Source organism: Thalassococcus profundi (genome assembly GCF_003344785.1).
Lineage (GTDB): Bacteria > Pseudomonadota > Alphaproteobacteria > Rhodobacterales > Rhodobacteraceae > Puniceibacterium > Puniceibacterium profundi.
The window spans coordinates 1-115,343 of record NZ_QPMK01000015.1 but is presented as its reverse complement, the minus strand read 5'-3'; the positions used below and the strand labels follow the sequence as shown (position 1 = coordinate 115,343).

Sequence of the window (115,343 nt, the reverse complement as noted above, 5' to 3'; positions counted from 1 at the left end):
CGCCATCGGCATCGAGCGGCGCGCCGACGACGACCGCACGGCCCAGATGCTGGCGGCGATCCACGACGGCCCCACCGGCCAGCGCCTCGCCGCCGAACGGGCCTTTCTCGCCACACTTGACGGCTCCTGCGAAACACCCATCGCGGGCCTTGCGGAGCTCGACGGCGACAGCCTGCACCTGCGCGGCGAGGTGCTGCGCCCGGACGGCTCCACCGCCCATTCCGGCCACCGCTCCGGCCCGATCTCAGATGGCGCGGCGATGGGCAGCGACCTCGCGCAGGAATTGCTCACCCGCGCCGGTCCCGGCTTCTTCGACTGGCACAGCGGCGCCGACAAGGTCTGACCCGCCCCTTCATCTTGCCGATAAACTCCGGAGAGCACGAGAGGCAGCGCCTCTCGTATCCGGCGCAGCCGGATCGCACCGCTTCAGCCTGGAAACACCTTGCCCGGATTCAGGATCCCCTTGGGATCAAGCGCCGCCTTCACCGCGCGCATGGCCTCCAGCGCGACCCGGTCCTTGCGCCGCGCCATGCTCGGGCGCTTGGTGAGGCCGATGCCATGCTCTGCCGAGAACGACCCGCCGAGCGCCAGCACCTCGTCTTCGACCGCCTCCATGATCGCATCGGCCAGCGCGGCGTCGTCGCACGTGGGCCAGACCGCGTAATGCACGTTGCCGTCGCCGAGATGCGCCACCACCACCGGCACCGCACCGGGATCGAGCCGCGCCAGCCGCGCACCCGCCCGATCCAGAAAAACCGATACCTTGTCGAGCGGCACCGCCACGTCGTTGTTGACCATCGGCTGCCGGGTCAGGCAGACCTCGCCAGCAGCCTCGCGCCTTGCCCACATCTCCGCGCGCTGCCCGTCGTTCTGCGCCACGATCGCGTCCAGCACCGCGCCCGCCTCCAGCCGTTCGGCCAACACCTGCTCCAGATGCACGGCCACGGGCACGCGGCCCTCGGCGTCGGGCGCGGCGTCGCGCGGCGCGGTGGCCCCGACTTCGACCAGCACAGTCGTCTCGTAATCGGTGTCAAACGGCGGCCGGGTGTCGGGAAAGCGCGCGCGGTAGGCGTCGAGATAGGTGCGCGGCATGTACTCGAAGGCCTCCACCGCGCCGCCGGTGGCCCGTTGCAGGTCATTGAGCAGGCCCAGCGCGGCGTCGAGCGACGGCACCGCGACCATCGCTGTGGCGTAGGCCGCGGGCTTCGGCACCAGTTTCAGCACCGCAGCGGTGATCACCCCCAGCGTGCCTTCGGCGCCGATCACCAGATGCCGAAGGTTCAAGCCGGAGTTGTCCTTGTGCAGCTCAGACATCAGGTTCATCACCCGTCCATCCGCCAGCACCACCTCGACTCCCAGCACGAGGTCACGGGTATTGCCGTAGCGCAGCACGTTCGACCCACCGGCATTGGTGCCGAGAAAGCCGCCGACCATGGCAGAACCGCGCGCGCCGAAGGTCAGCGGGAACATCAGCCCCTGCGCCTCTGCCGCGTCGTGCAGGGACGACAGGATCACCCCGGCTTCGACCACCGCAAGCCGCGCCTCGGCCCGGACCTCGCGGATGCGGTTCATCCGGCCCATCGACAGCATCACGGCGCCCGCGCCCGACGTGCCGCCGCTGAGCCCGGTGTTGCCCGACACCGGCACCACCGGCTGGCCCGCGGCGTGACAGAGCCGCAGCACCTCCGACACCTCTGCCGTGCTACGGGGACGCACGACGCAGAGCGGCGTCCAGCGATACTGCCCGGTCCAGTCGCGCGACCAGGGGGCGGCGTCGTCGCCGGTCAGCACTCCGCCTTCGCCCAGCCCGTCGCGCAGGGCCGCGATCAGCTTGGTCATTGCACCGGCGCGCGGAAGGTCAGAGAGGCCCAGAGCGATTCCCAGGCCGGGCCGTCCTCTGCCCCCGGGTCGAGCGGGTTCATCACCACCGAATCCACTAGGTATTCATGGCCCGCCGCAACCGGCAGCGTGACCCGGCCTTCGGCATCGGTGCGGTGCAGGCTCGACGTGGCCTCCTTCGCGCCGGGCGCCTTTTCGAACAGCTCCACCTGCGTGTCCGTCCGCGGCGCGCCTTCGTAGAGCACCCGCACGGTGAACCCGTCCGACAGGTCGTCGGTGTAGGGGTTGGTCTCGGCCACGATCTCGGTCCGCAGGCCGACCTCTGCATCCGACCCCTCGGCGGCCCCGACCCCGATCAGGCTCTTGCCGTAGCGGGTGTAGCGTTCACGCACCTTGTCGCGGGGCAACCCGCGGTCGATGTGGTCCTGCTGCGCCCAGGTGACATCCTTGTGCTCGGTGAATTCCACGAAGGTGTCCCAGTCCTTGTAGGTGAGCGTATAGTCCTTGGTTTCGTGCACGACCACCGCCAGCCCCTCGGCCTCGGGGCTGCGCATGTTCAGCGCGGGACGGTCGCCCGCGCGGCCCGGCACCTCGAAGGTCTCGCCGTTCATGCGGACCTCGAACCGGCGGAAATTCGGCGGGATATAGGCGCTGGCCGACCCGACCATGCGCTCGCCCACGCGGATATCCGCGATCAGCTGCGAATCCGACGGCACCTCGTAGATCAGCGGTGCGATCCAGAATTCATGCGCCGCAGCAGGCAGGGCCAGCGTCATGCAGGCCGTGGCGGCGGCCAGCGATTGTAAAAGTGTCATCGTTACTCCGATCTCACGACCGTCTGACGCTGCACGCCCAGCCCGGCCACGCTCAATTCCATCACATCCCCGATCTTGAGAAAGACCCGGGGGTTCAGCCCCATCCCTACACCGGGCGGGGTGCCGGTAGCGATCACATCCCCGGGATGCAGCGTCATGAATTCCGACAGATGCGCGACGATGGTGGCGACGCCGAAATGCATCGTTTTCGTCGATCCGTCCTGGTAGCGATGGCCGTTGACCTCTGTGTACATGGCCAGGTTCTGCGGGTCCGGCACCTCGTCGCGGGTCACCAGCCAGGGGCCGATGGGGCCGAAGCCGTCATGCGACTTGCCCTTGGTCCACTGGCCCGAGCGCTTGGCCTGGAAAGCGCGTTCGCTGACGTCGTTGACGACGCAATAGCCCGCCACGTGGTTCAGTGCCTCGGCCTCCGAGACATTCTTGGCTCGGGTGCCGATGATGACGCCCAGTTCAACTTCCCAATCGAGTTTATCCGAGGTCTTGGGCATCTGCACGTCGTCGTTCGGCCCGACGATGCACGAGGTCGCCTTGGCAAAGACGATCGGCTCTTCGGGCAGGTCCATGCCCGTCTCGGCGGCGTGATCGGCGTAGTTGAGCCCGATGCCGAGGAACTTGCCGACACCCGCCACGCAGGGCCCAAGGCGCGGATCGCCGTCGACCCGTGGCAGGCTTTCGGGGTCGATCCCGCGCAACCTGTCGAGCCCCGCATCGCTCAGCACCTCGCCCGCGATATCCTCGACCACGCCAGACAGATCCCGGATCGCGCCGTGTGCGTCCAGAATCCCGGGACGTTCCTGACCGGGCGCGCCAAATCGTAGCAGTTTCATGGTCTTCTCCTCCGTGACAGTTTTTCGGCACCTTACGCCGTCCCGCCCCGGAGTCCACCGATTGAGGGCGCTCTCAGGCCTGCCGCAACCGGTCCTCGAGATCCTTGGCGTAATCGGCGGCGCGGACGCGGAATTTTTTGGTGATGTTGCCCTTGGCCAGCTTCAGAGACTGCACCAGCAGCCGCGCCGAGAGGGTCTTGGGCTGCAATTCCAGCACCATGCTGATCCGCGTGCGGCTGCGCGACAGCGCCACGCAGTCCAGCACCGTATGGGTTTCGAGCCCGCCGGACCGGGTCTGGAATTCCATCGCATTGGGCGGGTCGTAGCGGGTCATGGTGACGGTCGCGTCGCGCATCTTGCCGCGAAAGCGAAAGCGCGCCTCCCAGGTCATGCCCTCGCCCGGCGTGTCCAGCGTGTCGGTGCGCCGCACTTCGACGCCGCGGCGGATGACCGAGCGTTCGATCGCGTCGAAATCACTGAGCGCGGCAAAGACCTGGTCCACCGGCGCTTCGATATCTTCCTTGGTCGAGAATTCCATCTGCCCTGCCCTTTTGTTGCGCGCTCTGTGCGTCTTGATTGCGCGCAGTTTTCACGACTTGGGGATTTTCCGCAAGCATTCTGCGGAACGGCGAGCGGAAAATGCGTCCGGATGGACGGCGCGAAAGTCAGCGTCAAGGCAGCGACCCGGCACAGCCGGCGAACCGCTGGCACCGTCGCGCGGCATGCCAGACGAAAAGGGCGCGGCTTTCGCCCCGCCCTCTGTCCATCGCTCTGGCCGGGGTGTCAGCCCGCGGTCGCCGCCTCTTTCTTCTGGTCTGCGTAGATCATCAGCGGCTTGGCCTCGGTGTTCACCGATTCCTCGTTCACCACGACCTCGGTCACCTCGTCCATGCCCGGCAGTTCGAACATCGTCTCGAGCAGGATCGCCTCGAGGATCGAGCGCAGGCCGCGGGCGCCGGTCTTGCGGGCGATGGCCCGCTTGGCGATGGCCGACAGCGCGTCGTCGGTGAAGGTGAGCGTCGTATCCTCCATCTCGAAGAGCCGCTGGTACTGCTTGACCAGCGCGTTCTTGGGCTGGGTCAGGATGGTGACAAGCGCCTCCTCATCCAAATCCTCGAGCGTGGCGAGCACAGGCAGACGGCCGACGAATTCCGGGATGAGGCCGAACTTCAGCAGATCCTCGGGTTCGAGATCCTTGAAGACCTCTCCGACATTGCGCTCGTCGATGTCACGCACGTCCGCGCCAAAGCCCATGGCCGACCCCTTGCCGCGCTGGCTTATGATCCGGTCGAGGCCGGCGAAGGCGCCACCGCAGATGAAGAGGATGTTGGTCGTGTCCACCTGCAGGAATTCCTGCTGCGGATGCTTGCGCCCGCCCTGCGGCGGCACCGAGGCCACGGTGCCTTCCATCAGTTTCAGGAGCGCCTGCTGCACGCCTTCGCCCGACACGTCGCGGGTGATCGAGGGGTTTTCCGACTTGCGGGTGATCTTGTCGACCTCGTCGATGTAGACGATGCCGCGCTGCGCCCGCTCGACATTGTATTCCGAGCTTTGCAGCAGCTTGAGGATGATGTTCTCGACGTCCTCGCCCACGTAACCCGCTTCGGTCAGCGTGGTGGCATCGGCCATGGTGAAGGGCACGTCGAGGATGCGCGCCAAGGTCTGCGCCAGCAGCGTCTTGCCGCAGCCCGTTGGGCCGATCAGCAGGATGTTGGACTTCGACAATTCGATGTCGTTGGTCTTCTGGCTGTGGTTCAGGCGCTTGTAGTGGTTGTGCACGGCTACGGACAGCACCCGTTTGGCGGTCATCTGGCCGATCACGTAATCGTCCAGTACCTGGCAGATTTCGCGGGGCGTCGGCACGCCTTCGGCGGATTTGAGGCCCGAGCCCTTGGTCTCTTCGCGGATGATGTCCATGCAGAGTTCGACGCATTCGTCGCATATGAACACCGTCGGCCCCGCGATCAGTTTGCGCACCTCGTGCTGGCTTTTCCCGCAAAAGCTACAGTACAGGGTGTTCTTGCTGTCTCCGCCAGAATTCGTCGCCATATCGCACCTTTCTCGGCCTTTTCGCGGTCCACTCGGGGCGGTCCGGCCCCGGGTTCGCGTCACCGGCCCCCACGTTCCCGCCAGCTTAGGACAGGCATTTCCGGTCTACAATCGCAAATTTGCCCGGCGCGGAAGGCCCGCGCCGGGCGTTGGGCGGCTTAGCTGTCGTCGCCGTCGGGCTTCGGACGGCTTTCCACGATCTCGTCGATCAGGCCCCATTCCTTGGCCTCTTCGGGCGACATGAAGTTGTCGCGCTCAAGCGCGGCTTCGACCTTTTTCAGGGTCTGGCCGGTGTGCTTGACGTAGATTTCGTTCAGCCGCGTCTTGAGCTTTTGCGTCTCCTGCGCGTGGATCATGATGTCCGTCGCCTGGCCCTGGTAGCCGCCAGAGGGCTGGTGCACCATGACGCGGCTGTTGGGCAGCGAGAAGCGCATCCCGGCCTCACCCGCCGTCAGCAGCAGCGATCCCATCGACGCCGCCTGGCCGATCACCAGCGTGCTGACCTTGGGCTTGATGTACTGCATCGTGTCGTAGATCGAGAGACCGCTCGTCACCACGCCGCCGGGGCTGTTGATGTACATGCTGATCTCCTTCGACGGGTTCTCCGCCTCGAGGTGCAGCAGCTGCGCCACGATCAGGCTCGACATGCCATCGTGCACCGGGCCCGACAGAAAGATGATCCGTTCCTTCAGCAGACGCGAAAAGATGTCGTAGGCGCGTTCGCCGCGGCTCGTCTGTTCGACGACCATCGGGACGAGCGTGTTCATGTAAGTATCATAAGGGTCGTTCATATCCGCCTGCCTGCTCTTTGGGGAAAATGTCTACTCGGTCGAGGTTACGTAAATCTTAGTGGTCGGCCAGAGGGGCTGCAAGGGCTGCCGGGCAAATTGCACCTTGCGCCGGGGCTCGACCTTGCGCTGCCTTGAAGCCGATCCGGCGCCGCCTAATTGCGCTGCATGACCGCGACCGACATCTTTCCCCCGAACCGGACCGAGGCGCTGTCCCGCCTGCAGCGTTTCCTGCCGCATGCGGGGCGCGACTATGCGGCGCAGCGCAACTACGACCGCGGCGCGGGGCAGCACACCGGCGTATCCACCCTGTCGCCCTACCTGCGCCACCGGCTGTTGACCGAGGAGGAGGTGTTGCGCGCCGTGCTGGGCCGCCATTCCCGCAGCGCGGCAGAGAAGTTCGTGCAGGAGGTGTTCTGGCGCACCTACTGGAAGGGCTGGCTGGAAATGCGCCCGGCGGTCTGGGGCGGTTACCGCGCGGGACTCGACCAGGCCTGGGACCGGGTGCAGACCCAGTCCGGGCTGCGCGCCGAATGGGAAGCGGCCTGCCTGGGCCGGACCGGCATCGACTGTTTCGACGTCTGGGCGCGGGAGCTGGCCGAGACCGGATACCTGCACAACCACACCCGGATGTGGTTCGCCTCGATCTGGGTCTTCACCCTGCGCCTGCCGTGGGAGCTGGGCGCGGATTTCTTTCTGCGCCACCTGCTCGACGGCGATCCCGCCTCCAACACGCTGAGCTGGCGCTGGGTCGCCGGGCTGCAGACCAGGGGCAAGACCTACCTCGCGCGCGCCTCGAACATCCGCAAGTACACCGAGGGCCGGTTCGACCCGAAAGGGCTGGCCTCGGAGGCCCCGGCGCTCGACGGCCCGCCGCATCCGCCGCGGATGGCGCCGCCCGCCGGCGACAGCTTCGATCCCGCGCGGCCAAGCGTGCTGCTGCTGCACGAGGACGACCTGAGCCCGGCCTGGCTTTTCGACCGCGGGCTCAGGCCGCTGGCCACCGCGACGCTGGACGCCACCGACGGCTTCAGCCCGCTTCATCCGGCGCCGCACCTGGGCGCCTTCAAGCGCGGCGCTTTCGCGGACGTGACGCAGCGCTGGTCCGACCGGCTGGGGCCGGTGACAGAAGGACTGCGGACGCCCGAAGATATCGGCACCTGGGCCAGGGATGCGGGCGCGGAGCAGATCGTCACCGTTTATGCGCCCGTGGGTCCCACGGCGGACATACTGAATCGGATCGACGCTCTGCCTCTGCGCCGCCTCCTGCGGCCCTTCGATGCAGAGGCCTGGCCCTACGCCACGGCAGGCTTCTTCAAGTTCAAGGACAAGATCCCGACATTGCTGGGCGCGATGGCGGGCATCCGCGCCGCGTGATGCCGGCGGGAATCGGAATTCTCGAGAATTCCGATCCGTTTTTCCCGAGAAAAACGGCGCCCGGTTCAGACGCTGCGCGTGGCTGCCGCGCCGACCGTCGCGACACCGGACGCGCAGGCGTGACGGGCGCATTCCATCTCGAGCGTCAGATGCGCGATGTCGAACCCGTCCAGCAGGCGCGCCTTGACCGCCGCCTTGATCGCATCGGCCTCGTGCCACGCCCCTTCGGTCACCGTCACATGCGCCAGAAGCCCGGCGCGATGTTCGTCCATCTGCCACAGGTGCAGGTTATGCACGTCCTCGACGCCGCGCACCCCGCGCATCGCGTCCAGCACCGCCTCGACCGACACGCCCGGCGGCGCGCCCAGCATCAGGATGCGGATCACCCCCGGCAGCTCGGACACGGCCATCCAGAGGATGTAGCCCGCGATCATCAGCGTCACCACCGGATCGACCCAGATCCATCCGAAGAGCAGGATCAGCACGCCGGCCGCGATCACGCCCAGCGACCCCAGCGCATCGGCCACGTTGTGCAGAAAGGCGGCTCGGATGTTCACGCTGGTCTTCGACAAGGCGTAGGTCAATGCAGCGGTGCCGAGGTCGACGACCAGCGCCACGCCCGCGATGATCACCACCATCCAGCCCGCAACGGGCTGCGGGTCGATCAGGCGGAAGACACCCTCGTAGACAAGGTAGAGCCCGATCACCACCAGCGTCGTGTAATTGATCAGCGCCGCCACCACCTCGGCCCGGCCATAGCCGAAGGTCATCTCTGCATCCGCCGGGCGCCGCGCGATCCGGCGCGCGCCGTAGGCGATGACCAGCGACACCGCGTCGGACAGGTTGTGGATCGCATCGGCGATCATTGCGAGGCTGCCCGACAGCAGCCCGCCCGCGATCTGCGCCACCGTCAGCGCGACATTGATCCCGACCGCCGCGGCGACCCTGCGGTCGCCGGCTTCGGGATCGACGTGGTGATGATGATGTCCGTGTCCCATGTCTCGACCCAACACCCGCTGCGCCGCAAAGGCAAGGCACCGCGCCCGGTGCCACGTCGGGCTTGACCCCGGCGGGCGGCTGGGGTGTGGTCACCGCAATCGAGGAGACCCCCATGTTTCAACCCGCCATCACCGGAAGCGGCGTGTTCACGCCGCAGGAGATCATCACCAACGACGAGCTGGTCGCCGCCTTCAACGCCTACGCAGACCGGTACAACGCGGCCCATGCCGACGCCATCGCCGCGGGCGAGGTCGAGGCAATGGGACCGTCGAGCGCCGAGTTCATCACCAACGCCAGCGGCATCGAGCAGCGCTACGTGATGGACAAGTCCGGCGTGCTGGACCCGGACCGGATGTATCCGCGGCTGCGCCAGCGCAGTGACGACGAGCCGGGGATCATGGCCGAAATCGCTCTTTCGGCCTGCGGCGATGCGCTGGCGGCGGCGGGGCGCAGCGGGTCCGAGGTGGACCTTGTGATCTGCGCCGCGTCGAACCACGAACGCCCCTACCCGGCCATCGCGGTCGAGATCCAGCAGCTGCTGAGCGCCGGCGGTTTCGCCTTCGACATGAACGTCGCCTGTTCCTCGGCCACCTTCGGCATCCAGGCGGCGGCGGACATGGTGCGCGCGGGATCGGTCCGCTGCGCCCTCGTCGTCAGCCCCGAGATCACCTCGGGCCACCTGGAATGGCGCGACCGCGACTGCCACTTCATCTTCGGCGATGTCTGCACCGCGGTGGTGATCGAACGCGCCGACGACGCCAGGGGCGCACATTTCCTCGTGCATTCAACGCGTTGCGCCACGCAGTTCTCCAACAACATCCGCAACAACAACGGCTTCCTGCGCCGTACCCGGCCCGACGGCGTGACCGACCGCCGCGACATGCAGTTCATGCAGAACGGCCGCAAGGTCTTCAAGGAGGTGCTGCCGATGGTCTCGGCCCATATCGGCGCCCATCTCGAGGCGCAGGGGTGGACGGCGGACGACCTCAAGCGGCTGTGGCTGCACCAGGCCAACAAGACCATGAATGACTTCATTGGCCGCAAGGTGCTGGGCCGCGTGCCCGAGGCGGGCGAACAGCCCAACATCCTGCAGGACTACGCCAACACCTCCTCCGCCGGGTCGATCATCGCCTTCGCCAAACACTCCGACGACCTCGCCCCCGGCGACAAGGGGGTGATCTGCTCTTTCGGCGCGGGGTATTCTGTCGGATCGGTGCTGGTGGAGCGGGCGTGAGCCGGGACGTGGCGCGCGGGACGTGAACCAACGATGGAAGCGATAGAGCTTTCGCGACAACCGGTTCTTTGGATACACCCGCCAGAGTTCCAGCGAGCGGCGGCTCAGTGTCCCTGCCGAACGGTGCCCCTGGTCTCCGAGCACGGAATCGAGGCCGCCTCAGGCGGCGGCCGTGCCAGCGCCGGACCGGCCCCATGGGCCGGCGCTTTGTTTGCCCTCGGCACCCAGCTCATCTGGACAACGGTCTTGGCGACCATAAAGCGCATCAGCTCAGCCGCCAGATGCGCCGTCCCCCGGTCCGGCGCTGGCACGACTGGGCAACGTCCGCTTCGTCCGCCCACAAGACATCGGCCCGCTGCCAAGAACGTCCACTCCCCGTCCCTCGGCCGCCGCACAGGCGTCGGTACCTCTCCTGCCCTCACCCCTCGCCCATCGTCGCGCGCCAGTGGCGGCGGCAGAGGCTGACGTAGGTCTCGTTTCCGCCGATCTGCACCTGCGCTCCGTCGTGAAGCGCGCGGCCTTCGGCGTCCTGCCGGACCACCATCGTCGCCTTGCGCCCGCAATGGCAGATCGTGCGCACCTCGCGCAGCGTGTCCGCGAGCGCCAGCAGCGTGGCGGAGCCGGGAAAAAGCTGGCCGCGGAAATCCACGCGCAGCCCGTAGCACATCACCGGAACGTGCAGGTCGTCGGCGACCCGTGCCAGTTGCCAGACCTGGTCCGGCGTCAGGAACTGCGCCTCGTCGACGAAGGCGCAGGCCACCGGGCCGTTGTGGCGCAGCGCCTCGATCCAGGCGAAGAGATCGGTTTCGCCGTCGAAGGTCGCAGCGTCGCGCCCCAGCCCGATGCGCGACCCGATCCGGCCCTTGCCCGCGCGCTGGTCCACCGCAGCGGTCATCAGCGCCACTGTCATGCCGCGCTCTTCGTAGTTGTGGGCCGCCTGCAAGAGCAGCGTCGATTTGCCCGCGTTCATCGTGGAGTAGTGGAAGTAGAGCTTGGCCATGGCGTGTTCATGCCCGACGCCCGGCCCTGAGCGCAAGAGTTGCCGAAGCGGTCTGTGACCCGCCCGCACCTGCATCGCATATAAAGCACCGGACAAGGCGGCGCGGCGGGGGACGGCGGGCGCAAGCCGCCCGGGGGATTCCGGCCCCGCCGCCGCGCCAGTTGGAAACGGGACCGACCCGGCATCGCGCTTGCACGCAACTCTGCCCCCGCAACAGCCCGGATCGGCCTTACACAAAATCCGGCGATGGGGAGCCGCCCGATCACTCGTATGCCCGTAGCTTCGGACTTGGTTTTAAATGACATTGGTTTGCAAAATGATTAATGGGAAAAGGGAGGGTCAGTTCCCAGAAGGACAGTCTGAAAGGGTCGTTATGTCGAGTGTTGCGCGGTACCTGAAGAAGCATACCGAGGCTCTGGTCAAGGATGTCGGGATCGAGGCCGCCTGCAAACTTACCGGAAAATCCAAGGCGACGCTGGGCCGCTACTACTCCGACTATCCCGAACACGCGGAACGGTTCATGCCCGTTGACGCCGTGGCCGCGCTCGAGGAAGCGGCCTCCTACCCGCATGTCACCGCCGCCCTGTCAGAACTCAACGGCACCTCGCTGTCCTTCGACGACCGGCGCCGGAACGACCGCTCCGGCGGGGTCAATTCCGACGTCATCGCGCTGAGCCAGCGCTTTGCCATGCTGATGGGCGAATACCATACCTCGATCGAGGACGGCGTGATCTCGGCCAACGAGGCCCGGCGCCTGCTCAAGGAAACGGTCGAGCTGCAGCGCGTGCTGGTCGAAATGAAACTGCACCTGGAGGAAGAAACTGCTTGATCCGCCCCCCAGCGAACGGCGCCCGCTGGTCGAAGCGGAACGCTACACACCCGAGCTGCTTCAGGCCTTCCTGCTCGAGCTCGAAGACACCCCCCGTTCGGTCGATGTCTGGAAACTGATCGTCGCGCTGGGACAACGGATACAGCTTCCTTACGTCGATTTCATCTCTGCGAGCTCTTTCCAGGACTGGAAGAAAACCCTTTTCATACGAACCTCTTACGACAGCAACTGGCTGCAGGCGATCAACGAGAACACGGAGTTGCAGCGCTGGAGCTACTTTCGCAACCACGCGATGCATTACCTCACACCGCTGATGGTCGGGATCGAATTCGTCGATGAATACCGCCACATTCCCGAAGCCCGTGTCGAGGTCCTGCGCATCGCCGCCCGGCACGGCATACGCGCCGGGTTTTCCATTCCGCTACGGGTGAATTCGCCGCCGCAATCGGCGATAATGACCTTTTCCGGCGACCATTCGCGGCGCCAGATGCAGGCCATCGTGCGCGCCCATGGCTGGACGCTGAACGTGGCCGCTTTGATGGGCCACCAGCGCTACCTGATGCTCTTCGCACAGGAATTTCCCGAGCGTAACCAGATCACCGAAAAGCAGCTCGAGCTGCTCAAGATGATCGGTGCGGGCCACCAGGACAAGACCATCGCGGCAGAGCTCGGGATCTCGATCTCGGCGGTGCGGCAGCGGCTGAACGCGCTGATCCAGAATACGGGGATCACTTCGCGCGCGGAGCTTGCGGCGCTGGCCATGTCTCTCGGGGTTCTGCCCGATCCGTTCAACCGTCCCGGTCAGTACCCCGCGGATACGCTGGTCGAGATGGACAATGCCGGCACCCGGATCCTGAGGTCGTCCCAGAACAGTCCACCCTGACCGGCCCGGTCAACTGCAATGAAAAAAGGTGCCCTCGATCGAGGGCACCTTCGCCTTATCAAATTTCGTCGCAATAGGAGTTGACCCGTTACCCGGGTGAGAAGATGGGCTCCTGACAGAAGAAAGCGCGCTTATTAGGGTTAAAAGCGTCCTGTCATCTGACAAGTTGCTGGTATGTCTTGGGCTCCCCCCTCAATCAAACCGACCCAACACCGACATGTTAGCGCAGGATGAGGCCTTATGGGCATGCCGCAGCGTCAACCTGTGCCTCGAACGCCTGTCAATTTTAACAGGAATTGCGCAAAAACCTGTCGATTATGACAGGTAGAAGCTGCGCATTTGCCGAAAGTTTTACTGGAAGGTCAAATTGAGTCGCTTGAATGCGAACCGCACGGTTCAGGGCCAGGCGATCTGGTCGAAGATCAGATCCGCCTGCGCGTCGCTGGGCTGCGTGTAAAGCGGCAGCTTCTGCATCTGCGAGCCGACGATCAGGCTTTTCAGCGACGCGTCGCTCATGCTGCCGAAGCGCCGTTTCCAGTGCCGGACCATCAGCTGCTTGTAGGACGGCATCTTGGGCACCCGGTCCCAGCGGGCGGCGGCTTCGGGACGGCGGGACAACATGTCGGCAAAAAGGTAATGCGGCCAGAAATACGGGTAGACCGCTCGCGCGGCACCGCCGTCCCGGTCCACCGACCAGCCACGGCGGCGCGGTTCCATCACCTTCTTGGCGCGCGCGCCATCGTCGAAAAGACGCCATTTCAGGTTCGCCCAGCGATGTGCCAGCGCGCCGCCCGCGCCGGGGTCGAGCTCTGTACGGGCGATCTGCGGGCGGCGCGGCTGTTGCCAGTAGTCGAGCATCGCCTCGATCCAGGCCTCCGAGATCGGATGGTGGGGGTCGGAATAGAGAAACCAGTTCTCGACCTCGCGCTTGCGATAGGGATCGTGGAAGGCAAAGAATCCCTCGCCCGCCCAGTCCGGCAGCCAGTCCGACAGCGGCTGGATCGGCACCGTCGCCGCGTCCACGTAAACGCCGCCCGACCGCGCCAGGTGCGCCACGCGGAAGATGTCCGCCTGGCCCTGCATGGTCCGCGGCACATGCGCGAGGCCGATCTCTTCGAAGAGCGTTGCCGCATCGGTTTCGTCATAGACGGTCAGCGTCCAGTCGGGATTGAGCGCCGCCCAGGCATCCCAGCAGCGGCGCACCAGGTCAGGTGCTGCGTCCCGTCCCTGCGCCCAGAAACAGCAGATCGAACGGCTTTGCATGGCGATGGCCTTCCCGGTCGGCAGGCCCGTGCGGCCCGTTGCAGTTCTGTGGCAAATCGCGATAGTGCGCAAGGGGCGGGCCCGGACCGCATTCTTGCAAAGGACACGCTCTTGGACCTCGGTCGCCTCAAGCTCCAGACTGCCCGCCGGTACCGCAAGTTCACCCGGACCCGGAAAAAGATGCTTGGCCAGCTCAATGCCTGGCTGGAACCGATGTCCAACGATTTCGACCGCGCCCCGATGGCGCGCGCCCAGCTCGAGCAGATGGTCTCGAAAACGGCGCTCTATCCGGAGGTTACCAGCGACACGGCGGTCTATTCGACCTACTGCGGCACCTTGAAATCGTTCACTTTCGATCTGTCCAACACAGCGCGGCGGTTTCCACACTACTTCGTGTCGAACAATCCCCATGCGCTGGACGCGGCAGAGGCCCTGGGCTGGCATCCGATCCCGCTCGACCTGCCGGTCAGCGGCAATCCGATCCTGTCGGCCCAACAGGCCAAGATCGCCAAGGCCATGCCGCATCTCTTTCCCGATCTGAACCGGCACCGGCACCTGGCCTATATCGACGACAAGAAGGCGGTGCCCTTCGACGATATCGACCGCGGCATCGCCGTCCTGCAGACCACAGGCGCGGCCATGGCCACGCGGCTGAGCCCGCATGTGTCGGGCAATATCCTGCGCGAATTCACCGACGCCATGTTCCAGGAACGCTACCGCCTGCAGGCCCACCAGATCACCGAATTCATGCTGGCGCAGATCGAGGCCGGCAAGACGCTGGAGACGGATCGGCTCTTTACCACGAATTTCTCTTTGCGCGACACGGCACACCCGCGCATCCGGGCACTGAACGACGCCTGGTACGACGATATCCTCGCCTGCGGGATCGAATGCCAGATCGCCTTTGCCTTCCTCGCGCAGGGCAATGCCGACATCGCCGACCTGCCCGCTCCGCCCCGCAAGAAATACCTCGGCAAGAAGATCGAGGACGCCTAGGCCAGCCGGCCCCAAAGGTCGTATTCGCCGGCCTCGTCCACGGTCACCGTGACCATGTCGCCGGGTTTCAGCGCCTCGAACCCTTCGTCGATGAAGAGGTTGCCGTCGATCTCGGGCGCGTCGGCGGTGGTGCGGCAGGTGGCGGCGTCCTCGTCCACATCGTCGACGATGACCCGAAGCGTCCGGCCCACCTTGGCCGCCAGCTTCGCCTCCGAGATGGCCTGCGCCTTCTGCATGAAGCGATCCCAGCGGTCCTGCTTGACCTCATCGGGCACGTGATCCGGCAGAGCGTTGGACCGCGCTCCGGCGACATTCTCGTACTGGAAGCAGCCGACGCGGTCGAGTTGCGCCTCGTCCATCCAGTCCAGCAGGGTCTGGAACTCATCCTCGGTCTCGCCGGGATAGCCGACGATGAAGGTCGACCGCAGGGTGATGTCCGGGCAGATGTCGCGCCAGGCGGCGATTTCGTCCAGGGTGCGGGCAGCGGCGGCCGGACGCGCCATGCGCTTGAGCGTATCCGGATGGGCGTGCTGGAACGGAATGTCGAGATAGGGCAGTACGCCACCTTCCGCCATCAGCGGGATCAGCTCGCGCACGTGCGGATACGGGTAGACGTAATGCATCCGCACCCAGGCGCCGAGACTGCCAAGATCCCGCGCAAGATCGAGGATCGGCGCCTTGGCGTCGCGGTCCTTCCAGTCGGTGCCATAAGCCGAGGTGTCCTGGCTGATCACCAGCAACTCGCGGACACCGCTTTCGACCAGCTTTTCCGCCTCGCGCATCACCGCCCGATGCGGGCGCGACTGTAGTCTGCCGCGCATGTCGGGGATAATGCAGAACTTGCACTTGTGGTTACAACCCTCTGAAATCTTGAGGTAACTGTAATGCCGCGGCGTGAGCTTGACGCCCGCAGCGGGCATCAGGTCGATGAATGGATCGGGATCCGGCGGCACCGCGGCATGCACCGCGTCGAGCACCTGTTCGTACTGGTGCGGCCCGGTCACCGCGAGCACCTTGGGATGCGCGCCGGTGATGTACTCGGGCTCGGCACCCAGGCATCCGGTGACGATGACGCGACCGTTCTCGCTCAGCGCCTCGCCGATGGCGTCGAGGCTTTCGGCCTTGGCGCTGTCGAGGAAGCCGCATGTGTTGACGATCACCGCATCGGCGCCGCTGTAGTCCGGGCTGATGCCATAGCCTTCGGCCCGCAAGCGGGTCAGGATGCGCTCTGAATCCACCAGCGCCTTGGGACAGCCCAAAGACACCATGCCGATGGTCGGCTGGCCGGCGCGGCGGTCGGATGCCAGCGTCGGCTTCGGAGCAAGATCGGGACGCAGATTCGGAGGGTTCTGGGACATTGGCTGCCTATAACGAAAGCTGTCACCTACGGAAAGACCCCCGCGTAGACCACCGGACCCCACGCGGCCTGACCGACGCGAGACAGCTGTGCCCGGATCTTCGATGGCGGTGCAGGGTCCCCAGCGACAGGCACGTCTCGGATCCAGGGTCCCGGCACGGTTCGGGCAGAGCCCAGCCCGGCGCCGGGATCAGCGGCGGCGGTCGCGGCGCGAGGACATCGGCTGGAACGCCACGCCCACATGCGCTTCGCAATAGGGTTTTCCCTGCTGCACCGGCAGGCCGCAGAACCAGAAATGCTCGGTCGCGGGGTCGCCGACGGGCCATTTGCAGGTCCGTTCGGTCAGTTCCATCAGGCTGAGCTTCTTCGCCTTCTTTTCGATCTCGTTCACCTTTGCCAGGGCTTCGGGGCTGATTTCGTTGGCCGAGGGCTGCGGCGGCAGCGGCTGGCCAGCGGGGATGATCGCGCGGCGCGCCGGTGGCTGCGCCGACTTGGTCTCGAGCACCGGCTCCTCGGATTCCTGTGGGCGGGCGCTTTCGGTCCTGGGCTGCGGTTTCGTCTCGGCCTTGGGCTTGGGCTTTTCCGCCGGCTTGGCCTCTGCCTTCGGCGCGGCGGCGGGCGCTGCCGCCGGAGCAGCGCCCGCGCGGTTCGACAGTCCGAGACGATGCACCTTGCCGATCACGGCATTGCGCGTCACGCCGCCCAGTTCCTTGGCGATCTGGCTCGCGGACTGGCCTTCGCCCCACATGCGCTTGAGTGTCTCGACGCGTTCATCGGTCCAGGACATGGATATTCCCCAGTGAAAAAGCGGCCGCGAGGGCGGGCCGCCTGAAAATTCTGTGCACGGCCCTATTCTAATCACTCCACCCCGAGTTACAAGCGGGGCAACGCGAAAACGGAGCCTTCCCCCATGTCAAATTCCGCCCCTTTCCCACCCGAGCAGCGCCGCTTCGGCCGCGTCAACTGGCTGGGGCTGTTCACGCTCGCCGAACGCGAGGTGCTGCGCTTTGCCAATGTCTGGACGCAGACGCTGCTGGCACCGCTGGTGACGGCAGGGCTGTTCCTGGTGATCTTCACCATCGCCATCGGCCCGCAGCGGGGCGAGGTGATGGGCGTGGCCTTCACCACCTTCATCGCGCCGGGCATCCTGACCATGACGGTGATCCAGAACGCATTCGCCAACACCTCGTCCTCGATCGTGATCTCCAAGGTGCAGGGCAACATCGTCGACACTCTGATGCCGCCGCTGTCGGGCGCCGAGATGGTTCTGGGCTACCTCGCGGGCGGGGTGGCGCGCGGGCTTTTCGTCGGGGTGACCATCGCGCTGGCGCTTCTGGTCTTCCTCGGGATCGTGCCGGCGCATCCGTTGCTGGCGCTCGGCTTCATCGTCATCGGCGGCGCCTTTATGTCCGGCCTCGGCATGATCGCGGGGATCTACGCCAACAAGTTCGACCAGATGGCGGCGATCACCAATTTCATCGTCACGCCGCTGGCGTTCCTGTCGGGCACCTTCTACTCGGTCGAGGCGCTGCCCGCGGGGCTGCGCGAGATCACTCATGCCAACCCGGTCTTTTACATCATCGACGGGGTGCGTTTCGGCATCATCGGCGTCAGCGACAGCCCGCCGCTGCGGTCCTTCCTTGTGTCCGGCGGCGCCACCGTGCTTGTGCTGGTCGTCGCCTGGCTGATGTTCCGCCGCGGCTACCGCCTCAAGGCGTGAAAACGGGCGGAACGCAGGCAAGACCGGGGGCCAGCCCCCGGACCCCCGGAGGTTTATGGGCAAGATGAAGGCAAGGCGCCGCGCCCGCTGCTTCATCTTGCCTTTAAACCTCCCGCCGGAGGCTCCGGCGCCTGCGAAAGTCGGTGCGGCCCGATCAGGCGCGCGGCGGCACGATCTGCTGCACGATGCCGACAGCGACAAGGTAGAGCGACGTCACGACCAGCCCCCAATGCGCCCAGCTTTGCGGATGGAAATCGACCCAGGCGGCCCAGCCGGCAAAAAAGGTCCAGGCCAGGGCGATGGGCAGCGACAGCCCGCGCCAGCGCTCGGTGCGCACCGGGTGGATGAACTTGAGCGGCAGGAACATCGCCACGGCAAGCACCGCGACAAGGCCGAGGATCACCCAGAAATTCGGCTCGAGCGCGAACATCACCAGCACCATCATGTTCCAGCAGCCGGGAAAGCCCTGGAACGAATTGTCCGTCGTCTTCATCCGGCTGTCGCAGAAATACATGGCCGAGGCGAAGGTGATGACGATGATCGCCACCCAGCCGGTCCAGCCCGGCAGCAGCCCCGACTGAAACAGAGCGAAGGCCGGGATGAAGACGTAGGTGAGGTAGTCGATGATCAGGTCCAGGAGCACCCCGTCAAAGCGCGGCGCATTGGTCTTCACGTCGTATTTGCGCGCCAGCGGCCCGTCGATGCCGTCGACCGCAAAGGCGACCACGAGCCAGAGGAACATGATCGACCATTCCTCCTGCGCCGCGGCCAGCAGGGCCAGCATTGCAAAGACCGCCCCGGTGGCGGTCAGAAGATGGACGAAAAGGGCCTTGCCGTGATCTGTCATTGATCCGTCATGGCGAATTTTCCCCGCCGTTGCAAACCGGAACAGAGCGACACGCAAGGCCCGGGCGTCGATTGTGGGGATTTTGCAAAGACCGGCCGGGCGGGGTCCGCCCCGGGCCGTCCGGCGGCGAATCACGCCAGCAGGGTCTGATCCGCGGTCCCGGCGATCCGTGCCGTCACGATGTCGCCTTCGGGCTGCGACCGGGCGAAGCGGACCTCGGTGAACTGCTCGGTCCGGCCCATGTCGGGCGCTTCCATCAGGATGCGGTGGGTGCGCCCGACCTGCGCGGCGAGGTGCCGTGTGACCTGCGCCTCTCCGGCCGCGCGCAGCCGGGCAGCGCGCGCCTTGATGGTGCCGCCGTCGACCTTGTTGGGGATTCTCGCGGCGGGCGTGCCGGGGCGTGCGCTGTAGGGAAAGACGTGCAGCCAGGTGAGGTCGCACGCCTCGACCAGCGCCAGGGAGTTCTCGAACTGCGCTTCGGTCTCGGTCGGGAAACCGGCGATGATGTCGGCGCCGAAGGTCATGTCGGGGCGCAGCCTGCGCGCCTCTTCGGCAAAGCGGATGGCGTCGTCGCGCAGGTGGCGGCGTTTCATGCGCTTGAGGATCAGGTCGTCGCCGTGCTGCAGGCTCAGGTGCAGATGCGGCATCAGGCGCGGTTCGGTGGCGATGGCGGCCATCAGGTTTTCGTCCACCTCGATGCTGTCGATCGACGAGATCCGCAGCCGCGGCAGGTCCGGCACCAGCCGCAGGATGCGCATCACCAGGTCACCCAGTCTCGGCGCCGCCGGCAGGTCGGCGCCCCAGCTCGTCAGGTCCACCCCGGTCAGCACCACCTCGTTGAAGCCGCGGTCCACCAGCCGCCTGATCTGGTCCACCACCACGCCCGCGGGCACCGAGCGCGAATTGCCGCGGCCATAGGGGATGATGCAGAAGGTGCAGCGGTGGTCGCAGCCGTTCTGCACCTGCACGTAAGCGCGGCTGCGGGTGCCGAAGCCGTCGATCAGGTGACCGGCCGTCTCGGTCACAGACATGATGTCGTCGACCATCAGCTTTTCCGTCTCGCCGATGAAATCCGCCGCCATGGTTGCCCAGGTCCCGGGCATCATCTTTTCGGTGTTGCCGATGACCGCGTCGACCTCGGTCATGGCGGTGAAGGTCTCGGGCTCGGTCTGGGCCGCGCAGCCGGTGACGATGAGCCGCGCCCCGGGGTTTTCCCGGCGCAGGCGGCGGATTTCCTGCCGTGCCTTGCGCACCGCCTCGGCGGTCACAGCGCAGGTGTTGACGACGACGGCATTGGACAGCCCCGCCTGCCCGGCAAGGTCCTGCATGGCTTGCGTCTCGTAGGCGTTCAGCCGGCAGCCCAGGGTGGTGAACTTGGGCGCGGTCATAGCTGTGCCAGCCAGTCGGCAGTGAGCGTGCCGCTGGCCACATGCATCGTCGGCCCGGTCATCCAGACACCGTCCTCGCGCCAGTCCACCGTCAGCGTGCCGCCGTCGAGGTCGATCCGCACCGACCGCCCGGTGAGGCCCCGGCGCGCCGCGGCCACGGCTGTGGCGCAGGAGCTGGAACCGGACGCCAGAGTGACGCCGACGCCACGCTCCCAGACCCGCATGCGCAGGTGATCGGAACCGATCAGGGACGCGACCTGCACATTGGTGCGCTGCGGATAGAGCGGGTGGTTTTCGTAGCGCGGACCGAACTGTTCGAGCGGGATCGCCTCGGCATCGGCGACGAAGAAGGTGCAATGCGGATTGCCCATGCCGGTGGCCACGGGCGCGCCCTCGATCGGCAGCTCCAGCGTGTCCATCGGCTCGGCCAGCGGGATCTCGGCCCAGTCGAGCTGCGGTTGCCCCATGTTGACCGAGGTCAACCCCTGCCCCGCGTCCACCGCCTCGAGCGTGCCGCGGTCGGTCGTGAGTGTCAGCCGGTCGCGGCCGGTCTCTTCCATCAGGTGCCGCGCGATGCAGCGCGTGGCATTGCCGCAGGCAGCCGAGGTCGACCCGTCGGCGTTGTAGAAAGTCAGGTGCGCATCCCCTGCCCCGGACCCGATCAGCGCAAGCTGGTCGAAGCCGATGCCGCGGTGCCGATCTGCCAGCGCGATGGCCAGCGCCGGCGTCACCTCCACCGCAGAGGCGCGCGCGTCCAGCACAACGAAGTCGTTGCCCAGCCCGTGCATCTTCATGAACGGCAGATCGCTATGTGCACCAGGTGTCATGGCGCGCATATACGCCGCGTTCGCCGGGCTTTCCAGAGGGCAAGCGACGCCCCGCGGAAGACCGCGGCGTCATCGCCGCAGAAACCATGCTTTTTGGGGTTGACCGCGATTGGCCCTCTTTCTAGATACCGCGCCTAGTGGGCCGTTAGCTCAGTTGGTAGAGCAACTGACTTTTAATCAGTGGGTCGCAGGTTCGAATCCTGCACGGCTCACCACTGATCATCAATTTTCCTTTCCCTGGTTGGGGTTGGTGTCAGAATTGACGAACCTCTTGGGAAGGTTCGCCAAATTGCGCTCGCCATTGGGGCGGGCAATCAGTTTCTCAATCGCGGAATCGGCCATGCCTTCGCGGCCAGCGGCCTCGGTATAGCGCTGCACAAGGGCCAGTGTTTTATGTCCTGTGACCGCGCCGATCTCGTGCGCTGTAGCCCCGGCCTCGGCCAGACGGCGTGCACAGGCCTTTCGCAGCCCATGGGCCGAGCACTGGGGCAGTTTCGCGTCTTCGGTCCACCGCTGCATGAGATTGCCCAGCCCACCAGCGGAGCGCATCGTGCCTTCCTGGGTGGCGAGGAAGGGACGGTTCGTCGGTAGCCGGTCCAGCACCTCGGCCAAGTCCGGGTGGATCGGCACTGACACAAGAACCCCGCCCGAGCGCTGCGTCTTCTGCCGCCGGTATTCGATCTTGTCGTTGCGAACGTTCTTCGGCCCCAGCTTCACCGCATCCACACGCGCTGCACCGGTGTAGAGCATCAGCGTCACCGCCGTATGCGCCAGCGTGCGGGGCTTGTGGACCTTGAAGAACTGCGCCAGCTCGTCCTCGTCCCAGGTGTGGAAACCGTCACCGCCCACACGGAAGGGCTTCGTAGCTCGCGCCGGGTTGTCTCCTCGCCAGTCCAGCGTGATCGCGAAATCCATCAACTGGATCAGCCGCTTGCGCAGATTGTTCGCCGCTGTGGGCGTCTCGGCCTTTTTCGCCAGGATCGTCTGCACATGCCGCCGCTGCATCAACCGCACCGGCTTGTCGCCATGCTCTTCCCGGAACTTCTCGACAATCCCGCGATAGACTTTCTGCGTGCTGGACGCGAGAGCGCGACTTGCCAAATGAAACAAATCGACAAACTCGACATCAGTTATGGCGGCGAGAGCATCAGCTTTCGCCTGGAGCGGACTGCTCGCCGAAAAACTATTGCAATTTCAGTGGGTTTTGATGGAGTTCGCGTTCTTGCGCCGGTTGATATGATTGATCAGGACGTGACTGCCCATGTCCGAAAAAAGGCACCTTGGGTAATCAAGAAGCTTGCGGACTATAGGGATTTAGCTTCCGAAACACAGCCAAAGGAATTCGTTAGCGGTGAAAGCTTCCACTATCTCGGAAGACCTTATCGTTTGCGAGTTGTTGAAGATCCGAATGCCATCGTGACACGAGTTTCGGCGCGTGGACAAACCCTCGTAGCGCCAGTTCTACCACAGCAGCACTATCTTATCCGTCGCGCGTCAATCCGTTCCGGCTTGCGCCAATGGTATGTCGAAAAGGCAAAAAGGCGGTTTCCGGAAAGGCTCAGTGCCGTAAGTTCGACGCTTGGAAATGACACCCCGCAGGTGCTGGTAGTTGAGCAATCGAAGCGCTGGGGAAGTTGTGAAAAGAGTGGGAAAATAAGGCTGAACTGGCGGCTTGTTATGGCACCTGCATCACTGATTGATTATGTCATTGCACATGAAGCCTGCCACATTCTTTTTCACGACCACTCGCATCGGTTCTGGCGCTCGCTCGAAACAATTATGCCGGACTATGAAAGTCGCATTGATCGCCTAGACAAACTCGGTCACCGGCTAATCTGGTAAGTTGCACGTTGCCAGAACGAGAGCCGGGCGCGGACGCGACCCGAGTTTCTGCTTGTCGGTTTCCGCCCGCACTAAGATCGCCACCAAATACCCGAAAGAGGCGAGTAGATCACGTTCCTGGGCCTTCAAGGGGAGCTTCATCCATCGTATGGCAAAAACGCCAACCAGGGGTGGCTTCTAGCGCCTTTTGGTGTTGCCCGCCGTGCTAAGGCATTAATATGGGTTGCTGCCCATGAAACCGCCAAGACCAATTCGAAACGCTTCGCCCATCAATTGTGTAATCCGTCGTGTCTTTTCCGGCTAAAGAAACAAGTACGCCAGCCGGTCCATCACCAGACGGCATCATTATTTGCTCCACGTTTCCTGTTTCGTCCTTCCAGAGAGCGATGGCACGAGAGGGAGGATACTTGCCGCTTTGGTTCATTCTCCTGATCAACCCCCATGACGTGAAGGTCATTACGCTACATCCCGGGTCGTCAGCGAGGCTTGATGCATAACGCGCACCCCAACGCCCAGGAAGCTGCGGACCATCCATCAACAGCGCGAACACTAGATTGGGACCAACAGAACGGATGATTTCGTGGCAAGGATCGCTTCTAGCCAAATCTTCACAAATCATTGTCACAAATGTCGAAGACTGGCGAAACCGGTGAAAATAGAGTTCGGGTGTCATGATCTTGTGGCTTTCCCACCAACAGGCCACGGCTGGATTCAGAGCACTAGCCAAAGCGTAGTCTGTCACCTGACGCGCATCCAGCCGCCATCTGTGGTGCTTTCGGCGACTTACAGCTGATATCCAAGGTTTGCCATTGGCGCCCTTTTTCTCATGACGTAGGGCTGTAAGAACATGGTTCCCCTCATGCTGGTCGCAGTTCTTGGAAGCACCAGAGATTATGAATTCCAGTTCGGGCTCAACTTCCCACGCGGCTTTGCAGATTCGGTCAAAACTATCCCAGTTAAGGGCATATTCCGGGAACATGACCGCATTTAAGGATTTCGTTTGTTTCTTGGCCTGCTTGATCAAGTCCCGTGTGATGCCTTCGAGTTTGGACGGGTCTTCAAGCCAGCTTTGCCGGAGCGAAAAATTGCCCCAAGGGCGTTGTCCGTGCTTTCCATCGTGTGGCGGCACCTCTTCAAAGTCGATACCTTGTATCTCGAACGGTGACGGTATCAGAAGGATGTCGAGCGTCGCACGGTCGTCATGGCGCAATGCTCCCACTGGTTCGGCCCACTGACATCGAACCGCTGCCCGTGGCGGCAACAATGCTAGGTTGGCCGACAAACTCCGAAGCGTGCACCCAACCTGAGCAATCCTGCTTTTCGGCAAGACGCAGACAACATCAGTGTCGATTCTTTCTGTCATGGATGCCGGGTGACGGTGCCGCCTCGTCAGCGAGCTTCCAGCGATGGTTTTTTCATCTTGTGCACCTTTGTCAGGCTGGTTCTTAGCGGCGAGAAGGTCACGCATTACATTGGCTACCTCCTCGTTATCGTCTAACGGGCGCCCCAGACCTTCCGCCGCCATGTCTGCTATCAAAAGGAGCTTGAACGCAGTTTTGCACCACTCGAGAGTTCCTGGTCCTTTCTCTTCCTGAGACAACAGCCTAGGTCGAAGACAGGAGTCTTTTTGTGATAGAAGGCGGGTCCAAATATCTTGAATTCCTGCCGATTTCCCCTCCGTGCGCCAAGCTCTGGCCAGTTCTTTGAGTTCGCTCCGCTCCGCTTGAGACAGGAAAATGGAGGCTTCGGGCTCGGGGCATGTGCTAGACGGCTCAAACCAGCCGATTGTGCCGCTTACCCGTAACAAATGCGCGACCGCGCCGAACACATCGGTTGGCAAAGCAGGCAGGACTTCCCATGTAGGTGGGGCGGGAGGATTGTCGCCAAGCTGTGGCTGCGGAAAGGTGCCATGCGGCATCACGTTGCGGAGTTCGTCGAACACAGAACGGTACTGAATGGCTTGTTCTAGTTCGAATTCCATATCCTGCACTTAAAACTCCGCCTTGAAAACGCCGCAAAAGCTCGCTAGAGCAGCGCGCAACAGTAACCACATGTCAATCTTGGATTGCAAGACTGACATGGAACCCGATGTGAATGATTGTGGTTGACTAACCGTGGCTCGAGTTGCCACAGTCGGTTGATCAAATGAAAAGGCTAAGAAAATGTCTAGCTTCTATTCGAAAGAGATGATCGAAGAGACATCTCGTGAAGCTGCTGAAGCTCTAACGCGTACTGCTGATTGGATGGCCAAGCAAACCATGCAAAATATGCTGCGCGTTAATCCCGACGCCGCAGCCGCTCATGGCGGCCAAGAACAACTTCTTGGCAAGCTCAGGAGCAGCTATCAGAATTCACTAACGCTAGCTGGGTGAGCTCTGCGGTAGCGGTAGCGCATCGTACGCGATGATGTTGAGGAGGGGCCGTAACGGCCCCTTTCTTGTTTGGGGGCATATCGTTTCCAACATCAGGGTTGGAGCGGCTCGGCCCGGTTTACGAGGTAATGGACCACCGATCGGTCCTTACTTCTAATGCCAGGAAAAGTACCTGTTTGCCACACCTCAGCATGGCAAAGGGCGCGCAACTGCCAACCCAAAACTTGGCAACACACTCAATGCGTCAGCCCCCGATCCATGTCCCGATCCCGCGCCTCTAGCTCTGTCTCAGCCACTCTTCGGCGTCCCTCGCTAAGCTCAAGCTCTCGTTCAACTTCGCGTCCAGCGCGTTGTAGGTGGCTTCTTCGCTCAGCAAGCCACGCAACGCCTGCATTGACGCGATCTGTGAGCGTATGAGCAACGTCGCGCAACCCGCGATACCATCCAACTGGGCTTGCAGCCTCTTCGTCGAGCGCGCCTCTAGCCCGCTCAATTCCTGAGCTGAGGTTTCGCAGGCCGTCACCAACCGCTCGACGCAGGCGAGCAAGTCGCGCTCCAAGGCTGTCAGGGGCGTCGTCATCTATCTCTCCTCGATCTTGATGCAGATGACCGGCGTCCCGGCCAGCGCGCAGGTCTTCAGCTCGGTCCTGGCGGGGTCCAGTGTCAGCCAGGTCTGTTCCCCCTGGTCGATCCGCGTCAGGCCGAGTTCCGTCAGCTCCGAGCGCGTCAGCAGAGACGTCCAGAACCAGCTCGCGGCCATCGTCGAGGCGATCCCCGTCACGATCAGCCCCGAGATCACCCAAGGCGAGATCGTCAGCCAGCGCCTGATCTGATCGGTCCGCGTTTCGAACAAGCTCCTGTTCTCGTTCAGGAAGCGGCGCGTATCGTTCTCGATGGTACGCCGCGCGTCGTTCGCAATTGCCGTCAAATCGGTCCTGAAGCTCTCCAGCTGGGATGCCATCGAGGCGGCGTAGTCCTGGCGTATCGTGTCCAGCTCCGCGTTCAATTTCTCGCTCAGCCGGGTCGGCTTGCCAGTCTTCATGGAAAATCTCTCCTTTCAGGCGCCAGCGTTCGCCGGTCTCGGGGTCTTGCGCGGTCAGGTAGGCCTTGCCGACTCGGGGCAGGTCAAAACCCGCATCTGCTAGGGCGTCGAGCATGCTGGCGCGATCCTCGATCAGACCCATCGAAATCTGATCGAGGATCCACGCATGCAGCTCGTCGCGGCCCTGAGCACGGGTCGGGGCCTCGATGGTGTCGCGAACCTCCTGGGCGCGCTCCAGCTCCATCGGATCGGCCCAGCCGTGGCGTTGGTTCATCAGGTCACGCAAGGAATCGAAGGCCTCCTGATAACCCGGCGGCGCGATGTTCAGGCTGCGGCCTGTGGTCAGCTCCAGGCGCGGGGTGCAGAAGTGCAGCTCTATGCGGTCCTCGTGGCTGTGACGGACCCAGAGCATGTCGTATTGCTCGCCGTCCAGCCCGGCGAAGGCCAGCTGTTCGAAGGCGTCCATCACCTCGGCTTCGCTCCAGCGTCGTCATGCCTTCTCGGGCCAACCGTGCATCCCACTCCCGGACAAAGCAGATGCCCCTCGGGACAAACACCAGGTCCGGGCGCGTTCCGCCGGATTGCCCTTCATCGGGCAAATCCGGCGCGGACGCGCACCCCTGTTCTTTTCTAAGTTCTTGTTCTCTGTTCAGGGGGCGATCCTGTCCCCCTTTGCCGGACAGGTCTGTCCCGCTTTGTGGACAGGATTGTCCCCCTTTGGCACGGCTAAGCGGGACAACCTTGTCCCCCTCCCGGCGGCGTTCGGTGGCCCGCTTCAGGGCTGCTTCGCTCGGGCGGTAGCGCGAGGATTTCCCCTTGTTGGTCCCGCGCTCCACGGTCATGTAACCCGCCGCCTCGACCTTGTTCAGCGCCCGCTTGACCGATTTGGCGTGCTTGCCGATGGCCGCGCCGATGGTCTCGAAAGACGGGCGGCTCTCGCCGGTTTCATGATCGGCATGGGCCAGCGCCAAGTAGAGCGCCACGCGCAGGGCGTTGTCGTCCAACTCGTGGTCGGTGACCATCTCCAGAAGATATTGCAGCTTGATCTTGCAGAAGGGCAGAAGCTCAGACATCGGCCCCTCCCGCGATTGCGATCACGGGCGCGATCTGGTATCCATTCCGAGCAAACTTTTCGATTTGGCCGTTGACGCGGGTGCCAACCCAGTCAGCGGCCTTTCGGTTTCTAGGTCCCCTGAAACGGTTCGCCAGAGGCCGGAAAAGCCCAATCAATTCAAGGGGCGGGGTTTTCCGGTTCGCCAGCGCAAGCCGTTGATTTCCCTCACCCCGCACAGTCCTGCACGGCTCACCACTGTTTTAAAGACTTATCAACGTGGAGCTTGAGCGCTAGGCTCACTTTAGGCTCTTGGTTTGCTAGTTTAAGTTGCCGAATGGCTACTTTGCTTCGCCGTAAAGTCCCAGGATATGTCGGACATAGTCGGGACTTAGGTGTTCAGTCCCGGAATCTGGTAGATCGGATTGACGGTGAATCTGTCTGGCTCTGAAGTCCAGATTTTGCAGATGTAGTCGTATGACGTGAGGCCGCTGAGCGTCTTCAGCCTGCAGGCAAAGTTATACGCGGCCATGAAGTCGGCGAGGTGACCACGAAGCTGGTCGTAGCTGTCTGGACTTGCCCGGCTTTTGTGGAGGGCGTTTAGCTCACTTCGCGGGCCTTTCGCTCAAAGGCGATGGGGCTCTGGAAGCCGAGCGATGAATGTCGCCTGACGGGGTTATAGAACCCGTCGATGTATCTGGCGATGGCGTTTTTAGCCTGCTGGCGGGATTGCCAGGCGATCGGCCAGATCAACTCGGACTTGATGGTCTTGAAGAACGCTTCCACCATCGCGTTGTCGTAGCAGTTCCCGCGCCCGCTCATAGAGATCAGGATACCTCTTTTTCGGAGTTCGGCCTGATAGTCGACGGAGCAGTATTGGGCGGTCTCAACCGGTCGTCGCAACACCGGCATTTTGCGCGGCAAGCAGATGGGCGTCCAGTACTTCGGCGGGGGTTTTCCATTCGAGGGCTTTGCGCGGTCTGCCGTTGAGTGCGGCGGCGACAGCCTCGAGTTCGTTGGGCCCGTGCTGGCTAAGGTCTGTGCCCTTGGGAAAGTACTGGCGCAATAGCCCATTGGTGTTCTCGTTTGTGCCACGTTGCCAAGGGCTGTGAGGATCGCAAAAGTAAACCGGCAGACCGTGTTTAATCCTCAGATCTGCATGACGCGCCATCTCAGCCCCCTGATCCCAGGCCAACGATCGGCGGAGTTGTTCGGGCAGTGTCATGATCGTGGCGACGATGGCGTCGCGCACGGCCTCAGCGCCATGTCCGGCAAGCGGAGGGCCGTTCTTCATGCGTGGTCCCTCGCCATGACCGGGCATCGGCGGGAGGTGCAGAAGCATCGTGAATCGCGTCGAGCGTTCCACCAGCGTCCCGATCGCCGATCGGTTCTGTCCCAGGATCAGGTCACCCTCCCAATGACCAGGCACGGCTCGATCGGCGGCTTCCGCTGGCCGTTCGCTGATCATGACCTCGGGCGACACGAAGGACTTTCCTCGGCCATGAACGCGCGCCCTTGGAACGCGCAGCGCCCGCCCCGTGCGCAGGCAGGCGGTCAGTTCGCGACGCAAGGCACCGCGGCCCTGGACATAGAGTGCTTGGTAGATCGCCTCATGACTGATCCGCATCGTCTTGTCCTCGGGAAAGTCGAGTTGCAGTCTGCGCGAGATCTGCTCCGGGCTCCATGCCCTGGCCCAGGAAGCGGCGCTGATCGTGATGGACGAACCGACGGCAAGCCTCGACTTCGGCAACCAGGCACAGGTTTTGGCGCAAATCGAGAGCCTCGCCCGCAGCGCCACAAGCGAGGGACGCGGCGTGATCCTGTCGACCCACGACCCGGACCAGGCCTTTGCCCTGAACGCCCGTGTCCTGCTGATGCATCGCGGCGGCGTGCTGGCCGATGGCGCTGCCTCGGAGGTCCTGACAGAGGCCAACCTTTCGACCGTCTACGGCCTGCCGGTGACCGTCGAGACCACGTCCTCGGGCCGCAGGGTCTGCCTGCCGTCCCTGCGTCAGTCGGCGCCGACCATGACGTCCGACGCCTTCACGATGGCGTAGGCGGTCTTGCCCACTTCGAGCCCCAGCTCATCGACCGAGGCATTGGTGATCATCGCGGTCACGATGGCCGCCCCGCCCAGGTCGATCTGCACGGTCGCATTGACCGCGCCCTTGTCGATCGCCACGACCGTCCCGGTCAGCTTGTTGCGTGCGCTGATTTTCATGGTATTTCCCTTGTCGCTGAAGGATTATTGCCGTCACGATATGGTCAAATGGCGCGATGTGAAAGGCGCCGTCGACCCTGATGCCTCCGTGGGTCAGCCTTGATCACCTGGCTTGGGCGTAGGCGCAGCACCCGTCGAGCCCGTATCGCAAAAGACCGAAGGCACCTGCATCCAAATTTCACGGCTGCGAACCCGCTCCGTACTCGGAGAATGGAGCATCCAACCGGCCCGCGCCCGTCGCGGCCGTCAGCGCAGTTCTGACCGCATGTCCCGTTGCGGAAAGCAGGTGGCCGCGCGGCCCTGCGCTTCCTGCCAGCGGCCGATGGAGCGGCGGGTCTTGAATCCCGCCAGACCATCGGCCCCGCCAACGTCATGGCCTTGCGCGATCAGTGCGCGCTGCATCGCTGCCACGTCCGACCTCAGAAGCCCACCGACCTGCCCCCAATCGCCCTGGAAATCGCCCATGCCGTACTGGATACGGTCGCCCACGTGGCCTACGAACAGCGCGTAAAGGTCGCTCATGTTGTAGTCCTTGAGCACGTAGAAGTTCGGTGTCACCACGAAGGCCGGACCGTAGCGGCCTGCGGGCATCAGCAGGAACCCGGTCGCCCGGCGTTCATGTGCCGGAAAAGCCTTTCCGCCGATCCGTGCGATGCCCATGGCCTCCCATTCCGAAATCGGCCGGCCCTGGTCCGGCCCTTCCAAAGCGCAGGACACCCCGGCGGGCACGGTAACCTCGAACCCCCAATCGCGGGCGCTGTCCCAGCCGTGCCGCGCCAGGTAGGTCCCGATCGAGGCGATGGTGTCGGCCTCGGACCGCCAAATGTCGGCACGGCCGTCGCCGTCGCCGTCGGCGGCATATTTCAGGAAATTCGACGGCATGAACTGCGGCTGGCCGAGCGCCCCGGCCCAGCTGCTTTTCATCGCGCCCTCGGGCGCGTGGCCGGCTTCCGCGATCTGCAAAGCGGCGATCAGCTCCTCGGTGAAATAGTCGGCGCGGGTGCTCATGAAGCCCTTGGTGCCCAGCACCTCGAAGACGTTGTGCGGGATCGCAACGCGGCCATAGCCGCTCTCGCGGCCCCAGATGGCGAGGATGATCCGGCCCGGCACGCTCGTGGACCGTTCGACTGCGGCTAGCGTGGCCGCGTGGCGCCCGGCCATCTGGCGACCTACGGTGGTGGCGCCGTCGACCGAGCCGCGGTTGAAATACTTGCCCGGCGATCCGAATTCCGCCTGACTCTGGCGGCGCTCCGTTGGGGCGGGCTGGCCGGGCGGCACGAGGTCCGGCAAATCCCAGTTGAGCCGCGCGCCGGCGAAGGCCCGGTCGAAGGTCGCGCGCTGCACGCGCGCGGCCTGCGCGCGCGGCCAGATCACCGAGTTCAGCCAGTCCTGGTATTGCGCCTCGACCTCTGCGCGGGTCTGCGCCGATGTCAGCGAAGGCACCGCACAAAAGCAGGCCAGAACCGCCAGAATACCCAGTGCCCGGAATCTCATCACCGCCCTCGCCGGTTTGACTGCGCCGAGGATAGCGGCGCCCGGCCGGGATGTCCAAGCGCCCGCCGTCACGTCTGCGCCAGATCAGGCCCGGGCGGCGAGCGCCTCTTCGAGGACGGTGCGCAGCTGCTGCTGGCTGAACGGCTTGTCGAGAAAGAGGTAGCCGTCGGCGCGCAGCCGTTTGGCGTCGTAACTGTTGCCCGACGCGAAAACCACCCGCGTGCCCTGATCCAGCAAGGCCTTGCCCAGTTCCAGGCTCGTCTGTTTCCGGTCGACATTGATGTCGAGCACGGCCAGATCGAAACGCGACGCCTCGGCCGCCCGTTCGGCGGCCTTGAGCTTGTAGACGGACTTGACGTTGGTAAAGCCCAGTTCACTGAGGCTGTCGGCCGTATCGAACGCGATCAGCGGCTCGTCCTCCAGGTAGAGGACATGCAGATCAGTGAAGGGATTGGGTGGTGTCATTGGGGGCGCTTACCTCGGAAAAGTCCAGTTCGACAACAAATGTCAGTCCTTCGGGTTCCCAGATCATTTGTGTCACTCCGCCCAGCGTGCCTTCGAGGGTCGAGGAAATAAGCTGGCTGCCAAAGCCGTTCGACTTGGGTTCTTTGATTTCGGGGCCACCGCGTTCGATCCATTCCAGCACCAGACGGTCGCCGTCTGCATCGTTGATCCTTGACCATCTGACCGTGACGGTGCCCTCTTCGGTCGAGAAAGCCCCGTACTTGGCGGCGTTGGTGGCCAGTTCGTGGATCGCCATGCCCAGCGCCAGCGTCGTCTGCGAATTGACCCGGAGGTCCGGGCCGCTCAGGGTCACGCGGTCCTCGCCGTAGACACCGGTGGTCTCCGGAGCGACGATGTCGTGCAGGCCGGCCGATGACCATTGTTCGGACATCAGCAGCGTGTGCGTCTTGGCCAGCCCTTCGATGCGGCGGGTGAGCTTTTCGTAAACCTCCTTGTCGGCGGTCGCTTCGCGCCTGGCCTGGTTGATCAACGCGCCGACATTGGCCAGCATGTTCTTCACCCGGTGTTCCAGTTCGCGCATGACGCGGCGCAGGCTTTCGGCGGTTTCCACCTGTTCGGTGATGTCGCGGACGTTTGCCGACACTGCGGTGACCTTGCCGTTCTGCAGGAACGGCATCCAGTCGGTTTCCCAGACCCGCACATCGTCGGGGGCCGAGCGGATCACACCGGTCACCCGCTCGCCGCGGACCGGCTGGCCGGTTTCGAACACCCGCTCGATCACCTTTTCGGTATGGTCGGCGACGTCCGGGATGATTTCGCGCAGGGTGGCGCCGATGTGCCGTTCCAGCGGCTCGCCGTTGATCTCGGCCAGTTTCTCGTTGAGCCGGACGTAGCGCATTTCGGAATCGAAAAGACCCATGGCCAACGGGCTGGTGCGATAGATCTGTTCGACTTCGTTCCTGCGCTCTTCGGACAGGCGCTTGGCCTCGGTGGCCTGGCGCAGCGCCTCGCGCAGTTCGGTGACGTCCTGCAGGGTGAAGACCACGCCGCGCTGGGATTTGCCGTCGGGCGAATAATGCATGACGTTGCAGTTGAGGAAATCGCCGGTGTCGCGGGTGACGAATTCATATTCCCGTTCGATCCGGTCGTTCAGAACTGCTTCGCAGATTTCCATCAGCTTGGCCTGGTCGACGCGGGCGTTGAGGTCGGCCATGTTGCGGCCGATGTCGACCTTGGTGAAGCCAAAGTAGTTCTCGGCCTCGGGGGTGAAGTTGCGCAGGCGCAGCTGGTCGTCGAGGAACACCGTCGCGATGCGGGCGCTTTCGGTAAAGCTCTTCAGATCGGCATTGGCCTGGTTCAGCTCGCGCAGCTTTTCCTGAAGCTCGTCGTTGATCGTGGTCAGTTCTTCGTTGGCCGACTGCAATTCCTCGTTCATCGACATCATCTCTTCGTTGGAGCTCTTGAGCTCCTCGTTCGATGTCTCGAGTTCCTCGACCGTGGTGCGCACGGCCTGGCGGGCCTGGTCCAGCTCCAGCTCCAGCTCGCGGATATAAGCGTCGTCCTGCTGGCTGGTATCGCCGCCGCCGGGCCGGGTGTCGTCGGTCATCAACTGGTCGTGGAAGACTAGCAGCATCGACCCGTCCGCCAGCCGGTTCGCCGCGATCACCAGGCGTTCCTTTCGGCCGTTGATCTCTCCCTCGAATTCGCGTTCCGACACCGATCCGGCGCTGAATTCCAACCGGCAGACCCGCCGCACGGTGGTTTCGAGTTCCGGCGCGATCATGGCGTACAGCGCGTTGCTCAGCTTGCCGCTGCGCACCCGCAGGAACCGGGTCGCGCCTTCGGCGGCATAGACGACTTCCTCGTTGCGGTTGACGTGCAAATAAGGCGGCGCGTGGTGGTCGAGCAGCACCCGCTCCACGTCGGACGGGCCGCGCGGCGCGGCGCGCGTGTCGTCCTGCGGGCCGTTGCTGCTCAGGGTAGAGGCGGACATGGCGCCAAGGTTCAACGCCTTTGCCACCCCCGGACGGCGGCGGAAGATGCGCGCATGGGGTACGACCTCGGTAAAGCGCTCCGGAATCGTTCGCGGGTTCTCACTGGGGCCGATGAACAGGAATCCGTCTTCGACCAGCGCGTAGTGGAACACCTTGATCGCGGTTTCCTGAAGATTTTCCTTGAAATATATCAGAACGTTGCGGCAGGCGACGAGGTCGAGCTTGGAGAATGGCGGGTCCTTGACGAAGCTGTGCCGCGAAAAGCGCACCATCTCGCGCAGTTGAGGGCCGACCTCGTAGCCGTCGTTGCGCGGGCGGAAATACCGCTCCAGCAGGTTGGCCGGGACCTTCTCGGAGATCGAATCCGAATAGACCCCGGTCCGGGCCTTGGCGAGGGCCGCCTCGTCGATGTCGGTGGCGAAGACCACGACCTTGGAGGCGCGTTTGGTGCGCTCGACTTCCTCGGCAAAGAGCATCGCCAGCGAATAGGCCTCTTCCCCGGTGGAACAGCCCGCGACCCAGACGCGGATTTCGCCGTGCTCCTCGCAGGTCTCGACGATATGCGGGATGACCTCGCCGTTCAGCGCCTCGAAATGTTCGCGGTCTCGGAAAAAGCTGGTGACGTTGATCAGCAGGTCGCGGAACAGCAAGTCCGCCTCTTCCTTGTGTTCGGCGATGTAGCGCAGGTAACCGCCGGGGGACGAGATGTTCAGCACCGACATGCGCACCGCCACCCGGCGCAGCATCGTGCCTTTCTTGTAATCGGCGAAGTCGTGGCCGGTGCGGAACCGCACGTGCCGCATGATCCGGCCCAGGAATTCGTCGTCGTCGGACTGGGCGTACTGGGCATCCGTGCGCAGGTTGTAGTAGTCGCGCACAACCTCGATGATCTCTTCGGCCTTCGACATGACGTCGGCACCGGAGAGGTCCAGCACGCTCTGCGGCATGCCGTCGTACTTGGCCTGCCGCGGGTCCTGCACGAAGACGAGACCGCCCGCGCCCTTGACCTCGCGCGCGCCGTCGGCGCCGTCGCTGCCGGTGCCCGAGAGCACCACGGCCACGGCGCTTTCGCCGCATTCGCGGGCGAGGCTGCGGAAGAACCGGTCGATCGGGCGGCGCAAGCCGCGCGGCGACTTGAATTCCTCGAGCCGCAGGTGCCCGTCGCGCAGCTCCATCTCGTAGCCCGGAGGGATCAGGTAGATGTGCCCCGGCTCCACCGCCATGTTGTCCTCGACGCTGTGCACCGGAGACTTGGTCTTGTTGGCGACCAGCTCGGGCATCAGGCTGACGTGGTCGGGATCGAGATGCTGGACCAGCACCAGGACCATGCCGTGATCCTCTGGCAGGCCCTTGAGGAACATCTGAAATGCCTCAAGCCCGCCGGCAGAAGCGCCGATGCCGACGATGATCCTGTCGGACCCGAAGGATGTGTCTGCTTGATCGGACATATTCCCAGACCTATAAACCCGCAACTGCGTGAAGAGATAGACGAATGCCCTCCACAAACGACCTGCAATTTGGCGCGCTCAGGGACAAGCTGCAACGCTTACCTTACGCCCTGACCATTTCCAACGTGTCGTTGCCGGATCATCCGCTCGTCTTCATCAATTCCGCATTTAGTCGCATGACCGGATACGGCGAGGAAATGTTGGGGCAGAACTGCCGGTTTTTGCAGGGCGATCTCGAAAATGGCGCAGCGCGGGCCGAGTTACGTGAAACGCTCGAGGGACGCAAGCGCACCCAGGTCGTGTTCCACAACCAGCGCAAGGACGGCGAACGCTTCTACAATCTTCTGCTTCTGGAACGGCTGCGCGACTTCGAGGGTCTGCCGTCGCTCGCCATCGGGTCGCAGTTCGATCTCGGGCCGGACAATCCCGAACACACGGGGCTATTCGAGGACACCACCCCCGGCAACCCGGTGATCGACGTCACCCACCAGGCCAAGGCGATCCAGTTCGAACGGCGGCGGGTTGTCGCCGATGCGGCGGTGCGGCTGATCCAGTCCTGGTGCGTCCTGAACGAAGTCCTGCTGCGCGACTGACGTGCCCGCTCAGGCCGCGTCGGCGGTGACCCGTTCCTGTGCCGCGTTGAAATGAAACGCCCGCGCCGGGTCGAAGCCCAGCCGCACCTGCGCGCCCACCTCGGTCGGATCCTGCCCGAACAGGCGCACGGTCAGGGTTTCGTCCTGATCGGTGCGCACCAGCAGGTTGGTGTCGCCGCCCAGCCGTTCCACATGGGTGACCGTCCCGGCGATCTGGCCGTCTTCGCTGAGGCTGAGATACTCGGGGCGGATGCCGATGGTGCGACCGGGCGCCAGGCCCGGCACCGAGCGGTCGAGGAAATTCATCGCCGGAGAGCCGAGAAAGCTCGCCACGAAGCGGTTGGCGGGGTTGTTGTAAAGCTCCATCGGGCTGCCCACCTGTTCGACCCGCCCGTCGCGCAGCACCACGATCTTGTCGGCAAGGGTCATCGCCTCGATCTGGTCGTGGGTCACGTAGATCATCGAGGCCGACAGAGTGCGGTGCAGATTGGCGATCTCGACCCTGGTGTTCATCCGCAGCGCCGCATCAAGGTTCGACAGCGGCTCGTCGAAAAGGAACAGTTTCGGATCGCGCACGATGGCGCGGCCGATGGCGACGCGCTGGCGCTGGCCGCCGGACAGTTCCGCCGGGCGTCGGGTCAGGTAGCTGTCGAGGTCGAGCATGGCGCTGGCCTTGGCCACCTGCGCCTCGACCACCGACTTGTCCGCCCCTTCCTGGCGCAGACCCAGCCCCATGTTGTCCTTGACCGTCAGGTGAGGGTAAAGAGCGTAGGACTGGAACACCATGGCGATGCCGCGCTTGGCGGGCGGCACGCTGTTGACCACGTCGCCGCCGATCCGGACCGTGCCACTGGTCGCGTCCTCCAGCCCCGCGATCACTCGCAGGAGCGTGGATTTCCCGCAGCCCGAGGGGCCGACGAAGACGACGAATTCGCCCTCCTCCACGGTCAGGTCGATGTCCTTGAGCACATGCACCGTGCCGAAGGACTTGTTGACGTTTTCAAGCGAGAGGGCGGTCATGTCGGATCTCCCAACTGGATGGATTGGCCGGTGCGGATGCTTTCATCCGCCGCAAGGCAGATCGCCAGCGATTGCAGCGCGTCCTGCATGTGGCGCGACAGGTCGGCATCGGTCGAGATGGCATCGAGGATCCACGCCTGTTCGGCATCGCAAAGCTGCTGGTGGCCCGGCTCGTCCGGCAGCTCGATGATTGTATCGCGGCCCGGGCGATGCACCAGCAGTCCGCCGACGCGGGTATGGCCGTCCACGTCGTCCGAGTTGCCCTTGTTGCCGTCAGTGATGCTGACGGCACCGTTGGGGCTGACCACGTCTTTCACGAAGAACGCGGTTTCGGACATCATCGGCCCCCACCCCGCCTCGTACCATCCGACCGACCCGTCGTCGAAGGTGACCTGGAACTGGCCGTAGTTGTACATCTCGGCCGGGATCTCGTCGCTGAGCCGCAGGCCCATGCCGTTGACGCGCACGGGTGTCGCATCGGTGATCTGGCACATGACATCGACGTAGTGCACGCCGCAGTCGACCAGCGGCGAGGTCGTCTGCATCAACTGCTTGTGCGTCTCCCAGGTCGCGCCGGTGGATTGCTGGTTGAGGTTCAGGCGGAAGACATACGGCCCGCCCAGACCGCGCGCCTCGGCGATCAGCCGCTGCCAACTGGGGTGATGGCGCAGGATATAGCCGACGCCCAGCTTGCGGTTGAGCCGCGCCGCGGTGTCGACGACACGGGCGGCGTCGGCCACGGTCGCGGCGAGCGGTTTCTCCACGAAGACATGCGCGCCGGCCTCCATCGCGGCGATGGCATAGTCCGCGTGGGTGTCTGTATAGGTGGCGATGACGGCAAGGTCGGGGCTGGTTTCGGCCAGGGCCGCGCGCAAGTCGGTGAAGACCGGATAGGCGGCGAGGTCCGGGTGGTCGACGGTGCCGGACCGGTTCACCAGAGCCACGATCTGTGCATCCGGGTGGTGGTGATGGGCCAGCGCGTGGGACAGGCCCATGTTGCCGAGCCCGGCGATGAGAACCCTGATCATTGCTCTGACCTCCGAAATCTCTTGATGGCTTGGGCCTTGCGCCCGGGCAGCCCCCGACCGCCCCCCACAGGCGGGGACAGCCCATCGGCCCCGGTTTCGCCAAACGCGCTCATTTCACCGCCCCGCTGGTGATCCCGCGGATCAGCTGACGCGAGAAGACCACGTAAAGCACCATGACCGGCAGGATCGCCATGCTCAGCGCCGACAGCACCGCGTTCCAGTCGGTGACGAACTGCCCGATGAAGACCTGGCTGCCCAGCGTCAGGGTCTTGACCTCTTCGGCCGGCGCCAGGATCAGCGGGAACCACAGGTCGTTCCAGATCGGGATCATGTTGAACACCGCCACCGTCGCCATCGCAGGACGCACCAGCGGCAGCACCAGCCGGAAGAAGATCTTGTACTCCGACAGCCCGTCGATCCGCCCGGCGTTCTTCAGATCGTCCGACACGCCCTTCATGAAGGCCGACAGGATGAACACTGCCAGCGGCAGCCCTTGTGCCGTGTAGACGAGGATCAGCGCCGTCAGCGTGTTCACCAGCCCCGTGCTCACCATCATCTCGAGAATCGCCACGGTCCCGATGCGGATGGGGATCATGATGCCCAGTGCCAGGTACAGCCCCATGAGAGCATTGCCCGGAAACCGGTATTCGGCCAAGGCAAAGGCCGCCATGGCCCCGAAGATCAGGATCAACGCCAGCGAGACGACCGTGACGATCATCGAGTTCTGGAAATAGAGGAAGAAATCCCCCTGCTTCAGCACGGTCTCGTAACCGACCAGCGAAAAGGTCTCGGACGTCGGCAGGCCCAGCGGGTCGCGAAAGATCGCGCGTCGGGACTTGAAGCTGTTGGTGACGATCACGAAGACCGGGAAGAGCGCGATCAGCGTGTAAAGGATCATCACGCCATGGGCGGCGATCGTCGGGCCAAGGGTGCGGCGGGCCGTGTTCATCTTTCTCGCTCCTCAGAACTGGTAGCTGCGCAGGCGGCGCTGGATGCCGAAGAGGTAGATGCAGACCCCGATCAGGATGATCCCGAACATGGCGCTGGCGATGGTTGACCCCATGTGCGGATCGCCCAACTGCAACTGGAAGCCGAAGAAGGTGCGGTACATGAAGGTGCCTAGGATGTCGGTCGAGAAATCCGGACCCGCCAGCGCGCCCTGGGCGGCATAGATCAGGTCGAATGCATTGAAATTCGCCACGAAGGTCAGGACCGAGATGATGCCGATGGAGGGCAGGATCAGCGGCAGCTTGATCTTCCAGAAGGCGCTCATGCCGGTGATGCCGTCGCATTCCCCGGCCTCGAGGATCTCGTCGGGGATCGACAGGAGGGCGGCATAGATCAGCATCATCGGGATGCCGACATATTGCCAGACCGAGACGAGGCTCAGGGTGGTCAGCGCGTATTCCTCCTTGCCGAGCCAGGGCGCGTAGAGGAACTTGAGCCCGATGGCGTCGAGCATGCCCGGCGCGATGCCCCAGATCGGCGACAGGATCAGTTTCCAGGCAAAGCCCACGATGACGAAGCTCAGGATCGTCGGGATGAAGATCGCGGTGCGGTAAAAGGCCGAAAAGCGCAGCCGTGGCGAGGACAGAAGCGCCGCCAGGGCAATGCCGATGGGGTTCTGGACAGCCATGTGGATGACGAAGAACCAGGTGTTGTTGCCCAGCGCGTTCCAGAACTGCTCGGACCAGATCGCGTCCCCGAAAAGGGTGCGGAAATTGTCCAGTCCGACCCAGACGCGTTCCTGGTCCACTCTCGAATAGAGCGACAGTCGCAGCGTGTTGAAGAGCGGATAGATCATTACCGCCGTGTAGACGAATACGGCAGGCGCCAGGAACACGGCGATATGCCAGCGAAACGGCTTCTTGGACGGCTGGGCCATCTTCGGTCTCCTTGGCGCTTGGGGTTGGGGCGGTGTCCGGGCCGCGCGGCGGCGGCCCGGAGCGGCAGGCTTACTGCTGGGGTTCGTACCAGCTGGCCAGCCCGTCCTGCAGGCGCGCGGCGGCGTCCTCGGGCGACTCGGTGCCCTTGATCACGGCGGCCGAGGCGTTCCAGGTGTCGTTTTCCAGGTTCGGCGTGCCGCGCGACAGGATCTGGTAGGTCGACCGGATCGTGCTTTCGCATTCGTCCCGCCAGGAAATGAACTCCTGCGCCAGCGGGTCCTCTAGCGTCACCTCGGCATCCGAGAGCGGAAAGAAGCCCGGGATCGCGTTGGCGAAGATGTTCGAGAACTCCGACGAGGCCACCCAGTTGAGGAAGGTGCGCGCCGCCTCGGGATGTTCGGTCGCGGCGTTCATGCCGATGCCGATATCGGTGTGATCCGAGATGTAGCAGGTGTCGCCGGCGGCCGGGACCGGCGGCGGGAAGGCGCCCATGTCAAAGATCGCCTGCGTGTTGAACCCGGCAATCTCCCAGCTGCCCGCCGGGTAGATCGCGGCACGCCCAAGGGTAAAGATGTTCTGGCTGTCGGGATAGGTCTGCGCCTCGAACCCGTCGCCGAGATACTCTCCCCACTTGGCCAGTTGCCGGAACGGTTCGACCCACTGCTCGTCCGTCAGGCTCTGCTCGCCCGCGATCAGCGCGGTGCGGCCTTCCTCGCCCTTCCAGTAGGTCGGGCCGATGTTGTTGTAACCCATGGTGGCCGCTTCCCACTGGTCGTTGGTGCCCATGGCCATGGGAATATAGGTGCCGTCCTCCTTGAAGGCGTCGAGCACGGCATAGAACTCCTCTTCGGTCTCGGGCACCTCGACGCCGACCTCCTCGAAGGCTTCCTTGTTGTAGATGAAGCCGTGAATGACCGACGCCATCGGCACGCAGTAGGTGGCGCTGCCGTCATCGGTGGACCAGCCGGATTTCGCCACGTCCGAGAAGTTCGACATGCCGTCGAGGTCGCTGAGATCGGTCAGATGCCCGGCCTCGTAAAGCGCCAGCGACGCGTCGAAGGGACGGCAGGTGATGATGTCGCCCGCCGATCCGGCGTCGAGCTTGGAGTTCAGCACGGCGTTGTATTCCGCCGGCGCCGATGGGGTGAAATTCAGCTTGATGGCGGGGTGTTCGGCCTCGAAGGCCGGAATGATCTCGTCCTGCCAGATCGACAGGTCGTCGTTGCGCCAGCTTTCGATGGTCAGCGTCACATCCTGCGCCTGCGCGGCCCCCGCGCCCAGCAGCGTGGTGGCGAGCAGCGCGCCTTTCAGCGATGTTCTTGTGGTCGGTGTCATCTTTTTCTCCCTGTTGTGTGTTGGTCAGATGATCGGTTTTTCTGCCAGCGCGGCCAGGCACGCACCCAGCCGCCCCTTGTGTTCTGCCAGCAGCGCCCGGGCCGCCCCAAGGTCCGCCCCGGCGGCCACCAGCACCGCGGGCTTGGTGTCGAATCCGGTCGCTTCCAGCGCCGCCTGCGCCGCCGGGTCCGCGACCCGCGCGACGCGGGCCACGATCTGCACGGCGCGGCGCCGCAGCTTGATGTTGTCGGGCTTGAGGTTGACCATCAACCCGTCATGCACATGGCCCAGCAGAATTCCGGCCTGGGTCGAGATCATGTTGAGCGCGACCTTCTGCGCCGTGCCCGCCCCCAGCCGGGTCGATCCGGCGAGGATCTCCGGCCCTGTTTCCAGCGCGATGGCGACATCCGCCTGCGCAAGCAGCGGCGCGCCCGCCACGTTGGCGATGGCGACGATCCGCGCTCCCGCCGCGCGGGCCGCCTCGGCGAAGGCCATGGCATAGGGCGTCGTGCCGCTGGCGCTGAGCACGATGGCGAGGTCCCCGGCGCGCAGGTGGCGCGCCGCGCACTGCGCTTCGGCGGCGTCGTCCTCGGTGTCGCCGGGCATCACACCCCCTGACGGAACACCGCCCGCCATGTGGATGCGGACCTGCGCCTGCGCGATGCCGAAGGTGCCTGGCAACTCGCAGGCATCGGCCAGGGCCATCAGCCCGGAACTGCCCGCCGCCGCGTAATGCACCGTCCCGCCCTGCCCCAGCACCTCGGCCAGCAGCGCCGCTGCTCTGGCGAACTGCGGCAGCGCCGGCGTAACGCTGTCGAGCGCGAGCACCTGCGCCCGCAGCATCGCGGACAGCGCGGCATCGGGCGCCATCGCATCGATGGGCAGATCGCTGTGTGCGTTGTGGTCGTGACGGGTCACGGGCGAATCCCTCCGGCTTTCCCACACCATACCGATACAATACCTTTTGTCTACCAATTTCTCCCTCAATAGCGCTCCGCCGCCATAGTACAGGCGAATTTTGGCTTTTTGGCCTTATATTGAGCTTCCTTTCTCTATTTTGGTATGGTATCGGTATTATATGAACGATACGACGCCCCAAACTTACCTCGGCCTCGACGGCGGCGGCTCCGGCTGCCGCCTGGCGATCTGCGACCGCTCCGGCCGCCGCCTTGCCGAGACGCGCGGCGGGGCGGCCAATTACACTTCCGATCCCGACGCGACCGTGCGCAACCTGCGGGCCGCCATCGCTGCCGCGGCACAGGAGGCGGGGCTCGATCCGGCAGGGCTTGCGTCCTGCGTGGCGCATCTGGGGCTTGCGGGGATCATGGACGCCGCGCAGGCGGCCACGCTGGCGGCGGCGATGCCCTGCGACCGTATCACCGTCACCGACGACCGCCCAACCACGGCGGCGGGGGCACTGGGGAGCCGCGACGGCGCCGTCGCGGCGGTCGGCACCGGGTCCTTCGTCGCGGTCCGGCGCGGCGAGAGCCTGCGGCATTTCGGCGGCTGGGGATTGAGGTTCGGCGATCAGGCCTCTGGCGCCTGGCTGGGTCGCTCGGCGCTGGAACGCTGCCTGCTGGTTTGGGACGGGCTTTCCGACCCCAGCCAGCTGACGTCGGAGATCTGGCAGCGATTTGAAGACACCCCGGCCCGCATGGTCGCCTTTGGCGCCACGTCCAGTCCGGGCGCGCTGGCGGAGTTCGCGCCGCTGGTGATCGACGCCGCCGCCTCGGGCGATGCGCAGGGACGCGCGCTGATGCAGGCCGGCGCCGACTACATCGAAAGCTGCCTTGCCGCCGTCGAGCTGCGCGGGGACGAGGTGCTGTGCCTCACCGGCGGCATCGGCCCGCATTTCGCAGAGTATTTGACACCCGAGACGCGCCAGCGCCTGTGCCCGCCGCAGGGCTCGGCGCTCGACGGCGCGCTGTCCCTCGCCCGCGCCGCGCTTGACGGAGACATCGCCCGATGAACGTCACCGAGTTTCTCGCCCCGCAGGACTGGTTCCGCCCCGACGCCGGCCCGCGCTACATGCAGCTACGCCAGCGCCTCAGCGACGGGGTGCGCCGGGGCATCCTGCCGGCGGGCAGCCCCCTGCCCCCGGAACGCGAGATCGCCGCGATCACCGATTTCAGCCGCGTCACCGTGCGCAAGGCGATCCAGTCGCTGGCCGAAGACGGCACCATCGTGCAGCGGCAGGGGTCGGGATCGTTCATCTCGTCCCGCCCCGAGCAGATCGAACAGCGGCTGTCGCGCCTGACCTCGTTTTCCGAGGACATGGCCCGCCGCGGCAAGGCCGCGACCTCGCGCTGGCTCGAACGCGGCCTGTTCATGCCGTCGCCGGACGAGATGACCTCGCTGGGCCTGAGCTCCGAGGAGTCGGTCGCGCGCATCACCCGCCTGCGGCTGGCCGACGGCGAACCCATCGCGGTCGAACGCGCGTCCCTGCCCACGGACATCCTGCCCAACCCGCTGGCCGTCGAAACCTCGCTTTACGAGGTGCTGGAACGCGACGGTCACCGGCCCGTGCGGGCGTTGCAGAAAATCTCGGCGGTGAACGTGTCCGAGGCCGAGGCCGACCTTCTGCTGATCGCGCCGGGGGATGCAGGGCTCAAGATCGAACGCACCTCCTACCTCGCCAGCGGGCGCGTGGCGGAATTCACCCAATCGCTCTATCGCGGCGATGCCTACAACTTCGTCGCGGAACTCAGGCTGTCAAAGGAATGACCATGTCCGACCCCACCCACATGCGCCGCGAGATCCTCGAGATTCCCGCTGCCGTCGACACCCTGCTGAGCAAGGGCGCACCCGCCATCAAGGCTGCCGCCGCAGAGCTTGCCGCGCGCGACCCGGCCTTCCTTGTCTCGGTGGCTCGCGGGTCGTCGGATCACGCCGCCACCTATTTCAAATACGCAACCGAGCTTTGCGCCGGTGTGCCCGTTGCCTCGGTCGGGCCGTCGGTGGCGTCGATCTACGCGCGGCCGCTGAAGCTGTCGCACAGCGCCTGCCTCGCGGTATCCCAGTCGGGCAAGAGCCCCGACATCGTGCGGATGGCGCAGATGGCGGCGGAGGGCGGCGCGCTGAGCCTTGCGCTCACCAACCATGCCGACAGCGACCTTGCTCAGGTCAGCGCCCATACGCTGGAATTGCACGCCGGCGCCGAACAGAGCGTCGCGGCCACCAAGACCTTCGTCAATTCTGCTGTCGCGGCGGTCTGGCTGCTGGCGGAATGGCAGCAGGACGCCGAGCTGATCGCCGCCATCCACGCCCTGCCCCGCGTGCTGGAGGAGGCCGCGCACCAGGACTGGAGCGCACTCGGCGCGGAACTTGGCGGCCACCGGTCGCTCTACTGCCTCGGGCGCGGCCCGGCGCTGGCGATCTCGAACGAAGCGGCGCTGAAATTCAAGGAGACCTGCCAGCTGCATGCGGAATCCTATTCCTCCGCCGAGGTGCTGCACGGGCCGGTGTCGATCGTCGACCGCGGCTTTCCGGTCATCGCGCTCTGCGCCGCGGACGCCGCCGAAGCGTCTCTGGCGTCGGTCGCCGATGCGCTGGCCGACAAGGGCGCGTCGGTCTATGCGACCTCGGCGCAGGTGCGCGGCGCCACCGCCCTGCCCACGGCGCGCACCGCGCATCCCCTGACCGATCCGATTTCCCTGATCGTCTCCTTCTACGGCATGGTCGAAGCGGTGGCGCGGGCGCGCGGCATCGACCCGGACAGCCCGCGACACCTGCGCAAAGTGACGGAGACGGTATGACCCGGCGCGCGCTGACCGGGGCCGACATCTTCGACGGCACGACGCTGCATCGCGACATGGCGCTGCTGCTGGACGGGCCGCTCTTTGCCGGGCTGGTCCCGGCGGATGCAGTGCCTGCGGGCTATCTGCCCGAACGGCGCGCGGGCGGCACGCTGCTGCCGGGCTTCGTCGATCTGCAGGTCAACGGCGGCGGCGGCGTCATGTTCAACGACGACACCACCGCCGCGGGGGTCGCCGCCATCGCCGCGGCCCATGCCACCACCGGCACCCGCGCGCTGTTGCCGACGCTGATCACCGACACGCCCGACCGCAGCCGCGCCGCCGTCGACGCGGTCGAGACCGCCATCGCGCATGGCGTGCCCGGCGTGATCGGCCTGCACCTCGAAGGGCCGCACCTGTCGGTGGCGCGCAAGGGCGCGCACGACCCCGACCTGATCCGCCCGCTCGAGGATGCCGACGTCGACTTCCTGACCGATGCGGCGCGGCGGCTGCCAAACCTCATGGTGACGGTGGCCCCGGAAAGCGCCACGCCCGAACGGATCGCACATCTGGCCGAAGCGGGCGTGATCGTGGCGCTGGGGCACAGCGATTGCGATTACGACACGGCGTGTCGGGCCTTCGCCGCGGGCGCGACCTGCGTCACACATCTTTTCAACGCCATGAGCCAGATCTCGGGGCGGCAGCCGGGTCTGGTCGGGGCGGCGCTGGACACCGGATCGGTGTCGGCGGGGCTCATTGCCGATGGCATCCATGTGCACCCCGCGTCGATGCGCGCCGCTTTGGCCGCCAAGTCCGGCCCCGGCGCGATCTTCCTTGTGACCGACGCCATGTCCACGGTCGGGTCCGACATTACCGAGTTCACGCTCAACGGCCGACGGGTGCTGCGCCGCGACGGGCGGCTGACGCTTGAGGACGGCACGCTTGCCGGCGCCGATCTCGACATGCCCACTGCCCTGCATGTGCTGACCGAGCGGGTGGGTCTTGGCGCCGCGCAGGCCATGCGCATGGCCACCTCGGCCCCGGCAGCGGTCCTGCGAAACCCGGGCAGCGTCGGGCGCCTGGTCGAGGGCCAGCCCGCAGAGGTGATCCACCTCGGTGCGGACGGGACCCACCTCGGCGGCATCTGATGGTCATTGCGACATCGCACCTGTAGGTTTCCCCGAAAAGCGGAGGAGCAGGCGCATGCAGGATCTCGAGGGCATCACCGTGGTGGCGCTGGAACAGGCGGTCGCGGCGCCCTATGCCAGCGCCAAACTGGCGGATGCGGGCGCACGGGTGATCAAGATCGAGCGCCCCGAGGGAGATTTCGCCCGCGGCTACGATTCTCTTGCGCGGGGCGAAAGCACCTATTTCGTCTGGCTCAACCGCGGCAAGGAATCGATCCGGCTGAACGTCAAGGACCCGGAGGATCACGTCCTCCTCGCGCGCATGATCGCCAGCGCTGACGTGTTCCTGCAGAACCTCGCCCCTGGTGCCGCCGAGCGGCTGGGCTTCGGCAGCGACGCGCTCTGCGCCGCGCATCCCCGGCTGATCTGTTGCTCGATCTCGGGGTACGGAGAGGACGGCCCGGCCCGCGACCAGAAGGCCTATGACATGCTGATTCAGGCCGAGACGGGCCTGTGCGGCATCACCGGCACGCCGGACGGACCGGCGCGCGTCGGCGTCTCGGTCTGCGACATCGCCGCGGGGATGACCGCGGCGCAGGCGATCCTTCAGGCGCTCTTCGTGCGCGAACGCACCGGGCGCGGCCGCGCCATCGACGTGTCGCTGTTCCACGCCTTGGCCGACTGGATGAACGTGCCCTACCTGCAGGCGCGCTACGGCGGCAAGGCGCCCGCCCGCGTCGGCCTCAGCCATCCCAGCATCGCGCCCTACGGCGCCTATGACTGCGCCGACGGCAAGGCGGTGCTGATCGCCGTGCAGAACGGCCGCGAATGGGCGCGGCTATGCTCCGAGGTGCTGGAGGCGCCCGACCTGGCCACCGATCCGCGCTTTGCGACCAACGATCTGCGGGTCGCCAACCGGGCCGAAATGGAGCCGTCGATCGCCGCCGTCTTTGCCGCGCATACGCGGGACGCGATGATCGCCCGGCTGAACGCGGCCAGCGTCGCCTTTGGCCGATTGTCGGACATGGACGACCTGATGGCGCATCCGCAGGCGCGTGTGATCACCGTGCAGAGCGGCGGGGCAGAGATCGAGATGCTGGCGCCCGGTGCCATCGTGCGTGGCGCAGCTCCGCGATATGGCGAAGTGCCGGCGCTCGGTGCGCAGGACGCGGCCTTGCGGACGGAATTCGGCGGCTGACGCGGCTTTGCCTCGGCCCGCGACTTGGGTAAGACCTGCCGCAACGCAAACGCGAGGGGGACAGCACGATGCGCGCCGGGAAAATCGCTGCCAAGAGGCTTGGCCATGGCTGACCTTCCGGAGATCGTAGAGGGGTTCGGCCCGGTTACGCCCACCCGCGCCGCACGCGGCGCCGTGCCGGACAAGCGCATGCCGTCGCTGGCCGAGGCGATCCGCGCCACCGGCCTGCGCGACGGTGCGACGGTGTCGTTCCATCACCACCTGCGCAACGGCGACGCGGTGCTGAATCTCGTCATGGACGCGCTCTCTGCCGCCGGATTGCGCGACCTGCACCTCGCAGTGACCTCGCTCTTCCCCGTCCACGCGCCCCTGATCGAGCACATCCGCCACGGCGTCGTCACCCGCATCACCACCAGCTTCATCTCGGGTCCCGTGGGCGCGGCGATCAGCCGGGGCGCGCTGGCCGTGCCGGTGACGCTCACCACCCACGGAGGGCGGGCGCGGGCGCTGGAGACGGGTCAGATGCCGATCGACGTGGCCTTTGTCGCCGCCCCCGCCGCAGATGCGATGGGCAATGTCAGCGGCAGGCTCGGCCGCGCCGCTTGCGGCACGCTGGGCTACCCTATGGTGGATGTGGGCGTGGCCCGGCATGTGGTCGCGGTCACGGACACGCTGCTGCCCTATCCGCTGGTGCCTCGGGACATCCCGCAGGACAAGGTCGACCATGTGGTCGAAGTGCCAAGCATCGGTGACCCGCAAGGCATCGCCTCGGGCACCACGCAACCCGCGACCGACGCCGCCAGCCTCGAAATCGCCGGCAACGCTGCCGCCGCGATCCGCGCCAGCGGGCTCTTGCAGGATGGCTTTGCCTTTCAGACCGGCGCGGGCGGCATTTCTCTGGCTACGGCCCAGGCCGTGGGCCACGAGATGCAGGCGCGCGGCACCACCGGCAGCTTTGCCTGCGGCGGCATCACCGGCTTTCACGTCAAGCTGCTCGAAGCCGGGCTGTTCCGCGCCCTAATGGATGTACAGTGTTTCGACCTCGAGGCCGCGGCCTCCTACGCCCGCAACCCTGCACATCAGGGCATGTCGGCGGCGGCCTATGCCGGGCCGCATGTGGGCGGGGCCGTGGTGGATCGGCTGTCGGCGGTGGTCCTCGGCGCGGCGGAGGTCGATCTGGACTTCAACGTCAACGTGACCACCCGCGCCAATGGCATGATCGCGGGCGGATCGGGCGGCCATGCGGACGCTGCACAGGGCGCGCGGCTGACGATCGTCACCACGCGGCTTATCGCCGCCGGATATGCCAAGATCGTGCCCCGCGTGACCACCCTGACCACCCCCGGCGCCACCGTCGACGTGATCGCCACCGAAGCCGGGCTGGCGGTCAATCCCGCGCGGCCCGAGCTGGCCGAGCGCCTGCGCCACGCCGGCCTGACCGTGCTCTCCATCGAGGATCTGCACGCGAAAGCCGCCGCCGCTGCGACCAAGGCACCGCCCGAAAAATCGCGCGGCCCCGTTGTCGCGGTGTCGGAATACCGCGATGGTAGCGTCACAGACGTGATCCGCCGCATCGAAGAGGGCTGAACCATGCACATCATCCGCGAAGACGACCTGATCGCCTCCATCGCCGAGGGGCTGCAATACATCTCCTACTTCCACCCGCCGGATTTCGTCCGGGCGATGTCGGCGGCCTGGGAGCGCGAGGAAAACCCGGGCGCGAAGCAGGCGATGGCGCAGATCCTCGTCAACAGCCGCATGTGCGCGCTGGGGCGGCGGCCGATCTGCCAGGACACCGGATCGGCCAACATCCACGTCAAGTACGGCGTCGAGGCAAAGACCGACTTCAAGCGGTCCCTGCAGGAAATCTGCGACGAGGGCACGCGGCAGGGCTACCTGCGCGACGAAAACCCCCTGCGCGCCAGCGTCGTGGTCGACCCCTTCGGCAAGCGCAGGAACTCCGGCGACAACACGCCCTGCATGCTGACGGTCGAGATGGTCGCGGGCGACACCATCGAGGTCGAAGTGGCGGCCAAGGGCGGCGGGTCCGAGAACAAGTCGAAATTCACCACGCTCAACCCCTCGGGGTCGGTCGCTGACTGGGTGGTGCAGACGGTCGAGACGCTGGGCGCCGGATGGTGCCCGCCGGGCATCCTTGGCGTCGGGGTGGGCGGCAATGCCGACAAGGCCATGGCGCTGGCCAAACAATCGCTGTCAGAGCCCATCGACATGGCCGAGCTTCTGCGCCGCGGCCCGTCCAGCACCGCCGAGGACCTGCGGATCGAGATATACGAACGCGTCAACGCTTTGGGCATCGGCGCGCAGGGCCTGGGCGGCGTGACCACCGTGCTTGATGTGAAGGTGAAATCCTTTCCGACCCACGCGGCCTCCCTGCCCGTGGGCCTGATCCCCAACTGCGCCGCCACGCGGCATGTGCATTTCACGCTCGATGGGTCCGGCCCGGCCAGCTTCACCCCGCCGGACGTGACCGACTGGCCCGAGATCCTGCTCGATCAGGCCAGCGCTCAGGCGACGCGAATCGACCTCGACAACCTCACCGACGAGGTGGTCGGGTCGCTGACCCCCGGCCAGACGCTGCTGGTGTCCGGAACACTCTACACCGGGCGCGACGCCGCGCATAAGCGCATGATCGAGATGCTGGACCGGGGCGAGCCGCTGCCGGTGGACCTGAAAGGCCGCGCGATCTACTACGTCGGACCGGTGGACGCGGTGCGCGACGAGGCGATTGGCCCCGCCGGCCCCACCACCTCGACCCGGATGGACAAGTTCACCGACCGTATCCTCGCGGACACCGGGCTCAAGGTGATGATCGGCAAGGCAGAACGCGGGCCGGCGGCGCTCGAGGCCATCGCCAAGCACAAGGCGGCCTACCTCATCGCCGTGGGCGGTGCGGCCTACCTGGTGTCGAAAGCCATCAAGGAAGCCAAGCCCGTGGCGTTTCAGGATCTCGGGATGGAGGCAATCTACGAATTGCGGGTCGAGGATATGCCGGTGACCGTGGCGGTAGATACGGCAGGCAACTCGATCCACAAGACCGGCCCCGCCGCCTGGCGCCGCACGCCCGTGCCGGCCTGACTCACCGCTTCGCCTGACGCGGCCCGTCAGGCGAAGCGGCGATCCGGGCGTTGCGTGCCTAGCCGTTCGCGGATCACCCGCGCCACATGGCCCGCATCCTCTCCGACGCCGAGGAACCGGCCGGACCCCCAGGTGTTCAGCCAGCCGAGGCCGAGGAAATACATGCCCTCCGCGTCGCAGACCCCGCGCTTGTGAACAGGGCGGCCCGTGGCATCGAGGCAATCGACCTGCAGCCAGCCGTAATCCGGTCGGAATCCGATGCACCAGAGCACCGAGGTGATCCCCTCGTCTGCGGCGTCGATCTCGGTGGTCTCGGTCTCGGGCCGCCAGACCTTTTCAAAGGGCGGCTCTTCCGGCGCGTCGATGCCGTTCTTCTCGATGTGGGCGTCGATCATCTCGCGGATGCCCACGTAGCTGCGGTCCGCATCGTCGAGGTTGCGCTCCAGGTCCGGCGCAAAGGTGATGCGGGTGCCCTCCATCCCCGTTACCGAGCCGTAGAGCGGCAGGCCGTCGAGCGCAAAGCGGCGCAGGTCGATCTCGTGCCCGCCGTCGCGGCCGGACATGTAGTGGTTGGTCTTGGCCTCGGTTGCCTTGGGGTCGGGCGTCTGGTCGATGGTGATGGCGTAATGGCCCATCTCGTGCAGCCAGTCGGTGGCGTCGCGCCCCCGGTACATCCGCGGGCTGCGCGGCGCGGGACCCACGGCCAGCGCCACGTCGCGGCCCGCGATGCGTAGATCCTCCATCAGCTGGACACCGGACTGTCCGGTGCCGACGACAAGACACCGGCCTTCGGGCACATCCCCGGGCCGGTGATAGTCGCGGGTGTGCAACTGTGCGATGGACGGTTCCAGGTCCGCGGCAAACGGCGGTGTCACCGGCCGATCGTAACCGCCCGACGCGACGATGACGTGATCGGAGCGATAGAGTCCTGCGTCGGTGTCGACCTCGAACCGTCCGTCGTGGTCTTGCACCACGCGCGTGACGGTCACGCCCTCGCGCAGCGGCGCGTCGAAACTGTCGGCAAAGGCCTCCACGTAGTCGACGATCTGATCCTTCAGCATGAAGCCGGTCGGATCGTCGCCCGCATAGGCAAAGCCCGGCAGCTTGCATTGCCAGTTCGGCGTGACGAGACAGAAGCTGTCCCACCGCTGGTTCTTCCAGGCATGGAACCGCACGTTCCGTTCCAGCACCACGTGCTCGATCCCGGCCCGGCACAGGTACCACGAGGCCGACAGCCCCGCCTGACCCGCGCCGACAATGACGACGGGCAGATCGGTGCGGGCGGGATTCAGGTCATGGACAGGCATGTGATCGTCTCCTCGGGGGAAAAGGCGGCGGCGCGGGAGGTGATGCGCGCGGCCTGCGCATCGGCGGAACTGCAGCGAAAGCCGTATTTCGCCTCGACGCGCTGCGCGGCGAGGTCGAGCCCGGCAAGGCTGCGGTCGAGGAAATCGTGTAGGGCGTAGGTTTCTCCTGCGCTCAGATGTTTCTGGATCGCGGTCGAGGGCGAATAGCAGGACTCCTCCGTGCCGTCGGGCCAGCGGATTCGGAAAGTGACTTCAGGCATGGGCGGGCTCCGGTGCGGGGGCGAGGCCGAGATAGGGCTGCGCGGCGTGGTCCCAGAGCGTGGCGCGCGCGCCGCTGCCGCAGAGCATGACGGCGCTGCCCCTGGTGATCCGCCCGATGGGCGCCGCCGACAGGTCGCGCGCGGCAAAGCGGGCCTGGATCGCCGGCACATCACCGGGTTTCGCGGCGAGCAGGAAGCCGAAGCTGGGAAAGGTGACCATCCAGCGCGACAGGGCGGTGCCTTCAGGTACGGGTATGGCATCGGTATCGATCTCGATGCCCACGCCGGAACATTCCGCCAGCATCAGCGCGGTCCCGGCGATACCGCCCTGGCTGATATCCTTTCCCGCCCGCACGAGACCTGCCTCGGCCAGTTCCGGCAGCAGCGCCAGATCGCCGCGCAGACGCTCTGGCGGCGCGCCGAGGAAGGCCGGGAAGTTGTCGCTGTCTCCGGGGTAATGCCCGCGCATGTCCACCGCCGCGATCAGCACATCGCCGGGGATGGCGTCGAAACTGGTGATGAGCGCCCGTGCGCGGCCCCAGATCGACGCCGCCAGCTGCGGGCGGTCGGTGCGCAGGTTCGAATGGCCGCCGACGATGGGCACGCCGTATGCGGCGCTGGCGGCGCGCATGCCGCGCAGGATCTCGGCGGCGATGTCGGCGTCCGGCGCCCAGAGCGCATTGGTCAGCGCCGTCGCCCGCCCGCCCATGGCGGCGATGTCCGAGAGGTTGACCATCACCGCGCACCAGCCCGCGAACCAGGGCGCGTCGGCGACGAAGTCATTCATGAAGCCCTCGGTCGCCATCAGCTGCCAGCCGTCGCCATCGCGCAGCGCCGCCGCATCGTCGCCCGGCCGGCCGGGGCTGTCCTGCCCCAGACCCAACGCCGCGCAGACCGTGTCGATGTCGCGCTTGCCCTTTACGTGCGGATGCGCGGCCAAGGTCGCGGCAAGGGCGGCTATGTCGGTCATGCCGCGCGTTTCCGGGTCAGCGCCATCCAGCCGCGGGCGGGGTCCTCGATCGGCGGATAAGCGGCCAGATCGGCGCGCATCTTCATGTGCGGATGGCCGTGAAGGTCCTGCGCACCCAGTGACTGCCAGTTCAGCTTTTCGAACAGTGGCACGTTCTGCATCTGCACGTAGGCCAGGAACAGCTTGGCCCCGCGCGCATGCGCCGTACCCACGGCCAGCCGGATCAGTTCGGCCCCGAGCCGGCCGACCCGGCGATAGCCCGGTGCCACCGCCAGACGCGAGCCCCACCAGACATTCGGATCGGCCTCGTGGATGCGGACGGTGCCCACCACGTCGTCGGCCTCGGAGGCCATGGTCGAGATCGCGACCAGCGGCAGCGCAACCTTGTCGACGGCGTCGCGGTCGTGGTCGGGAAAGATGCCCTGTTCGGTGACGAAAGTGCGGTGGCGCAAAGAGGCCGCGCCGCCGATCTCCCACGGCAGGGTGGCCTGGCGGATCAGGAATTCCGGCGTGACGAAGGCTTCGGGCTTTTCGATGATCATGCGACGACCCTTTCCTTCGACGCAAATTTCTCGAAGGCAGAGAGGGCCGAACAGGCGCCGCACCGTCCGCACCCGGCCTTGATGTCGCCGGAACTCATGCCGTTCTCGCGGATCATCCGCGCCAGCGGCGGCAGCACCGAATGCATGAAAGCCGCTGTCGGCGCGGGGTGGCTTTCCAGCGGCGTGCCCGAGACCGGCACGAAGGGCACGACGAAGGGATAGACGCCCATCGCCGTCAGCCGTTCCGAGATGTCGAGTATGGCCTCGGCGGTGTCGCCCAGACCGGCGAGGATGTAAGTCGACACCTGCCCCCAGCCGAAGACCTCGACCGCGGCGGCGAAACTGTCGAAGTATTTCTCCAGCGGCACCTGCGCCTTGCCGGGCATGATCCGTTCGCGCACTTCGGGCGTCACGACCTCGAGATGCATGCCGAGGCTGTCGATCCCGGCATCCTTCATGCGTTGGTGCCAGGCATCGTCCTCGGGCGGTTCGCACTGACCCTGCAGCGGCAGGTCGACGGCGGCGCGGATCGCCGCGGCGCTCTCGGCCAGCACCTTGGCGCCACGGTCCTTGCCCGCCGGCGTGCCGGTGGTCATCACCATGTGTTTCACCCCGTCCAGCCGCACCGCGGCGGCCGCCACCTCGGCCAGCTGTTGGGGCGACTTGTGGGCGATGGTGCGCCCGGCGGCGAGGCTCTGGCCGATGGCGCAGAACTTGCAGGTCTTCTTGCGGCTTTCGTAGCGGATGCAGGTCTGCAGCACGGTGGTGGCCAGCACATCCTTGGCATGCAGCTGCGCGATATGGCCGTAGGGAATACCGTCTGCGGTCGCGAGGTCGAGGAAACTGGCGCGTTTCGGAAAGCTCACCTCGGCAAAGAAAGCGCCGTCTTTCCGGACTGTTGCGCGGCCTTCTTCATTCGGTGCATCAACGATGTAGGGGCTGTCGAAGGCGGCATGGGTGTGGACCGGGATCATCACCGTCATGCCGTCGATGGTGACTGCCTTGTGATCCGTCGGACCCGCCCCGCCGCGGCGGCTGTCGGCACCGGCGCGCGGGTCGATCATGCGCATGCCGCGGGTTTGCAGGTCGGTGATGAGGGCACCGGTGTCGGGCATGGGCTCAGTCCTCCAGCGGGATCGGTTGGAACGGGGTTTCGGGCGCGGTCACATGCCGGGTCTCGGCGGGCGTCGGATCATGCCGCAGCGACAGAAGCTCGGGCCGGGCGTAGTGACCGACGCTGTCCATCATGCGCTTGCGCTTGGTCACGAGGCTCATGTCCAGATCGGCGTAGAGGATGCCCTCGCCCTCGGTCAGGGGCGGCACGGCATGGCGGCCCTCGGGGGTGATGATACAGGTCATGCAGCCGCCGCGAAGCCCCTTCTGAAGGGTTTCATCCGGGGTGACGGAGGCGATCTGGTCCTCTGTGAGCCAGCCTGTGGCGTTGACGACGAAGCAGCCGGATTCCAGCGCGTGGTGGCGCATCGTTACCTCGATCTGCTCGGCAAAGACTTGGCCCACCAGGCTGCCGGGGAATTGCGCCGCGTGGATTTCCTCGTGCTGGGTCATCAGCGCGTAGCGCGCGAGCGGGTTGTAATGCTCCCAGCAGGCCAGCGCCCCCAGGCGCCCCACACGGGTGTCGACCACCTGCAAACCGGCGCCGTCGCCCTGCCCCCAGACCATGCGTTCGTGGTAGGTGGGCGTGATCTTTCGGCGCTTGAGCCGCAGCGTGCCATCCGCGTCGAAGATCAGCTGCGCATTGTAGAGCGAGCCGTGGTCGCGTTCGTTGATGCCCAACACCGCCACGACGCCGTGATGCGCGCAGCGTTCGGCCACGCGCCGCGTCTCATCCGAGGGCACGGTGACGGCCTGTTCATAGAGCGCCAGGTGCGGCTTGCCCTGCTGCACCGGCGGCAGGACGAACGAGAAATAGGGATAATAGGGCACGAAGGTTTCGGGAAAGACCACGAGCTCCGCGCCGTTCCCCGCCGCCTCGTCGATGGCGTCGAGCACGCGCGCCAGCGTCTTTTCGCGGCTGGTGAGATCCGGCGCGATCTGCACGGCGGCGGCCTTGACGATGCGGGACATGAACCCTCCGGGCGTTGGGGCCGGGGGCACGGCGGCCCCCGGCGGTCGATCAGACCGTCCAGGTGTCGACGATCACGGCATTGTCGCGGACGTGGATGAGCTTGAGGTCCAGCACGTCCTGCGGCGCGATCGGGATGATCCCGTCCAGCAGCGACGGCTCGCCATGGCCGTAAAGCGCCTGCAGCGCGAAGCGGCAGGCATAGACCTTGCCGCCCTCGGACATGAACTTCTTGAGGTTGTCGGCAAAGTTCTGGTGTCCCGGAAACGCCGCGTCGCCCAGCGTCGGGAACCCGCGCTGGATGCCCAACGTCACGCCGGGTCCGTAGAGCAGGATCGAGGTTTCGAACCCCTTGCGGTTGAGGCGTATGGCATTGAGGATGTTGACGAGGCCGATAGAGCCTTCGAAGGCGACGGTATGGAAGGTGACGAGTGCCTTCTGGCCCTCTTCGGCCTTAACGTCCTCGAAAACCTTGTCCTCGTAGTCGACGAAGAAATCTCCGTCCTTGTGCTTTTCCATGGTGACTGCGGGCATGCGCTTCCTCCGGTTGCCGTGGGTCCTGTTCTGGTACGTGGGATCAGCGTGCGCGCGACAAAGCATGCAATCAAATTACAGTGCAATCATGCATACAATAAAGCGGAACCAGGCAGAAATCCCGCCCTGACGAATGCGAAAAAGGGTAGGATGGATGCAATTTGCGGCAAATTCGAAATTCATGCCGGGGACACTACGACTATATCCATACAAAACGCTTCAATTCTGGACGAATCGACTGTAATCAAATCGGAATGCAGTCCTGGTCCCCCATCCTGCGCCGTGACGGAGCGGCGCGTTACCTGCAACTGGCCGATGCCATCGCTGACGGCATCGCCGACGGCACGCTGTCGCGGGGCGACCGGCTGCCGCCGCAGCGGCGGCTGGCGGACCGGCTGGGCATCGACTTCACCACCGTGTCGCGCGGCTATGCCGAGGCGCGGCGGCGCGGGCTGATCGACAGCCACGTCGGGCGCGGCACCTTCGTGGCCGAGGGCGCCGGTGAAAGCGCCCGGCGCGAGCTGCGGCGTCACGCCGACGTGGATCTCACCATGAACCTGCCGCCGGAACCGACCGACCCCGCGCTGCTGGCGCGGATGCAGGACGGGCTGCAGACGGTGTCGGCCAACCTCATCGACCTCTTGCGCTATCAATCCGCCACCGGCGGCCAGATCGACAAGGAGGCCGCGTCGACTTGGCTGTCGCTGCGGGGCCTCGTGCCGACGCTGGACCGGATCGCGGTGACACCCGGCGCGCATCCCACGATGCTGGCGATCCTGACGGGGCTGGCCAAGGCCGGCGATACCCTGCTCTGCGAGGATGTGACCTACCCCGGCTTTCGCGGCATCGCCGGGCGGCTGGGCCTGACATTGGTGGGACTGCCCGGCGACGCCGAGGGCATCGACCCCGATGCGCTCGAGGACGGCATCCGGCGGCACGCGCCCAAGGCGCTCTACCTCAACCCGACGCTACAGAACCCTACGACGCGGACGATCTCGCTGGCGCGCCGCGAGCGTATCGCCGAGGTGATCACCGCGCACAAGCTGCCGCTGATCGAGGACGACGCCTATGGCTTCATCCCGCCGCACCCGCCTGCCCCGCTGGCGAGCTTTGCGCCCGACCTCGTCTGGCACATCGGTGGGCTTGCGAAATGCATCGGCGCGGGCTTGCGTCTGGCCTACACGGTGGCGCCCAACAGCCACGCGGCGCGGGATCTGGCGCATCAGCTCAAGCTGGTGTCGGTCATGCCCTCGCCACTGATGATGGCGCTGGCGACCCGCTGGATCACCGACGGCACCGCCGACCGCATCCGCCGCTTCATCCGGGACGAGACGCAGGCGCGGCAGGCCATCGCCGCGCAGGTGCTGGACCCGTCGATGTACGATTCCGCACCGCATGCCTTCAACGTCTGGATGCGCCTGCCGGAGGGCATCAGCCGCGCCGACGTGATCGGGCAGATGGCGGGCACCGGGGTCGGGATCATGCCCGCCGATGCGTTTACGGTGACCGGAGAGCCGTCCGAGAGCCTGCGCGTCTGCCTGGGTGGGCAGATCACCCGAACCGAGCTGCGCGATGCGTTGGGGCTTCTGGCTTATGTGACCTCGCGCCAGCCCTGAAACCGTGCTCTAAGGCGGCGTCCGAAACGATAGAAAGACCCCGCGACATGAAACGCTCCCGCATCAACGCCATCATGGCCGAGGCCCAAGAGATGATCCGGTCGCATGGCTTTGTCCTGCCGCCCTTCGCCGATTGGAGCCCGGAGGACTTTGCCGCGCGCAAGGACGAGGCCGCGCAGGTCATCACGGCGCGCAACGGCTGGGACATCACCGATTACGGCGCGGGGCGGTTCGACGAGATGGGGTTGTTCCTCTTTACCCTGCGCAACGGGCGGCTGGCGGACCTGCAGCGCGGCGGCGGCATGTGCTACGCGGAAAAGCTGCTGATCTCGCGGCAGGACCAGCTGTCGCCGATGCACACCCATGTCCTTAAGGCCGAGGATATCATCAACCGCGGCGGCGCCACGCTCGTGGTCGAGCTTTACGGATCGGACGATGCCGGCGGTTTCGCCGGGGATCGCGGCGGCACGGTCTGGTGCGACGGGTTGCGGCGCGACTTCGCCCCCGGCGACAAACTGCGGCTGGCGCCGGGTGAGAGCGTGACGCTGATGCCCGGCGACTGGCATGCCTTCTGGGGCGAAGGGGGCGATGTGCTGATCGGCGAGGTCAGCACCGTGAACGACGACGAAACCGACAACATCTTCCGCGAGCCCATGGGTCGCTTTGCGCAGGTCGAGGAAGACGTGCCGCCGACCCATCTTCTGGTCAGCGACTACGCCACCTGGCTGGGCTGAGCCAACGGTCTCCTTAGAAGTTCAGCGAAATGTCCCGGTGCTTGGAGTTGCAGGACGCGATGAAGAGCGCCTGTTCGCGCGGCAGGCGCGGCTGCTGGCGCAGGCCGATGGTGTCGCGGATCGCTGCGTCGTAGGCCTGCAGTTCGGGCAGCAGTTCCTCTTGCGCGCGGCTGCGCCATTCCAGTTCCGATGCGAACATCTCCTGCGCCTCGTCGATGAATTCCTGCGCGCGTTCGGGGTTCGGCGTGCGGGCGTCGATCTCGCGCCGCGCGTCCGACAGCAGACCGCGGATGTCATTGCCGCCCGCCACGTCGCCGAACAGGCGCTCGACCTCCTTGAACCGTTCGTCGGCCGTCTCGCCGTCCATGCCGGGCGCATCCGCGGCCAGCCGGTCAAGCTCAGGCTCGATGGCGGCCAGCGCGTCGGAAGAATTGATCACCGCGATCAGGTCGGTCACCGGCGCATAAGCCTGGTCCACGGTGCGGCGATAGGTGCCGCGGGCGCGCCGGTCGGCGGCGGTCAGTTGGCCGAATTCCTGCTGGGTCTCCTGCCAGTCCTCGGGGATCTGGGCCAGCAGCGCCTCGCGCTCGGCTTCGAGTTCGTCGGCCCGTGCGTTCAGCGCCTCGGTGTCGCCGAAGCCGCGGCTGGCCTGCGTGCGCAGGTCCTCGATCTCGCCTGCGATGCGTCGTGCGTCGCGTTGCAGACCGCGCACGACGTCATGCACGGGGCGGTAGTCCACCGCCGCCTCGGCCTGTTGCACCTTGAGACTTTCGATCTCCTCGATCAGCGGGAAGGCTTCGCGGGCGTTTTCCAGGCCGTCCTGGAAGTCCTCGCTCAGGTCGCGCGGCAGGTAGGACAGGTCCAAACCTGCCGCCCGGTCGATGGCGCTGCGGATCCGGTCGCCGTTCGCGGCGAATTCCTGCGCCACGTAATTCTCCACGCAATATTGCAGGGCCGGGTTGATCGGAGGCGGCGCGGTTTCGGCCGTCAGAGAGCTGCGCATCGGCGCGTAGTTAACCAGCGGCGGGTAGTAGCCGACGATGACCAGAGCCACGATCTGCAGCGTGATGAAGGGCAGCACGCCGGCGTAGATCTGCGTCGTCTTGACCGCCTTGGACGCCACGCCGCGCAGGTAGAACAGCGCAAAGCCGAAGGGCGGCGTCAGGAAAGAGGTCTGGATGTTCAGGCCGATCATCACCCCCAGCCAGACAGCGGTGACGTTGGCCTCGGGATCGGCCAGCAGGATCGGGGCGACGATCGGCACCACGACCACGGCGATCTCGATGAAGTCGAGGAAGAAGCCCAGGACGAAGATCACCAGCATGACGATGGCGAACTTGGTCCAGAACCCGCCAGGCAGACCTTCGAGGAAATGCTTGACCAGTTCCTCGCCGCCGAAGGCGCGGAAGGCTGCCGTCAGCATCGCGGCGCCGAGCAGGATGATGAAGACCAGCGACGTGGTCTTGGCGGTCTCGATCATCACCCCGGTCAAGGCGTTGTCGTTGCGATAGGCGCGGATGCCGCTCCAGACGATGCCGATGCCGGTGATGATAACGCCGATGGTTGCCAGCAGGATGCCCTGCTGATCCTCGGCGCTGGCGATGTTCTGGATGTTGGTGTTGTAGTTCGACAGCACGAACGCGATCATGCCAAGGCCGATCAGCGAGATCACAGCGGGCGTGTAGCGCCGTTTCTCACCCTCGTGCAGGCGGTATCCCGCCATGATCATCGCCCCCACCGCGCCGATGGCGCCGGCCTGGTTCACCGTGGCGATGCCGCCGATGATCGACCCCAGAACCATGATGATCAGCGCCAGCGGCGGCACCATCGCCAGCAGCACCTGGCCGCCGAAGGCCCAGTCGTACTTGCCTTCGTAGGGCACAGCCGGGGCATATCGCGGGCGAATGAGCGCAACCGCGAAAATGAAGAGGATGTAGAGGCCTACCAGAAGCAGACCGGGCGCCAGCGCCCCCAGGAACATGTCGCCGGCGCTGGTCGAGACGACGCCGAATTCCGACGGCATGGTCAGCTCGCCCGTGACTTCCTTGTAAAGGTCCTGCCGCGCCTGCCCCGCCTGGTCCGTGGCCGAGGCCAGCTGGTCGGCCAGGATGATGAGCACGATCGACGGCGGGATGATCTGCCCCAGCGTCCCCGAGGCGGTGATGATGCCAGTCGACAACTGGTTGGCATAGCCGTTGCGCATCATCGCGGGCAAGGAAATAAGGCCCATCGCCACCACGGTCGCTCCGACAATGCCGGTGGTGGCGGCCAGGAGCGCGCCCACCACGACGACCGAAATGCCCAGGCCGCCCGGCACCGGCCCGAAGAGCTGCGCCATGGTGACCAGCAGGTCCTCGGCGATCTTGGACCGCTGCAGCATGATGCCCATGAAGATGAACAGAGGAATCGCAATCAGCGTATCCCGCTCAGGCTCCCAATAGACCCCTCGGAGGTTGGTGACCCCCGCGCTCAGCCATTGCGACGGCCCGCCGGAGGCAAAGTAGGCGTCGGTATTGTCGACAAAGAGCCAGCCCGCCCCCGCCGCAAGGGCGATGGTGATGATCGCGGCCCCGGGCAGCGAGAAGGCCACCGGGTAGCCCGAGCCGAGCGCCGCGGCCATGATGAAAACGAGCAGTGCAAGGAAGAAGAGTTCCATTCGAGGGGGTCCCGTCGCGTCCGGTTACATCATGTCGGCGTGCGTCTCGCGCGCGCCGGGTTCGCCGCGCCGGTCGGCGACGGCCTCGAAAAACTGGGCCACGAACTGGAACATCATGGTCACCGCAAAGACCGCGAGGAACCCGGCCATGAAGTATTTCACGTACATGCCGAAACCGGACTGCGTCACCTCGAAAACCAGGATCGGCCCGACGATGATGCTGGACGACGATCCGAAGCCGACAATCAGGATGGTCCAGCAGAGCGACGCGCCCAGCAGCATCGACCCCCAGGCATTGGTGCGGCCGCGCGCCTCGCGGCGCATGCTGGCATAAAGCAGGTCAACCCGGACGTGTCCGTCCTCGTAAAGCGTGTAGGCCGAGGCGAAGAGAAACAGCGCACCGTACCAGAAGCGCACGAGATCGGCCATGAAGGCCTGTTCGTAGGAAAAGACGAAGCGGCTGAACACGATCAGCAGTTCGGCGATCACCACCAGCAGGGTGAGCCAGATGAAGCCCAGCGACCGGGTGACGGCGGCGATGACGATGCCGAGGACGATCAGCGGCGTGTGGAAGTAGAGCCCGCGGAATTGCGACCGGCCCAGGTCTCCGGCAAGGTCCGGCCCCACGATGCCCTCAAGCGATCCGTTGACCCGCAGAAACGACACGATGGCGTCGCCCAGCCCCACCAGCAGCACGGTCCAGAAGGCGGCGCGCACGAGGAAGGTGTTGATCGCGGTGACCCGTTCGGCATCTGCCCGCAGCGTCAGATCGCGCGACCGCAGGACCAGCATCAGCGCGACCACGGCCAACCCGATGTAGATCGCCCATTGCAGCGCCGACAGAACGCCGCCGCCGGACAGGATCGACCCGGTACCGGGAAAGCCGAACCAGAATTTCAGGACGGCATTGACCAGGAACGCGAGCATCGCGCTCAACATGATCCAGCCAAAGGCGCGCGGCAGAACAGCGGGTGCTGCTTGCGTCTCGGTCGTCATCCGGAGGCTCCTCCCCTAAGACCCTCGTGCATCAATGTCGTGGTAGTTTAGCTGGGATCGGGCCGAGGCAATAGCTCCGGCCCGATCCGTATGACCCCGAGGGGCCGGTGTCTCCGAAGGCGCGCCTCAGATCCGCAGGAAGCGGTTGCGCTTGGCGACGTAAGGCGCGTCCGAGTAGTTGCTCCAGACGCCGACGTTGTCGCGCGCGGCAAGGAAGCTGTCCATGATCTCGGCCGCGAGGGCGGAGTGATCGCGGGTTTCCTCGATGACCTCGGTCGCGGCTTCGCCGAAGACCTCGTAGACGTCGTCGTTGAATTCGCGCAGTTCCACGCCGTATTCGTTCACCAGGCGGTTCAGGTAGATACCGTTCTGATAGTTGGTCTCGGCCGGTTGCAGCGCGTTCTCCTCGGCGCAGGCGACGGTGATGATACGCTTGTCGCTCTCGGACAGCTGCGACCAGAAGTCGGCGTTCATGCCGAGGCTCACCTGGCTGGCGGGCTCGTGCATGCCGGGCCAGTAGTAGTATTGCGCGGCTTCGTAGAGCTTGAGGAAGAAATCGTTCCACGGACCCACCCATTCGGTCGCGTCGATGGCGCCCGAAACGAGGTTTTCGTAGATCTGACCGCCCGGCAGCGACACCGGCGAGGCGCCGCACTTGGCCATGACGTCGCCGCCGAGGCCCGGAATACGCATCTTGAGGCCGCGCAGGTCCTCGGGCGAGTTGATTTCCTTGTTGAACCAACCGCCCATCTGCAGGCCGGTGTTGCCGCAGGGAATGCCCTTGATGCCGAATTCGGCGCCGATCTTGTCGAGAAGGGCCTGGCCACCGCCGAACTTCATCCAGGCGTCGATCTCGGTATAGGTCAGGCCGAAGGGCACGGCGGTGAAGGGCGCCCAGCCGGGGTGCTTGCCCTTCCAGTAATAATCGGTGCCGATATAGGCCTGAGCGTTGCCGGATGCGACCTCGTCGAAGCTGTCGAAGGCGCCGACGCGTTCGCCTGCCGCGAAATACTGCACCGCGATGCGGCCTTCGGTCAGTTCGCCGATACGTGCCGCCAGACGCTGCGCGCTGGTGCCGAGGCCCGGGAAGTCACGGCCCCAGGTCGAGACGATGACCATGTCGATCTGGCTTTGGGCCACTGCCGGCGCGGCCAAGGCCGACGCGGCCATGCCACCGGTTGCGGCTTTCAGAAACTTTCTTCTTTCCATGCGGATTTCTCCTCCTGTTGAACGCGCCCCGACCGTTTCGGCCGTCGGCACGGGTTCCGACGCGATTAAGCTGCGCCGATATTTTTTCACGTTAATAGGGCTACCGGTCACGATACCGGGACACAAGTGGTTCAATCTGAACCTGTTCAATTACCTGAGCCGACAAAAAATCCGGTCAATTTTCGCTTTGCCCAATTTCTGACCGGAATTTTGACAGAAGGCTTAATATCTGTGCGGAACTGCCTTAAGGAGGGGAGTGTCCGAACCGTGCAAACGGCCTTTTCTGGTCCTTCGATTTCCGTTGATAAACAACCCTTAGGGGTGTTTCCGCAAGTTGGAACAACCGGAACGACGGCCCGGATTGAAACCCCGGTCGCGCGGTCCATGTCGGCGGTAAATCCGGGCGCATTCGGAACGGGGAAAGACCTATGACACGACAGCAAGACGATCTGCCGGGCGCGATCGCGACCGTGACGGCCATCGCCGACGGACGCATGACCGCAGAAGACGCGTTGCGGCAGCGGCTGGAACGCATCGACGCCTCCGAGGCAGATGTCCAGGCCTGGGTCGCCGTGGACCGTGACGGTGGCCTCGCGGCGGCGCGCGCGGTGGACGCCGGGCATGGCGGCGCGCTGGCCGGGCTGCCGCTGGGGGTCAAGGACATATTTGCCGTGCGCGGCCTACCCTGGCGCTGCGGCTCGCCGATCTGGGCCGACCGTGTCGCGCAGTCGGATGCCGGTGTCGTGGCGCTGGCGCGGGCGGCGGGGGCGGTGATCCTCGGCAAGACTGAAACCACCGAATTCGCCGGCTACACGCCCACCCGCACGCGCAATCCGCACGACCTGTCGCGGACGCCGGGCGGGTCGTCCTCCGGCTCGGCCGCCGCCGTCGCCTGCGGCATGGTGCCGCTCGCCTTCGGCACGCAGACCTCCGGCTCGATCATCCGGCCCGCGTCCTATTGCGGCGTGGTGGGCTACAAGCCCAGCTTCGACCTGCTGGAAACCGGCGGCGTCGCGCCCTTGTCGCGCAGCATGGACACCGTCGGCGTCTTCGCGCGATCGGTGCCGGACGCTGCCTTTGCCGTGTCGGTCCTGGCCGGGATCGACCTCGAGGGCGACGCCGGTGCCCAAAGCCTGCTGCCGGTCTACCGCTCCGCCGCCTGGGCGCAGGCCAACCCTGCCCTGTCCACCGCGTGGGAGGCCTTCGAAACCGCCCTGGGCAGCCGCTTTGCCGAACAGGTCTTCCCACCCGGGATCGAGGCGCAGCTGGTCGCGGGGTTCGACCTGCACGCGCGGATCATGGCAACCGAAGCGGCGCAGGCCCTCGCCTTCGAACATGCCAAGGCGCCAGAGCTCTTGTCGGATGCGCTGCGCCGCCAACTGGACGAGGGCCGCGCCCAGTCGCCGGACCGGCGCGCGGAGGACCGGCGCGCTCTGCACGTCCTGCGGCGGCAGTTCGATACCCATGTGCCCCGCGACGCGGTCTGGCTCACCCCCTCGGCGACCGGCCCTGCCCCGGCCTTCGAGGACGGCACCGGCGCGCCTGCGTTCAACCGGCTCTGGAGCCTGCTGGGCCTTCCCTGCTGCTCCGTACCGCTGCTCGCGACGGAAGACGGCCTGCCGATCGGGGTGCAGGTCGTGGGCGCCCTGGGCAACGATCACGGCGTGCTGAGCACCGCGCATCGGTTGATGACGGAGTTCGGAACGGCCTGATATTGGCGCCCTACTCATCTGCGCCGGGTGCAGTCCATGAACGCTGCGCGGTCAAGTCACTCGCTCTCCGTGCCCGCAAGCCGGTGCGGAATGGTTCAGCCGGCCGGCACGCCGGCATCGGCGCTCACCACTCGTAGATCGCGATGCGCTCCGCCCGGATCTCGTAGCCGATCTCGGCGAGTTCCGTCGATTGCAGCTTGGCGCTCAGCCGGCCGGAGACCCAGATCGCGTCCCACAGGTCCTGCGCGGGCCAGGGTGTTTCGGTGGTGACAAAGACCAGCTGATTGGGCGGCGGCGGCGGAACATGGATGCAGGCGCCGACATAGGGCACGAGGACAAAGCTGGTGACCCCCACTGCCCCCGTGTCCAGCGGGATCATGTAGCCGGGCAGTTTCACCGACGCGCCGTCCAGCTCGGCATTCAGCTTGATCCCGTTCTCGTCGAAGATCGGGTCCCAGGTGTCGTTCTGTTCGTCGATCTCACCTTCGCCGATGATCTCGGAATAGGGCACGCCCGGCGGGATCAGGTCGTCCCAGGTGATTTCCCGGAAAGTCGCGCCCAAGGCCGCGGTGGGCAGCAGCGCGCCCGCCCCGCCGGCGAGCAGCATCTGGCGTCGAGTGACTCGCGGTGTGAACATCATGACGCCATGATGCCATCGGCGCGCGGCGGGCGGTAGACCCGGAGGGCGGGAAAAATGCCACTCGGCGCCGCGATGCCTATCCCAGGTGCCAGACCGGCGCGGCCTTGGTTCGGCAACCGCGACACCTGGCGGTCCGCCGCTTTGGCGGATGCGCCGCACCGGCAGCGATGCGCCGTGCCGTCGCGTTGCCGTGACCTCCCCGGCATGTGATTTTGCGCGATCGGAACGGTGTCTGCGCCCAAAGCGCAGGCAAGAGCCTTCGCCGCAGCGACTCCGACAGACGATGCCGCCGCACATGCCCGCTGCATTTCAGGCCGATTGCGGCGGCCTGGCCGCGGTCCGTTCCGAATGCACCGAAAATTCCGCAGAAATGAGAAATTTCCTGCCAAAGAGGTGCTTGCACCTTCCCTGACTTTTTCGATATGACTGCCGGCGGACAGGTGGCCGAGTGGTCGAAGGCGCGCGCCTGGAAAGTGCGTAGGCGGGAGACCGTCTCGAGGGTTCGAATCCCTTCCTGTCCGCCATAACGCCCTGATTATATGTAAAAAATTAAAAAAGCTCTCTGCGCACCCCCCTAAAAGCCCACCAAACCAAAAACAATCAAATGCGTTGCATTGCGACGTCAAGCAGGTTTGACAGGGTGCGACCTCGAACCAGACAAGCTATCCCGGTCTAAGATCATTGCTAGATAACCCGAAGGCCGAGCGCTACCGCTTTTCGATCAAGCTGAGTAAGAACGTCTAGATACCCTTGCCGCGCGTCCTCGGCTTGGGACGGATCCGATTACTTTGCCCCATGCGGCTCAAAAAACGAATTTCTCTTTGAAGCCACCAGCGAGAACCTCCGGGTGCTGACCAAGCTCTTCGGTACACCGGGGCAACCGCAGTGCTTCGTGGCGTTGTCCAGAACTGGGCGAACCGCACGCTCGCGTATTTCGGAGGAATTCTTGTTCGTCGTCTTGATCTTGATGCTCGATCCTAGTCAGGAGGTGGAGGCTCCGGCAAACCAGGTGCGGTTCAATCTGACCGACCGTTGGCCCTTTGAGGGCCTTTCGGAACCAGCCCTCCTCGCTAACATCGCTTCCTTCCATAATGCGGTTGGAGCCTGCGACAACCTTGCCGTGCAGGTTCGCGACCCCGGCCCAAGCCACCCGGTTACTGGCCTCGGTTACGGCATCTGCGAAAGATTTCATTGACGCTGGCGACGAAACATCCACGTTTTCGGCAACGGCTTGAAGACTTTCCCATTCTCGATGGAGCGCGTTTGAGAACACCATACTCAGTGCAGTCGCACCGCTCTGTGCAGCCGCTTCGTGAGAAGCGATCTGAAAATCCTCGGCGTTCTTGAGGGCGGAATGTCCGATAGCCCAAACCCCGATCGCACCGACGATCGCAACGACTGTAGTAAAGGCATTGGAAAGCTTCGGAAAATTTCCGTAACGGCGTTTGAGTTCGGGCATGATAGTTCACTACCTTTGCGAGAAATCCTACGTGTCAAGGAGTTTCGTAAGTGGAGAATCTGGCGCGATTGTGGCGAAATCCTTGCAGCACGAGAAATAATTCACTTTCTCTGATTTTTTCAAGGCGCCTGCTTTGACAGTGAGCTTGAAGCGTAGAACGAAGAGTTGGTGCCGTTCAGTTAAGTCGACGGATGCAGAGCTTGGCAGTAACCGCTGCTCTGGGCCATTCGCGCACTGCAGACCGATCCACTCAATTCATCTTTGCAAAGGCCGCTTCCTGCGCATTGCTGCCGTTCATGAAGGCCGCAGCATCCGTAACTTGGGCTCAAAGCGGTCATGCGGCGCTGCGGATGAAGGCGCAGCCTCGAGGGCGAGGCACGATGACGCTCCCGGCCCAATGCGGTCATTCATCCCATGCTTTAATGCAGCAGTGCGGCTTCCCCGGCCCGGACTTTGATCAAAGGTGCAACAACTCGTTTGAAGCGATACGCTGGTTCAATTGGGTCATGCATCATCCACAACACCGACCGGTGTCATTTCAGCGCCTATCCGGAGGACTTCTTGCACCAAGAGGTCAATATCTTCGTCCTTTGTGCGGTGGTTACATATTGCGACGCGCAGGCAGTGTCGGCCGCGGATCGTGGTGTCGGTGATGACCGCGATACCGCTTTCCTGAATACGCAGCATGATTTCGGTGTTGTGGGCGCATAACTCAGCTTCGTCCAAGCCGCCGGGCACGTGGCGGAAACAGACGACGGTGGTTGAGGTCGGTGCCATCAACTCCAATTCAGGTGCGGCATCAATCAGCGCCGTCAGGTGAAGGGCCTGCGCAATGTTGTGGTCAAGGATGCGCCCGAAGGTCTCCACCCCGTGATGCCGCAGCATCATCCAGACCTTGAGCGCGCGGAAGCCGCGCGTCGTTTCGAGGCCGTAATCGTGCAGGAACTCGGCCGCTGCCAGACCACGGGTCGCCACCTGAAGGTACTCGGCGTTCTCTGCAAAGGTCGCGCGGTGCGCTTTCTGGTCGCGCAGCAAGGCGCATCCGACGTCGAAGGGCGCGTGGAGACCTTTGTGCAAGTCCAGGGCAAGCGAGTCCGCCTTTTCGATACCCGCAACGAGATGCCGGTTCGCTGGTGCTATCGAGAAGAGAGCCCCGATACAGCCATCCACATGCAGCCAGATACTCTCTTCGCGGCACAGGTCCGCAATCTCGGGCAGTGGGTCAATGGAGCCTGTATTGGTCGTGCCGGCCGTGGCGATCACGCAGGCGGGGCGCACACCTTGGCTGCGGTCAGCCTGAATTGCGGCGCGCAGCGCATCAAGGTCCATGCGAAACGTGTCGTCCGTCGCAATTCGCGTCAGCCCGGCGCAACCCACTCCCAAAAGGTTCATCGCCTTCATGTGACAGGAATGTACCTGGTCCGAGGCATAGAACCGCAGCGGCGCGCCAATATCGGCGACACTTTGAGTATGCAGATCCACGCCGGCCATCGCATTTCGCGCCGCCGTCAGTCCCACAATGTTTGCCATCGATCCACCGTTGACCAGCGTGCCGCTCGCGCCCTCGGGAAAGCCCATCATCTGACGCAGCCAGTCCGTGACCTGACGGTCAACCTGATTGGCGCCGGTATCGCCCCCGCCAAGATTCGAGCCGTCGATTGCGGCAAGAAAGTCCGCCAGCGCGCCCGTCAGGCAGCCCGCCCCCATGTACCATGCCAAAAAACGGGGGTGAATGTTGCCCATGGCATGGGGGTACAGCTTGTTTTTCACGTCGGCATAGACCGCTTCCAAAGGGGCGGGATCCGTCGGCGGCGGGCCATGAAACTCTGCCTTCATCGCATCCGGCATGGGTTGCCAGACCGGCTCGTCGCGCAGGCCCTGCAGGCGCGAGATGGCATCGTCCACCATGAGATGCGCCAACCTGCGCATGTCGTCCCATTCGGCCGGATCGAGGCTGTCTTCCATATCGATCCTCGTATCGTGAGCCACGGCTTGCTCTCCGTTCCGTTGGAAACCGGACCTGCCTGCCCTGGCAAGTCCAGTTTCGACGTCCTTCAGGCAGGGTCGGGCCGCACGACCACGGTTGCGCCGATCGGCAAGATGTCATCGCCCGGCATGCCGACGCAGCGCGCATGTTCCCGCAAGGCGTCCTCGTCGACCGCCTCGTAGATACATGCCGTCCCGAGCCGTCCGTCCCGCTCCTTGATCACGTAGGACCGGATCCAGCGCACCTTGTCCGGCATTTCCTCGTTCCCGATGCGGGCCGAAGTTTCTGCGGTCTTTTCAAGCTCTGCCTGGTCAGCCCAGGCACTGGGTCGGCGTATCAAGTAGAGGTCCATGGGTTTACTCCTTGGGTTGCTGCAATCTCTACTCGGCCGCCATCCGGTAGCCGGGCGTCGAGGCGGACAGGGCGCGTTCTTCGTCGTCCATGTCCTCCGGGATATCCGCAAAGAGCGGGGTCGACAGATGGCGCTCCCCTGTGTCGGGGAGCATGGCGAGGATCACCGCGCCCTTTTCCGCGCGTTCCGCCATCTGCATGGCAATGGCGAAACTGGACCCGCCGGAGATTCCGGTCAGGATGCCTTCCTGCGCTGCGAGCTTCTTGGCCCAGGCGACACCGTCGGCCCCGGCGACCGGAATCAGCTCGTCATAGCCGCCATTGTCCAGCACTTCTTGCAGCACCATCGGGATGAAATCGGGTGTCCAGCCCTGGATCGGATGCGGCTCGAAGGCCGGGTGACTGGCCGACGGCGAGCCGTCAGCGCCGCGTTCCTGAGCGACACCGCTGGCGATCATTGCGGCATTTTCCGGCTCGCTCAGGATGATCTTGGTTTCGGGACGTTCCTTGCGCAGAACCCGGGCCAACCCTGCGACCGTGCCACCTGTACCAAAGCCAGTTACGACGTAATCCAGCCTGTCGTCTTTGAAATCGTTGATGATTTCTCGTGCCGTGGTCGCCTCGTGGATGTCTGCGTTGGCGTCGGTCTCGAACTGGCGGGCGAGGAACCATCCGTGCTTCTCGGCCAGTTCGACGGCCTTGCGGTACATGCCGGTGCCTTTCTCGGCGCGCGGCGTCAGCACCACCTTTGCGCCCAGCATCCGCATCAGCCGCCGCCGCTCGACCGAGAAACTATCGGCCATGGTCACGACGAGGGGATAGCCCTTCTGCGCACAGACCATGGCTAGCCCGATCCCGGTATTGCCGCTGGTCGCCTCGACCACGGTCTGGCCCGGTTTCAGCGTGCCGTCACGCTCTGCCGCCTCGATGATGTTCAGCGCCAGCCGGTCCTTGACCGACGCCGCCGGGTTGAAGAACTCGGCCTTGACGTAGAGCCTGACACCGTCTGGCGCGAGGTTGTTGATGCGGATCACGGGTGTATCGCCGACAGTGTCGAGCACGGACCCGAACAAGCGTCCTCTCCCTTGCGTCGTGCGGATGTTCTTGACGGTCATGGCAACCTCCCTTTGGTTTGTCATTCGATTCCAATTTCTCAATCTTGGACCTGTTTCATCCTGAAGCACTTGATGCCGATCTGAAGATTTCATGAAGAAACGCGGAAATCTGGGCTATGATGTGCCATGGCTTGGCTTTTCGGTGATCACCGGCTCGACCCGGACCTGTTCGAGCTCACCCACAAGGGTGACGTTGTGCATGCCGAGCCTCAGGTCTTGGCACTGATCATCCACCTTGTGCGAAATCGCGACCGATTGGTCAGCAAGGAGGAGATTGCCAGAACCGTCTGGCCAGGTCGCGTCGCGTCAGACGCAAGCATCGCCAGCCGAGTCCGGTCGGCGCGCCAGGCGCTCGGCGATGATGGCGGAGCGCAGGCCGTCATTCGCACGATTCACGGCAAGGGCTTCCGCTTCGTGGCCGAGGTCAAGGAAACCAGCCCAGCCCAGACCGTCCAAACCCTGTCTTCGGAATGTGAAACCGGCGCCGATATGTCCCGCCCATCGGTTGCGGTCCTGCCCTTCCGCCCTCTCGGCGCGTCGCCCGAAGTCACGATTCTGGCGGAAGCCATTCCGCATGAGATCATACAGGGGCTTTCGCGCCTGCGCTGGTTGGCGGTCATCGCACGCGGCTCGTCATTCCGGTTTCGCGAGGGACAGGGCGGCCTCGCCCTGGTCGGTACGGCGCTGGGGGCAGGCTATGTCATGACGGGTGTGATCGAAAGTCTGGCCGGCACGATCTCGGTGGTCATCGAGCTGGCCGATGCCAGCCGCGGCGAGGTGATTTGGGCCGATCGGCTTACTGCCCCGATGGACGGGATCGAGGACTTGCGTCAGCGGGTCGTCGCGCAGGTCGTGACCGCGCTCGATATGCACGTGCCGCAGAATGAGGTACGACTTGCATCGCGAACGGGGTCGGACCGGCTGGATGCATGGACGACATTCCACCTCGGGCTGACCCAGCTTTACCGGTTCACGCCCGAGGCAAATCAGGTCGCAAAAGGGCATTTCACGTACGCCATCGAACTCGACCCACGATTTGCACGGGCGCATGCCGGATTGTCGTTCACGCGCTTCATCGACGCGTTTCTGCATCTCGGGCCGGATGACCAAGAGGCGGCCACTGCGGCACGACGTCATGCCGAGCGCGGCATGGAACTGGATCCGATGGATCCGTTTACCCATTACACGATGGGGCGATCCTATTGGCTGTCCGATCAACCCGAGATCGCCAAGGGGTGGTTCGACCGGGCTATTGAGCTCAATCCCAACTACGCGCAGGGCTTTTACGCCCGTGCCTTCACGGCGCTGATGACCGGCGACATCAGCACCGTCGACCTGGGGCTTGATGCGGCCCTCCAGCTCAGCCCACTGGATCCGCTGCTTTACGGAATCCACGGCGTGCGTGCACAGGCGCTGATCCAGGTCGGAGATATGCGGGCAGCTGCCCGGCTGGGCGACCGTGCCGCCTCCACGCCCGGAGCGCATTACCTCATCTCGATGGTGGCGGCGGTGGCGAACGGGCTGGACGGTCGCTACCAACAGGCCAACCGCTGGCGGCAGGACGCATATCGGCGCAAACCGGATGCGTCGGCCGCCCAGTACTTTGCGGCCTTCCCGATCCGCAACCAAGACGCGCGACGCCGAATCGCGGAAGAGTTGAAGCGACAAGGATTCTGATCGACAAAACCGGTGACGGTGACATCGAAGAAGATGATCTTTCTGCGGACGACCGAAGAGTCATGCTTTGACCATAGAGCCGACGACAGCAGCTGTTCAGTTGTGCGGTGCCCTTCGCTCACGGGCGAAACAGAAGCCTGAAGAACCCACAACGTTCAATGACCGTTCTCGCCTCAACAAGCTTATGATCGAAGGCCCGCAGCGAAAGTCGGCTCTCCGCACTCCCTTCCTGGGCGTCGCGCCCGGCCCATTGCCGACCTTGGGACTGGGTGACCATGCCGCGGCGCAGCTTCACCGAAGCGGTCGTTCGTGCGTCGCGCAGCATTCCCCGACGGCCAAGGTCCGCTGAGCGGACGTAGCTGCCGTTGGCACGACCGGACAGAGTGCTTTGCGGACTATCTCTGCAGTTCAATATTGTGCTTCTGAAAGTCTGTCGTAGCGTTTGTATGCGGATAGGTTTGCTCCGGTACAGATACTCCGAGAAACTCGCAGAGCGGTTCCCATCCTGAGCCCAGTTCATATACTAGAAGACGGTTTGCCGGGATCACAGACTTCACCTCGGCAACATGCGCCTCGAAGTCCTTTATTGCGCGTTCCTCGCTGTCGAAGCGGTCGCCTAGGAAGACATCCACGAACTCCTGGATTTGACGCATATGTGGCGCCTCCGGCGGTATTTCGGTTTCGCGAAAAACCTTGATCGTCTTCGAGTAGGACGCATACCAACCCTCAGGATCACGCACCGACAGGATTACCTTCGCGTTTGGGTAGCGCTCAGCCGACTCGCGCCAGAGATGGGCGCCAGGCCAGTCGACCTGAGACCGGTAGCCGTCGAATAGCAGGTCGAGGTCAAGCGGCGCCCCATCGCAAAAATAATCATGCCATGGACCCGCTTTTTCCGGATGATCCCGGATTTCATGCATGTGGTGGCAAGGTCCGAAGCCGAGAACCGCCAATGCTTCACGGAGGGAGTCCGTGCCAGTACGCCCGAAGCCGGCGCCAATAATTTCGAGGGCCATTGGATGAAAAACTTTCTGCTATGTCGAAGGAATATCTGCACTACAGTGGGGGCCGAAGCAGCCTCTGGCAATACCCCCAACGATGTAAACCGCCCGATGCCCACCGGTACTGGATATTCACGGCTTCAAGGGAATGACCGCTCGGGGCTCGAAGCCGACATGTGGCGGCCCCCATGACCGGCCTGGTAGTGACGCGTGACGCTCCCGGCCCAAAGCCGCCTTTGATCATCATCACAGATGCTCCGCCGCAGCTTTCCCACAGCGGTCATTCATACATCGCACAGCATTTTGAGGTAAGAGTGCCTGCAATGCGGACGTAGCCGCCGTTCCTTGAATGTCGGCTTCCGCTCATAGGGCACAAACAATCGTTTTCAGCACGGATGATCTCGGCTGCGCGATCGCGCAGATGGATGGGGGTCGGCCGCATGGGGGTTCGAGTCAACCGCAAGTCGGACAACTCCCCTAGCAACTGTATCTGTCAGATAGCCTGAGCGGCCCATTTCTGACGGTTTCTGCACGCTTGGGTTGATCGAAAATCCATTGACGCGTAGACGTCACGAAAGCGTGCTGTATCGGGGATGCCTTCCAAGTGATTTCAACCAACGAATGCGCTGCGCGCCGATACCGGTTCTCCCAGACGTTGCGCACCATTGCACTTGGCTTGGCACTGTCATGGCCCGCAAGCATCGCGCAGGCAGACGGCTTTTTCTTTCAACTTGACGCTGCCAGATCGACCAGTTCAGCGACGGCAAGCCTCGGGCGTGGACCGTTCACCTTCGGCGCCGGAGCGGTGCGCTATGACGGCGGGCGCACCTACGGTCTGAGTGCCACCTGGCAATTGCCACTCGACACATCCGTCGCGACGATCAAGGTCGGGCCAGCGCTCGGACTGACTCGCGACGAGAGCTCGGACGAGAGCCCGGAGCTTGGCCTCAAGGTCGTCGCCGAGCGTTACATCCCCACCGATTTCGGCAGTGTGTTTCTCTTGGCCGACCTTAACAGCATCGACTCGTCCTGGTTCGTGCTGGCGCAGTTTGGTCTGGCAGCACCAGATCTGTCCGTCGAAGTCTCGCACGGCGAGAGCGATACGTATTCCGAAACCTCTCTCGCCTTGTCACGGACCCTGCAGGACGGTCCGGTCAGCCTGCGGCTGGGATACCGGCTGGAATCGAAAGAGGCGTTTGCCGGCATATCGATCAACACGTTCTAAGGAGACCTCCATGCCACGACCGGCCCCGGATTTCCCGAGACTGACGCTGGCCAGAGCGGTTTACTCCTTTGTCTGTCTCGGCGTTCTCTTCGTTGGTGTTGTGATCTTTCTGATCTTCACGGCCCGTTCGTCGGCGCTGCTGGACAGTGCACTGGACCGCGCTGTGCGCACCCGGACGGCCGCGGCCGGGGAAAACCTGGCGCGCAGCCTGCACAATGACTGGGTCGATCTGAAATTTCTGGCGAGCGCCATTCCCGAAAGCTCCGCCCTGCGCATCACCGGGCTGATGGATGGCATGCGCGGCGACGCGAACCGGATCAGTTGGATCGGCTTCGCGGACACCAACGGCATCGTTCAGCAGGCTTCGGATGACCTGCTCGTCGGCCAGGACGTTTCTGAACGGCCCTGGTTCCGCAACGGCGCAAAGGCGCCATTCGCAGGCGACGTGCACGAGGCCCTGCTGCTGGCCAACGTGCTGGAGAGCGATGATCCTCGGGGTCTGCGTTTCGTGGACCTCGCGATTCCGGTCGTCGGTGCCACCGGCGAGACCACAGGGGTCGTCGCCGTGCATATAAATTTCGCCTGGGCCGAGGCCCTGCTCGAGGAGCAGGCGAGAACCCTCGGACTGGCCCTTTTTCTCACAGGCTCGGACGGCTCGATCGTCGTGAGTTCCCAGGAGTCGAATCCGACGCCTCAAGAGGTTGCGATCCTGCGGGCGGCGCTTCCGGGCACGGAGAACGCGGTGCGCGAGGTCTGGCCGGACGGCAGGACCTACTTCTCGTCGCTGGTGCCGCAGGTGACCTACAGCGACCTGCCGAACTTCGGCTGGCGCATGGTCGGACGGCTCGATGGCGATCAGTTCAGCCTTGGGCTGGACTGGTTGCGGACCACCGGGATCATCGCGGTTGTCGGGCTTCTGGCGGTGCTGGGCACGGTGACTGCGGCTTTCGTCATGATCTTCATCCGTCCAATCGAGGAGATCGCGGCGCGCTCCGAAGAAATTGCGGACGGCGCAGATATCTACCCTCCGGACCTGAAGCGCACCCGGGAAACCGCGCGCCTTTCGGCCGCGCTGACCCGGCTTCAGTCAGGCCGCATCGACTGAGCTCAGGACGACCCCGAGTTGAAGGACAGGCGCCGCGCGATGTCACCGAGGAGCGCCGCCGTCCGCACGCGGCTCACGCCGGGCATGTTGTCCTCGGCGTAGAAGCGCAGCAGCAGCGCCTCGCGCTGCGGGTCGGTCGGCAGCAGGTGCAGCCTTGCCCCATCCGGCAGACGTGCGATCACGTAGCCTTCCACGTCGCCAATATCGGCGATACGCAGGTGACCCCGCGTGCCCTCGGGAAACGGCTGGCCCCGCAGGCGCACCGTGTCCGACTTCAGCGAGGTGATCCAGAGGTTGCGACGGGTGTCGCCGGTGATGAATTCGGCCTTTTCCGGAGCGTCGGCCACGTGGCGTTCGCGCCGGGGCAGTTCGATGCAGGCGATGATCGTCACGCTGAGCACGAACAGGTTGTAGATCGTCCAGAACAGCACCACCGCCTTGCCGTCGCCCGCGTCGTTGAAGGCGAAGCGGTCCGAGAATATGCCTATCGTCAGGCCCAGCAGGGTCAGCAGGAGCATCGCGGCGAAGGGCGCCATCATCCGCCATTGCACCACGATCCGGCTGCGGTCGCCGCCCTTTGCGGTCACGCTGAAGGGATGTCCCTTGGGCTTCAGCAGGCCGACGATGGCCGCCCGGCTGATCGGAATGGCCCCGATCAACTGGCTGACGTCGTTGAGGATGGGCACCACCATGCCGCGGCTGAGGAGGTTCAGCACGATCAGGATCCAGATGTAATAGGCACCGAAATAGCTGATCACATCAGGAAGACGCGCGTCGACGACGGTGATGTTGCCGAACCAGTAGAGCAGCGGATACACGATGGCTGCGATCCGGAAGGGAAACGTGGTGAGCCAGTAGAAGACGGAGTCCGTCACGCTCCAGCGGTCGCGCAGGCGCAGATTGTTGCGCGCGAGCGGACCCAGCGAAGACCGGGCGATCTGCATCAGCCCCAGGCACCAGCGCGCGCGCTGGGTGACGTATTCCTTGAGCCCCTCCGGCGCGAGGCCCTCGGTCAGCGGCTCGGCCAAGTAGACGCTTTTCCATCCTGCGTTCTGCAGGGTCAGCGTCAGCATGAAATCCTCGGTGATGCTCTCTGTGGGAAAGCCGCCGATCTCCTGGATCGCGCTCCAGCGCGCCATCGAGGATGTGCCGCAACAGAAGGCGATGCCCCAGCCGTCGCGGCTGGGCTGCATATGGTCGAAGAAGAACCGCTGTTCGTCCGGATAGGACCGGCTCAGCCCCATGTTGTGCTGGATGGGGTCGGCGTTGAAGAAGTGCTGCGGCGTCTGCACGAGCCCCACCTCGGGATCGTGGAACAGCGCCATGGAGCGCGAGATGAATCCCCGGTGTGGCACGAAATCCGCATCGAGAACGGCGATGAAGTCCGGCGGCACCGGATCCTGCGCCAGCAGGCCAAGCGTGTGGTTGATGTTGCCCGCCTTCGATCCCTTGTTGTCCGGGCGGCGCACATAGCGCACGCCCTGCTTCTCGCAGTAGTCGCGCAGCCAGTCGCGGCGACCGTCGTCCAGGATCAGCACTTCCTTGTTGTCGTGGCGCAGCGATTTCGCTCCGATCACGGTGCGTTCGAGCACATCGAGGGTTTCGTTGTAGGTGGCGATCAGGATCGAGACCTTCGGGCTTTTCGCGCCCCACCATCCGGCGTGCTGCGTGGCCTCGTCGCTGCGCAGCTTGAGGCGCGACATGATGAGGAAGGCGCTGAGCGATCCGACCAGCGCCAGCATCTCCAGCGCCAGCAGCGACCAGCTTGCCAGCATGTCCAGGGTCAGGCCGAAGGGGGCCACGGTTTCGGTGATGCGCCAGACCGCGTAGCGCGCCGCGAGAAGCGCGGCGAGGCTGAGCAAGAGGCACCGGTGCAGCACGTTCGTGCGGTCCACGACGGCGGGCAGCACCAGCCCGAAGCCCGCCAGCAGCGTGATCAGGACGAAACTGGACTGCACCTCGCTGAGATGGGGGAACATCATCGGCTCAGAATATCCGGCGCAGCCAGTCGAGGGGTCTGCGGTCAAAGAAGACGCGGCCGGTGCGGCCGATGGCGCAGGACAGCTCCGGATCGTCCTTCAGCCCGGGGACCAGCAGGGTGACGTCGTAGCGCTCCAGGTGCTGCTGGCTCGGCGCGACGGCGAGGTTCCGGTAGATCGTGGCGGCGCCCGCACCGGCAAGACGTGTCACAGTGCCGTCGAACACGTCGGACCCGCCGAGCGGGCGGAATTCGGCAGTCTGGCCGACTTCGAGCGTGTTGTAGATGCCTTCGCTCACCGACAGGTTGACCATGAGCGATCCGCAGTCGACCATCTTGAGCACCGGATCGCCGCGTTCGAGATGTTCGCCGTCCGCCGCCATCACTTCCCAGAAAAGCCCGGTCACGGGCGCCAGAATGTCGCCGCCGGTCAGGCCGTTGACGCGCTGCCGTTCCCGACCCACGCGCTCGTCCACCGCGGTCTTGCGACGCTCCACATCCGCGATGGCGGCTTCGGTCGCGGCGACCTCGCTGCGCAGCTCGACCGCGCGCTGCTCGGCATTCGGCGCGTCGTTGTAGCCGTCGCCCAGGAAAACGCCCGACTCGGCGGCACGCAGCGCGATCTCGAGCACCTCCACCCGTTCGCGCGCATAGTCGAGCGCGAGCGCCGGCAGTTGCGGTTCGCCGGGGAGCCTGCCGTTGTCGGGATTGACGGCATCGGTGGTTGCTGGGGTCGCGTCGCCTGCGCCCTGTTCTTCCAGCAGGGACAGGCGCGCGCGGGCGTGTTCGAGCCGGATGCGCAGGTCTTCCAGCCGATTTTCGGTGTAGCGCTCGGAGCGCGCCTCGAGCGACTGAAGGATCTCATTGGTGCTCTTCTGGTAAGCCTCGAGGCGCAACGCCTCGGACGACAGGAAGGACCGCTCCATCACCAGATCGTTCAGGCGGACACGGTCTACCAGCGGGTCGGTGATCGTGGCGACCCTTTCCCCCTCGCCGATGCGGGAGCCGAGCGAGCGGACAGGCATCTCGACCGTGCCCGCCACTTCGCTGCGGACAGTGACAAGCCGGGCGTTTACGAAAGCGTTGGCGCTGGCACCGGACATCTGTTCGCCGATGATGATCCAGAGCGCGAGCGCAATGGCGATGAAACCGATCAGCAGACGCGAATACTTCATTGTAGCCCCGATACTTGTATGGCGACGACCGCACCCAGAAAACACTCTAAGGTGTTTGATCGCAACCTACCGGAGAGTGCGATACAGGCCAATAACGGCGTCATTTGGGCATGCAGTCTCCAGCGTCCGCGCGCGCAATCTGTGCAAGCAAGCCCAAAGTAGCTGGGTAATAGGACTGCCGATCCATCTGTTCCGCGCTGATCTTCACCTCGCGGCACCGCGCAAGGTCGGCGATGGCGCGATATCCAGGCTGATCGCTCTGGGCCAGCACCTTGCCCTCAAGGGTCACGTTCACGGCAAGGTGACCCGGCAAGGACGCCGACATCAGCGTTTCCGTGCCACGCAGAACCGCCGGATGGCTCCGCCTCCCGGACCACGACAGATAAAGCGGCACGCGCAGCGCGTCATAGCCGGAGCGCAGGGCGTGTTCGGCCGGCGTTGCAAAGCCGGTCGCGGTCACGTCGATCCAGTCGGGAAGAGGGTGAAGCGCCGCGAGTTCAGCGAGGACCGTTTCACCGTGATCGGCCGCGGCAAGCAGTTCGGGTTTCTCTATGGCAAGACCGAGTTCCCGCAATGCGCGCGGCATGATGTAGGACGGGTTGAACAGAATGCGGTCGGGATCGGATCGCGCCTCGGCACCGGGCGTCAGCAAGGGCGAGCCGGGGGCCCGGGGGTCGGGGCGCAGACACAGGGACACGATATCCCGTGCAATGTCTTGATAGAGGCCGGCATTTACGGGCCAGCCGGAGTCGCGCTCTGCGCGCAGCAGGGCCCAAGCCCGGAACAGGTCGCCGTCCGTCGCGGTATGCCAATCCTCATCTGCCACGCCGGTCGACGCGTTCCAGCGCCATCCCATCAAGCTGTCCTGGCGCACAAGAAGGTTGCGACGCGTCCAGTCCTCGATCAGTTCGAATGCCTCCCGATCGCCATGCGCCTGCGCCAGAAGGGCGCCGAAACCTTGCCCCTCGGAATGGCTGATCCGCCCGTTGTCATCGTCGATCACGCGCCCATCACCCGACAGGAAACGGTCTCGCCACCGCGGCCACGCGCCGCCGTCCTGCGAAAACGCGTATCTGGGGGTCATCGCGACATGGGCTACGCTCAGAATAAAGGTGCGTCGTTCGATGGTCCGGCTTCCTTTTCGGTTTGTCCCATTCCTAGCCCTCGCTGACGGTCGCGGAAATGAACGTTCGGAGTTGACGTAGACCGGATCGCCCCGCATGTCCCGCGCCGGCGCGGGACTCTCATATCATGGAACAGCTCCCGGGGTCGTCCAGGCTACTCCCTGTCCTTTCCATTCGGATTTGGTCGGACTCGGGCAGACCACGGCGGACGGTTGTCCGCCATAGGCGGCAAGGGGCCGCTGTTGCTTGCAGAAGGCGATCCAACGGCCAGCGCCGGCCTTGGTCTTCGATCCGGTCTTCCGGGCGCGAAGCTAAACGCACCCTTGCTTCGGCGAACGTCATCGACGCTCTGTCAAAACGGTGTCGAGACACCGGCCCTTGCCGTCCATCGAGATCCGCGTGCCGACCCGCTTCAGACGGTCGATCCAAGGCGAAGGACGTGAACTGCGACGCCTGATCGGTATTCATGATCTCGGACGGGCCGAAGCGGTGGATCGCTTCGTTCAACGCCTCCACACAAAAGTCCACTTCGAGTGTGTTCGATATCCACGAGGCCAGAACCTCGCGGGTGAACCAGTCTGTGATGGCAACCAGATAGAGGAACCGTTGAACATGGGCAAAGAAAACTCTGGTTGCTCTGAATGTCAGCTTCTGCCGAGTGCACCCTGCGACTCCGTATTTGCAGAGAATGTCCGCTCTCCGCCCTAAGTGTCGACCTGGCTGGATCCGGTCGTGGTTCTCGGATGAATGTCCGCTTCAACGGTGTGACCGAGGTGCCTTCGCGACCGCGGCGAAGGTCCGCTCCCCGCCCATGCTGTTGAAAAAGTCATTGTTGCGGTTCGGCAAGTCTTTCGATTCACTCAACTATGGGAGGATGGGAGGATTTCGGGATGATGGGCAGGCAGGAAGCTCCGGCGCAGCTGTTCTACGAGTTCAATCTTGAGCGTGACCTGCTCCCCTTGGAGTCCGCGTTTATAGGTTAGCTCTGTTCAGGTTTTGGTCCTCTTCTGACCGTTGGTGATACTCCCGCGGGGTGAGTCCGTCGAGGCTCGAATGCGGGCGGTGTTGATTGTAGTCGTCGCGCCATGCCGCGATCATGCGGCAGGCATGGCGCAGAGACGGAAACAGATGCTCGTTGAGGCACTCCTCTCGCATCCGCCCGTTGAAGCTCTCCACCAGGCCGTTTTGCATGGGCTTGCCTGGCGCGATGTAGTGCCAATCAACCTTGCGGTCTTCCTGCCATTTCAGCATCGCATTCGATGTCAGTTCCGTCCCGTTGTCCGAGACCACCAGGCAAGGATAGCCTCGCAGTTCGGCAATGCGATCCAGCTCACGGGCGACACGCGCGCCGCCAATGGAGGTATCCACGACGGCGGCCAGGCATTCCCTGCTGAAGTCATCAATCACATTCAGCACCCGGAACCGACGCCCGTCTTCCAGCGCGTCCGACATGAAGTCGAGCGACCACCTCTGGTTCGGCCCCTGTGGGATCGCCATGGGCGTCCTGGTGCCCACTGCGCGCTTGCGTCCGCCCCGTTTACGAACGGTTAACCCTTCTTCCCGGTAGATCCGGTACAGTTTCTTCCAGTTCACCGCCCAGCCTTCGCTTCAGCAGAATGTGGAGCCGCCGATACCCGAACCTTCGCCGTTCGGACGCCAGCCCCTTCATCCTGGCGCGCAACGCGGTGTCTGCCGGCCGCTTCGACGTCCGTCGATAGACAGACACGCGGATCGATCCCGGCCAGCGCACAGGCGCTTCGCTGATTGTAGCCCTTGGTCTTCATGGCCCAGTTCACAGCATTTCTCCTCGAACCGGGCCTCAGAAGTTTTTTCCGAGCATCTCTTTCAGCGTAACCACATCCATCATCTGCTCGGCGAGCATCTTCTTCAGCTTGGCGTTCTCGGACTCCAGCGTCTTCAAACGCCGCGCGTCAGATACCTCCATGCCGCCATACTTGGACCGCCACTTGTAGAACGTCGCATCGCTGATCCCATGCTTGCGACACAGCTCCTTCGCGCCCAGTCCAGATTGGTGCTCCTTCAGAATGCCAATGATCTGCTCTTCACTGAAACGGCTTCTCTTCATCGTCTGTCTCCTTCGTTGGAGAACAGGCTAACCTCAAATCGAGGACTTTTCAGGGGAGCAGGTCAAGCGGCACGTCCCGGCCAAACACATCCTGCGTGTGATCAATCTGATCCTTGATGGTGACAGCCTGCGGGACGCGCTACGCCCGTTCTACAGCCATCTCGGGCGTCCCTCCATCGATCCCGAACTCATCATCCGGATGCTTGTGATCGGATATGTCATGGGCATCCGGTCAAAGCGCCGCCTCTGCGATAAGGTCCATCTGAACCTGGCCTATCGCTGGTTTTGCCGGCTGGGCCTAAAGGGGAAAGTCCCCGACCACTCGACCTTCTCGCGCTACGGCCATGGCAAGTTCCGGGAAAGCAACCTGCTGCGGCAAGTGTTCGAGTCTACAGTCGAGCGGTGTCTGAAGGAGGATCTGGTTTCTGGCGAGGGCTTCGCCGTTGATGCCAGCCTGATCTCTGCCGATGCGAACAAGGTCCGGTCCATCCCGGCCGAGGATTGGAGCCCGCAGGTCGCTCGCGCAGCCGGGAACCGGGCGGCGCAGGAATATCTGGAGACGCTGGATAACGCCGCCTTCGGAGCCGCGTCGCCGGTCCAGCCGAAGTTCGTGGCCAAGTCCGATCCTGCCGCGCAATGGACCCGCGCCGAGGAAAGCCGCCCGTATTGTGTCTTTGCCACCAATTACCTGATCGACACCAAGAACTCGGTGATCATGGACGTCGAGGCCACGCGGGCGATCCGCCAGGCCGAAGTCGGTGCCTCGCGCACCATGCTCGACAGGACCGAGAAGCGGTTCGGGATCCGGCCCGACTGGCTGGCGGCCGACACCGCCTACGGCAATGCCGAGAACCTCGGATGGCTGGTCAAGAAGCGCAGCATCATTCCCTTCATCCCCGTGCTCGACAAGTCGGAGCGGACGGATGGGACCTTCTCACGATCAGACTTCGAATGGGATGAGGCACACGATCAATACATCTGCCCCGAGGGCCATGCCCTCAAACAATTCCGCCGGAACTACTCTGATCCGAACCGGGGTCAGGAGCCCAGCGGGCGGAAGAAATACCGCGCCTTCAAGGCGACCTGCCAGGTGTGCCCGTCCAAGGAGATTTGCTGCCTGAAAGCGGAGGCGCGATACGTGACCCGCGAGCCCCACGAGGAAGCACGCGAGTTCGCCCGTGAATGCCGTAAGACCAATGCCTACAAGGTGTCCCGCGACAAGCGGAAGAAGGTCGAGATGCTCTTTGCCCACCTGAAGCGCATACTCGGCCTGAGCAGGCTGCGCCTGCGTGGTCCAAACGGCGCCAAGGATGAATTCCTCCTCGCCGCCATTGCCCAGAACCTCCAAAAACTCGCGAAGCTACGGCCACAGTGCGTATTCCAGGAGCCCGCAACGTGAGCTGAGCGGTAAGATGACGGCCTCGTTGCGGCGCAACGGGTGATGGCCCGGACCCAATCGCATCGCCTGAAAGCACGGGCAGAGAATACCGCTCTTTCCACACGACTTCTTCAACAAAATCCGCCCATCCTGTGGAAAAACTCCTGTTCGCGAGCGCAGAATCTTTCCGCTGGCAATCGACTAGGCACCTCTTTTTTGAGTTGTTCCTCGGTTGCTGCGGCGCAGATGGGGGACCGAGTGCGCTGTGATGCGGCCCCGTCAGCCCGCGCCGAACAGAATCCGGCAACGCGCCCCGGACGGCACAATGGACTTGGGATTGTCGATTTCCAGCCGCACGCCGAACGTGCCGCTGGCCGTGTCGAACAGCCGGTCGACGACCGCGACGGTCGCATTGAAACGTCCATCAAGCGGCGGCATCAGAACAACCTCGTGGATTTCGCCTTCGGTGATCCGTCCAAAGAGCTCGCCCGGCGCAAAAACCTCGACGTGTATAGGATCGGTCTGCACGATCTCCATGATGCTGGTCTGTTCGTTGGCGAATTCGCCGACTGCCGCATCGACCGCGACCACCCGCCCGGTCAAAGGGCTTTGCACCGACCGCCGGTCGAGCAGAGCTTGCGCCTGGCGAACCTCGATCGCTGCGAGCTTGCGGTCAAATTTGGCCTGTTCCAATGCCAATTCCGTGAGCGACAATTCGATCCCTGCATCGTCCAGGGCGCTGGTCGCCGCGATATTGCGCTGAGACAGCTGTTCGACCCGGTCGTATTCCTTCTGCCGTAGCAACAGCCGCTCACGCTGGCCCCGTAGGTCGAGATCGGACTCTGCGCGAGCTTGGGCCAGCTCGAGTTGCAGAGATTCGAGTTCGGCGTCGAGGCGGACCAGCAGATCGCCCTTTTCCACCAGATCGCCCCGCCCCACCGGAATTTCGCGGATCGTGCCTTCGGCTTTGGCCGAGATCGTGACGCGGGCCGCGGGTTCTAGAACGCAATCGACCTCGGATTGCGCGGCTGCTGTCTGCACGGAGTGTACGGTCAGCGCCGCCGCCATGCACAAGGCCCGAGTTCTCATTCGCTTCCTCCGAGAAATCCAAGATGTTCGTCGCGGCTCAGATCGTGCCGCAATAGGTCGAGCCGGGCCTGCGCCAAGAGCCGTTCGGCGCGGCGTTGCGCCTTGCGCAGATGCACCCAGCCGCCAAGAAACGACCGCGCGCGGCGCGAGCCGAATTTCTCCACGATTCCGTCGTCGCGCGACAGGTAGACCTCGCACGTGCCGGGATCGCCCTGCCGGGCGCAGCGGCCGATCACCTGCCGGTCGATCCGCGCCGCCTCGTTGAGCTCGGTCAAAATCAGGTGCAGCCCGCCCGCCTGGCGCACCGCGTCGTCCAGCTGGATGTCGACACCGCGCCCGGCCATGTTGGTGGCCAGCGTGATCCGCCCCGGACGGCCTGCTTCGGCGATTATCGCGGCCTCGTCGCCGTCCTGCGCTGCGTTCAGCAGCGTGTGTTCGAGACCCGCATCGGTCAGCGCGTCGGAAAGCGCCATGCTGGCGCGGATGGTGCGCGTGGCCAGCAGCACGGGACGGCCCTGTGTCGCGATCCGCGCCGCGCGCGCCGCAACGGCGCACCACTTGCGGTCCTCGGTCGCGAAGATGCGTACGCGGCCGTATTTGCGCCGCGACCGTCGGTGCGGCGGCAGCGCAATCACCTGCAGACCGTAGACGGCACGGAATTCGCCCGCCACCTCGCGTGCGGTGCCGGTCATGCCGGCAAGTCGGCGGTACCGTCGGAAGAAGCGCTGGTAGGTCATCCGCCCGCGGGTGATGCGCCGCCCGGTCACAGCCACGGATTCGCGCGCCTCGACAATCTGTTGCAGCCCGTCTCCCAGTGCCCGGTCCTCGGCCACCCGGCCGCTGAATTCATCGATCAGCGCCACCTTGCCGTCGCGGACGATATAATGCTCGTCCCGAACGAAGAGATGTTCGGCGCTCAGCGCTTGAACGGCGGCATGGTCGCGCCGCACCGCGTTGCGCCAGATGCCGCCCATCGTCTCGCCCGCCTCTGCCAGCCGCGTCTCGCCGCGCGGCGTCAGCGTGACATGGCGGCGTTCGCGGTCCACGGTATAGTCGCGGCCTTCGGCCAGCGTGCCGGCCAGGGCAATGGCATCGCGGGGCCAGTCCGGGTCCGGTGCGCCGGTTTCCGAGATGATAAGAGGTGTTCGGCATTCGTCAATCAGCACCGAATCCGCCTCGTCCACGATGGCAAAGGGAAGGCCGTTCATCGTCAGCCCCAATGCCCGCGCGCCCGCACCGTTCACCGCTTCGAGCGACAGGCGCACCGCCGCGCGGGCGCCGCCCAGGACGATCCGGTTGCGCAGGTAGTCGAAGGCGATTTCCTTGTTGGACGCATAGATCACCCGCGCGCGGTACAAGGGCCCGCGGTCGGGTGGCGGCACGCTGTGCATGATCAACCCCGTACTCAGCCCCATCGCATTAAAGAAAGGCTCGAATTGGGCATGATCGCGCGCAGCGAGGTAGTCGTTGGCGGTGACGACGTGCACATCCTCGCCCGCAAGCGCGGCAAGTGCCGCGGCCAGCGCCGCGGTCAGGGTCTTGCCGGAGCCGGTTTCCATCTCGACCAGCCTGCCGGAATAAAGCGCCAGCGCCCCCATCAGCTGCGACGGAAATGGTTTAAGACCATGTGTTGCCTGCATCACGGCTGCGATGATCCCCAGCGCCCGGCAGGTGCGAGCATCGAAGGCGCGGCCCTGACGCAGCTTCGGCGCCAGCTCTGCCAGCGCTGCGGACAGGTCCGCCACGTCCCCCTCCATGTGCCTGCGTGCATGACGTCGGGCGCGCGCGGCGGCCTGGCGCAGGCGCAGGCGTAGCAGCGGGTCGCGCAGAACCCCAACCGCGCGGTCCGAGACGGCGGTGAGGTGGTAGCGCCAGTCGGTCGGGCGGTCGTCCTCCCCGGCCCGGGCCATCTGGCGCAGCTCGCGCAGACGCGGCAGACGCGCGGCATGGGCGCCGAGGCCGGTGGGGGGGGCGGAGAGGTCAGACATTGAACCGGCTCAGAAACACCTGCCGCACGCGGCGGGCGATGCGCAGGGCGATGGGCTCGTCGCCGTGGTCGATGCGCACATGCACCCGCATTCCGATGGCGGCGGCGTCGAGCGGTGTGTCGGGCGCCACGTCGAACTGCATGATCGGCTCCAGCGTGTGCGGCTCGGGCCCGCGTTCGGGGTCGAGCGCAAACGGCCCGCCGCCTTCGGTCGTCAGGGTGCGCGAAGCGATGCGCTGCCCGACGTTCGGCACTTCGCGCACGATATGGCCGGGGCGTGCGTCTTCCAGCCGGTCGGCGGTGCGCAGCGACACCGCCTTCGCGCGCGATCGGATGAGGTCGGCGCTTTCCTGGTGCACGGCCACGCGCACCACCAGCTCGCCCGGGTCGACGAGATACCCCACCACATCGCCCCGCATCAGGAACCGGCCTTCGATGTCACTCGCCTCCGGCAGCACGAAAACCCCGCGGCGCGGCGCGGTGAGCACCATCGCTTCCGCCCGCGCCTGCAACTGGTCGGATTCCTGCTCGGCCCGCAGCGCCTGGGCGCGCCAGAGGCGGATGTCATAGGCGCTTTCGCTCAGCGCCTGTTCATAGCGCAGCTGGTACTTCCGCGCCTCTGCCCGCGCGGTGTCGAGCCGCGAGTCGGCAAATGGATCGGTCAGAGTCAGAATCGGCCGCCCCGGTTCAAGCAGGGCGTTGGGCGCCGCGTGCAACGTGGCGACGATACCGGGTTCGGTCGCGTGCACCGTCGCCTCGTAGGGGGCATAGACGACGCCCTGCGCCACGGTCCTGTAGGGCACCGGCAGGAACCCCAGTAGCCCGACGATCAGAACCAGCGCCAGACCGGTGACGGTCACGGCACGGTGCCGGATGCCGCGCAGTGCGGGCGACGTGGCGACAAAGCGCAGATGCTTGAGGGTCGGCACGACGAAGATCAAGGTCACCGACCAGATCGCCAACAGCGCGCCAAGGATGAAGAATCGCGTCGCCACGATCATCACAATCGTAAGCGAGATCAGCAGCCGGTACGCGAACGCCGCGATGGCGTAGACGAAGAACCAGCCCCTTTCGCCCGGCGCGCGCACCGGTGTCTTGGCGCGGGTGTTGCCGAAGAGGTAACGCTGGATCAGGTAGCCGATGTAGCGGTTCGAGCGCGTTCCGAGGTTGGGAATCTCCAACAGGTCGGAGGCCACGAAATACCCGTCGAAGCGCAGCAGCGGATTGCCGTTGAACAGCAGCGTCGACACGCCGCCGATCAGCATGACGTTGAAACAGGCCGCGCGCGCCAGCCCGTCCTCCATCTCGGCCCAAAGAAGCATCGCCCCGGCGGCGAGGCCCAGTTCGACCAGGATGCCGGCGGCGCTGACGAGGATGCGCTGCCATTTGCCCGGAAAGGCGGTCGAGGCCGAGGCGTCCACATATGGCACCGGGATGAAGACCAGCATCATCACCCCGACCTCGCGCACCTCGCCGCCCCATTTCTTGACCGCAAAGCCGTGGCCCAGTTCGTGCAGCAGCTTGACCAGCGGATAGACCAGCACCAGCAGCATCAGGCTTTCCATCGCCAGAACCCGGTCGATGATGTTGCCGGTCAACGCGTCCCAGTGCCGACCGGCCGAAACCGTGCCCGCGACCAGCAGCGCCACGTAGGCCAGCGCGCCGAAGATGGTGAAGAAGGGCCGTGCGAAGGGCCAGAGACCGTCAAGGATCCGGTTGGGATCGAACAGCGGAAAGCGTAGCGCCAGCGGGTTGAGGAACCGCATCACCTGCATCCGGCGCCGCATGCGCCCTGCCCGGTCCGACATCCCGTCGGCATCGGGCACGCCGTCGGTGTGCAGCAGGCCCAGCCCCGAAAGCTGCGTCATCAGCGCGAGAAGCTCGTCCTGCGCCGGCGCCATGTCGCCCAGTTCGGCACAGGCCGCGTCCCAGATCTCGCCCAGTTTTCGGGTGCCGTCCATCTGCGCCACCAGCCAGTGCGCGGATTCGGTGATGCGGGCGAACTTGCCGGTCATCGGGTTGCGGATCACATACCAGACCTGCCCCCGGAAGGTCTGGCGCGAGATCTCGATCCGACGCGCCAGCGCGGGGCGCAGATGGGCGGCGCGGTACCAGTTCTGGCTTTCGAAGCTTGTTGCCATGGCGCCCTCAGGGCGTCCAGCGCCAGAGCGCCAGCCGCAACCAGTCGATGATCGGCTGCGCCCAGATCCGGATCAGCAGGCGTTCCTCGACGTCGATCTTTGCGACGCCGCGCATGCCGGGGCGAATCTGGCCGCTGGTTTCCACCATCCGGCCTTCGACCACGGCCACGTTGCGGCCGTCCGACGCCTCGAGCCGTGGCGTGATGCGCACGATCTCGACCGGGAAATCGCGGTCCGGCAGCGACGACAGGACGATGCGTCCCTCCTGCCCCACCGACACATCGTCAAGCTGGGTGTCCTCGACCATCATCTCGACACGATAGCTGTCGAGGGGGGCCAGCTGGAACAACTCTTCGCCGCGGCGCACCGCGCGCCCGATGGACTGGCTCAGATCGCCGTCGATGACCACCGCGTCGAAGGGCGCCAGCAGGGACGCGCGGGCGATCTGCAATTCCACCAGCGATGCCTTGGCGCGGGCCTGTTCGATTTCCGAAAGGGCGATGCGCGCGGCGGCAGCATCGCGTTCGGCCAGCGCACGGTCGTATTCCCCCTGGAACCGGCTGAGGTCGGTCCGCCAGCGGATCAGCTCGATCTGAAGATCCCGCTCGTCCAGGCTGGCCAGCGGCGCGCCTGCGCGGACCACGTCGCCCGCCCGCGCGAACTGTTCCGAGACGTGCCCGTCGTAGGGCGCCACCAGCGACCGCACGACCTGGCCCTGCACCTCGGCCTGCGCGGGCACGCGGTAGTTGCCCTTTGCCACCGCGAAAAACGCCACCACCGCCGCCAGCGCAATCAAGGCGATCTTGCGCCCGATGTAGCCCGGCCCCAGCAGGCGCGCGGTCTGGCGCCAGAGCCCGGCCCCGGCGACAGTCAGCGCGGACCGGTCCGCCAGGCGCTTTTCGAGCAGGATCGGCGCCAGCGCAGAGGCCGTGGCTTCCGCGATCAGCAGGTCCAGATCGTCGAACCGCCCGCCGCGCGCCTTTTCAAGGTGCAGCGCGCCGAACACGCGCGCGCCCACGAAAAGCGGCACGGTCAGCAGGTCGCCGTCCGCGCGCAACCGGTGCAATTCCGCGTGCAGCGTGTTCACTGCGTAGGCCATCCCCTCGCGGCGGGGGTACAGCACCGTGCCCTCCTGGTCGGTCGCCTCTGCCATCGCCTGGGCCAGTCGTTCGGAATAGCTGGTGTCCATGCGGAAATCGGCTACGTCCGAGACGGCGATGATGCGCACGCGCTGGCGTTTCAGGATCCCGATCGCCACCTGCTCGCAATCGAGCCGCCGGGCCAGTTGCGTGGCAGCCGCCAGGGCCGCGGCATCCAGAGAGTTCACGTCGAGCGCGGCGCCCAACACGTCGAGCACAGCCGCCTGCTTGGCCCGCTCGCGCCGGTCCGACAGCGACAGGTCGCGCCGGATCGCGGCATTGAGCCACCCGGCGCCCCACTGCACCGTACGGATCGCGGCGCCCGCGTCCGCGACGGTCCCGGGAAAGGCAAAGGCTGCGGCGCCCATGACCTCGCCGTCGACGACCAGCGGTTTCGCCACGATGCGGCCGGCGATCACTACATCGCGCTCGGTCTCGAGCGCCTCTTCGACCGCATCGGCCAGATCCTGGCCGGTCCAGCTGTCCTTGGGCCAGTTGGCGACCGGGGTCATGCCGCCATCGGTGTCGAGCACGACCACCGCGCGTTCGACACGGCCCAGCTGCCGGATTTGCAGCGCCAGCCAGACCCGCGCGAAATCGCGCAGGTCCCTGTCTTCGGAAAACCGCGACCAGAGCGCCTGTTCGAGAACCGACACCTCGGCATCGGGCCTTGGTTCCTGCGGTTCCCGACCTTTGCTCATGGCTCAGCGCTCCGGCAGCGTCAGTTCTTGGCGCCGTTCGCCTTGGCCGCCGCGGCGGCGGCTTGCAAGCCTTCGAGCTTGATCTCGCCGAAGCGTTTTTCGTATTGCGCCAGCACCGCGCCCATCAGCACGAAGAGCCGTTTCGCCGCATGCGGGTTGAGCACGACACGCTCTTCCAGCCGGACGTCGAATTCCTTGGCCTTGGCAGGGTTCCAGGTCTGGTTGGTGCCGAAAAACAACGTCACCTCTTCGCGGGTCGACGCGGCGTTGACGACATTGGCATAGGTCGTCCGCATCTGGCTGTCGTCCCAGTTCACTGTCGGCGCCGCCGGTGTGCCGACCTCGCCCGGCGTTCCGTCCTCGGGCTTCGGCGCGCTGGTTTCACTGCTCTTGTCCGACATCGTCATTCCTCCGTTTTCATACCCCCGGGGCACTTTTCCGGTGCCGTGGGCGACGCCCATGACACCGGATAAAGTCTTGCAGATTTTTAAGTTAAATCAAGATTTAACGCGGCATTCCCGTCATTGCGCGGCCCATTTGACACGGCCCTTTCCGTTGCCCTTGACCGGCGTGGGCTGTGGCGTGGTTTCGGGTTCGATATCCGCCACCGCATCGAGCAACATCATCTCGTCCTGCGTCACCATCGCATCGACCCGCGGGTCGTAATAGGTCACCTCGTCAGAGCCCGCGGGCGCCGCATCGTCGTTGGCCGCGGCAAAGAGGCCCAGACGCTGCGACGGATCGAGGAAGCCAGACATGAACGGCGCGTCCGAGGCGTCGTGGCTCAGGTCCAGCGCATGGCCCAGCTCGTGCATCAGGATGCTGAGCAGATCGTAGCCGCCGCTCGCGTCGTTGCCCTCGATGGCCGTTCCGCCGCTATCGAACTCCTCATTGGCACGGGAGGTCTCGTCAACGAAGTACCCCATGCCCGCCGCGTCGATATCGAGCGTGATCGACCCGCTCTGGTAGGTGGCGAGCGTCGCGTCCGCGAGGTCGCCGATCGCAAGGTCGATGCCCTGCAACGCAGCCACCTGGCTGTCGCTCAGGCCAAGGCTCAGGCTTAGGCGGCGAATGGCCTCGTCCTTCAGGGCATAGGCGTCGTCGATTTCCAGTGCATCCGCACCGGTGCCGATTGCGGTGCCGCGCAGCGCCTCGACCGTCTCGGTGGCGATGCGGGCGTCGTCGGTTTCGAACGAGACCTCCTCGAAGGATGCCATCGCACCATTGGCGATCAACCCGGCTCCGCCGTCGACGTTCACGCCATTGAAAGCATGGCTGACATAGAATACGCCATCGAGGCTGACGGACACGCTGGACCCGGCAAGGATTACCGACAGGGTGTAGTCTGTTCCGGCGTCGATACCGGCCGCAACGGCGACCGACTGATCCACGATCCACGCGCCGTTGCCTTCGTAGTGGCCGATCTCGATCCGGTTCGCGTCGGGATTGAGCACCGCGAACTTGAACCGGCTGGAGGACACCAGGTCGAAGACGACCCCGGCCGGTCCGTCGGTGCTGACCGTTGTTTCGATCCGCACCTTGGCGCTGTCGGCCAGCGAGAAGGTGCCGGCGGCATAGCCCGCCTCGCCCGACAGGTCGATCGTCGACAGGGCGATACCCGATCCGGCATCGACCTGGTAGGCGCCGTTCAAGACGCTCCAGTCGCCGGTCGTGACGCCGGTGAAGTCCTCTGCCGCGCCGTCTTCGAAATCCTCGGTGCGGTCATATGTCAGGTCCGGCGGCAGCACCTGCACGGTCAGGTTGTCGACCGTGGTGCGGGAATTGTCAGCCCCGATGCCCACGAGCCCGGCATTCAGACCTTGCGGAATGCCGTCCACCACGCGCGCCGCAAAGGTGTGCGACAGCGTGTGTCGACCGTCGATCAGCGCCGTGACCGTGGTGCCGTTCACCGCGACCAGCACATCGTAGAACTGGTCCGCGCGCAGCTTCATGTTGGCTTGGACATCGACCTGCCAGCCGCTGGCGTCGCGGTGGCCGATCTGGATCTTGTTGATGTCCGAATTGATGCCCGCGAACTTGAAATCCTCGGGTCCGTGATAGTCGAAGATCAGGAAGCCGTTGGCGTCGTAGCCGAAGCGATCCTTTTCCGCGGCGATGCTGGCCGTCAGCTCGAAATAGGTCGGCAGGTAGTCGGCGATGTGATAGACGCTCACGCCATCCTGTCCCACCGCTTCGGGAGCGATGGTGGCACGGCCCTGGGACGTCGACCAAGTGCCGCTGTCCGCGGCCAGGGCTACCAGCGCATCCTCGCCGCCGAAATCCTCTGCCGCCATCACGTCGCGTTTGCCGCCGGGGATGTTGCCGGGCTGCGGATCGTCCGGTGCGCCGGTCTGATCCTGCCAGAAGGCATCCTGCTGCTTGACCGCGCCGATCTCGCCGTAGGGTTCGCCGTTGCGCGCGGGCGTGCCGTCGGCCACGCGGGTGGTGTCGGCGCCATCGGCTTCGGAGAGGTCGTAGAGGTAGTCGTAGATCTGCGGCTGGACGTTGCGGCTGATGGTGAAGGCTCCGAACGGCGCGAAGGGCACGATGTAGGAGTTGAACTCGCCCACCCAGTCGATCAGCCGGTCGCCGCCGGTGTTGCCGATCAGGATGTCCCGCCCGCCGCCACCATAGGCGATGTCCGCATAGCTGTTGGCGGTGTCGGGCGTGTCGTTCGCCCCGCCGCTGTCGTGGTCGTCGTCGGCATTGAGCAGATCGTCACCGAAGCCGCCCCAGAGGTGATCGCGCCCGGTGCCGCCGACCAGCCAGTCATGGCCCAGGTCTCCGAAGATCACGTCGTCGCCGTCCGAGGCCACCGCCGGGCCGTCGCCGCTGACCGGATCGGTGGCCGCGCCGTCCGCCGGATCGAAGTTCAGCACGAAAGGCACCGCGCCCGGCGTGCCCGGATCGACGAAGCTGAAGGTCACCGGATCGATCCAGACCTCGGGCCGCGGGTTGAATTCGTCATAGGCGGCGAATTCGTTGGGCCGCGCGTTGCCCTCCCCGTCGACGCCGGTGCCATAGGCAAGGATGTCGCCCGGGTTGCCCGGATTGTCGAAGCTGTAGGGCAACGGCAGGCCGCCCATGGTCATCCGCATCGCCTCGGCCCCGGAAATCGCGTCGGAGCCGAAACCGCCGTGCAGCGAGTCGCTGCCCAGGCCGCCGAAGATGATGTCGTTGTCGTCGTTGTCGACGTCGGCCGAGTTGTTCACCCGGTCCACGAGACCCGGCACGGCATCCGAGCTTTGCGGGAAGAACGGAATCAGATCGACGGTCTTCTTGAGGTATCCGGCCAGGTGGATCGTCGATTGCTGGATGTTGCCGGGGGTCGAGATCACCTGGTTGGTGTCGACGTAATCTATGCCGTAGATCGCCTCGGACAGCGGATCGGCGCCGCCATCGAGGTTGCGCGAGGTGAAGATCCGGCCGTCGCCGCCCAGCACCCCGTCGAGCCCGGTGCCGCCCGAGATCCAGTCGTTGCCCTGGCCGCCGATGATGTCGTCGTCGTCGCTGTCGCCGAAAAGCGAATCGTCGCCCAGCAGACCGTAGACCGAATCGTCGCCGCTTTCCGCGTGGACCTCGTCCGCCATGCCGTAGCTGGCCGGACCGAAGGCGTCGCCGCCCATCGTGTAGTCGAGCAGCGCCGCGCCGCGGATCACGATACGGTCGCCGCCGCGCGACAGCTCGCCCACGCCGTAATGCTCGGACGCCACGTTGTCCATCGCGTCATAGGCGAAGGACAAGTATTCACCGGACGCGCCGAGGATACGGTAGATGTCGCCGTTGTCGCCCATCACCATGTCGGCGTCGCGCGAATGGCGATCCGCGATCAGGATATCGACCACCTCTCCGGCCACGCCGGACGGGGTTTCGACGTATTCGTGGCGGTCGATCCGCTGGCCGGAGCCGCCGAAGATCATGTCGGACCCGATGCCCAGATCGACGCCGCCGACTTCAAGTCCATAGCGTTCGGTCGCATCGAGGCTGAAGAGCGACGAGTTGTCGCCGACGATGTCATCCTGGCCCAGGCCGCCGAAGATCACGTCGTTGCCGCCGTTGCCCTCGATGTAGTCGTCGTCGTCGCTTGCCGCCTCGTATGCGGCGTTGATCATCAGGACGCCGTCACCGTTACGCACCGCGTAGACCCCGTCGCTGGCGAGTCCGTCAGCCAACGCGCGGTCGGTATCGACCGCCGCCGTGCCGAGGTAGGCCGCTTGCGAGAAGACGCCCTGCACGCCGCCATCGCCCTGGATCGTATCGTCGCCCAGCTGCCCGAAAAGGCTGTCCTGCGCGCCGCCGCCGGCGATGTAGTCGGTGCCGAAAAGGCCGTTGTCCGCGCCGTTCTGGTCGTGGTCCAGCAGCTCGATCTCGAAATCCTGCCAGACCGCGCTGCCGTCGGGATTGGCGAAGGCCGTTCCGGTGACCAGCAGCAGCCCTTCGATGGCGTGGCCGGTGGCCAGAGCCCCGGCATCGACGCTGTAGATCCGGCCATTCTGAAGCGTGGTAAAGCGCGGGTCGGTGACGTCGCCCAGGGCCACGCCACGGCGGTCGAGCTCTGCATTGTCGCCGAACACCAGATCACGGCCCGCCAGCGCGCCCTGCGGATCGTCGCGGCCTTCGACGTTGTCGCCATCGAGCACGTCCGATCCGAAGGCGCCGACCACGATATCCTCGCCCTCGTCGCCGAAGACCGTGTCGTCGCCGCCGAAGCCGTTGGTGTCGTCGGCACCGCTGGCATTTTCGCGGATCGACAGGAACTGCACCGCGCCGCCGATGATCCCGGCAAAGCCGTGATCGCCCAGCATCGTGTCGTTCTGCGTGCCGCCGAAGACCAGATCGCCCGCCGTGCCGCCGATGACCAGGTCGTCGCCGCTATTGCCGGAAATCGTGTCGCTGCCGCCGCGTTCGACCCCCGGCGCGCCGTCTTCGAAGGCAAAGCTGCGCACGATCGTGTCAAAGCCGCCGGTGTTCCAGACCAGCTCGCCGTTGTCGCCCAGGATCACGTCGCCGCCGTCCTCGGCGCTGTCGGTGCCCAGGGTGTGATCGCCACGGATCAGGTCCGCGCCCAGACCGCCCACCAGGATATCCCCACCGGCATCGCCGGTGATGGTGTCGTCGGCGGCAAAGAGCGGCTCGGCGGTGTCGAAGCTGCGGATCGCGCTGAAGGCACCCGCGGACAGAAGGATCTGGCCATTGTCGCCCAGGACCACATCCGCCCCGTCGAGCGCGGTTTCGTCGTCACCCTCGTTGTTGCCGTGGATCAGGTCGCCGCCATAGCCGCCGACGATCCAGTCAGCCCCGGCATTGCCGGTGATGACATCCGCGGCGCCCAGGCCATCCTCGAAGCTCTGCATCGTGGCGATGGTCACGCCATCGGCCTCGTAAAGCACCTCGCCGTTGTCGCCCAGGATCCGGTCGTCGCCGTCGAGAATGCCGACAACCGCGGCCTTGTCGCCGCGCAGGATGTCAGAGCCGATGCCGCCCAGGATCGTGTCGCTTGCGGCATTGCCTTCGATCACGTCGCCCGCGCCGGTGGCGCTGCTCACGTCGCGGGTGGCGACGCGGGTCAGCAGGGAAATCGCTCCTGCCGTCACCGCATAGTCGATCTCGCCGGTGTCGCCGAAGATCAGGTCTCCAAGGTCGAAGCCGCCCGAGGCGCCGCTGGCGTCGTCGCCGCGCAGCAGATCGGTCTCAGAGCCGCCGAGGATCGTGTCGGCACCCGCGTTGCCGTCGATCGTGTCGGCACCAGCGGCCAGTTCCAGCACGCCTTGGACCCGTTCGACCGAAGAGGTCGTCGGCGCCGCGTCGTCGTCGAAGCCATAGTCGATCCGCCCGTGATCGCCCAAGATCAGGTCGCCGCCATCGGCACCGGATCCCGTGGGCACGATCTCGTCACCGGCGATCCGGTCGCCGCCAAGGCCGCCCAGGATCGTGTCGCTGCCGAAACCGCCCGCGATCTCGTCGGCGGCGCCGACGCTGCGATAGGCCTCGACCGCGCCCAGCACGCCGTCGGTGTAGTCGGCAAAGCCTGCGTCGCCGAGGATGATGTCGTCGCCGCCGTCGCCGGACAGGTCGTCCGCGCCCGCGCCGCCGACCAGCAGGTCGTTGCCCGCACCGCCGGACATCGTGTCGTTGCCGCCGGTCGCCAGCTGGATGCTGAACACGCCGTCAAGGTAGGTCGGCACGATCTCGCCGGGGGTCGTCGGGGTCGGACCGACACCGCCGAGGAAGCTGTTGCGCACCATGCCAAGATCGCCAAAGCCGACGTCGTTCCCCGCGCCGAGCGTGATGTCGTCATCGCCCTCGCCGCCCATGACGGTGTCGTCGCCCGCACCGGTCGAGATCACGTCGTTGCCGCCCGCGCCCGCGATGGCGAGGATCAGCCCGGCCTGCCAGCTGAACCCGTCGGCCTGGTCTTCGGGCAGGGTCGAGATGCGGAACTTGCTGGTGGCGTCGAGGTCCACGGTGAACGGCGGGATGATGTCCAGAACCTCATCGGTGTTGGACAGGATCAGCCGCGGATCCTCGCGGAAACCGGTGCCGTCGTTGATATCGATGTAAAGCCCGGCCAGGCCGATATCGCCGGTTGTGTAGGGGTCGAAGACCGTGCCGTCCGCCGTGTCCGCCACAGGAAAGATGGTCTGGTCGGTATCGACCGTGTCGCGGTCGGCAAAGCCGCCGTCGACGAAGCCCAGGATCGGATCGGGCGCTGTGCCAAGGCGGGTGACGATGGATGCGAAACCGCCGAAGAGATTCACCGGCGTCGGTTCGGTGTCGCCATCCAGCAGGAACGACAGCGCGTTGAAGACATCCACGCGCCCGAGGTCGCCGAAGACGATGTCGTCGCCCGCATCGGTGGTGATCGTGTCCGCACCGGTGCCGCCGAAGACCACCAGACCCTTGTCGCCGGTGGCGGTCAGCACGTCGTCACCACCTTGCAGATCGACCGACAGCGCGCCGTCGGCGGGGTCGATGACCTCCCAGCCCAGAACCGTGGCGGAGCCGTCGAGCACCAGCGGCTCGTCGAGCCGGAGCGTATCGCCGTCGCTGCCCACGATCCAGCGCTCGATAACCTGTTCCGACCCGTCGGCCTCGATCGTGATGACCAGCTTCTGGCCAAGGAAGGTATCCTCTGCCTCGCCCAGGTCGGCGCCCATGTCGAAGAGCACTTCGAAGCCGTTGCCGGAATTCGGATTTTCGACGCTGAAGGTCGTGCCCGAACGCAGCGGATCGCTGTCCGACGCCAGCAGGTTCACGGTCACGGTATCGCCCACCGGCTGCCCGATCAGCGGGTTGCCAGCCAGCAGCACCGGATCGACCGGCACTTCGGTCCCGGTGCGGATGATCGTGCGGGTCTCGTAGCCGTCAGAGCGCGTCGGCGTGCCCTTGACCTCGAAATCGTTGTAGCCCGAGCCAAGGGTGATATCTAGCACCTCGAGTTCGCCGAAGGTGATGCCCCCCTGCCGCGCGCGTTCGCCGATCACGGTGTCGGGGCCCATGTTCAGCCCGAAGAGCCGGTTCGAGGTCAGCGTCCCGGCGCTGTCCGCCGGGCTGTCGTCGTCCTTGACGAAAAGCACATCGACCGAGACCAGTTCGTTGACGAAGAAGTTCAGGCTTTCCGAGGTCAGCGCGTAGCGGTTGACCAGGTCGTCCAGTGCGCTTTCGGGCGTATCCTCCGGCGCCGGGAACCCGGCATTGCCCGGATCGGTGACCGCGTCCTGCGGATCGAAGCTTTGGCTCAGTTCGTCGGGACCGAAGGGCGACAGGTCGTAAGGCGCATTGAGGCTCAGCGTCACCGTGCCGTCAACGTTGATCGTCACGTCGGTGATCAGGCGGAACTGGTCGGTGGCCCCCGGCGCCGCCGGGGCGCGGGTGATTTCCAGCGTCTTGCCGCCAAGCGCCAGGATCTCTTCGTCGGTCGCATCCGCGCCGGGATATCCCGCCTCGCCCGGATCGAGGTCGTCCGGGTTGTCGCGCAGGCGCAAGTCGATCATCACCTCGGCGGTAAGGTCGGCGCGGTCGACGGTCAGGGCGGGCGACGCGATGCTATTGTCGATGTCGCCGGGGCCGAAGTCGCCCACCGACGCGGTGACGTTGATTTCGCCCGGCAGCATCAGCGGTTCGGCCAGCCCGAAGAGCGATCCGTTGCCGCCGGCACCGTTGGTGACCACGGGGCCGAGGATGCCCGCCAGCGTCGCGGGACCGGGGCGGAACACCTGGGTGTCGTCGCCGTCCACGACCGCGTCGTCCACCGCGGCGACCGTGATGGTGACCGGCTGATCCCAGTTCGTGTCGTCGAAGGTGATGGAGAATTCCATCACCGGAGCGCCCGCCTCGTCGAAGACCAGATTGCCGCTGTCGTCGGTCACTTGCGTCTTGTTGATGGCCAGGGGCGCGCCGCCACGCTCGGCGGCGGTGATCTCGACCTGGATGTTGTCGAAGCGGATGCCGCCGGTCTTGGTCGTCTTGGTGATGATCTCGCTGAGGTTCACCGTGACATCGCCGCTGGTCGGGGCCGAGGTCAGGCGGATCTCGTAGGTATCGGTGGCGCCGCCCTCGATCACGTCCGTCCGGCCCTGGCTTTCGCGGACCAACAGGGTCGGCGCGTCGTCATCGGCGATCCGAACCAGCACGCTGCCGCCGAAGGCGTCCTGATAGGTGATCTGCGCGTAATCGTATTCGATCTCGACCAGGCCCGAGACCTCGACGATGTCGTCGCCGTCGATGAAAAGGAGCTGGTTGGTCCCCTCGATCAGCTCGTACTCCACGCCCTCGGTCAGAAGAGCGCCGTCGAGATGGACGGACGTGATCGAGGTCGGCTCGAACGTCAGCCCGACGGAGCTTTGCGGATTGGTGCCGTCGATCTGTAGGGCCAGCGTGTCGGTGGAGCTGAATGCCGCGGCGATATTGGTGAAATCGGTGAAGGAGAAGTCGATCTTGGCAGTATGTGCACCTTCACGCAGCACGTCGTTCACCGCCCAGACCTCGACCTGGTGGGACAGCGTGCCGCTGTCGTAGTCCAATGAGGTCAGCGCCGCGCCGCCCGGGCCGTCGCCCAAGGCCACGACCTTGACCTGCGACGCGTCGTAATCGAGCTCCAACGTCAGCTCCTGGCCCGCGGCCAGTGCCTGGCTCAGCGACAGCGTCAGCACGTCGCCTTCGCCGGTCTGGTTGCCGTCGGCGCCTTCGATCACCGCGGTCAGCGTATCATTCTCGTCGCTGCCGTTGACGGCGCCGGGCGCATCCAGCTCGTCAGTCTGGTCGATGATCAGGCCGGGCTGATCGTTGTCCTCGATCAGAACTTCGACGACCTGGCTGTTGAGCCCGTCGTAACGCGCGATGCGGAAGACGGAGTCCGAGTCCGGATCAATGGACCAGATGCCGTTCAGCGTCAGCTCTGCCCCGTCGGTGTCGAGGATCAGCAGTTCCTGCCCCGCACCTGTGCCGCCGATGATTTGCAGCGTCGCGCCCGAGAGGTTGCCGTAGGTGGCTTCGAAGTCGATCAGACCGCCCGAGGCGGCTGTGCCGGTGAACACGGTGCGATCGTCGAAGATTTCCTCGGCCTTGCTCTCGGTCGAGCTGTCGTGCGTGCCGGTGATGGCATCGTCTATGCGAATGTTGAACACGGTGTCCGCGCTGCCCGCGACCGGCACGTCACCATCCGCCCACGGCGCACTGAGGTCGAGCGTATAGGTCGCGCCATTGTCGGTCACGCCGGTGACAAAGCGGAAGTCACCGAAGCCCGGACCTTCGACGATGCTGATCGTGCGGCCCAGAAGGTCGTCTACATCGGACAGGCCAAGGCTGTTGATCGTGATCGACGGGGTCGCGCCGTTGTCGACCGAAACAAGGTCGGTGCCGGTGCGCTGGATCGTCTCGCCGGACGAGAAGATGTGTGTGATCACCGCGTTCTGCTGACCTTCGAACGCGGAGTCGTCGAAATCGAACGGTTCGGGGTCCGCGAAGGTGTCGCCCGCCAGGTCCTGGCGGGTGAAGAGCCCGCCGGGATAGTCGTTCATCACGCCCGACGCGATGACCTGCACCTCCTGCGCGGTCTGCCAGTTCGCCGCGGTGAATTTCAGCACAACCGACGATCCGTCTATCCGGGTGCTGGCATCCGGATGGGCGCTGTCGACGCGGAAGGCATAGATGCCCTGTTCGCGGGCGCTGGGGCTGGGCAGCGGCGCACCGATGGTGACGAACACGTCGCGGGTGGGGGCGCGGGTCAGCGTCACGGTATAGGTGTCGCCGGTGGCGTCGCCCTCGGTCACGAGGGTGGAGCCCTGGGTTTCGGTCAGGATGACGAAAGGCGTGTCGTCGTCGGCCACGTTGGCCGAGATGCCGAACACTTTCTGCCCGTCGTACCGGGCATCGCCGCCCGCCGTCATGTCGTGGGTGATGATCCCGGAATGGCCGCGGAAATCGTTCGAGACCACGGGCGGCGTGTCGCCGGAGGTGAAGAACGTGTCGTTGCCCAGACCGCCGAAGAGCTCGGTCAGCACAGTTTCCTTGGTGGATTGCAGGAAGAACCGATCGTCGCCCTCGGCCCCGTCGATGCGCAGGCTTTCGATATTGACGAAATTGACGTTGAGGCCCGCACCAAAGACGCCGTCTTCGGTGATGACGAAATCGTCGCCGAATTCGGTGCCAATCACGATCAGAGTGTCGAACCCGTCGCCGCCGTTGATGTTCACCGGCGCGTTGACCGCGTAGCGGACCGTGTCAGCACCGTCGCCGCCGGTCAGGTCGGTGCGCTCGCGCTCGGGTTCCTGGCTGCCCACGAGCGCAAAGGCGCGCACTTCGAAGATGTCGTCGCCGGCGTCGCCGTTAAGGGTCAGCACCGCCTTGTTGTGGTAGACGGTGAAGTTGTCGTTGCCGACGCCGCCGTTGATCGTCATCGGGAAGGAGATCCCGTTCGACAGCCAGCCGCGCGTGACCTCGATGGTGACGAAGAAATCCTCTTCGGCGATGCCGGTGGGAATGCCGTTGAGGTCGTCGTTGACGTTACGCGCCTCGCGGAACAGCTGACCGATCTGGAAACTGTCGTCGCCGCTGTCACCGTAGATGGTGATCTCGGCCGAGGTGTCGTCCGAGGCGAAGATATCATCGCCCGCCCCGCCCGACACGATGATCCGCTCCAGCGTTTTGTCGTAGTTGATCCGCTCGGCGTTGAAATCGCCGTTTAGGTTGGCGATGAAGGCGTTGTTGCCCGAGGAGTCGCTGCGCAGCAGGATGCGGTCAGCGCGGTCGGTGCCGTTGACCTCAAGCACGTCCACGTCTTGGTCGTTGGTGCCGCCGTCGCTGATCTCGATCAGCGACTGGGTGGTGCCGCCGGAGAGGTTGACGCGGTAGGTGTCGCCGCCTTCGCCGCCGTTCACTTCGTCGGTGCCCTGCGCCGAGATCAGCACGTCCTCGCCGCCGTCGCCAAAGGCGGTGTCCGCCCCGGTTCCGCCGTTCAGCACGTCGTTGCCGTCGCCGCCACGGATCAGGTCGCCCTGCCCTTCGCCCAGCAGCGTGTCGTTGCCCATGCCGCCCAAGGCGGTGTCGGAGCCTGCGCCGAGGTAGACCAGGTCGTCGCCTTCGCCGGCTTCGACGTCGTCATTGCCTTCCTGTGCGAAGATCAGGTCGTCGTCGTCGCCGCCAAAGATCACATCTCCGGCGCCGCCCGAGGCCAGCGCGATGCGGCTGGCCAGCTGCACGATGTCGCTCAGGTTGTCGAGCGCACTCATATTGCTCAGCAGATCCGAGGCGGGCGTGTCGAGCAGCGATTCCAGGATGCTGCCGATGTCGCCAAGCAGCAGATCGGCGCCCGCATCGCCCTGGATCGTGTCGAAGCCCGCGCCGCCGAACACGGCGTCCGCACCGGCACCGGCGACAATCGAGTCGTCGCCGCCCGAGGCAAAGACCACGTCGTTGCCGCTGCCCGCGTCGATTGTGTCCCTTTCGCCCTCGTTGAGCTTGTCGGTCTTCTGGACGCCGCCCTCGTGCAGGGCCAGGACGTTCGACAGGATCATCTGCCCCAGCGGATCAACAAATCGGATCTCGCCTCCGTCCGCCAGGATCAGGTCGTTGCCAGCACCGCCCAGGACGGAATCCTGCCCGCCGCCGCCGATCACGATGTCGTCGCCGTCACCGCCGGACACGGTATCGCGGCCCGCGTTGCCCAGCAGGTCGACCTTGAGCACGCCGGGGAAGACATTGACCTGGTCGCCGATCACGAGGTCTTCGCCCAGACCGCCCGAGAGGTCGTCGTTGCCCGCGCCGCCCTCGATCAGGTCACGCCCGCCGGAACCGGTGATCGTGTCGTCCCCCAGTCCCCCGATCAGGCGGTTGAACGTCGTGTTGGACCCCGATCCGCCACCGGTGAAGCTAATGATATCGTTACCGATTCCGCCCTCGACATCGAACAGCACCTCGTCACCGTCGAAGCCGATGAAATTGATCTCATCGTTGCCCGCGCCGCCCCGCACGATGAGCGAGGCGCCCGCCGCGACCTTGAAGGCAAAGGAAGATTTGTTGGCATTCGTCGGGCTGTCCGCGCCAAAGCCGTTGGGGTCGGTGTAGACCAGCACGGTGTAGTTGCCGTCGCCGTCGAGGCCGCCCTGCTTTTCGAGGTAGACAACCTCGTCGCCATCCGACGTGTCGCCCATCAGCCGCTGCTCGGAGAAGTCGCCGATGTTGATGATCAGATCGCCGTTTCCGGCCTCGGAGGCCACGACTGGCGGGCGGTAGAAGTCGATCGCGAAGTCGAGGATGGTGATCGGATCGACCAAGTCGAATTCCTTGTCGATCTCGAAGAGGCCCAGGTCGATCTTGAGGAAGGCGAAGAGCCGCGCGAAGATTTCCCCGGTGACGTCGAAGACCGCAAGCGGCGCCAGCAGTTTTTCCGCATCCGTGGGCGCACGGGTCTGGTTCACGACATTCGACACAAGCTCGGAAATCCGGACCTTGCCGTCGTTGTTCGGATCGAAGAGGTCGAACAGGATCTCGATGAAAAGACCACCCGCGACACCGGCCCGCGCAACACCCAGGTTGAGCTCCGCCGCGGCGGTGATGCCGCCGAGGAAGGTCAGTTCGGGCACGTCCGCGCCCGATCCGTCGGGGTTCTCGGTGTCCGAAATGAACAGACCCTCGAACAGCAGCAGCGGGTTCTTGAAGTCGCTGTCGACGAATTCGGAGATGCCGAGTGTGTCGTAGCCAAAAGCGAAATCGGCGGTGAATTCGACGATCAGGCCCAGCGACACGCCCAACGGGCCGAAGATCGAGAAGAAGAAGTTCTGCTCGAACCCGACGACCAGCGGCTCGAGGTCGAAGGTCACCAGCGTGGCGGGGTTGCCCATGAGCAGGCCGAAGATCTGCGACGGATCCTCGATGATCGGGAAGGCGAAGGATCCGCTCGCCTTGAGCTTGGTCACCGTCTTGGCCGCGTCGCGGTTCTTGTCGCCGCCGGTGGTGGTCGAATCGTTCAACGCCTGGTCGAAGGCAGTTGCCGCGGCGTCGAAAGCGCCTGCCGCATCGCGTTCGTTGAAGAGCGCCGAGCTGTCGAACCCGTCGGCGAAGGGGTTGTCACTTTCGGTGCCGTCGATGGCATCGAAGATCACGAAATCGCCCAGCGGAATGATCAGGTTCAACTCACCCGGACCGTCGCGCAACTCGGCGATCTCGTTGATGAGCGTGATCACTTCGGCGATCGTCTCGATCAGACCGGGGTTGAAGTCGCCCAGCTGCGCCGCGAGATCGAGCATGGTGAGATCGACACCGAAGATGTCTACCAGGGGGATCGGTGCGGTCAGGAAATCGATGAAGGGCTGAAGCGGTTCGGTATATTCGGCTACCGCGTCGACGATCGGGCCCAGCACGTCGGTGACGAACTCGCCCAGGTCCAGGCCCACGTCGCCAAAGGCAAGGTACTGGATGCCGGTGTCCAGCCCAGTATCGGGCGCGGTGCCACCTAAGAGGTTGTAATCGGCATTGAGCGTCCAGAGGAAATCGAAGCCGCTGACAACCGACGGGAATCCGCCCGCAACGGACTCGCCCACCAGATCCTCGGACAGGCCCAGCCGCAGGTCGAGCGCCGCCGCCGCGACCACGTCGAGACCGAACTGCAAGCCGATCTCGCCGAATTCGGTGAGGCCCAGCGTATCCGCCGCCATCCCGCCCTTGAGCACGTCGAGCCCGATCTCGGCGTAAAGCCCTGTTTCGAGCCCGTTGTATTCCCCTGCGACATCCAGTCCGCCGTCGCGCGTCTCGGCAGTCAGCCCGAGGAAGCCGAGCGTGCCGGTGATCTCGCCCATCGGCAGCACTTCGGCAGAGATGAAGATGTCGTCCTCGGTCTCGTCGAAATCGAAGTAGAAGCCCTTTTCAGTCGAAAGGCCGAAGCCCAGCCCGATGCCCCAGTCGAGCAGGAACTGGATGTCAGCGTCGGTTTCCAGCCCGAGCCCCGGGATGCCGATGTCGAAGCCCAGCGGCACGTTCGACAGCAGGGTCTGGCTGGGACCGAGGTCGAAGTCCCAGGAAATGTCGGCCACGCTCAGATCGCCGGTGTCCAGCGCCTCTTGGAATCCTTCGGAATTCAACAGGATGTAGTCGCCTGGTCCACCGTTGCCGGTCTGATCCTCGACCGCCAGCGGTTGCAGCAGGTTGAGCCCCGACGGCCCGAGCAGATCGAAGAGCAGCTTGGAAATGATGTTCTTGTCGGGATCGGCGAAATCGTCGGCGGCATCCTCGATCGTGTCCAGCGCAAGCCGCAGGTTGCCGACGAAGCCCTCGCGGAAATCGCCGATGAAATTCGCCGCATCGCCAAAGCCCGCACCCACCAGCGGCAGGTCGAGGTCTGCAAGCGTGCCGAAGATGTTCTCTTCGAGCAGGCTCAGGAAGGTGTCGAAACCGTCCACCGCCAGCCGAATGTTGTCGAAGATCGACAGTTCGGAGAAGTCGAAATTCGTGAGATACGTGGTGAGGTCCGAGACGTCGATGACCAGGTCGTCCGGGGCAATCGGCGTGGCACCGTCGACCTTGAAGGTCAGGTTGCCGAAATTGGCCAGGTCGCCGTAACCCACACCGAAGGTCTCACCGATGCGGATGTCACCCACGTGATTGGAATCGTTCGGGAAAAAGATCGGCAGCAGACCGGAGATCGCGCCGAAAGACCCGCCACCCTGGTTGCCCGCGATGTCAAGGATGCTGTCCAGGCCCACGGTGCCGTCGATCACGTCGCCCAGGCTTAGCAGGCCATCGGTGAAGGACGCGCCCACGGTCGAAACCTCGGCGCCCGCGTTGACGGTGATGTTGGCTATATCGGTGCCGTTGTTCTGGATCGACAGCGCCAACGGCCCGAGCCCCGCGTTGAAGGCAAGGTTGCTGCCCGACGCCTCGACCGACGCCGCGAGGTTGGTTTCCTCGAGCAGATAGAAGGCGTCGTCGACGCCCGTCGCGGCGTCGTTGTCGGTGACGTTCGCGGCCAGTTCGCCCAGGTCGATACCAAGCCCGATGGTCAGGAAGATCCCGCCGTTGGTGGCGAGCCCCGCAGAGCCGGTAAAGCTCAACAGGCCGGGAATGTTGATCGCTACGAACAGGCTGTCGGCAAAGGGAATGTCGGACAGGCCGACGTTGATCGCCTCGGAGAAGGCGGCGCCGACGTTCAGCGTGAAGGTAAGCATCTCCTTGCCGTTGGAGGTGTCGTAGCCGATCTGGAACGCCTCGTCCGGCGCGTCGTCGCCGCCGCCGGTGCCGTAGACGATGTCGTAGACCTCTTCCAGCGTCTCGTCGCTGAGACCGATAGCGTCGTTCAGCGCATCCTCGACGAACTGCAGGCTGGCGGCCGGATTCTCGCGGAAGCCGTCGATGAAGTCGTTGAGGTCGTCGGCCAGAGAGAAGAGATCGGACAACGACCGGTCGATGACCGGAATCTTGGCGTCGAGGAACTCGAATCCCTCGATTTCCGACAACGCATCGGCCAGCAGCTGCAGCGCATCGAGCAGCGTGCCCAGGTCGAAGGCCCCGAACCCGGCTTCGGACAGCGCGCCGAAGTCGTCAAGGTCCACCTCGGCGGTGGCGCGCACGGTGATGTCGTCGAAATCGGTGACGGTCTGGCCAGCGGTCAGCGCCGTGACCTCCGCGCCTTCAACCGTCTCGAAACTGTCGGAGTCCAGCGTGACGGTGGACACGCCGCCGGTGAAATCGACCGTCTCCACCTTGGCCTCGAAGACCGATCCGCCCTGTTCGAAGCGGACCTTGGCGCCGATCGGCAGAAGGTCGGAGAAATCCTTGTCGACCACGAAGGTGTCGGCGCCGGTCACGGCAAAGCCGCCGGCGTTCTCGAGCCGGTCCTTCAGGAACGGATCGCCGAGCGAAATCAGCTTGATGTTCGCCTCGACGCTGGACGCGCCCAGAAGGTCGGTGACGATGTCGTTGAACCCGTCAGACCCTTCGGCAAGGCTCAGTTCAAGGTCCGCGACGCCGAAGAGGGTCTGCGCCTCGAAGGTCGCAATGGGGATCAGTTCAGGGAAGATGAAAAGATCGAAGAGCGCGTCCACGCCTGTGTCGGCGGCATCTTCGATCACGTCGATCACTTCGCCCAGCGTGACGATGCCGTCGGCGGCGGGTTTGCCGGCACCGGCGTTGAATCCCAGGTTCAGCTCCGCCCCGAAGAGCGCCGTGCCGCCCAGTTCGACCCCGACAAAGCCCAGCGACGCGCTGGCGTCGATGCCGGACTTGACGATGGCGATGCCGCCCGCCTGCCCCGTGGTGCCGATATCTGCGGCGGTGTCGTTCAGGTTGACGACGCGCACGCCTTCGACCGTCTCTCCGTCCAGCGTGCCGGACGCGAATTCGAGGATCTTGTAGGTGCCGTCGGCAAAACCCGCCACGTCGCGGATCTCGATCTCGATACGCGGATCCGCCGGATCATTGGGCACGAAATCGCGCAAGTCGAGCGCCTGCGAGAACAGGATGTCGTCGCCGATCAGCTGCAAGTCCTTGACCAGACGTCCCGCCTGCGCCTCGAAATTCAGGGAGGCCAGGTCCGACTGTGTGGCCCCGGGGGCCACGTCGGACTTGATGAAGAACCGGTCCGCCAAAGCGACGCCGCCTATGTCGGCACCGACGACGATGCCGTCGGGGGTGTCGTCCGGATCGCTCGCCACGAAATCCGTACCCACAAGCCCCAGGCCCACCGCCGTCGGCGAGGCGTTGGTGCCGGTCAGCGCCTTGAGCCGGTTGGTGCCGTCGGAAATCTTGACCGAGATGCTCTTGCCGGATTCGTTCTGGGGCGTCGCCGGATCGTCGGGCGTGATGAAGACCGCGTAGTCGTCCGCCGGATCGTCGGTGGCTGTCCCGGGCGCCAGCCCGTACTGCGCCTCGATGGCGTCGCGTATGTCCTGCAGCGCGTCGCCAATATCGGTCGCGGCGTCGAAGCTGACAGAGATTCGCGTGTCGGTGGCGGTGCCGTTGTCGACCACCAGAACCAGATCGGCGCTGTCGGAATCCAGAACGGCGTTTGTAAAGCCAAGCTCCGGAACCGTGGCGGACAGGGACAGGTTGGTGAAACTGCTGCCTTCGGTCAGGGACAGGACAAGCTTGCTGCCCTGGAAGGTCACGGTCACATCATCGGTCAGGTCGACCTCGGAGGTGGCCGAGAGGTCCACCGCCGTCTCCAGCGCGGTCTTGAGGTCGGCGGCAAGGCTGACGACAGAGCTGTTGATCGACACAAGCTGGCCGCCGCGCACGGTCAGGGTCGCCGAGGCCGGCAGCGTGACCTCGTAGCTGGCGCCGTCCAATTGCAGCGTGAAGGGCAGGTCTTCGGCGACGACTCCGACGGCGTTGAAGGGCTGGATCGTGTCGGCGGCTTCGAGCACGCCGTCGGTGACGCTGGCGGTTTCCCAAAGGCCCAGGATCGCGGCGGCCGGATTTGTGTCGAAGCCCGCCGCATCGCCGTCGATGGCCAGCGTATGGGTCGCGGCACCGCCGGTGTAGGTGAAGGTCAGCCGCACCAGTTCCTCGATGACCGAGACGGACTCCGCCGGCGGCGGCACATCCACGAAGGCGGCGGTGATGTCGCCGGGCAGATCGGCGTTGATCTTGGACAGGATCTCGGCACGGAAGGCGTCGAAATCGCTGCTGGCCAGAGACAGGTCCACGTCGTCGAGCGTGACGGCAATCGCCTGCTCCGCGCCGCCGTCTTCGGTCAGGACGAGGGTGAAGGCCATGTCGGTCACGGCACCCGGCGCGTCGGCGGCGGTCAGCGCCTTTTCGGTCTTCTGGCTCACGCCCAGGTCGGACAGCAGCGACCCAAGGGTCAGGTCGCCCGCGGGGCCGGGAAGCGGCCCGCCGGTGGACAGATCGAAACCCAGACCCAGCGCCAGGCTCGCTCCGCCCGAGATCACCAGCCGCGAGGTCGAGTTGATGTCGATCAGATTGCCGAGATCCAATTCGAAATCGGTGGGAATCTCCACGTCGAAGAGGTTCGCGCCCCCGAGGTCGATGTTGTAGATCAGCTGGTCTTCGGCGGCGTCGTAGAATTGCGACAGATCGTTGGCATTAAAGCCCACCGCGTCCAGCACACCGATGTCGTCGAGCCGCACGAGGAATTCCTGGATCGACCCGAAGGTCGGCGCGTTGAAGCGGTCGATCAGCTTGGCGGCATCGTCGCCGATGCCGGTATTGTTGGCCATCGCCTCTTGCAGCAGTTCGAACTTGCGCTCGACCTCGCCCGCGGCGGTGGTCACGCGGATAGTGGCGCGCACTGCCGCATCCGCAGCAAGCGCCAGATTCCCGGTCAGAACGCCCAGCACGCTGGCATCGAAGACCTGGCCGTCGGTCAGCACGTCGTTGATGCTCAGGCCCAGTTCGCCCAGCAACGCGCCATCGAGAATGCGCACCTCGGTCACGTTCGGGTCGATGATGTTGAGCGTGAAGGCGCCGCCCGTCCCCTCGAACCGCAGGTAGCTGTCCAGCCCCGCCGCCAGCAGCGCGTCGTTGAGGTCGGTGACCAGCCGGTCGTCGCGGTCCTTGACCCCGTCCCCGCCGTAATCGAACAGCAGCGCGTCCGACACGACCTTGCCGATCCTGGTGATGTCGTCGATTGCCCCTTCGAGGAACGGGATGTCGATGCCAGACAGCAGGTCGCTGTCCGCCGCATCCTGAAGCCAAAGCACGAAATCCGCGATGGCGCGGACGATCTCGGTCGGCGTGAGGTTGTTGAAATCGAGGAAATCCTGCTCCAGCCCGCCCGACAGAACGACCGTCGGCGCGGTGCCGTCGAAAAGCGCGCCGGCGATGTCGATATCCAGCGTCGCGCCCGCCCCGCCGCCGAAAAGCTGCGCCCCGACGGTCAGCGTGAGGTCGGCGCTGTATCCTGCGGCGCCGGTAAACTGGAAGGTGTCATTTGAGAAATTGTAATCGAACCCGCCGGTAGTCAGGCCGAGGTTGGCCAGCAGCGCGGCGGCGCTGTCCCCATCCGAAAAGCTGACGGACCCGTCGTCGACCAGCGCCACGTCCAGGGCCACGTCACCGGCGACCGTGCCTTCGACCACCCCGACCTTGGCCCCGATGGACAGGCCCGTCGCCTCGATCTCACCGCCAAGACCGAATTCCTCGATCGCGCCCGAGACGGCCACGTCGGCGATGTTCGACGCGTCGATGGTCAAAGACGCCTCGAAGGCCAGCGCCGCGGCCAGTTGCAGCTGCGCATCGGCGTCGAAGGACAGGCCCAGGGCATCGGCGTCGGCGCCGAAGTCGAAGGCGAAATCGGTGCGCCGGGTTGCTTCGAATTCGAAATCCAGCAGCAGCGTGGTGGCGTTCTGCACCGACAGGCTGACCGCATCGAAGGCGAAGTTCAGATCGCCAAGTCCCGCGAGCCGGTTCAGGATCTGGTCCTGCGTGAGCGTAACGAAATCGCTGCCGTCAAAGCCCAGCAGCGCATTGGCGAAGTTGGTGGCGTTTTCGTTCAACGCGCGGACGTTGACCTCTTCCACCACGTCGGACACCGCCTGGAAGGCCAACCGCCCGGCGTTGAAGACCGGCACGATCAGACCGGCCAGGTCGGAGCTGCCGATCTCGGCGGCGACGGCGGTTGCGAGCGCGCCGAAGGCGTCGAGCGTGACGCCGTCGACCGTTTCCCCGACCAGCGCGGAAATCGTCGCCGCATCGATGTCGATGGTCAGCGGCACGGTGTCGAGCGTGCCGTCGTCCAGGCGCAGATCGACCGACAGTTCGAACTGGTAGGTGGCGCCCGGCGCCGCCAGGGTGGCCTGCAACGCCGCCAGCGTCGTGGCGATCGGGCTCGCGACGGCGGGCGCGATGCCTTCGACCACCGCCGTGGCAGAGGCGATGGCATCCTCGATCTCGCCGCTGGTCAGGCCGCCGGCGGCAGCGGCCTGGATTTCCTTCAGGATGTGCGCCCGGGCGCTGTCGAAGGCGTCGTAAAGATCCAGCGCGCGGGTCAGCGTGACCTTGGCCGTGTCGACGATATTCGCGCCGCCGATCAGCGGCAGCGCCTCGATCACCGACAGCGTGTCACCCGCGGTTTCGAGAACCGACGCGAAGGTGGCGAAGACCTCGTCGATGGCCGCGATCACGTTCGAGGCGTCCAGCACGATGCTGTCGCCGGTGATCGAGGCGAAATCGCCGATCGGCTGCAGGGTCGCCACGCCGATGGTGCCGCCGTTGAGCTGCGTCGTGACCTGGTTGCCGATCACCGTGGTGGTGTAGATGTTCGCGAGGCTCGATTGCAGGTCCACGACCAGGGCGTCGTTGCCCGCGCCGCCGTCGATGTCCAGCGTGCCGAAATCCTCTCCGAGGGTGATCGTGTCGTTGCCGCCGCCGGCGTTGATCGTCAGGATGCCGTCGAGGTTGGTGCCGTCGACCCCCGAAATCTCGATATCGTCGGCACCGCCGCCCAGGTTGATGGTCACCGAGGTCACGGTGTTGTCGATGGCGAGGTTGTGAGTCTCGATCCCGGGCGCGTCGAGGACGAACGTGTCGACGCCGCCGGCGCTGGACGCGAACGACAGCGACACGCCGCTGTTGTCGGTCCCGTCGAGCGTCAGGACGATTTCCGTCGCGGACCCGACATTCACCGGTTCCATACCGGTGTAGAGCGTTGTCAGACCGTCGACCGTGATCCCGCCCGCATCCGGCGCCGTGGGAGTCAGCCCGACGGCAAGACCCGCCGCCTCCACGTCGACCAGATCGAAGCCGCCATCGCCGCCCTCCAGGCCACCGGTCGACTGCGCCCCGGCTTGTAAAACGAAGGTGTCCTCGTTGTTCGCGCCGCCGCGCAAAACCTCTACGCTGGCGAATTCCAACCCCTCGGTCGTGCCGCTGTCGATGCCGTCGATGATCCACGTCGCATCAAGGTCGTCGGCGCCGATCAGCGTGTCGGTGCCGCCGTTGCCGTCGAACCAGATCCCGTCTGGGAAGATATAGCTGCCGGCCTCGTCCATGCGCAGCACGTCGTCGCCTTCCGTGCCTTCGATGGTCAGCGCAGAAGTCTCGGCACGGGCCTTCTCGGCCACCATGTCGCCGGTAAAGCTGTCGTGGATCTGGATCATGTCGGAACCGGCGTCGAAGGACAGCGTCAGATCGTTCTGGTCCGCCGCCATCGCGACCGCAAAGGGGGCCAGGTCTGCCGACAGCAGGATGCGCGGTTCAAGCGGTTCGACCTCGGACCGCTGTGCCCGCTTACGGAACTTGGGTTTGGTCAGGAGCGCCGTTGCCGCCGTGCTGCGCAGGAGAGGTTGTCCGGGAGAGATCGTCTGCGAAGCAGGAATACCGGATTTGGACCGAGAAGAAGATCCGCGCGTTTCCGAGATGTCGAAAGCCGGACCATGGCTAAACTTGCGCATCGAAATTCCTCCAGACCAATCTCAAGATGACGGACGCCCGGAGGTTTCCGTTTAGAATAGGCGTAAACTTGCTGGACGTCGACCGTCGCGGGACGCTCAGGACTCAATAAAAGACATGCAAATGCGACCTCTTGTTACCGTGTGCTGTCGCTTTTCGCCACAAAATTCTGCTAAGAATGGTCTTCGTCTGCGACGCACTCTTCGAAAAAGTGTGTTTCCATTCTTTCGCGACGGACATCTCAGGCGCCCGTTTGGCCCCTGCTTTGTCGCCCCGAAGAACCCTTTCCGCTGTGCTGTGCGCAGCAGGTAGAGGCGACCGGGAATGCCGACACCCTCCTTTGCGCGAGAATACTGCAACCGATTGATATAAGTAGAAGTGCTGGAACCTCAAAGCCAATAACCGTCCACGAAACCACAGGAACTCCCGTCCGCCGCCTGGAAGGTTTGCCCTGAGCTCAGGACCCATTTATCTGTTTCTGCGGTCTTGATTAACCGCACGAAAACAGAGCGGTGATATGCCTGATCTCTTCTGGCTGAGCGACGCGCAGATGGCACGTCTTGAGCTATATTTTCCGAAGTATCACGGCAAGCCTCGCGTCGATGATCGGCGCGTCCTGAGCTGGATTATCTTCATAAATCGCAATAGGTTGCGATGGCGCGATGCGCCTAAGGAATACGGCCCCATAAGACGCTCTACAACCGTTGGAAGCGTTGGAGCGAGAAAGCCATCTTCGCGAAGATGATGACGGTACTGGCAGCCGAGCACGGCGAGAATAAGACCGTGATGATCGATGCGACTTAACTGAAAGTTCACCGAACAGCGTCAAGCTGGGGCGTCAAAAAGTGGTCATGGTCGCCTGAAGTCCATGGACCAGACCTCGTTCGGCGCCACAGGCACGGCCAGCTCGTCGGGCTTCTCCCGCTTCAGGCGCTTGCGTGGTTTGATCCGAAGGTTCAGCTCCAGCTCGCGGTAGATCCGGTAGACGCGCTTGTGGTTCCAGCCATGGCGCTGGACATTGCGCAGGTACAGAGACCACAGGCCGAAGCTCCAGGTCTTCTTCGCCGTCGTCAGCCCGAGCAGCAGATCGGCGATCTGCTCGTTCTCATCGTCCAGCTTGGGGCTGTACCGATAACACGTCTCACTGACGTCGAACGCCCGGCACGCCAGAGCGATGCTGACAGCCTTCATCGCCACCGCTTTCACGGCCAACTCTCGGCGTTGAGCTGGCCGCGTCATTTTTTTCTGAGCGCCTCCTTCAGCAGGTCGTTCTGCATGCTGACGTCGGCGTACATGCGCTTCAGGCGCCGGTTTTCTTCGGCCATTGCCTTCATCTCGCTGATGAAGCTCGCATCCATGCCGCCATACTTCGCCCGCCATTTGTAAAGCGTGACGCTGCTCATCCCATGTTCGCGGCACAACTCGGCAGCAGGCACGCCGCCCTCCATCTGGCGCAGTACGCCCATGATCTGGGCTTCAGTGAAACGTGTCTTCTTCATCGGAATCTCCTCGTTCATCCTGTCGAGAAAATTCTACGTCCGCATCCCCCTAAGAACGGGGGGATTACCCTCATGATCTATTAATAGCGGATATTGCGATAGATATTGGCAGTTCTGCCTAAGGTTTTCTCATTGCACGTATATGGAATTTGAAGCAATCGGCGGCAAAGGACCAATGTCTTCTTCTACGAAATTTCCTTAAAGTTCTTTGCTTTTATTAGCATATTGATGATGGGCATAGCACGATACAAATCAGCGGTGAATGTACCTCAAGCCGAACGCACATTTCCCGACCATGGCTACATGCAACGAAACCGAAGAGCATCCTACACAGACCGGTCAAGTTTAGGCCTCCGGTGTGGTTCGACGTCAACATGATGCATTAAGCGCAAAGTCCTGAATTTCAGCTAATTGCGGCTATTCCGCATCAAATTAGACATTCTGCCTATAATAATATGTATGCATATCGTCGATATTAGAATAAATTCGTCGCGAAGTAAGTTTTATCTTTGCAAACAAATTCGCTCGAAAAAGTCGTCATTTATCATCAAGTTTTGGGCATGCAATCTGGTCAGACCATCTGCCTCGCGAGGCCCCCCAAGGTGTCGCTTTGCGCCTCTCGTTTCAAAAACCAAACTGACAGAACTGACAAAACCCGTCGCAAGAAGCTACACGAAGGCGATGGCTGGATGTAGTATTCGGCCAGTAGCCATCTGCGTACTCCAGTTTCACCCAGGTTTTGTCAGTTGGAGTGCCCCCACTGAAGTGGTCCACTAACTGGGATAGTATTATCCCGTTTCAGGAGGACCATGTGATGGCCGGAAAGCGAGACAAGCCCGAAGAGATTGTGCTGAAGCTGCGGCAGGTTGAAGTGCTGCAAGGTCAAGGCAGCTCGATTGTCGATGCTGTGCGTCAGATCGGGGTGACGCAGCAGACCTATTACCGTTGGCGCAAAGAGTATGGCGGCATGAGCCGGGACCAGCTCAAGCGGCTGAAGCAGCTTGAGACCGAGAATACGCGGCTCAGGCGGGCGGTTTCGGATCTGACGCTGGACAAGATGATCCTGACCGAGGCCGCCCGGGGAARCTTCTGAGCCCCGCCCGCCGCCGTCGATGTATCGACCATGTGCGGCAGACCCTTGGCGTATCTGAGCGCCGGGCCTGCCGCACATTGGGTCAGCATCGCTCGACGCAGCGYAAGGTGCCCATCGGTCTGCCGGATGAAGAACGGCTGACCGATGACATCATCGCGCTGACACGAGAGTTYGGGCGCTACGGATATCGCATGATCACCGGGATGCTGAACAACAGCGGCTGGCATGTGATACCGCTGCCCGGCAGGCGATTTGCGCAGCAAATCTGCCGAGAGGGGACAAGCGCGTMGAACGSATCTGGCGGCGGGAGGGGCTAAAAGTCCCGCTGAAACAACCCAAGAAGGGTCGGCTTTGGCTGAATGACGGCTCGTGCGTTCGGCTCCGGCCGGAACGCCCGAACCATGTCTGGTCCTATGACTTCGTCCAGGACCGGACCCACGACGGRCGGGTMTATCGCACGCTCAACATCATMGACGAGTTCACGAAGGAGGCGCTGGYGATCCGTGTCAAACGCAAGCTCAATTCTGTCGATGTAGTCGATGCTTTGACCGACCTGTTCTTCCTGCGCGGTCCACCAGAATACATAAGGTCCGACAATGGCGCGGAATTTATCGCCAAGAAGGTGCGGTCATGGATCAGCGCAGTCGGTGCCAAGACAGCCTTCATTGCACCAGGATCACCTTGGGAGAACGGTTACTGCGAGAGYTTTAACGCAAGATTCCGGGACGAATTGCTGAACGGCGAGGTCTTCTACTCGCTGCGGGAGGCTCAGATTCTGATCGAAAGATGGCGCCGCCACTACAATACTGTCAGACCGCACAGCTCCCTCGGATATCGCCCGCCAGCGCCAGAAAGCTTCATGCCGATGGACCACAGACCGACCATGCACTAACATTCCATATGGATCACTCGATGGGGGCAGGCCA

General features: G+C 64.7%; 79 protein-coding genes, 2 tRNA genes and 8 pseudogenes (1 of these 89 running past the window's edge). 29 read left to right on the top strand and 60 right to left on the bottom strand.

What is annotated here, in order from left to right; translation table 11 throughout:
- A protein-coding gene (gene hemC, locus DU478_RS16930) for a hydroxymethylbilane synthase (RefSeq protein ID WP_114512147.1) crosses the window boundary here: on the top strand, positions 1-343 show its 3' end. Its footprint begins 620 nt before the window's first position; 343 of the gene's 963 nt are visible here — the last part of the coding sequence; its start codon lies beyond the left edge, outside the window; the stop codon is at positions 341-343.
- An 83-nt stretch (positions 344-426) separates the two neighbouring features.
- Here hemC and DU478_RS16925 read toward each other — a convergent pair whose 3' ends face one another.
- The 6 genes from DU478_RS16925 to DU478_RS16900 form a co-directional block, all read right to left on the bottom strand.
- Positions 427-1,839, bottom strand: coding sequence for an FAD-binding oxidoreductase (locus DU478_RS16925; protein ID WP_114512146.1), 1,413 nt, complete (start codon positions 1,837-1,839; stop codon positions 427-429).
- A complete protein-coding gene (locus tag DU478_RS16920; RefSeq protein WP_114512145.1) occupies positions 1,836-2,654 on the bottom strand; it encodes a DUF4198 domain-containing protein in 819 nt (272 codons plus the stop codon). Before DU478_RS16920 ends, DU478_RS16925 begins: the two co-directional genes overlap by 4 nt.
- Before the next feature lie 2 nt (positions 2,655-2,656).
- On the bottom strand, positions 2,657-3,502 hold the full coding sequence (locus tag DU478_RS16915) for a fumarylacetoacetate hydrolase family protein (protein WP_114512144.1): 846 nt from the start codon (positions 3,500-3,502) through the stop codon (positions 2,657-2,659).
- Between the two features lie 73 nt (positions 3,503-3,575).
- Entirely contained in the window at positions 3,576-4,040 is a 465-nt protein-coding gene (locus DU478_RS16910; RefSeq protein ID WP_114512143.1) for an SRPBCC family protein, read from the bottom strand.
- Between the two features lie 245 nt (positions 4,041-4,285).
- Positions 4,286-5,551 (bottom strand): ATP-dependent Clp protease ATP-binding subunit ClpX, encoded by a 1,266-nt coding sequence (gene clpX / locus DU478_RS16905; protein ID WP_114512142.1) that lies wholly within the window; start codon positions 5,549-5,551, stop codon positions 4,286-4,288.
- A gap of 158 nt (positions 5,552-5,709) precedes the next feature.
- On the bottom strand, positions 5,710-6,342 hold the full coding sequence (locus DU478_RS16900) for an ATP-dependent Clp protease proteolytic subunit (protein WP_114512141.1): 633 nt from the start codon (positions 6,340-6,342) through the stop codon (positions 5,710-5,712).
- A 165-nt stretch (positions 6,343-6,507) separates the two neighbouring features.
- Here DU478_RS16900 and DU478_RS16895 point away from each other — a divergent pair, with 165 nt between their 5' ends.
- Positions 6,508-7,716 (top strand): FAD-binding domain-containing protein, encoded by a 1,209-nt coding sequence (locus tag DU478_RS16895; protein WP_114512140.1) that lies wholly within the window; start codon positions 6,508-6,510, stop codon positions 7,714-7,716.
- A 65-nt stretch (positions 7,717-7,781) separates the two neighbouring features.
- On the opposite strand, the gene DU478_RS16890 is transcribed toward DU478_RS16895, so the two are convergent.
- Positions 7,782-8,714: a cation diffusion facilitator family transporter gene (locus tag DU478_RS16890; protein WP_114512139.1), complete on the bottom strand. Its 933-nt coding sequence runs from the start codon at positions 8,712-8,714 to the stop codon at positions 7,782-7,784.
- Between the two features lie 113 nt (positions 8,715-8,827).
- On the opposite strand from DU478_RS16890, the gene DU478_RS16885 reads away from it, so the two are divergent.
- Positions 8,828-9,949 carry a beta-ketoacyl-ACP synthase III gene (locus DU478_RS16885; RefSeq protein WP_114512138.1) on the top strand — a complete coding sequence of 374 codons (1,122 nt, stop codon included), beginning with the start codon at positions 8,828-8,830 and terminating at the stop codon, positions 9,947-9,949.
- Between the two features lie 418 nt (positions 9,950-10,367).
- Here the strand turns inward: DU478_RS16885 and DU478_RS16880 are convergent, their stop codons facing one another.
- Positions 10,368-10,949 (bottom strand): thymidine kinase, encoded by a 582-nt coding sequence (locus DU478_RS16880; RefSeq protein WP_114512137.1) that lies wholly within the window; start codon positions 10,947-10,949, stop codon positions 10,368-10,370.
- Positions 10,950-11,322: 373 nt separating this feature from the next.
- On the opposite strand from DU478_RS16880, the gene DU478_RS16875 reads away from it, so the two are divergent.
- Both DU478_RS16875 and DU478_RS16870 read left to right on the top strand, forming a co-directional pair.
- Positions 11,323-11,778 (top strand): hypothetical protein, encoded by a 456-nt coding sequence (locus DU478_RS16875; RefSeq protein WP_114512136.1) that lies wholly within the window; start codon positions 11,323-11,325, stop codon positions 11,776-11,778.
- Positions 11,771-12,661 carry a helix-turn-helix transcriptional regulator gene (locus tag DU478_RS16870; RefSeq protein ID WP_325048106.1) on the top strand — a complete coding sequence of 297 codons (891 nt, stop codon included), beginning with the start codon at positions 11,771-11,773 and terminating at the stop codon, positions 12,659-12,661. Before DU478_RS16875 ends, DU478_RS16870 begins: the two co-directional genes overlap by 8 nt.
- 396 nt (positions 12,662-13,057) lie before the next feature.
- Here DU478_RS16870 and DU478_RS22960 read toward each other — a convergent pair whose 3' ends face one another.
- Positions 13,058-13,924, bottom strand: a complete 867-nt coding sequence (locus tag DU478_RS22960; protein WP_158545803.1) for a glycosyltransferase family 32 protein — start codon at positions 13,922-13,924, stop codon at positions 13,058-13,060.
- Between the two features lie 111 nt (positions 13,925-14,035).
- Here DU478_RS22960 and DU478_RS22955 point away from each other — a divergent pair, with 111 nt between their 5' ends.
- Entirely contained in the window at positions 14,036-14,920 is an 885-nt protein-coding gene (locus DU478_RS22955) for a hypothetical protein (protein ID WP_158545802.1), read from the top strand.
- Here DU478_RS22955 and rimO read toward each other — a convergent pair.
- Both rimO and DU478_RS16850 read right to left on the bottom strand, forming a co-directional pair.
- Positions 14,917-16,278: a 30S ribosomal protein S12 methylthiotransferase RimO gene (gene rimO, locus DU478_RS16855; RefSeq protein WP_114512132.1), complete on the bottom strand. Its 1,362-nt coding sequence runs from the start codon at positions 16,276-16,278 to the stop codon at positions 14,917-14,919. The genes DU478_RS22955 and rimO overlap by 4 nt on opposite strands.
- A gap of 189 nt (positions 16,279-16,467) precedes the next feature.
- Positions 16,468-17,064, bottom strand: a complete 597-nt coding sequence (locus DU478_RS16850; protein WP_114512131.1) for a GcrA family cell cycle regulator — start codon at positions 17,062-17,064, stop codon at positions 16,468-16,470.
- A gap of 123 nt (positions 17,065-17,187) precedes the next feature.
- Here DU478_RS16850 and DU478_RS16845 point away from each other — a divergent pair, with 123 nt between their 5' ends.
- Positions 17,188-17,997, top strand: coding sequence for an ABC transporter permease (locus tag DU478_RS16845; protein WP_114512130.1), 810 nt, complete (start codon positions 17,188-17,190; stop codon positions 17,995-17,997).
- 154 nt (positions 17,998-18,151) lie between these two features.
- On the opposite strand, the gene DU478_RS16840 is transcribed toward DU478_RS16845, so the two are convergent.
- From DU478_RS16840 to dapF, 3 genes are all read right to left on the bottom strand, one after another.
- A complete protein-coding gene (locus DU478_RS16840; RefSeq protein WP_114512129.1) occupies positions 18,152-18,844 on the bottom strand; it encodes a CDP-alcohol phosphatidyltransferase family protein in 693 nt (230 codons plus the stop codon).
- A 131-nt stretch (positions 18,845-18,975) separates the two neighbouring features.
- Positions 18,976-20,232: a tRNA (N(6)-L-threonylcarbamoyladenosine(37)-C(2))-methylthiotransferase MtaB gene (mtaB, locus tag DU478_RS16835; protein ID WP_114512128.1), complete on the bottom strand. Its 1,257-nt coding sequence runs from the start codon at positions 20,230-20,232 to the stop codon at positions 18,976-18,978.
- Positions 20,229-21,068, bottom strand: coding sequence for a diaminopimelate epimerase (gene dapF, locus DU478_RS16830; RefSeq protein ID WP_114512127.1), 840 nt, complete (start codon positions 21,066-21,068; stop codon positions 20,229-20,231). Before dapF ends, mtaB begins: the two co-directional genes overlap by 4 nt.
- Positions 21,069-21,198: 130 nt before the next feature.
- Here dapF and DU478_RS16825 point away from each other — a divergent pair.
- Positions 21,199-21,274 (top strand) — tRNA-Lys (locus DU478_RS16825).
- 7 nt (positions 21,275-21,281) lie between these two features.
- On the opposite strand, the gene DU478_RS16820 is transcribed toward DU478_RS16825, so the two are convergent.
- A complete protein-coding gene (locus tag DU478_RS16820) occupies positions 21,282-22,169 on the bottom strand; it encodes a site-specific integrase (protein ID WP_147276373.1) in 888 nt (295 codons plus the stop codon).
- Here DU478_RS16820 and DU478_RS16815 point away from each other — a divergent pair.
- Positions 22,161-22,901, top strand: a complete 741-nt coding sequence (locus tag DU478_RS16815) for a M48 family metallopeptidase (protein ID WP_114512169.1) — start codon at positions 22,161-22,163, stop codon at positions 22,899-22,901. The genes DU478_RS16820 and DU478_RS16815 overlap by 9 nt on opposite strands.
- A gap of 205 nt (positions 22,902-23,106) precedes the next feature.
- Here the strand turns inward: DU478_RS16815 and DU478_RS22715 are convergent, their stop codons facing one another.
- Positions 23,107-24,891, bottom strand: a complete 1,785-nt coding sequence (locus DU478_RS22715; protein ID WP_147276372.1) for a hypothetical protein — start codon at positions 24,889-24,891, stop codon at positions 23,107-23,109.
- A 172-nt stretch (positions 24,892-25,063) separates the two neighbouring features.
- Between DU478_RS22715 and DU478_RS22710 the strand changes: the two genes are divergently transcribed.
- Positions 25,064-25,273: a hypothetical protein gene (locus DU478_RS22710; protein ID WP_147276371.1), complete on the top strand. Its 210-nt coding sequence runs from the start codon at positions 25,064-25,066 to the stop codon at positions 25,271-25,273.
- A gap of 277 nt (positions 25,274-25,550) precedes the next feature.
- Here the strand turns inward: DU478_RS22710 and DU478_RS23375 are convergent, their stop codons facing one another.
- From DU478_RS23375 to DU478_RS16795, 6 genes and pseudogenes are all read right to left on the bottom strand, one after another.
- On the bottom strand, positions 25,551-25,853 hold the full coding sequence (locus DU478_RS23375) for a hypothetical protein (protein ID WP_233501384.1): 303 nt from the start codon (positions 25,851-25,853) through the stop codon (positions 25,551-25,553).
- The gene (locus tag DU478_RS23370; RefSeq protein WP_233501381.1) at positions 25,854-26,315 is read right to left on the bottom strand and encodes a hypothetical protein; all 462 of its coding nucleotides are present in this window, start codon (positions 26,313-26,315) and stop codon (positions 25,854-25,856) included.
- Positions 26,316-26,593: 278 nt separating this feature from the next.
- Positions 26,594-27,388: a helix-turn-helix domain-containing protein gene (locus DU478_RS23730; protein WP_407703171.1), complete on the bottom strand. Its 795-nt coding sequence runs from the start codon at positions 27,386-27,388 to the stop codon at positions 26,594-26,596.
- Positions 27,389-27,757: 369 nt separating this feature from the next.
- Positions 27,758-27,925, bottom strand: a pseudogene (locus DU478_RS23355) (IS481 family transposase); the annotation flags it as partial.
- A gap of 41 nt (positions 27,926-27,966) precedes the next feature.
- Positions 27,967-28,248, bottom strand: a pseudogene (locus DU478_RS16800) (transposase); the annotation flags it as partial.
- 4 nt (positions 28,249-28,252) lie between these two features.
- Positions 28,253-29,062 (bottom strand): annotated as a pseudogene (locus DU478_RS16795) (IS30 family transposase); the annotation flags it as partial.
- Between DU478_RS16795 and DU478_RS16790 the strand changes: the two are divergent.
- Positions 28,998-29,423 carry an ATP-binding cassette domain-containing protein gene (locus tag DU478_RS16790; protein ID WP_233501379.1) on the top strand — a complete coding sequence of 142 codons (426 nt, stop codon included), beginning with the start codon at positions 28,998-29,000 and terminating at the stop codon, positions 29,421-29,423. The pseudogene DU478_RS16795 and the gene DU478_RS16790 sit on opposite strands and share 65 nt — an antisense overlap.
- Here the strand turns inward: DU478_RS16790 and DU478_RS16785 are convergent.
- The 4 genes from DU478_RS16785 to DU478_RS16770 form a co-directional block, all read right to left on the bottom strand.
- Positions 29,378-29,587: a TOBE domain-containing protein gene (locus tag DU478_RS16785; RefSeq protein ID WP_114512124.1), complete on the bottom strand. Its 210-nt coding sequence runs from the start codon at positions 29,585-29,587 to the stop codon at positions 29,378-29,380. The two genes, DU478_RS16790 and DU478_RS16785, sit on opposite strands and share 46 nt — an antisense overlap.
- Before the next feature lie 246 nt (positions 29,588-29,833).
- Positions 29,834-31,081 carry a lytic murein transglycosylase gene (locus DU478_RS16780; RefSeq protein WP_114512123.1) on the bottom strand — a complete coding sequence of 416 codons (1,248 nt, stop codon included), beginning with the start codon at positions 31,079-31,081 and terminating at the stop codon, positions 29,834-29,836.
- Positions 31,082-31,165: 84 nt separating this feature from the next.
- Entirely contained in the window at positions 31,166-31,546 is a 381-nt protein-coding gene (locus DU478_RS16775) for a response regulator (protein WP_114512122.1), read from the bottom strand.
- A complete protein-coding gene (locus DU478_RS16770) occupies positions 31,521-34,988 on the bottom strand; it encodes a CheR family methyltransferase (RefSeq protein ID WP_114512121.1) in 3,468 nt (1,155 codons plus the stop codon). Before DU478_RS16770 ends, DU478_RS16775 begins: the two co-directional genes overlap by 26 nt.
- A gap of 44 nt (positions 34,989-35,032) precedes the next feature.
- Here DU478_RS16770 and DU478_RS16765 point away from each other — a divergent pair, with 44 nt between their 5' ends.
- Positions 35,033-35,581: a PAS domain-containing protein gene (locus DU478_RS16765; RefSeq protein ID WP_114512120.1), complete on the top strand. Its 549-nt coding sequence runs from the start codon at positions 35,033-35,035 to the stop codon at positions 35,579-35,581.
- A gap of 9 nt (positions 35,582-35,590) precedes the next feature.
- Here the strand turns inward: DU478_RS16765 and DU478_RS16760 are convergent, their stop codons facing one another.
- The 6 genes from DU478_RS16760 to DU478_RS16735 all read right to left on the bottom strand — a co-directional run bounded on the left by DU478_RS16760 (position 35,591) and on the right by DU478_RS16735 (position 41,768).
- Positions 35,591-36,601, bottom strand: a complete 1,011-nt coding sequence (locus DU478_RS16760; RefSeq protein WP_114512119.1) for an ABC transporter ATP-binding protein — start codon at positions 36,599-36,601, stop codon at positions 35,591-35,593.
- Positions 36,598-37,629: a Gfo/Idh/MocA family protein gene (locus DU478_RS16755; protein WP_199488364.1), complete on the bottom strand. Its 1,032-nt coding sequence runs from the start codon at positions 37,627-37,629 to the stop codon at positions 36,598-36,600. The genes DU478_RS16760 and DU478_RS16755 overlap by 4 nt, the downstream gene beginning before the upstream one ends.
- Positions 37,630-37,738: 109 nt before the next feature.
- Positions 37,739-38,578 (bottom strand): carbohydrate ABC transporter permease, encoded by an 840-nt coding sequence (locus DU478_RS16750; RefSeq protein ID WP_114512118.1) that lies wholly within the window; start codon positions 38,576-38,578, stop codon positions 37,739-37,741.
- Between the two features lie 12 nt (positions 38,579-38,590).
- Positions 38,591-39,514 carry a carbohydrate ABC transporter permease gene (locus DU478_RS16745; protein ID WP_114512117.1) on the bottom strand — a complete coding sequence of 308 codons (924 nt, stop codon included), beginning with the start codon at positions 39,512-39,514 and terminating at the stop codon, positions 38,591-38,593.
- A gap of 70 nt (positions 39,515-39,584) precedes the next feature.
- Positions 39,585-40,850, bottom strand: coding sequence for an ABC transporter substrate-binding protein (locus tag DU478_RS16740; RefSeq protein WP_114512116.1), 1,266 nt, complete (start codon positions 40,848-40,850; stop codon positions 39,585-39,587).
- A gap of 24 nt (positions 40,851-40,874) precedes the next feature.
- Positions 40,875-41,768 carry an N-acetylmuramic acid 6-phosphate etherase gene (locus DU478_RS16735; RefSeq protein ID WP_233501376.1) on the bottom strand — a complete coding sequence of 298 codons (894 nt, stop codon included), beginning with the start codon at positions 41,766-41,768 and terminating at the stop codon, positions 40,875-40,877.
- Positions 41,769-41,928: 160 nt separating this feature from the next.
- Here DU478_RS16735 and DU478_RS16730 point away from each other — a divergent pair, with 160 nt between their 5' ends.
- From DU478_RS16730 to DU478_RS16700, 7 genes are all read left to right on the top strand, one after another.
- Positions 41,929-42,819 carry a BadF/BadG/BcrA/BcrD ATPase family protein gene (locus DU478_RS16730; protein ID WP_114512114.1) on the top strand — a complete coding sequence of 297 codons (891 nt, stop codon included), beginning with the start codon at positions 41,929-41,931 and terminating at the stop codon, positions 42,817-42,819.
- Positions 42,816-43,574: a GntR family transcriptional regulator gene (locus DU478_RS16725; RefSeq protein WP_114512113.1), complete on the top strand. Its 759-nt coding sequence runs from the start codon at positions 42,816-42,818 to the stop codon at positions 43,572-43,574. The genes DU478_RS16730 and DU478_RS16725 overlap by 4 nt, the downstream gene beginning before the upstream one ends.
- A 2-nt stretch (positions 43,575-43,576) precedes the next feature.
- Entirely contained in the window at positions 43,577-44,605 is a 1,029-nt protein-coding gene (locus DU478_RS16720) for an SIS domain-containing protein (protein ID WP_114512112.1), read from the top strand.
- Positions 44,602-45,732, top strand: coding sequence for an N-acetylglucosamine-6-phosphate deacetylase (nagA, locus tag DU478_RS16715; RefSeq protein WP_114512111.1), 1,131 nt, complete (start codon positions 44,602-44,604; stop codon positions 45,730-45,732). The genes DU478_RS16720 and nagA overlap by 4 nt, the downstream gene beginning before the upstream one ends.
- 55 nt (positions 45,733-45,787) lie before the next feature.
- Positions 45,788-46,909 carry a CaiB/BaiF CoA transferase family protein gene (locus DU478_RS16710; protein ID WP_114512110.1) on the top strand — a complete coding sequence of 374 codons (1,122 nt, stop codon included), beginning with the start codon at positions 45,788-45,790 and terminating at the stop codon, positions 46,907-46,909.
- A gap of 105 nt (positions 46,910-47,014) precedes the next feature.
- Positions 47,015-48,496, top strand: coding sequence for a citrate lyase subunit alpha (gene citF / locus DU478_RS16705; RefSeq protein WP_114512109.1), 1,482 nt, complete (start codon positions 47,015-47,017; stop codon positions 48,494-48,496).
- Between the two features lie 3 nt (positions 48,497-48,499).
- Positions 48,500-50,005: a fumarate hydratase gene (locus tag DU478_RS16700; protein ID WP_114512108.1), complete on the top strand. Its 1,506-nt coding sequence runs from the start codon at positions 48,500-48,502 to the stop codon at positions 50,003-50,005.
- 26 nt (positions 50,006-50,031) lie between these two features.
- On the opposite strand, the gene DU478_RS16695 is transcribed toward DU478_RS16700, so the two are convergent.
- Genes DU478_RS16695 through DU478_RS16665 form a run of 7 tightly spaced genes read right to left on the bottom strand, consistent with a single transcriptional unit; the run spans position 50,032 to position 55,701 of the window.
- A complete protein-coding gene (locus DU478_RS16695) occupies positions 50,032-51,312 on the bottom strand; it encodes an MSMEG_0569 family flavin-dependent oxidoreductase (protein WP_114512107.1) in 1,281 nt (426 codons plus the stop codon).
- A complete protein-coding gene (locus DU478_RS16690) occupies positions 51,294-51,572 on the bottom strand; it encodes an MSMEG_0570 family nitrogen starvation response protein (protein ID WP_114512167.1) in 279 nt (92 codons plus the stop codon). Before DU478_RS16690 ends, DU478_RS16695 begins: the two co-directional genes overlap by 19 nt.
- Positions 51,565-52,542: a sll0787 family AIR synthase-like protein gene (locus tag DU478_RS16685; RefSeq protein ID WP_114512106.1), complete on the bottom strand. Its 978-nt coding sequence runs from the start codon at positions 52,540-52,542 to the stop codon at positions 51,565-51,567. The genes DU478_RS16690 and DU478_RS16685 overlap by 8 nt, the downstream gene beginning before the upstream one ends.
- A complete protein-coding gene (locus DU478_RS16680) occupies positions 52,539-53,084 on the bottom strand; it encodes an MSMEG_0567/Sll0786 family nitrogen starvation N-acetyltransferase (protein WP_114512105.1) in 546 nt (181 codons plus the stop codon). Before DU478_RS16680 ends, DU478_RS16685 begins: the two co-directional genes overlap by 4 nt.
- Positions 53,081-54,199 carry an MSMEG_0568 family radical SAM protein gene (locus DU478_RS16675; protein WP_114512104.1) on the bottom strand — a complete coding sequence of 373 codons (1,119 nt, stop codon included), beginning with the start codon at positions 54,197-54,199 and terminating at the stop codon, positions 53,081-53,083. The genes DU478_RS16680 and DU478_RS16675 overlap by 4 nt, the downstream gene beginning before the upstream one ends.
- 4 nt (positions 54,200-54,203) lie before the next feature.
- Positions 54,204-55,169, bottom strand: coding sequence for a Nit6803 family nitrilase (locus DU478_RS16670; protein WP_114512103.1), 966 nt, complete (start codon positions 55,167-55,169; stop codon positions 54,204-54,206).
- Between the two features lie 49 nt (positions 55,170-55,218).
- The gene (locus tag DU478_RS16665) at positions 55,219-55,701 is read right to left on the bottom strand and encodes an MSMEG_0572/Sll0783 family nitrogen starvation response protein (protein WP_114512102.1); all 483 of its coding nucleotides are present in this window, start codon (positions 55,699-55,701) and stop codon (positions 55,219-55,221) included.
- A 254-nt stretch (positions 55,702-55,955) separates the two neighbouring features.
- Here DU478_RS16665 and DU478_RS16660 point away from each other — a divergent pair, with 254 nt between their 5' ends.
- Together DU478_RS16660 and DU478_RS16655 are read left to right on the top strand one after the other, a co-directional pair.
- On the top strand, positions 55,956-57,317 hold the full coding sequence (locus tag DU478_RS16660) for an aminotransferase-like domain-containing protein (protein ID WP_114512101.1): 1,362 nt from the start codon (positions 55,956-55,958) through the stop codon (positions 57,315-57,317).
- Between the two features lie 47 nt (positions 57,318-57,364).
- Positions 57,365-58,051, top strand: a complete 687-nt coding sequence (locus DU478_RS16655) for a D-lyxose/D-mannose family sugar isomerase (protein WP_114512100.1) — start codon at positions 57,365-57,367, stop codon at positions 58,049-58,051.
- Between the two features lie 13 nt (positions 58,052-58,064).
- Here the strand turns inward: DU478_RS16655 and DU478_RS16650 are convergent, their stop codons facing one another.
- From DU478_RS16650 to DU478_RS16640, 3 genes are all read right to left on the bottom strand, one after another.
- Positions 58,065-60,707 carry a TRAP transporter large permease subunit gene (locus DU478_RS16650; RefSeq protein ID WP_114512099.1) on the bottom strand — a complete coding sequence of 881 codons (2,643 nt, stop codon included), beginning with the start codon at positions 60,705-60,707 and terminating at the stop codon, positions 58,065-58,067.
- A 24-nt stretch (positions 60,708-60,731) separates the two neighbouring features.
- Positions 60,732-61,703 (bottom strand): TRAP transporter small permease subunit, encoded by a 972-nt coding sequence (locus DU478_RS16645; protein WP_114512098.1) that lies wholly within the window; start codon positions 61,701-61,703, stop codon positions 60,732-60,734.
- 126 nt (positions 61,704-61,829) lie between these two features.
- Positions 61,830-62,912 (bottom strand): TRAP transporter substrate-binding protein, encoded by a 1,083-nt coding sequence (locus DU478_RS16640; RefSeq protein WP_114512097.1) that lies wholly within the window; start codon positions 62,910-62,912, stop codon positions 61,830-61,832.
- A gap of 428 nt (positions 62,913-63,340) precedes the next feature.
- Here DU478_RS16640 and DU478_RS16635 point away from each other — a divergent pair, with 428 nt between their 5' ends.
- The gene (locus tag DU478_RS16635) at positions 63,341-64,624 is read left to right on the top strand and encodes an amidase (RefSeq protein ID WP_114512096.1); all 1,284 of its coding nucleotides are present in this window, start codon (positions 63,341-63,343) and stop codon (positions 64,622-64,624) included.
- Positions 64,625-64,748: 124 nt separating this feature from the next.
- On the opposite strand, the gene DU478_RS16630 is transcribed toward DU478_RS16635, so the two are convergent.
- Positions 64,749-65,261: a DUF3299 domain-containing protein gene (locus DU478_RS16630; protein ID WP_114512166.1), complete on the bottom strand. Its 513-nt coding sequence runs from the start codon at positions 65,259-65,261 to the stop codon at positions 64,749-64,751.
- Positions 65,262-65,698: 437 nt separating this feature from the next.
- Here DU478_RS16630 and DU478_RS16625 point away from each other — a divergent pair.
- Positions 65,699-65,788 (top strand) — tRNA-Ser (locus DU478_RS16625).
- Positions 65,789-66,066: 278 nt separating this feature from the next.
- Here the strand turns inward: DU478_RS16625 and DU478_RS22705 are convergent.
- The 4 genes from DU478_RS22705 to DU478_RS16605 all read right to left on the bottom strand — a co-directional run bounded on the left by DU478_RS22705 (position 66,067) and on the right by DU478_RS16605 (position 70,176).
- Positions 66,067-66,723: a hypothetical protein gene (locus tag DU478_RS22705; RefSeq protein WP_147276370.1), complete on the bottom strand. Its 657-nt coding sequence runs from the start codon at positions 66,721-66,723 to the stop codon at positions 66,067-66,069.
- Positions 66,724-67,227: 504 nt separating this feature from the next.
- Positions 67,228-68,688 carry a pyridoxal phosphate-dependent decarboxylase family protein gene (locus tag DU478_RS16615; RefSeq protein ID WP_233501374.1) on the bottom strand — a complete coding sequence of 487 codons (1,461 nt, stop codon included), beginning with the start codon at positions 68,686-68,688 and terminating at the stop codon, positions 67,228-67,230.
- An 89-nt stretch (positions 68,689-68,777) separates the two neighbouring features.
- Positions 68,778-69,062, bottom strand: coding sequence for a nickel-binding protein (locus DU478_RS16610; RefSeq protein WP_114512094.1), 285 nt, complete (start codon positions 69,060-69,062; stop codon positions 68,778-68,780).
- A gap of 28 nt (positions 69,063-69,090) precedes the next feature.
- Entirely contained in the window at positions 69,091-70,176 is a 1,086-nt protein-coding gene (locus tag DU478_RS16605) for a PLP-dependent cysteine synthase family protein (RefSeq protein WP_114512093.1), read from the bottom strand.
- A gap of 126 nt (positions 70,177-70,302) precedes the next feature.
- Between DU478_RS16605 and DU478_RS16600 the strand changes: the two genes are divergently transcribed.
- Positions 70,303-71,853, top strand: a complete 1,551-nt coding sequence (locus DU478_RS16600) for a winged helix-turn-helix domain-containing tetratricopeptide repeat protein (RefSeq protein ID WP_114512092.1) — start codon at positions 70,303-70,305, stop codon at positions 71,851-71,853.
- 395 nt (positions 71,854-72,248) lie between these two features.
- Here the strand turns inward: DU478_RS16600 and DU478_RS16590 are convergent, their stop codons facing one another.
- Entirely contained in the window at positions 72,249-72,869 is a 621-nt protein-coding gene (locus DU478_RS16590) for a sulfotransferase family protein (RefSeq protein WP_114512090.1), read from the bottom strand.
- Between the two features lie 589 nt (positions 72,870-73,458).
- On the opposite strand from DU478_RS16590, the gene DU478_RS16585 reads away from it, so the two are divergent.
- The gene (locus DU478_RS16585; protein WP_147276369.1) at positions 73,459-74,079 is read left to right on the top strand and encodes a hypothetical protein; all 621 of its coding nucleotides are present in this window, start codon (positions 73,459-73,461) and stop codon (positions 74,077-74,079) included.
- Positions 74,051-75,184 carry a cache domain-containing protein gene (locus DU478_RS16580; protein ID WP_147276368.1) on the top strand — a complete coding sequence of 378 codons (1,134 nt, stop codon included), beginning with the start codon at positions 74,051-74,053 and terminating at the stop codon, positions 75,182-75,184. Before DU478_RS16585 ends, DU478_RS16580 begins: the two co-directional genes overlap by 29 nt.
- A 2-nt stretch (positions 75,185-75,186) precedes the next feature.
- On the opposite strand, the gene DU478_RS16575 is transcribed toward DU478_RS16580, so the two are convergent.
- From DU478_RS16575 to DU478_RS16555, 5 genes and pseudogenes are all read right to left on the bottom strand, one after another.
- Positions 75,187-77,163: a glycosyltransferase family 2 protein gene (locus tag DU478_RS16575; protein WP_233501372.1), complete on the bottom strand. Its 1,977-nt coding sequence runs from the start codon at positions 77,161-77,163 to the stop codon at positions 75,187-75,189.
- Positions 77,164-77,170: 7 nt separating this feature from the next.
- Positions 77,171-78,337, bottom strand: a complete 1,167-nt coding sequence (locus DU478_RS16570) for an HlyD family secretion protein (protein WP_114512086.1) — start codon at positions 78,335-78,337, stop codon at positions 77,171-77,173.
- A gap of 100 nt (positions 78,338-78,437) precedes the next feature.
- Positions 78,438-79,421, bottom strand: a complete 984-nt coding sequence (locus DU478_RS16565; RefSeq protein WP_158545801.1) for a glycosyl hydrolase family 8 — start codon at positions 79,419-79,421, stop codon at positions 78,438-78,440.
- A 384-nt stretch (positions 79,422-79,805) separates the two neighbouring features.
- Positions 79,806-80,064, bottom strand: a pseudogene (locus tag DU478_RS23725) (DDE-type integrase/transposase/recombinase); the annotation flags it as partial.
- A 369-nt stretch (positions 80,065-80,433) separates the two neighbouring features.
- Positions 80,434-81,547: pseudogene (locus tag DU478_RS16555) on the bottom strand (IS3 family transposase).
- Between the two features lie 37 nt (positions 81,548-81,584).
- Here DU478_RS16555 and DU478_RS16550 point away from each other — a divergent pair.
- Positions 81,585-82,946: an IS1182 family transposase gene (locus DU478_RS16550; RefSeq protein ID WP_114512083.1), complete on the top strand. Its 1,362-nt coding sequence runs from the start codon at positions 81,585-81,587 to the stop codon at positions 82,944-82,946.
- A gap of 258 nt (positions 82,947-83,204) precedes the next feature.
- Here DU478_RS16550 and DU478_RS16545 read toward each other — a convergent pair whose 3' ends face one another.
- The 6 genes from DU478_RS16545 to DU478_RS16520 form a co-directional block, all read right to left on the bottom strand.
- Positions 83,205-83,993, bottom strand: coding sequence for an efflux RND transporter periplasmic adaptor subunit (locus DU478_RS16545; RefSeq protein ID WP_114512082.1), 789 nt, complete (start codon positions 83,991-83,993; stop codon positions 83,205-83,207).
- Positions 83,994-84,010: 17 nt separating this feature from the next.
- The gene (locus tag DU478_RS16540) at positions 84,011-86,002 is read right to left on the bottom strand and encodes a preprotein translocase subunit SecA (protein WP_114512081.1); all 1,992 of its coding nucleotides are present in this window, start codon (positions 86,000-86,002) and stop codon (positions 84,011-84,013) included.
- Positions 85,995-88,142, bottom strand: coding sequence for a peptidase M50 (locus tag DU478_RS16535; protein ID WP_114512080.1), 2,148 nt, complete (start codon positions 88,140-88,142; stop codon positions 85,995-85,997). Before DU478_RS16535 ends, DU478_RS16540 begins: the two co-directional genes overlap by 8 nt.
- Before the next feature lie 7 nt (positions 88,143-88,149).
- Complete coding sequence (locus DU478_RS16530) at positions 88,150-89,982, bottom strand: HlyD family secretion protein (protein ID WP_114512079.1); 1,833 nt, start codon at positions 89,980-89,982, stop codon at positions 88,150-88,152.
- A 20-nt stretch (positions 89,983-90,002) separates the two neighbouring features.
- Entirely contained in the window at positions 90,003-90,383 is a 381-nt protein-coding gene (locus DU478_RS16525; RefSeq protein WP_114512164.1) for a DUF3467 domain-containing protein, read from the bottom strand.
- A 120-nt stretch (positions 90,384-90,503) separates the two neighbouring features.
- Positions 90,504-111,827: a calcium-binding protein gene (locus DU478_RS16520; RefSeq protein ID WP_114512078.1), complete on the bottom strand. Its 21,324-nt coding sequence runs from the start codon at positions 111,825-111,827 to the stop codon at positions 90,504-90,506.
- Between the two features lie 515 nt (positions 111,828-112,342).
- Between DU478_RS16520 and DU478_RS16515 the strand changes: the two are divergent.
- Positions 112,343-112,626 (top strand): annotated as a pseudogene (locus DU478_RS16515) (transposase); the annotation flags it as partial.
- A 60-nt stretch (positions 112,627-112,686) separates the two neighbouring features.
- Here the strand turns inward: DU478_RS16515 and DU478_RS16510 are convergent.
- Positions 112,687-113,324 (bottom strand): annotated as a pseudogene (locus DU478_RS16510) (transposase); the annotation flags it as partial.
- Between the two features lie 814 nt (positions 113,325-114,138).
- On the opposite strand from DU478_RS16510, the pseudogene DU478_RS16505 reads away from it, so the two are divergent.
- A pseudogene (locus DU478_RS16505) lies at positions 114,139-115,309 on the top strand (IS3 family transposase).
- The last annotated feature ends 34 nt before the right edge of the window (positions 115,310-115,343 follow it).

What these genes read in the sequence shown, in the direction of transcription:
- DU478_RS16780 (WP_114512123.1), bottom strand. Translation starts at nt 31,081, where the DNA reads ATGAGATTCCGGGCACTGGGTATTCTGGCGGTTCTGGCCTGCTTTTGT.
- DU478_RS16635 (WP_114512096.1), top strand. Translation starts at nt 63,341, where the DNA reads ATGACACGACAGCAAGACGATCTGCCGGGCGCGATCGCGACCGTGACG.
- mtaB (WP_114512128.1), bottom strand. Translation starts at nt 20,232, where the DNA reads ATGACCGCGCCCAAGTTCACCACCCTGGGCTGCCGGCTGAACGCCTAC.
- dapF (WP_114512127.1), bottom strand. Translation starts at nt 21,068, where the DNA reads ATGCGCGCCATGACACCTGGTGCACATAGCGATCTGCCGTTCATGAAG.
- DU478_RS16535 (WP_114512080.1), bottom strand. Translation starts at nt 88,142, where the DNA reads ATGGCAACAAGCTTCGAAAGCCAGAACTGGTACCGCGCCGCCCATCTG.
- DU478_RS16785 (WP_114512124.1), bottom strand. Translation starts at nt 29,587, where the DNA reads ATGAAAATCAGCGCACGCAACAAGCTGACCGGGACGGTCGTGGCGATC.
- DU478_RS16640 (WP_114512097.1), bottom strand. Translation starts at nt 62,912, where the DNA reads ATGGAAAGAAGAAAGTTTCTGAAAGCCGCAACCGGTGGCATGGCCGCG.
- DU478_RS16530 (WP_114512079.1), bottom strand. Translation starts at nt 89,982, where the DNA reads ATGAGCAAAGGTCGGGAACCGCAGGAACCAAGGCCCGATGCCGAGGTG.
- DU478_RS22960 (WP_158545803.1), bottom strand. Translation starts at nt 13,924, where the DNA reads ATGCAAAGCCGTTCGATCTGCTGTTTCTGGGCGCAGGGACGGGACGCA.
- DU478_RS16690 (WP_114512167.1), bottom strand. Translation starts at nt 51,572, where the DNA reads ATGCCTGAAGTCACTTTCCGAATCCGCTGGCCCGACGGCACGGAGGAG.
- DU478_RS16520 (WP_114512078.1), bottom strand. Translation starts at nt 111,827, where the DNA reads ATGCGCAAGTTTAGCCATGGTCCGGCTTTCGACATCTCGGAAACGCGC.
- DU478_RS16600 (WP_114512092.1), top strand. Translation starts at nt 70,303, where the DNA reads ATGGCTTGGCTTTTCGGTGATCACCGGCTCGACCCGGACCTGTTCGAG.
- DU478_RS16675 (WP_114512104.1), bottom strand. Translation starts at nt 54,199, where the DNA reads ATGCCCGACACCGGTGCCCTCATCACCGACCTGCAAACCCGCGGCATG.
- DU478_RS16740 (WP_114512116.1), bottom strand. Translation starts at nt 40,850, where the DNA reads ATGACACCGACCACAAGAACATCGCTGAAAGGCGCGCTGCTCGCCACC.
- DU478_RS16610 (WP_114512094.1), bottom strand. Translation starts at nt 69,062, where the DNA reads ATGGACCTCTACTTGATACGCCGACCCAGTGCCTGGGCTGACCAGGCA.
- DU478_RS16745 (WP_114512117.1), bottom strand. Translation starts at nt 39,514, where the DNA reads ATGGCCCAGCCGTCCAAGAAGCCGTTTCGCTGGCATATCGCCGTGTTC.
- DU478_RS23730 (WP_407703171.1), bottom strand. Translation starts at nt 27,388, where the DNA reads ATGTCTGAGCTTCTGCCCTTCTGCAAGATCAAGCTGCAATATCTTCTG.
- DU478_RS16920 (WP_114512145.1), bottom strand. Translation starts at nt 2,654, where the DNA reads ATGACACTTTTACAATCGCTGGCCGCCGCCACGGCCTGCATGACGCTG.
- DU478_RS16680 (WP_114512105.1), bottom strand. Translation starts at nt 53,084, where the DNA reads ATGATCATCGAAAAGCCCGAAGCCTTCGTCACGCCGGAATTCCTGATC.
- DU478_RS16665 (WP_114512102.1), bottom strand. Translation starts at nt 55,701, where the DNA reads ATGCCCGCAGTCACCATGGAAAAGCACAAGGACGGAGATTTCTTCGTC.
- DU478_RS23370 (WP_233501381.1), bottom strand. Translation starts at nt 26,315, where the DNA reads ATGAAGACTGGCAAGCCGACCCGGCTGAGCGAGAAATTGAACGCGGAG.
- DU478_RS16720 (WP_114512112.1), top strand. Translation starts at nt 43,577, where the DNA reads ATGTCCGACCCCACCCACATGCGCCGCGAGATCCTCGAGATTCCCGCT.
- DU478_RS16650 (WP_114512099.1), bottom strand. Translation starts at nt 60,707, where the DNA reads ATGGAACTCTTCTTCCTTGCACTGCTCGTTTTCATCATGGCCGCGGCG.
- DU478_RS16630 (WP_114512166.1), bottom strand. Translation starts at nt 65,261, where the DNA reads ATGTTCACACCGCGAGTCACTCGACGCCAGATGCTGCTCGCCGGCGGG.
- DU478_RS16565 (WP_158545801.1), bottom strand. Translation starts at nt 79,421, where the DNA reads ATGACCCCCAGATACGCGTTTTCGCAGGACGGCGGCGCGTGGCCGCGG.
- rimO (WP_114512132.1), bottom strand. Translation starts at nt 16,278, where the DNA reads ATGTCCCAGAACCCTCCGAATCTGCGTCCCGATCTTGCTCCGAAGCCG.
- DU478_RS16590 (WP_114512090.1), bottom strand. Translation starts at nt 72,869, where the DNA reads ATGGCCCTCGAAATTATTGGCGCCGGCTTCGGGCGTACTGGCACGGAC.
- DU478_RS16710 (WP_114512110.1), top strand. Translation starts at nt 45,788, where the DNA reads ATGCAGGATCTCGAGGGCATCACCGTGGTGGCGCTGGAACAGGCGGTC.
- DU478_RS16725 (WP_114512113.1), top strand. Translation starts at nt 42,816, where the DNA reads ATGAACGTCACCGAGTTTCTCGCCCCGCAGGACTGGTTCCGCCCCGAC.
- DU478_RS16840 (WP_114512129.1), bottom strand. Translation starts at nt 18,844, where the DNA reads ATGACAGATCACGGCAAGGCCCTTTTCGTCCATCTTCTGACCGCCACC.
- DU478_RS16925 (WP_114512146.1), bottom strand. Translation starts at nt 1,839, where the DNA reads ATGACCAAGCTGATCGCGGCCCTGCGCGACGGGCTGGGCGAAGGCGGA.
- DU478_RS23375 (WP_233501384.1), bottom strand. Translation starts at nt 25,853, where the DNA reads ATGACGACGCCCCTGACAGCCTTGGAGCGCGACTTGCTCGCCTGCGTC.
- DU478_RS16525 (WP_114512164.1), bottom strand. Translation starts at nt 90,383, where the DNA reads ATGTCGGACAAGAGCAGTGAAACCAGCGCGCCGAAGCCCGAGGACGGA.
- DU478_RS16775 (WP_114512122.1), bottom strand. Translation starts at nt 31,546, where the DNA reads ATGACACCACCCAATCCCTTCACTGATCTGCATGTCCTCTACCTGGAG.
- DU478_RS16770 (WP_114512121.1), bottom strand. Translation starts at nt 34,988, where the DNA reads ATGTCCGATCAAGCAGACACATCCTTCGGGTCCGACAGGATCATCGTC.
- DU478_RS16875 (WP_114512136.1), top strand. Translation starts at nt 11,323, where the DNA reads ATGTCGAGTGTTGCGCGGTACCTGAAGAAGCATACCGAGGCTCTGGTC.
- clpX (WP_114512142.1), bottom strand. Translation starts at nt 5,551, where the DNA reads ATGGCGACGAATTCTGGCGGAGACAGCAAGAACACCCTGTACTGTAGC.
- DU478_RS16885 (WP_114512138.1), top strand. Translation starts at nt 8,828, where the DNA reads ATGTTTCAACCCGCCATCACCGGAAGCGGCGTGTTCACGCCGCAGGAG.
- DU478_RS16655 (WP_114512100.1), top strand. Translation starts at nt 57,365, where the DNA reads ATGAAACGCTCCCGCATCAACGCCATCATGGCCGAGGCCCAAGAGATG.
- DU478_RS16660 (WP_114512101.1), top strand. Translation starts at nt 55,956, where the DNA reads ATGCAGTCCTGGTCCCCCATCCTGCGCCGTGACGGAGCGGCGCGTTAC.
- DU478_RS16540 (WP_114512081.1), bottom strand. Translation starts at nt 86,002, where the DNA reads ATGTCTGACCTCTCCGCCCCCCCCACCGGCCTCGGCGCCCATGCCGCG.
- DU478_RS16850 (WP_114512131.1), bottom strand. Translation starts at nt 17,064, where the DNA reads ATGTCCTGGACCGATGAACGCGTCGAGACACTCAAGCGCATGTGGGGC.
- DU478_RS16750 (WP_114512118.1), bottom strand. Translation starts at nt 38,578, where the DNA reads ATGAACACGGCCCGCCGCACCCTTGGCCCGACGATCGCCGCCCATGGC.
- DU478_RS16670 (WP_114512103.1), bottom strand. Translation starts at nt 55,169, where the DNA reads ATGTCCCGCATCGTCAAGGCCGCCGCCGTGCAGATCGCGCCGGATCTC.
- DU478_RS16765 (WP_114512120.1), top strand. Translation starts at nt 35,033, where the DNA reads ATGCCCTCCACAAACGACCTGCAATTTGGCGCGCTCAGGGACAAGCTG.
- citF (WP_114512109.1), top strand. Translation starts at nt 47,015, where the DNA reads ATGGCTGACCTTCCGGAGATCGTAGAGGGGTTCGGCCCGGTTACGCCC.
- DU478_RS16605 (WP_114512093.1), bottom strand. Translation starts at nt 70,176, where the DNA reads ATGACCGTCAAGAACATCCGCACGACGCAAGGGAGAGGACGCTTGTTC.
- DU478_RS22710 (WP_147276371.1), top strand. Translation starts at nt 25,064, where the DNA reads ATGTCTAGCTTCTATTCGAAAGAGATGATCGAAGAGACATCTCGTGAA.
- DU478_RS16545 (WP_114512082.1), bottom strand. Translation starts at nt 83,993, where the DNA reads ATGGCGGCGGCGCTGACCGTACACTCCGTGCAGACAGCAGCCGCGCAA.
- DU478_RS16845 (WP_114512130.1), top strand. Translation starts at nt 17,188, where the DNA reads ATGTCAAATTCCGCCCCTTTCCCACCCGAGCAGCGCCGCTTCGGCCGC.
- DU478_RS16645 (WP_114512098.1), bottom strand. Translation starts at nt 61,703, where the DNA reads ATGACGACCGAGACGCAAGCAGCACCCGCTGTTCTGCCGCGCGCCTTT.
- DU478_RS16755 (WP_199488364.1), bottom strand. Translation starts at nt 37,629, where the DNA reads ATGATCAGGGTTCTCATCGCCGGGCTCGGCAACATGGGCCTGTCCCAC.
- DU478_RS16685 (WP_114512106.1), bottom strand. Translation starts at nt 52,542, where the DNA reads ATGACCGACATAGCCGCCCTTGCCGCGACCTTGGCCGCGCATCCGCAC.
- DU478_RS22705 (WP_147276370.1), bottom strand. Translation starts at nt 66,723, where the DNA reads ATGCCCGAACTCAAACGCCGTTACGGAAATTTTCCGAAGCTTTCCAAT.
- DU478_RS16895 (WP_114512140.1), top strand. Translation starts at nt 6,508, where the DNA reads ATGACCGCGACCGACATCTTTCCCCCGAACCGGACCGAGGCGCTGTCC.
- DU478_RS16900 (WP_114512141.1), bottom strand. Translation starts at nt 6,342, where the DNA reads ATGAACGACCCTTATGATACTTACATGAACACGCTCGTCCCGATGGTC.
- DU478_RS16815 (WP_114512169.1), top strand. Translation starts at nt 22,161, where the DNA reads ATGAAACAAATCGACAAACTCGACATCAGTTATGGCGGCGAGAGCATC.
- DU478_RS16760 (WP_114512119.1), bottom strand. Translation starts at nt 36,601, where the DNA reads ATGACCGCCCTCTCGCTTGAAAACGTCAACAAGTCCTTCGGCACGGTG.
- DU478_RS16890 (WP_114512139.1), bottom strand. Translation starts at nt 8,714, where the DNA reads ATGGGACACGGACATCATCATCACCACGTCGATCCCGAAGCCGGCGAC.
- DU478_RS16880 (WP_114512137.1), bottom strand. Translation starts at nt 10,949, where the DNA reads ATGGCCAAGCTCTACTTCCACTACTCCACGATGAACGCGGGCAAATCG.
- DU478_RS16915 (WP_114512144.1), bottom strand. Translation starts at nt 3,502, where the DNA reads ATGAAACTGCTACGATTTGGCGCGCCCGGTCAGGAACGTCCCGGGATT.
- DU478_RS16615 (WP_233501374.1), bottom strand. Translation starts at nt 68,688, where the DNA reads ATGGAAGACAGCCTCGATCCGGCCGAATGGGACGACATGCGCAGGTTG.
- DU478_RS16730 (WP_114512114.1), top strand. Translation starts at nt 41,929, where the DNA reads ATGAACGATACGACGCCCCAAACTTACCTCGGCCTCGACGGCGGCGGC.
- DU478_RS16910 (WP_114512143.1), bottom strand. Translation starts at nt 4,040, where the DNA reads ATGGAATTCTCGACCAAGGAAGATATCGAAGCGCCGGTGGACCAGGTC.
- DU478_RS16700 (WP_114512108.1), top strand. Translation starts at nt 48,500, where the DNA reads ATGCACATCATCCGCGAAGACGACCTGATCGCCTCCATCGCCGAGGGG.
- nagA (WP_114512111.1), top strand. Translation starts at nt 44,602, where the DNA reads ATGACCCGGCGCGCGCTGACCGGGGCCGACATCTTCGACGGCACGACG.
- DU478_RS16575 (WP_233501372.1), bottom strand. Translation starts at nt 77,163, where the DNA reads ATGTTCCCCCATCTCAGCGAGGTGCAGTCCAGTTTCGTCCTGATCACG.
- DU478_RS16695 (WP_114512107.1), bottom strand. Translation starts at nt 51,312, where the DNA reads ATGCCTGTCCATGACCTGAATCCCGCCCGCACCGATCTGCCCGTCGTC.
- DU478_RS16570 (WP_114512086.1), bottom strand. Translation starts at nt 78,337, where the DNA reads ATGAAGTATTCGCGTCTGCTGATCGGTTTCATCGCCATTGCGCTCGCG.